The 112,392-nt window shown below is 63.4% G+C and carries 106 protein-coding genes, 3 tRNA genes and 4 pseudogenes (2 of these 113 running past the window's edge); 51 read left to right on the top strand and 62 right to left on the bottom strand.

Annotated elements, in window-relative coordinates:
- On the top strand, positions 1–616 hold the 3' portion of the coding sequence (locus LDH74_RS19150) for an FAD-binding oxidoreductase (protein ID WP_226040263.1). It extends 575 nt beyond the left edge of the window; the window shows 616 of its 1,191 coding nt (coding positions 576–1,191); its start codon lies beyond the left edge, outside the window; the stop codon is at positions 614–616.
- Between the two features lie 97 nt (positions 617–713).
- Here the strand turns inward: LDH74_RS19150 and LDH74_RS19145 are convergent, their stop codons facing one another.
- Entirely contained in the window at positions 714–1,199 is a 486-nt protein-coding gene (locus LDH74_RS19145) for an Hsp20/alpha crystallin family protein (RefSeq protein ID WP_226040262.1), read from the bottom strand.
- 166 nt (positions 1,200–1,365) lie between these two features.
- Entirely contained in the window at positions 1,366–1,524 is a 159-nt protein-coding gene (locus LDH74_RS19140) for a hypothetical protein (protein WP_226040261.1), read from the bottom strand.
- A gap of 350 nt (positions 1,525–1,874) precedes the next feature.
- On the opposite strand from LDH74_RS19140, the gene LDH74_RS19135 reads away from it, so the two are divergent.
- On the top strand, positions 1,875–3,602 hold the full coding sequence (locus tag LDH74_RS19135; RefSeq protein WP_226040260.1) for a radical SAM protein: 1,728 nt from the start codon (positions 1,875–1,877) through the stop codon (positions 3,600–3,602).
- A gap of 114 nt (positions 3,603–3,716) precedes the next feature.
- Positions 3,717–4,127 (top strand): TRAM domain-containing protein, encoded by a 411-nt coding sequence (locus tag LDH74_RS19130; protein WP_226040259.1) that lies wholly within the window; start codon positions 3,717–3,719, stop codon positions 4,125–4,127.
- Positions 4,128–4,361: 234 nt separating this feature from the next.
- On the opposite strand, the gene LDH74_RS19125 is transcribed toward LDH74_RS19130, so the two are convergent.
- From LDH74_RS19125 to LDH74_RS19115, 3 genes are all read right to left on the bottom strand, one after another.
- A complete protein-coding gene (locus LDH74_RS19125; protein ID WP_226040258.1) occupies positions 4,362–5,084 on the bottom strand; it encodes a YkgJ family cysteine cluster protein in 723 nt (240 codons plus the stop codon).
- Positions 5,085–5,114: 30 nt separating this feature from the next.
- On the bottom strand, positions 5,115–5,966 hold the full coding sequence (locus LDH74_RS19120; protein WP_226040257.1) for an MBL fold metallo-hydrolase: 852 nt from the start codon (positions 5,964–5,966) through the stop codon (positions 5,115–5,117).
- Positions 5,967–6,080: 114 nt separating this feature from the next.
- On the bottom strand, positions 6,081–6,362 hold the full coding sequence (locus tag LDH74_RS19115) for a helix-turn-helix domain-containing protein (protein ID WP_098724663.1): 282 nt from the start codon (positions 6,360–6,362) through the stop codon (positions 6,081–6,083).
- 224 nt (positions 6,363–6,586) lie between these two features.
- On the opposite strand from LDH74_RS19115, the gene LDH74_RS19110 reads away from it, so the two are divergent.
- Positions 6,587–7,294, top strand: a complete 708-nt coding sequence (locus LDH74_RS19110; RefSeq protein WP_226040256.1) for a class I SAM-dependent methyltransferase — start codon at positions 6,587–6,589, stop codon at positions 7,292–7,294.
- Positions 7,295–7,347: 53 nt separating this feature from the next.
- Positions 7,348–8,298 carry a glycosyltransferase family A protein gene (locus LDH74_RS19105; RefSeq protein WP_226040255.1) on the top strand — a complete coding sequence of 317 codons (951 nt, stop codon included), beginning with the start codon at positions 7,348–7,350 and terminating at the stop codon, positions 8,296–8,298.
- A gap of 26 nt (positions 8,299–8,324) precedes the next feature.
- Here LDH74_RS19105 and LDH74_RS26675 read toward each other — a convergent pair.
- A pseudogene (locus tag LDH74_RS26675) lies at positions 8,325–8,444 on the bottom strand (enoyl-CoA hydratase/isomerase family protein); the annotation flags it as partial.
- Positions 8,439–8,639: pseudogene (locus tag LDH74_RS26670) on the bottom strand (cysteine synthase A); the annotation flags it as partial. The pseudogenes LDH74_RS26675 and LDH74_RS26670, both read right to left, overlap by 6 nt.
- A 133-nt stretch (positions 8,640–8,772) precedes the next feature.
- Here LDH74_RS26670 and LDH74_RS19095 point away from each other — a divergent pair.
- Positions 8,773–9,561 (top strand): SIMPL domain-containing protein, encoded by a 789-nt coding sequence (locus tag LDH74_RS19095; protein WP_226040253.1) that lies wholly within the window; start codon positions 8,773–8,775, stop codon positions 9,559–9,561.
- Positions 9,562–9,706: 145 nt separating this feature from the next.
- The gene (locus LDH74_RS19090) at positions 9,707–10,891 is read left to right on the top strand and encodes an ABC transporter substrate-binding protein (protein WP_226042565.1); all 1,185 of its coding nucleotides are present in this window, start codon (positions 9,707–9,709) and stop codon (positions 10,889–10,891) included.
- A 680-nt stretch (positions 10,892–11,571) separates the two neighbouring features.
- On the opposite strand, the gene LDH74_RS19085 is transcribed toward LDH74_RS19090, so the two are convergent.
- The 7 genes from LDH74_RS19085 to LDH74_RS19055 all read right to left on the bottom strand — a co-directional run bounded on the left by LDH74_RS19085 (position 11,572) and on the right by LDH74_RS19055 (position 19,441).
- Entirely contained in the window at positions 11,572–12,915 is a 1,344-nt protein-coding gene (locus LDH74_RS19085; protein WP_226040252.1) for an MmgE/PrpD family protein, read from the bottom strand.
- The gene (locus LDH74_RS19080; RefSeq protein ID WP_345778563.1) at positions 12,912–13,988 is read right to left on the bottom strand and encodes a branched-chain amino acid ABC transporter permease; all 1,077 of its coding nucleotides are present in this window, start codon (positions 13,986–13,988) and stop codon (positions 12,912–12,914) included. The genes LDH74_RS19085 and LDH74_RS19080 overlap by 4 nt, the downstream gene beginning before the upstream one ends.
- A gap of 28 nt (positions 13,989–14,016) precedes the next feature.
- Positions 14,017–14,976, bottom strand: a complete 960-nt coding sequence (locus LDH74_RS19075; RefSeq protein ID WP_226040250.1) for a branched-chain amino acid ABC transporter permease — start codon at positions 14,974–14,976, stop codon at positions 14,017–14,019.
- Between the two features lie 7 nt (positions 14,977–14,983).
- Positions 14,984–16,213 (bottom strand): ABC transporter substrate-binding protein, encoded by a 1,230-nt coding sequence (locus tag LDH74_RS19070; RefSeq protein ID WP_226040249.1) that lies wholly within the window; start codon positions 16,211–16,213, stop codon positions 14,984–14,986.
- Positions 16,214–16,329: 116 nt separating this feature from the next.
- Complete coding sequence (locus LDH74_RS19065; protein ID WP_226040248.1) at positions 16,330–17,952, bottom strand: ATP-binding cassette domain-containing protein; 1,623 nt, start codon at positions 17,950–17,952, stop codon at positions 16,330–16,332.
- Positions 17,953–18,089: 137 nt separating this feature from the next.
- Entirely contained in the window at positions 18,090–19,070 is a 981-nt protein-coding gene (locus LDH74_RS19060) for an LLM class flavin-dependent oxidoreductase (protein WP_226040247.1), read from the bottom strand.
- On the bottom strand, positions 19,067–19,441 hold the full coding sequence (locus LDH74_RS19055; protein ID WP_226040246.1) for a nuclear transport factor 2 family protein: 375 nt from the start codon (positions 19,439–19,441) through the stop codon (positions 19,067–19,069). The genes LDH74_RS19060 and LDH74_RS19055 overlap by 4 nt, the downstream gene beginning before the upstream one ends.
- A 297-nt stretch (positions 19,442–19,738) precedes the next feature.
- On the opposite strand from LDH74_RS19055, the gene LDH74_RS19050 reads away from it, so the two are divergent.
- Both LDH74_RS19050 and LDH74_RS19045 read left to right on the top strand, forming a co-directional pair.
- Complete coding sequence (locus tag LDH74_RS19050) at positions 19,739–21,106, top strand: MmgE/PrpD family protein (protein WP_226040245.1); 1,368 nt, start codon at positions 19,739–19,741, stop codon at positions 21,104–21,106.
- Between the two features lie 105 nt (positions 21,107–21,211).
- Positions 21,212–22,102: an isocitrate lyase/phosphoenolpyruvate mutase family protein gene (locus LDH74_RS19045; RefSeq protein ID WP_226040244.1), complete on the top strand. Its 891-nt coding sequence runs from the start codon at positions 21,212–21,214 to the stop codon at positions 22,100–22,102.
- A 17-nt stretch (positions 22,103–22,119) separates the two neighbouring features.
- Here the strand turns inward: LDH74_RS19045 and LDH74_RS19040 are convergent, their stop codons facing one another.
- From LDH74_RS19040 to LDH74_RS19010, 7 genes are all read right to left on the bottom strand, one after another.
- Positions 22,120–22,623, bottom strand: coding sequence for a 3-isopropylmalate dehydratase (locus LDH74_RS19040; RefSeq protein ID WP_226040243.1), 504 nt, complete (start codon positions 22,621–22,623; stop codon positions 22,120–22,122).
- Positions 22,620–23,939, bottom strand: coding sequence for a 3-isopropylmalate dehydratase large subunit (locus tag LDH74_RS19035; protein ID WP_226040242.1), 1,320 nt, complete (start codon positions 23,937–23,939; stop codon positions 22,620–22,622). Before LDH74_RS19035 ends, LDH74_RS19040 begins: the two co-directional genes overlap by 4 nt.
- Before the next feature lie 40 nt (positions 23,940–23,979).
- Entirely contained in the window at positions 23,980–24,927 is a 948-nt protein-coding gene (locus LDH74_RS19030; protein WP_226040241.1) for a hydroxymethylglutaryl-CoA lyase, read from the bottom strand.
- The gene (locus tag LDH74_RS19025; RefSeq protein ID WP_226040240.1) at positions 24,924–26,132 is read right to left on the bottom strand and encodes a CoA transferase; all 1,209 of its coding nucleotides are present in this window, start codon (positions 26,130–26,132) and stop codon (positions 24,924–24,926) included. The genes LDH74_RS19030 and LDH74_RS19025 overlap by 4 nt, the downstream gene beginning before the upstream one ends.
- Positions 26,133–26,196: 64 nt before the next feature.
- Positions 26,197–27,591, bottom strand: a complete 1,395-nt coding sequence (locus tag LDH74_RS19020; RefSeq protein ID WP_226040239.1) for an amidohydrolase family protein — start codon at positions 27,589–27,591, stop codon at positions 26,197–26,199.
- The gene (locus LDH74_RS19015) at positions 27,588–28,259 is read right to left on the bottom strand and encodes an isochorismatase family protein (RefSeq protein WP_226040238.1); all 672 of its coding nucleotides are present in this window, start codon (positions 28,257–28,259) and stop codon (positions 27,588–27,590) included. Before LDH74_RS19015 ends, LDH74_RS19020 begins: the two co-directional genes overlap by 4 nt.
- A gap of 189 nt (positions 28,260–28,448) precedes the next feature.
- The gene (locus LDH74_RS19010; protein WP_226040237.1) at positions 28,449–29,888 is read right to left on the bottom strand and encodes an FAD-dependent oxidoreductase; all 1,440 of its coding nucleotides are present in this window, start codon (positions 29,886–29,888) and stop codon (positions 28,449–28,451) included.
- 216 nt (positions 29,889–30,104) lie between these two features.
- Here LDH74_RS19010 and LDH74_RS19005 point away from each other — a divergent pair, with 216 nt between their 5' ends.
- The gene (locus tag LDH74_RS19005; protein WP_226040236.1) at positions 30,105–30,869 is read left to right on the top strand and encodes an IclR family transcriptional regulator; all 765 of its coding nucleotides are present in this window, start codon (positions 30,105–30,107) and stop codon (positions 30,867–30,869) included.
- 602 nt (positions 30,870–31,471) lie between these two features.
- Here the strand turns inward: LDH74_RS19005 and carA are convergent.
- On the bottom strand, positions 31,472–32,551 hold the full coding sequence (gene carA / locus LDH74_RS19000) for a glutamine-hydrolyzing carbamoyl-phosphate synthase small subunit (protein ID WP_226040235.1): 1,080 nt from the start codon (positions 32,549–32,551) through the stop codon (positions 31,472–31,474).
- Between the two features lie 102 nt (positions 32,552–32,653).
- On the opposite strand from carA, the gene LDH74_RS18995 reads away from it, so the two are divergent.
- The gene (locus LDH74_RS18995; RefSeq protein ID WP_006430489.1) at positions 32,654–33,067 is read left to right on the top strand and encodes an Lrp/AsnC family transcriptional regulator; all 414 of its coding nucleotides are present in this window, start codon (positions 32,654–32,656) and stop codon (positions 33,065–33,067) included.
- A gap of 415 nt (positions 33,068–33,482) precedes the next feature.
- Here the strand turns inward: LDH74_RS18995 and LDH74_RS18990 are convergent, their stop codons facing one another.
- The gene (locus tag LDH74_RS18990; RefSeq protein ID WP_226040234.1) at positions 33,483–34,190 is read right to left on the bottom strand and encodes a PHP-associated domain-containing protein; all 708 of its coding nucleotides are present in this window, start codon (positions 34,188–34,190) and stop codon (positions 33,483–33,485) included.
- 54 nt (positions 34,191–34,244) lie between these two features.
- Here LDH74_RS18990 and LDH74_RS18985 point away from each other — a divergent pair, with 54 nt between their 5' ends.
- The 7 genes and pseudogenes from LDH74_RS18985 to panB all read left to right on the top strand — a co-directional run bounded on the left by LDH74_RS18985 (position 34,245) and on the right by panB (position 40,971).
- Positions 34,245–35,204 (top strand): YegS/Rv2252/BmrU family lipid kinase, encoded by a 960-nt coding sequence (locus tag LDH74_RS18985; RefSeq protein ID WP_226040233.1) that lies wholly within the window; start codon positions 34,245–34,247, stop codon positions 35,202–35,204.
- A gap of 71 nt (positions 35,205–35,275) precedes the next feature.
- Positions 35,276–35,836: an NUDIX domain-containing protein gene (locus LDH74_RS18980; protein ID WP_226040232.1), complete on the top strand. Its 561-nt coding sequence runs from the start codon at positions 35,276–35,278 to the stop codon at positions 35,834–35,836.
- 201 nt (positions 35,837–36,037) lie between these two features.
- Positions 36,038–37,411, top strand: a complete 1,374-nt coding sequence (locus tag LDH74_RS18975; RefSeq protein WP_226040231.1) for a glycosyltransferase family 4 protein — start codon at positions 36,038–36,040, stop codon at positions 37,409–37,411.
- Position 37,412: 1 nt separating this feature from the next.
- Positions 37,413–38,135 carry a class I SAM-dependent methyltransferase gene (locus tag LDH74_RS18970; RefSeq protein WP_226040230.1) on the top strand — a complete coding sequence of 241 codons (723 nt, stop codon included), beginning with the start codon at positions 37,413–37,415 and terminating at the stop codon, positions 38,133–38,135.
- Complete coding sequence (locus LDH74_RS18965) at positions 38,132–39,190, top strand: prenyltransferase (protein ID WP_226040229.1); 1,059 nt, start codon at positions 38,132–38,134, stop codon at positions 39,188–39,190. Before LDH74_RS18970 ends, LDH74_RS18965 begins: the two co-directional genes overlap by 4 nt.
- Positions 39,191–39,408: 218 nt before the next feature.
- Positions 39,409–39,894, top strand: coding sequence for a halocyanin domain-containing protein (locus LDH74_RS18960; protein WP_226040228.1), 486 nt, complete (start codon positions 39,409–39,411; stop codon positions 39,892–39,894).
- 249 nt (positions 39,895–40,143) lie between these two features.
- A pseudogene (gene panB / locus LDH74_RS18955) lies at positions 40,144–40,971 on the top strand (3-methyl-2-oxobutanoate hydroxymethyltransferase).
- Positions 40,972–41,265: 294 nt separating this feature from the next.
- Here the strand turns inward: panB and LDH74_RS18950 are convergent.
- Positions 41,266–41,985: a DUF2270 domain-containing protein gene (locus LDH74_RS18950; RefSeq protein ID WP_226040227.1), complete on the bottom strand. Its 720-nt coding sequence runs from the start codon at positions 41,983–41,985 to the stop codon at positions 41,266–41,268.
- Positions 41,986–42,248: 263 nt separating this feature from the next.
- Between LDH74_RS18950 and LDH74_RS18945 the strand changes: the two genes are divergently transcribed.
- The gene (locus tag LDH74_RS18945; RefSeq protein WP_226040226.1) at positions 42,249–42,608 is read left to right on the top strand and encodes a hypothetical protein; all 360 of its coding nucleotides are present in this window, start codon (positions 42,249–42,251) and stop codon (positions 42,606–42,608) included.
- Between the two features lie 439 nt (positions 42,609–43,047).
- On the opposite strand, the gene LDH74_RS18940 is transcribed toward LDH74_RS18945, so the two are convergent.
- Complete coding sequence (locus LDH74_RS18940) at positions 43,048–43,323, bottom strand: ArsR family transcriptional regulator (RefSeq protein WP_345778536.1); 276 nt, start codon at positions 43,321–43,323, stop codon at positions 43,048–43,050.
- A 234-nt stretch (positions 43,324–43,557) separates the two neighbouring features.
- Between LDH74_RS18940 and LDH74_RS18935 the strand changes: the two genes are divergently transcribed.
- Positions 43,558–43,968 (top strand): PadR family transcriptional regulator, encoded by a 411-nt coding sequence (locus LDH74_RS18935; RefSeq protein ID WP_226040225.1) that lies wholly within the window; start codon positions 43,558–43,560, stop codon positions 43,966–43,968.
- A gap of 16 nt (positions 43,969–43,984) precedes the next feature.
- Here the strand turns inward: LDH74_RS18935 and LDH74_RS18930 are convergent, their stop codons facing one another.
- The 3 genes from LDH74_RS18930 to LDH74_RS18920 form a co-directional block, all read right to left on the bottom strand.
- Positions 43,985–44,161: a hypothetical protein gene (locus LDH74_RS18930; protein ID WP_226040224.1), complete on the bottom strand. Its 177-nt coding sequence runs from the start codon at positions 44,159–44,161 to the stop codon at positions 43,985–43,987.
- A gap of 82 nt (positions 44,162–44,243) precedes the next feature.
- Complete coding sequence (locus tag LDH74_RS18925) at positions 44,244–44,975, bottom strand: class I SAM-dependent methyltransferase (RefSeq protein WP_226040223.1); 732 nt, start codon at positions 44,973–44,975, stop codon at positions 44,244–44,246.
- A complete protein-coding gene (locus LDH74_RS18920) occupies positions 44,975–46,063 on the bottom strand; it encodes a hypothetical protein (RefSeq protein WP_226040222.1) in 1,089 nt (362 codons plus the stop codon). The genes LDH74_RS18925 and LDH74_RS18920 overlap by 1 nt, the downstream gene beginning before the upstream one ends.
- A 185-nt stretch (positions 46,064–46,248) precedes the next feature.
- On the opposite strand from LDH74_RS18920, the gene LDH74_RS18915 reads away from it, so the two are divergent.
- On the top strand, positions 46,249–46,566 hold the full coding sequence (locus tag LDH74_RS18915; RefSeq protein WP_226040221.1) for a hypothetical protein: 318 nt from the start codon (positions 46,249–46,251) through the stop codon (positions 46,564–46,566).
- A 61-nt stretch (positions 46,567–46,627) separates the two neighbouring features.
- On the opposite strand, the gene LDH74_RS18910 is transcribed toward LDH74_RS18915, so the two are convergent.
- Both LDH74_RS18910 and LDH74_RS18905 read right to left on the bottom strand, forming a co-directional pair.
- Complete coding sequence (locus LDH74_RS18910) at positions 46,628–46,948, bottom strand: hypothetical protein (protein ID WP_226040220.1); 321 nt, start codon at positions 46,946–46,948, stop codon at positions 46,628–46,630.
- A 108-nt stretch (positions 46,949–47,056) separates the two neighbouring features.
- Entirely contained in the window at positions 47,057–48,082 is a 1,026-nt protein-coding gene (locus LDH74_RS18905; RefSeq protein WP_226040219.1) for a zinc-binding dehydrogenase, read from the bottom strand.
- Between the two features lie 140 nt (positions 48,083–48,222).
- Here LDH74_RS18905 and LDH74_RS18900 point away from each other — a divergent pair, with 140 nt between their 5' ends.
- Genes LDH74_RS18900 through LDH74_RS18885 form a run of 4 tightly spaced genes read left to right on the top strand, consistent with a single transcriptional unit; the run spans position 48,223 to position 51,448 of the window.
- On the top strand, positions 48,223–49,080 hold the full coding sequence (locus tag LDH74_RS18900) for an ABC transporter permease (RefSeq protein ID WP_226040218.1): 858 nt from the start codon (positions 48,223–48,225) through the stop codon (positions 49,078–49,080).
- On the top strand, positions 49,071–50,003 hold the full coding sequence (locus tag LDH74_RS18895; RefSeq protein ID WP_226040217.1) for an ABC transporter ATP-binding protein: 933 nt from the start codon (positions 49,071–49,073) through the stop codon (positions 50,001–50,003). The genes LDH74_RS18900 and LDH74_RS18895 overlap by 10 nt, the downstream gene beginning before the upstream one ends.
- A 43-nt stretch (positions 50,004–50,046) precedes the next feature.
- Entirely contained in the window at positions 50,047–50,697 is a 651-nt protein-coding gene (locus LDH74_RS18890; RefSeq protein WP_226040216.1) for a molybdopterin-binding protein, read from the top strand.
- On the top strand, positions 50,675–51,448 hold the full coding sequence (locus tag LDH74_RS18885) for a 5-formyltetrahydrofolate cyclo-ligase (RefSeq protein WP_226040215.1): 774 nt from the start codon (positions 50,675–50,677) through the stop codon (positions 51,446–51,448). Before LDH74_RS18890 ends, LDH74_RS18885 begins: the two co-directional genes overlap by 23 nt.
- A 595-nt stretch (positions 51,449–52,043) precedes the next feature.
- Here LDH74_RS18885 and LDH74_RS18880 read toward each other — a convergent pair.
- The 4 genes from LDH74_RS18880 to LDH74_RS18865 all read right to left on the bottom strand — a co-directional run bounded on the left by LDH74_RS18880 (position 52,044) and on the right by LDH74_RS18865 (position 55,471).
- Positions 52,044–52,379, bottom strand: a complete 336-nt coding sequence (locus LDH74_RS18880) for a CTP synthetase (protein WP_226040214.1) — start codon at positions 52,377–52,379, stop codon at positions 52,044–52,046.
- Entirely contained in the window at positions 52,376–53,293 is a 918-nt protein-coding gene (gene guaA / locus LDH74_RS18875) for a glutamine-hydrolyzing GMP synthase (protein WP_226040213.1), read from the bottom strand. Before guaA ends, LDH74_RS18880 begins: the two co-directional genes overlap by 4 nt.
- Complete coding sequence (gene pyrG, locus LDH74_RS18870; RefSeq protein WP_226040212.1) at positions 53,293–54,984, bottom strand: CTP synthase (glutamine hydrolyzing); 1,692 nt, start codon at positions 54,982–54,984, stop codon at positions 53,293–53,295. Before pyrG ends, guaA begins: the two co-directional genes overlap by 1 nt.
- A gap of 136 nt (positions 54,985–55,120) precedes the next feature.
- Complete coding sequence (locus LDH74_RS18865; RefSeq protein WP_226040211.1) at positions 55,121–55,471, bottom strand: hypothetical protein; 351 nt, start codon at positions 55,469–55,471, stop codon at positions 55,121–55,123.
- 155 nt (positions 55,472–55,626) lie between these two features.
- Between LDH74_RS18865 and LDH74_RS18860 the strand changes: the two genes are divergently transcribed.
- Together LDH74_RS18860 and LDH74_RS18855 are read left to right on the top strand one after the other, a co-directional pair.
- Positions 55,627–56,547: a PH domain-containing protein gene (locus tag LDH74_RS18860; protein WP_226040210.1), complete on the top strand. Its 921-nt coding sequence runs from the start codon at positions 55,627–55,629 to the stop codon at positions 56,545–56,547.
- A 56-nt stretch (positions 56,548–56,603) separates the two neighbouring features.
- Positions 56,604–56,982, top strand: a pseudogene (locus LDH74_RS18855) (cyclophilin-like family protein).
- A gap of 271 nt (positions 56,983–57,253) precedes the next feature.
- On the opposite strand, the gene infB reads toward LDH74_RS18855, so the two are convergent.
- Positions 57,254–59,053 (bottom strand): translation initiation factor IF-2, encoded by a 1,800-nt coding sequence (gene infB / locus LDH74_RS18850; RefSeq protein WP_226040209.1) that lies wholly within the window; start codon positions 59,051–59,053, stop codon positions 57,254–57,256.
- A gap of 298 nt (positions 59,054–59,351) precedes the next feature.
- Between infB and LDH74_RS18845 the strand changes: the two genes are divergently transcribed.
- Both LDH74_RS18845 and LDH74_RS18840 read left to right on the top strand, forming a co-directional pair.
- Complete coding sequence (locus LDH74_RS18845; protein WP_098724692.1) at positions 59,352–59,597, top strand: PRC-barrel domain-containing protein; 246 nt, start codon at positions 59,352–59,354, stop codon at positions 59,595–59,597.
- Between the two features lie 4 nt (positions 59,598–59,601).
- Complete coding sequence (locus LDH74_RS18840; RefSeq protein ID WP_226040208.1) at positions 59,602–60,060, top strand: NOB1 family endonuclease; 459 nt, start codon at positions 59,602–59,604, stop codon at positions 60,058–60,060.
- 22 nt (positions 60,061–60,082) lie between these two features.
- On the opposite strand, the gene LDH74_RS18835 is transcribed toward LDH74_RS18840, so the two are convergent.
- Entirely contained in the window at positions 60,083–61,216 is a 1,134-nt protein-coding gene (locus tag LDH74_RS18835; RefSeq protein ID WP_226040207.1) for a CPBP family intramembrane glutamic endopeptidase, read from the bottom strand.
- A gap of 374 nt (positions 61,217–61,590) precedes the next feature.
- Positions 61,591–62,886 (bottom strand): glucose-6-phosphate isomerase, encoded by a 1,296-nt coding sequence (locus LDH74_RS18830; RefSeq protein WP_226040206.1) that lies wholly within the window; start codon positions 62,884–62,886, stop codon positions 61,591–61,593.
- 169 nt (positions 62,887–63,055) lie between these two features.
- Here LDH74_RS18830 and LDH74_RS18825 point away from each other — a divergent pair, with 169 nt between their 5' ends.
- From LDH74_RS18825 to LDH74_RS18795, 7 genes are all read left to right on the top strand, one after another.
- On the top strand, positions 63,056–63,508 hold the full coding sequence (locus LDH74_RS18825) for a response regulator (protein WP_226040205.1): 453 nt from the start codon (positions 63,056–63,058) through the stop codon (positions 63,506–63,508).
- 156 nt (positions 63,509–63,664) lie between these two features.
- Positions 63,665–64,138, top strand: a complete 474-nt coding sequence (locus LDH74_RS18820; RefSeq protein WP_226040204.1) for a DUF5812 family protein — start codon at positions 63,665–63,667, stop codon at positions 64,136–64,138.
- Between the two features lie 167 nt (positions 64,139–64,305).
- A complete protein-coding gene (gene secF / locus LDH74_RS18815) occupies positions 64,306–65,181 on the top strand; it encodes a protein translocase subunit SecF (protein WP_226040203.1) in 876 nt (291 codons plus the stop codon).
- Positions 65,178–66,812, top strand: coding sequence for a preprotein translocase subunit SecD (locus tag LDH74_RS18810; RefSeq protein WP_226040202.1), 1,635 nt, complete (start codon positions 65,178–65,180; stop codon positions 66,810–66,812). The genes secF and LDH74_RS18810 overlap by 4 nt, the downstream gene beginning before the upstream one ends.
- 584 nt (positions 66,813–67,396) lie before the next feature.
- The gene (locus LDH74_RS18805; RefSeq protein ID WP_226040201.1) at positions 67,397–68,404 is read left to right on the top strand and encodes a site-specific integrase; all 1,008 of its coding nucleotides are present in this window, start codon (positions 67,397–67,399) and stop codon (positions 68,402–68,404) included.
- 39 nt (positions 68,405–68,443) lie between these two features.
- On the top strand, positions 68,444–69,355 hold the full coding sequence (locus LDH74_RS18800) for a hypothetical protein (protein ID WP_226040200.1): 912 nt from the start codon (positions 68,444–68,446) through the stop codon (positions 69,353–69,355).
- A gap of 245 nt (positions 69,356–69,600) precedes the next feature.
- On the top strand, positions 69,601–70,146 hold the full coding sequence (locus LDH74_RS18795; RefSeq protein ID WP_226040199.1) for a hypothetical protein: 546 nt from the start codon (positions 69,601–69,603) through the stop codon (positions 70,144–70,146).
- Between the two features lie 518 nt (positions 70,147–70,664).
- Here LDH74_RS18795 and LDH74_RS18790 read toward each other — a convergent pair.
- Positions 70,665–71,390 (bottom strand): hypothetical protein, encoded by a 726-nt coding sequence (locus LDH74_RS18790; protein WP_226040198.1) that lies wholly within the window; start codon positions 71,388–71,390, stop codon positions 70,665–70,667.
- Positions 71,391–72,250: 860 nt separating this feature from the next.
- Positions 72,251–72,925, bottom strand: a complete 675-nt coding sequence (locus LDH74_RS18785) for a hypothetical protein (RefSeq protein ID WP_226040197.1) — start codon at positions 72,923–72,925, stop codon at positions 72,251–72,253.
- 156 nt (positions 72,926–73,081) lie between these two features.
- Here LDH74_RS18785 and LDH74_RS18780 point away from each other — a divergent pair, with 156 nt between their 5' ends.
- On the top strand, positions 73,082–74,017 hold the full coding sequence (locus LDH74_RS18780) for an MAE_28990/MAE_18760 family HEPN-like nuclease (protein ID WP_226040196.1): 936 nt from the start codon (positions 73,082–73,084) through the stop codon (positions 74,015–74,017).
- Between the two features lie 781 nt (positions 74,018–74,798).
- Here LDH74_RS18780 and LDH74_RS18775 read toward each other — a convergent pair.
- Together LDH74_RS18775 and LDH74_RS18770 are read right to left on the bottom strand one after the other, a co-directional pair.
- Positions 74,799–74,870 (bottom strand) — tRNA-Thr (locus LDH74_RS18775).
- Positions 74,871–74,970: 100 nt separating this feature from the next.
- Positions 74,971–75,768 (bottom strand): hypothetical protein, encoded by a 798-nt coding sequence (locus LDH74_RS18770; RefSeq protein WP_226040195.1) that lies wholly within the window; start codon positions 75,766–75,768, stop codon positions 74,971–74,973.
- A gap of 60 nt (positions 75,769–75,828) precedes the next feature.
- Between LDH74_RS18770 and LDH74_RS18765 the strand changes: the two genes are divergently transcribed.
- Both LDH74_RS18765 and LDH74_RS18760 read left to right on the top strand, forming a co-directional pair.
- The gene (locus LDH74_RS18765) at positions 75,829–76,533 is read left to right on the top strand and encodes an enoyl-CoA hydratase/isomerase family protein (RefSeq protein ID WP_226040194.1); all 705 of its coding nucleotides are present in this window, start codon (positions 75,829–75,831) and stop codon (positions 76,531–76,533) included.
- A 75-nt stretch (positions 76,534–76,608) separates the two neighbouring features.
- Positions 76,609–77,142, top strand: a complete 534-nt coding sequence (locus tag LDH74_RS18760) for a GNAT family protein (RefSeq protein ID WP_226040193.1) — start codon at positions 76,609–76,611, stop codon at positions 77,140–77,142.
- Between the two features lie 13 nt (positions 77,143–77,155).
- Here the strand turns inward: LDH74_RS18760 and LDH74_RS18755 are convergent, their stop codons facing one another.
- Positions 77,156–77,950 carry an NAD+ synthase gene (locus tag LDH74_RS18755; protein WP_226040192.1) on the bottom strand — a complete coding sequence of 265 codons (795 nt, stop codon included), beginning with the start codon at positions 77,948–77,950 and terminating at the stop codon, positions 77,156–77,158.
- A 551-nt stretch (positions 77,951–78,501) separates the two neighbouring features.
- On the opposite strand from LDH74_RS18755, the gene LDH74_RS18750 reads away from it, so the two are divergent.
- Positions 78,502–78,572: transfer RNA gene (locus tag LDH74_RS18750), tRNA-Gly, on the top strand.
- A gap of 301 nt (positions 78,573–78,873) precedes the next feature.
- Here the strand turns inward: LDH74_RS18750 and LDH74_RS18745 are convergent.
- The 7 genes from LDH74_RS18745 to LDH74_RS18715 form a co-directional block, all read right to left on the bottom strand.
- On the bottom strand, positions 78,874–79,839 hold the full coding sequence (locus LDH74_RS18745) for a transcription initiation factor IIB (protein ID WP_098724717.1): 966 nt from the start codon (positions 79,837–79,839) through the stop codon (positions 78,874–78,876).
- Positions 79,840–80,000: 161 nt separating this feature from the next.
- Entirely contained in the window at positions 80,001–81,554 is a 1,554-nt protein-coding gene (locus LDH74_RS18740) for a hypothetical protein (RefSeq protein ID WP_226042563.1), read from the bottom strand.
- A gap of 158 nt (positions 81,555–81,712) precedes the next feature.
- Positions 81,713–82,147, bottom strand: a complete 435-nt coding sequence (locus LDH74_RS18735) for a universal stress protein (protein ID WP_226040191.1) — start codon at positions 82,145–82,147, stop codon at positions 81,713–81,715.
- Between the two features lie 74 nt (positions 82,148–82,221).
- The gene (locus LDH74_RS18730) at positions 82,222–82,584 is read right to left on the bottom strand and encodes a hypothetical protein (protein ID WP_226040190.1); all 363 of its coding nucleotides are present in this window, start codon (positions 82,582–82,584) and stop codon (positions 82,222–82,224) included.
- 1 nt (position 82,585) lies between these two features.
- Positions 82,586–82,825, bottom strand: coding sequence for an amphi-Trp domain-containing protein (locus LDH74_RS18725; protein ID WP_226040189.1), 240 nt, complete (start codon positions 82,823–82,825; stop codon positions 82,586–82,588).
- Positions 82,826–82,953: 128 nt separating this feature from the next.
- A complete protein-coding gene (locus LDH74_RS18720; RefSeq protein WP_345778535.1) occupies positions 82,954–84,135 on the bottom strand; it encodes a KaiC domain-containing protein in 1,182 nt (393 codons plus the stop codon).
- Positions 84,128–84,289: a hypothetical protein gene (locus LDH74_RS18715; RefSeq protein ID WP_226042590.1), complete on the bottom strand. Its 162-nt coding sequence runs from the start codon at positions 84,287–84,289 to the stop codon at positions 84,128–84,130. The genes LDH74_RS18720 and LDH74_RS18715 overlap by 8 nt, the downstream gene beginning before the upstream one ends.
- Positions 84,290–84,378: 89 nt before the next feature.
- On the opposite strand from LDH74_RS18715, the gene LDH74_RS18710 reads away from it, so the two are divergent.
- The gene (locus tag LDH74_RS18710; protein ID WP_226040188.1) at positions 84,379–85,215 is read left to right on the top strand and encodes an NAD(+)/NADH kinase; all 837 of its coding nucleotides are present in this window, start codon (positions 84,379–84,381) and stop codon (positions 85,213–85,215) included.
- Positions 85,216–85,217: 2 nt separating this feature from the next.
- On the opposite strand, the gene LDH74_RS18705 is transcribed toward LDH74_RS18710, so the two are convergent.
- From LDH74_RS18705 to LDH74_RS18690, 4 genes are all read right to left on the bottom strand, one after another.
- Positions 85,218–85,871 carry a DsbA family oxidoreductase gene (locus tag LDH74_RS18705; RefSeq protein WP_226040187.1) on the bottom strand — a complete coding sequence of 218 codons (654 nt, stop codon included), beginning with the start codon at positions 85,869–85,871 and terminating at the stop codon, positions 85,218–85,220.
- Between the two features lie 177 nt (positions 85,872–86,048).
- A complete protein-coding gene (locus LDH74_RS18700; RefSeq protein ID WP_226040186.1) occupies positions 86,049–86,819 on the bottom strand; it encodes a DNA-directed RNA polymerase subunit epsilon in 771 nt (256 codons plus the stop codon).
- A gap of 375 nt (positions 86,820–87,194) precedes the next feature.
- On the bottom strand, positions 87,195–88,115 hold the full coding sequence (locus tag LDH74_RS18695; RefSeq protein ID WP_226040185.1) for a nucleotidyltransferase domain-containing protein: 921 nt from the start codon (positions 88,113–88,115) through the stop codon (positions 87,195–87,197).
- 147 nt (positions 88,116–88,262) lie between these two features.
- Positions 88,263–89,402 carry a site-2 protease family protein gene (locus tag LDH74_RS18690; RefSeq protein ID WP_226040184.1) on the bottom strand — a complete coding sequence of 380 codons (1,140 nt, stop codon included), beginning with the start codon at positions 89,400–89,402 and terminating at the stop codon, positions 88,263–88,265.
- Positions 89,403–89,776: 374 nt separating this feature from the next.
- Here LDH74_RS18690 and mptA point away from each other — a divergent pair, with 374 nt between their 5' ends.
- A complete protein-coding gene (gene mptA / locus LDH74_RS18685) occupies positions 89,777–90,703 on the top strand; it encodes a GTP cyclohydrolase MptA (RefSeq protein ID WP_226040183.1) in 927 nt (308 codons plus the stop codon).
- Here the strand turns inward: mptA and LDH74_RS18680 are convergent.
- Both LDH74_RS18680 and LDH74_RS18675 read right to left on the bottom strand, forming a co-directional pair.
- On the bottom strand, positions 90,700–91,503 hold the full coding sequence (locus LDH74_RS18680) for a TrmB family transcriptional regulator (protein ID WP_226040182.1): 804 nt from the start codon (positions 91,501–91,503) through the stop codon (positions 90,700–90,702). The two genes, mptA and LDH74_RS18680, sit on opposite strands and share 4 nt — an antisense overlap.
- An 80-nt stretch (positions 91,504–91,583) precedes the next feature.
- Positions 91,584–93,230 carry a DUF255 domain-containing protein gene (locus LDH74_RS18675; RefSeq protein ID WP_226040181.1) on the bottom strand — a complete coding sequence of 549 codons (1,647 nt, stop codon included), beginning with the start codon at positions 93,228–93,230 and terminating at the stop codon, positions 91,584–91,586.
- Between the two features lie 159 nt (positions 93,231–93,389).
- Here LDH74_RS18675 and LDH74_RS18670 point away from each other — a divergent pair, with 159 nt between their 5' ends.
- Entirely contained in the window at positions 93,390–93,986 is a 597-nt protein-coding gene (locus tag LDH74_RS18670) for an FxsA family protein (RefSeq protein WP_226040180.1), read from the top strand.
- Between the two features lie 76 nt (positions 93,987–94,062).
- A tRNA-Ile gene (locus tag LDH74_RS18665) sits at positions 94,063–94,136 on the top strand.
- 378 nt (positions 94,137–94,514) lie between these two features.
- Here LDH74_RS18665 and LDH74_RS18660 read toward each other — a convergent pair.
- From LDH74_RS18660 to LDH74_RS18640, 5 genes are all read right to left on the bottom strand, one after another.
- Positions 94,515–94,874, bottom strand: a complete 360-nt coding sequence (locus LDH74_RS18660) for a hypothetical protein (RefSeq protein ID WP_226040179.1) — start codon at positions 94,872–94,874, stop codon at positions 94,515–94,517.
- Positions 94,875–95,118: 244 nt separating this feature from the next.
- Entirely contained in the window at positions 95,119–95,574 is a 456-nt protein-coding gene (locus LDH74_RS18655) for a hypothetical protein (RefSeq protein WP_226040178.1), read from the bottom strand.
- Positions 95,575–96,089: 515 nt separating this feature from the next.
- Positions 96,090–96,704, bottom strand: coding sequence for a rod-determining factor RdfA (gene rdfA / locus LDH74_RS18650; RefSeq protein ID WP_226040177.1), 615 nt, complete (start codon positions 96,702–96,704; stop codon positions 96,090–96,092).
- Between the two features lie 247 nt (positions 96,705–96,951).
- Positions 96,952–97,710: an IclR family transcriptional regulator gene (locus tag LDH74_RS18645; RefSeq protein ID WP_226040176.1), complete on the bottom strand. Its 759-nt coding sequence runs from the start codon at positions 97,708–97,710 to the stop codon at positions 96,952–96,954.
- A 128-nt stretch (positions 97,711–97,838) separates the two neighbouring features.
- Complete coding sequence (locus tag LDH74_RS18640; protein WP_226040175.1) at positions 97,839–99,002, bottom strand: acyl-CoA dehydrogenase family protein; 1,164 nt, start codon at positions 99,000–99,002, stop codon at positions 97,839–97,841.
- 245 nt (positions 99,003–99,247) lie between these two features.
- On the opposite strand from LDH74_RS18640, the gene LDH74_RS18635 reads away from it, so the two are divergent.
- The 4 genes from LDH74_RS18635 to LDH74_RS18620 all read left to right on the top strand — a co-directional run bounded on the left by LDH74_RS18635 (position 99,248) and on the right by LDH74_RS18620 (position 105,484).
- Positions 99,248–100,321 (top strand): TAXI family TRAP transporter solute-binding subunit, encoded by a 1,074-nt coding sequence (locus LDH74_RS18635; protein ID WP_226040174.1) that lies wholly within the window; start codon positions 99,248–99,250, stop codon positions 100,319–100,321.
- 8 nt (positions 100,322–100,329) lie between these two features.
- Entirely contained in the window at positions 100,330–102,513 is a 2,184-nt protein-coding gene (locus LDH74_RS18630; protein ID WP_226040173.1) for a TRAP transporter fused permease subunit, read from the top strand.
- A gap of 108 nt (positions 102,514–102,621) precedes the next feature.
- Complete coding sequence (locus LDH74_RS18625; protein ID WP_226040172.1) at positions 102,622–104,178, top strand: long-chain fatty acid--CoA ligase; 1,557 nt, start codon at positions 102,622–102,624, stop codon at positions 104,176–104,178.
- Positions 104,179–104,344: 166 nt separating this feature from the next.
- Positions 104,345–105,484 carry an acyl-CoA dehydrogenase family protein gene (locus tag LDH74_RS18620; RefSeq protein WP_226040171.1) on the top strand — a complete coding sequence of 380 codons (1,140 nt, stop codon included), beginning with the start codon at positions 104,345–104,347 and terminating at the stop codon, positions 105,482–105,484.
- Positions 105,485–105,905: 421 nt separating this feature from the next.
- Here the strand turns inward: LDH74_RS18620 and LDH74_RS18615 are convergent, their stop codons facing one another.
- Complete coding sequence (locus tag LDH74_RS18615) at positions 105,906–107,042, bottom strand: thiolase family protein (protein WP_226040170.1); 1,137 nt, start codon at positions 107,040–107,042, stop codon at positions 105,906–105,908.
- A 98-nt stretch (positions 107,043–107,140) separates the two neighbouring features.
- Here LDH74_RS18615 and LDH74_RS18610 point away from each other — a divergent pair, with 98 nt between their 5' ends.
- The 3 genes from LDH74_RS18610 to LDH74_RS18600 all read left to right on the top strand — a co-directional run bounded on the left by LDH74_RS18610 (position 107,141) and on the right by LDH74_RS18600 (position 112,028).
- Positions 107,141–108,028, top strand: a complete 888-nt coding sequence (locus LDH74_RS18610) for a 3-hydroxyacyl-CoA dehydrogenase family protein (RefSeq protein WP_226040169.1) — start codon at positions 107,141–107,143, stop codon at positions 108,026–108,028.
- A 340-nt stretch (positions 108,029–108,368) separates the two neighbouring features.
- Positions 108,369–111,452: an FAD-binding and (Fe-S)-binding domain-containing protein gene (locus tag LDH74_RS18605; RefSeq protein ID WP_226040168.1), complete on the top strand. Its 3,084-nt coding sequence runs from the start codon at positions 108,369–108,371 to the stop codon at positions 111,450–111,452.
- A 69-nt stretch (positions 111,453–111,521) separates the two neighbouring features.
- Positions 111,522–112,028: a pyridoxamine 5'-phosphate oxidase family protein gene (locus LDH74_RS18600; RefSeq protein WP_226040167.1), complete on the top strand. Its 507-nt coding sequence runs from the start codon at positions 111,522–111,524 to the stop codon at positions 112,026–112,028.
- Positions 112,029–112,052: 24 nt separating this feature from the next.
- On the opposite strand, the gene LDH74_RS18595 is transcribed toward LDH74_RS18600, so the two are convergent.
- Positions 112,053–112,392, bottom strand: partial view of an Lrp/AsnC family transcriptional regulator gene (locus LDH74_RS18595; RefSeq protein WP_226040166.1) — the 3' portion only. 701 nt of this gene lie beyond the right edge of the window; the window shows 340 of its 1,041 coding nt (coding positions 702–1,041); its start codon lies beyond the right edge, outside the window; its stop codon occupies positions 112,053–112,055.

Here is a 112,392-nt window from a genome sequence, read left to right as displayed (position 1 = left end):
CATCCGAACCGATCCCGCGCGAGTCGTTCGTCCCGATGGCGAGGTCCACGAGGTCGACGCGGTGCTCGTCGCCGCCGGCGCGCGTACCAAGGGGCTGCTCGCGGATGCGGGCATTCCCCTTGCCGTCAAGCCGTACCGCGTGCAGGCGCTGGTCGCGAACGCCGACCTCGCGGAACCGATGTGTTACGACGCGACCGGCGGCTTCTACCTGCGACCTCACGCGACCGGCCTCCTCGCGGGCGACGGGACCGAAGACCGCGAGGCCGACCCCGACGCGTACGAGCGCGACGCCGATCCCGCGTTCGCAGACGGGTTACTCGAGCGGGTTGCCCACCGGGTTCCGGGCGTCGCGGACGGCGATCGCGAACTCGAGCGGGCGTGGGCCGGCCTCTGTACGGCGACGCCCGACCGGGATCCGCTCGTCGGACGCGTTCGCGACGGGCTGTACGTCGCGACCGGATTCCAGGGCCACGGTTTCATGCGTGCGCCAGCGATCGGAGAACGGCTCGCGGAAGAAATACTCGGCGGGGACGGAATCGACGCCTTCGATCCGACGCGGTTCCGCGGCGACGAGGCGTTCGACGTCGTCGAAGGGATGGCGCTCGACCCGAACTGAGACGATCCACTGTATCGATGTCCCGGAGCGACCGCAGGACGGTTTGCGGTCGCTCCGGAACTGTCTGACAACAGTCCGTATGAGAAATCCGTCCGAGTCAGTCGTCGATAGTGACTCGCTCGGTATCGGCTCCCGAATCGGACGCGTCGGTCGCGTCAGTTGCGTCGATTTTCGTATCCGACTCTGCCTCGGACGCGTCGCTGATCGCGGAGTCCTTCGGAATTTCGACGCTCAGCGTCCCAGTTTCGGAGAGTCGCGCCGTTCCCGCGTCCGGATCGACGACCGCGTCGGTCGGCAACTCGGCGTCTGCGGACAGCGACATTCCGCGGCCGGGAAACCGCATCTCGTACCCCTCGTGGAACTGTCGGAACCGGTCGATCCGGATCTTGACGTTCCCCTCGAGATAGCGGACCTGCACGTCGTCCGGTTCGGCGCCGGGCGCGTCGAAGACGACGCGGTAGGAGGCGTCGTTCTCGAGGACGTCGACGGGCAGCGATCGGTGGTTCTGGACGCGGCCGTTCGCGCGGCCGACCTGTCGGTACAGCGCGCTACCGACCGATTTACCGAGGTCTTTGAGGGTCACGGGGCGTCACCCCGGGCGGTGCGTGGGACGCGGGCGGCGGTCGCGGGGACATGGAGAAAGGGTTTGCAGTGCATGGGAGACATGACCGTAGGAAGGGGTACGATAGCCGGATTGATATTCCTTTTGCTCGGAACAAAAGAAACGTCTGACGGGTAGGGAACTCCGCTCAGAGTTCCACCCGCTCGAGGCAGTCGGTTCCGCCACAGACCGGGCACGAGAGCTCCGAGACGTCGAAGTCGTCGGGCACGTCGTAGGTGTAGTGATTCTCGAAGATATCGAGAAAGCAGTCCTCGTCGGTACAGACGATTTCCTCAGTGGGTGGCATGTTCCATAGTAGCGTTACGACGACCATCAACGTCGGGGTTGCGGCATTCAGACGGATGTGTCTCAATTACTACGGCCAACCGTTACATCGATATTACTGCAACCCAGAAAGTCCCACCCACAGCCTCTCCCTCCCCAGCCGACTCGTTCGCTCGCTGTACTCGCTCACTCGCCCCTCGCACGAATTGTGGGCCACGCCCTCGCATCTGCTCGGGCGCACCACCAGCGCGCGCCACACGGTCGACTCCCGCTTCGTTTCGGCCGGCCGATACGACCACTGCAGTGGGCGGATCGAACGGCAGGGGCTCTCGTGTAGTCACCGTTTTACCCCTCGAGTCGCTATCGGGAGCCATGACAGACCCCGAGACGCTGGCGGTGACGATCGTCGACGGCTACGTCGACGAGCCCGCGCACTTCGGGGTGCCGCCGTACATTTCGACGTATCCCCGGTACGCAGCGGGCGCGCTCGTCGACGCGGGCGTCCCGCGCGAGCAAATCACGTACCACACGATCGATCGGCTCCGCGACGAACCTGACTACTGGCGCGACGTCGACGAGGCCGACCTGCTGGTCTACCTCGGCGGAATGACCGTCCCCGGGAAGTACGTCGGCGGCACGCCGGCCGAACCCGACGAAGTCCGAAAGCTCGCCTGGACGACCGGCGGCACGAGCCTGATGGGCGGCCCCGTCAAGTTCGGCGTCGGCGACGAGAACGCCGGCGCGACCGAGACCGAACGCCGGGATCTCGACTTCGATTTCGTCGCCAAGGGCGACGTCGAAGCCGCCGTCTACGACCTCGTCGAGAGCGGTCTCGAGGGGTTCAACAACCGAATGCGCGACGTCGACGAAGTCTCGCGGTGGGCCCAGGAGGGTGCGTTCGTGGTCGAAGAACACCCCAACCACCCGGACCACCTCATTGCGGAACTCGAGACCTCCCGCGGCTGTGCCTACCGGTGTTCGTTCTGTACGGAGCCGCTGTACGGCAACCCGTCCTTCCGGTCGCCGCCGTCGGTCGTCGGCGAGGTCGACGCGCTCTCGGATCACGGCGTGAAACACTTCCGGCTCGGCCGACAGGCCGACATCCTCGCCTACGGCGGCGACGGCGAAGCGCCCAATCCCGACGCCCTGCGACAGCTCTACAGCGGAATACGCGAGGTCGCGCCCGGCCTCGAGACGCTCCACCTCGACAACATGAACCCCATTACGATCGTCGAGTGGCCCGAAGAGAGCCGGGAGGGGATCCGGATCATCGCCGAGCACAACACGCCCGGCGACACGGCCGCGTTTGGCCTCGAGTCGGCCGACCCGGTCGTTCAGGAGGCGAACAACCTGAACGTCACCGCCGAGGAGTGTTTCGAAGCGGTCCGGATCGTCAACGAGGAGGCCGGATGGAGACCCGGAGGAGATCCTGACGCCGCGCCCACCTTCGGCGACGACGCGCCGCGCCGCCTGCCCAAGCTCCTCCCGGGAATCAACCTCCTGCACGGGCTCAAGGGCGAGCGCGAGGAGACCTACGAGCGCAATCGCGCGTTCCTCCAGCGAGTGTACGACGAGGGCTACATGCTCCGGCGGATCAACATCCGGCAGGTGATGGCCTTCGACGGCACCGACATGAGCGAGACGGGAGCCGAGATCGCAAACGAGCACAAGCAGCTGTTCAAACGCTACAAGAAGCGGGTCCGCGAGGAGATCGACAACCCGATGCTCGAGCGCGTCGCGCCCCCGGGAACCGTCCTCCCGGACGTCCACCTCGAGTACCACCAGGACGGCAAGACCTTCGGCCGGCAACTCGGCACCTACCCCCTGCTGGTCGGGATCCCGGGCGAACGCGAACTCGAGCGGACCATCGACGTCGCGGTCGTCGATCACGGCTACCGCTCGGTGACCGGCGTTCCCTACCCGCTGGATCTCAACGCGGCCTCGATGGACGAACTCGCCGCCATCCCCGGCATCGGCGACCGCACCGCGGGCGATATCGTCGTCAACCGTCCCTACGAATCCGTCGCCGACGCGTCCCTCGGAACCGAGTTCGACCTCACGCAGTTCATGACGACGCGGCCGCTCGAGCGCGCGGATTGAGTTCGATTTCGGTCGGATTCATCCCGGAACGGTCGCTTTGTCCGTTAATCGACGGCTCGGTGTCGGTAGTTCTATTATGGATGGGAATCAGAAGTGAAACAGAGGGGTCTCCCTGTGGAAATATCTGAAAAGCTGCTGTGTCTGTTCAGTACGGACGTTTCGGAAGAGGAGGATCGATACGTCATCGAGGTGCCGCGTCAGGAGATCGAGACCGGCGATATCGACCCCGGCGAGGTCTACCGCGTCGCGCTCATCTCGCGGGAGGACGAGGCGAGCACCGACGAGGGGACGGCGACCGCGACGGCCCAGAGCGCGCCGTCGGAGCCGCAGCCGCCGGTCGACGTCGGCGAAACGCGCTACGTCGAGATCGAAGACATCGGCAAGCAGGGCGACGGCATCGCCCGCGTCGAACGCGGCTACGTCATCATCGTTCCCGGTGCCGACGTCGGCGAACGCGTCAAGATCGAAGTCACCGAGGTCAAGTCGAACTTCGCCGTCGGCGAAATCATCGAGGATACGTTCTAAAAACCACCTTTTTTACCCGGGTCCTCGCGCGCCGAAGGCGCGCTCGAACCCGGGCAAAAAATCTGGACCAAAAAAGACCGAGCGCTCGCTCCGCTCACGGGCCGTCCCTCCCCGTTCGCTTTTCCGAGGGCTTCGCTCGGCCCTCGCATCGCTCGCGCTCGGGGAAACGGCGCGCTTCGCGCGCCGTACAGTGGATAATAACTGTACGAACCACTCGCTTCTACTCGAGTTACGTCACTCCTCGAGCGGCGTCCCATCGACCCGTTTCGCGCCTTCGGAGTCGTGAACGACGACCTCGCCCGGGTCGCGATCGGCGGGCTCGTAGTTGTCACGGACGGCGATGGCCTCCTCGAGTTCCCGAACGGCTCGTTCCTTGAGCGCTCGAGCCAGTTCTTCGGCATCGTCTCGCGAAATATCGCGACCGAGCCCCTCGCACTCGTGAGCCCGCACCATCCCCGCTTCGTCAACGGCCTCGCCCATCGGCTGGCTGGTCCCCGCGAGCGCGACGCTGAACGGGTAGGTTCGGCAGATCAGCGGGCGGTCGTCGTGAGCGGTACACGCGCCAGTGCCGGAGTCATCTTCCTCGTAGAACGTACAGTCGCCGCAGCCGTCGGTCTGGAGCGCCCACTCGAAGGTCTCGCCCTCGAGGTCGCCATCCTCCGTTTCCGAGAGGCCGTACGGCATCGGTCGGGCGACATCGCGCCAGTCGTAGTCGCCGTCGTAGCTGTCACTATCTCGCGGTTCCACCGCTCGATTGTCCGCGGCGCTACGCGCCGCGCTCTCCTCGAGAGTTCGCACTTCATCGGGAAAGACGGTTGCCGTGTGGTCGTCCTCGGCGTCGGCCTTGCAACAGGCCCCACAGCGGGTACACTCGAAGCCGATCGACTCGATCGCGTCCGCGAGGTCGTCGACCGCGAGTCGGCGGGCGTCGTCGAGTTCGGCCTCGAGCGATTGCACACCCGAGCGGAGGGCGTCAACGCGGAAAAGTCAGTCGTCCTCGGCGTCGGTCGCGAGCGCGGTCGCCCGCTGGCCGTCCCACTCCACGCTGTCTTCGACGGCGAGTTTCTCGAGGTGGGCGACGACCGTCGCTCGCGCGAGGTCGCGAACGCCCGAGAGGTCCTTCTCGTAGGCCGACTCGAGGACTTCCTCGAGTGACTGGGCACCCGACGTGACCGCCTCGAGTACCCGCTGCTCGCGCTCGGCCCGGTGGGAGAGCAGGCGCTCGAGGGTTTGCCGGGGAGCGTCGATTTCGGGGCCATGACCGGGATAGAGCACCGGCGGGTCAATCGCCCAGAGCCGACGCAGCGTCGTCACGTACGCGCGCATGTCGCCCTCCGGCGCGCCGACGACGACGCTTCCCTCGCGGACGGCGCAGTCGCCACACAGGATCGGCCCGCCGCGGCCGGCCTCGAGCGCGACGTGATCGGGAGCGTGTCCCGGTGCGTCGAGGACGCGGACGCGCTCGTCGCCGAGCGGGATCACTGTCCCGGGCGCGAACGTGCGGTCGGGATCGCACCCTGTCGCGTCGCGAAAGCGGTCGGTCCGGCCGTAGCGAGCCCAGACCGTCGCGTCGGTTTCGGCCGCGTACGTCTCGACGGCACCGACGTGGTCGGGGTGGGTGTGAGTGACGAAGAGGTGTTCGACGGTGTGCTCCTCGAGCAGGCGATCGATATCGTCGGTTCTCGCCGCCGGATCGACGAGTATCGCCGGATCGCGGTCGGCGTCCTGTTCCCCCCGCTCGTCGGCCGAGGACGACCCAGTCGCGCCGACGAGGTAGGCGTTGGTCTTCCCGCCGGGAGCGCGCGTCGCGACCGGGACGGGACAGCGAGTGACGTGCATGACTCGAGAGTACGACCGAGCAAAAAAGGATGTATCGGCACGTATCGACGCCGACCGGTCCCCCATTCCCTCGAACAGTGGAGACCGTATTGGCGGGCGGTCGGAACGAGACGGTCAGTTCTTGAGGAAGTAAACCTGCTTGCGCGCGTCGCGGAAACTGTACCGCGAGCCGACGAGGCCGACATCCTCGAGTCGGTTGAGCGCGTAGCGAACGGTGCGGTCGGGGAGCAGCGATTCCTCGGCGAGTTGGCCCTGCGAAAGCGGCGAGTCGGCCTCCAGCACTTTCGCGACGAGCTTCGCGCTCGGCGGTAAGTCGCGGAGTCGATCGCGGTATTCGTCCTCTGACAGGGTCTCCTCGGCTGCGGCGCCACGATCCTCGGCTGTACTCGTGCTCATACCTACTGCAGCGAAACCGTCGATGGTAAAGCTTCCCTATATGTGGATACGAATACTGTAGTTTGTATAAGGCATATGAATGAGGTATTAACACAGATGAATGATTGCCGGTTTTCGGCATCGAGACCCGTTCGAACCAGGCTATTACGGGTTTCGTTTCGTCAGCAACTCGTCAGCGGACTCCAGTATCGTTTTATCCCATCGCTACAGTAGATTCGCTCAGTGTGAAAGGACAGGAGTGGTACCAAGCCGACGACATCGCCGAGGAATACGACGACAAGCGATTCTCCCGGGGCGGTCAGCTGATCGACCGTCGGGAGAAAGCGGCCGTTCTCGAGTCCATCATGCCCGTCGAGGACAAGAAGGTCCTCGAGATCGCCTGTGGTACCGGGCGGTTTACGGTCATGTTAGCCCATCAGGGAGCCGACGTCGTTGGGCTGGACATCTCGGCGGCGATGTTACAGCAGGGACGACGGAAGGCTCGGAACGCGGACATCGCGGGTACGCTCGAGTTCCTCCGAGGTGACGCGGGACGGCTCCCCTTCCCGGATGATCACTTCGATACCGTCATCGCGATGCGGTTTTTCCACCTCGCGGACGATCCGGAGGCGTTCCTGGCGGAGATGCGACGCGTCTCCAGCGATCAGATCGTCTTCGACACGTTCAACCGCTTTTCGTCGCGGAGCATCTACAACTGGGCGCTCCCGATGGGGTCGCGGCTCTACTCGAAGAGCGAGGTCGCGGTCCTGCTCGCGAAGACGGATCTGACGCTCGTCGACGTCGAGGACGACTTCCTCCTCCCCTACGGACTGTATCGGTCGATTCCCAACGGGCTCGCGTCGCCGCTGCGCGCGCTCGATAACGCCGTCGGAGAACTGCCGGTCACCGACCACTTCGCGTCGGTGTCGTACTGGAGCGCGCGCGTCCGCTGATCGAACCGATCTGAATCCCATCTATTTACTATCAGGAGCCCCTATCGGATGCTATGGAGCTCTCGGTAGTCGTCTCGACGCTGAACGACCGGGAGCGATTGCTGTCGTGTCTCGACGCCCTCACGGAACGAACGCCGTCATCGACGGAGGTCATCGTCGTCAACGGGCCATCCTCTGACGGGACGACCGGCGTCGTCCGCGACCGCGAGGACATCGACGTCCTCGTCGAAATATCCGAGCGGAACTCGAGCGTCTCCCGAAACGCCGGCCTCGAACTCGCGACGGGCGAGGTCGTCGCGTTCCTCGACGGCGGGTACGCAATCGATCACAGCTGGTATCCGGCCATCGACGAGGCGATGGCCGGCGCGACTGACGTCGTCACCGGCCCCGTAACGGGCGGCCCCGCTAGTGGAGACCGGCAGTCACCACAGCAGGTCGCCGGTCGATCGGTAACCCACTTTCACGGCGGCAACGTCGCCTTCGAACGGTCCGTCCTCGAGGACCTGAACGGCTTCGACGAGTACCTCGAGGAAGCGAGCGAACGCGATTGCGCACACCGAACGGCCGGCCTCGAGTACGAGGTGTCGTGGGACGCGGCCATGGCCGCCCGCTGCGAGATCGGGACCGACGGCGGTGAGGCGATCGACGTGGGGCGATCCGCGTCGGAACTCCGTTCCGACGGCGGCCGGGCCGATCCCGACTGGGGAGCGACCTACCGGTCGCTGTCCTACCGACTGGCGAAGAACTACGGGCTGCGACCGAGCGTCCTCGCCCGGACCGCCGGCAGCGCGCTGGGAGAGGGTGCCGCCGGCGTCCGTCGGCTGGCAGCGGGCGAGGCGACGCCGACGGGATGGGTATCCGACGGCACGGCCGTCGTCACGAACATCACGCGCGGCCTCTGGGACGGCGTTCGCGCACGGTATCGGGATCGGTCGAGTCGGCGCAACCCGAACGGGATCGCCGAGCGCCACGACCGAGCGGTCCGGGTCTACGACTGGCGGTGATCGGCGATCGCACCGGACGCGGTCGCTCACTCCCCGCGGAATTCCGGTTCCCTGTCCTCGAGTCGAACTTCGAACCCTTCCCGGTAGTCGTGGGTGTCGTCGACCTCGTATGCAAGCTTGCGTTCGTAGGCGAGCCCCTGCTCGAGCGCGCCCGCTCGCTCGGCGGCGTCGAGGATCGCTCGCGCGATCCGATCCTTGACCGAGTAGGGGTTGGCCGCCTCGAGCTTCCCGAAGCAGTTGTCGGCGACGCTCTCCAGTCGCAACAGCGGTGTCTCGCCGATCAGGTCGGCGACGGTCTCAACGGCATCGATGTCAGCTGTGGGTTCGGCGGTTCCGTCCATTGGTTCAGTCGACCGGAGCCACCCCGCTGCCAGTTCCCCCGAACGTCTTCGGGCCTCGACGAGGACGCTCGAGGCTCAAAGGGCCGTTTGAGCTTGGGGTGGGTTTATTCTCGTCTCCGGCGGTCGATCACCTATGGATCGACGACAGTTCCTCGCGGCCTCGAGTATCGGCCTGACGACAGCGGTGGCTGGCTGTGCGGGAAGCCCGCTCAGTAGCGGCGACGGCGGAACGGAGCCGGACGACGAACCCGAATCGAATTCGGACACCACTCCCGAATCGGAATCCGGCGCGACCGACGCGGACGGCGAAATCACGGTTAGCGCCAGCGGGGACGTGGAAACGGAACCGGACCAGGCGGTCGTCAGCCTCGGCGTCGAGGCGTCAGGCGAGAGCGCCGAGGGCGTCACCGACGCGCTCTCGAGCGGTGCCGAAGCGCTTCGTACAGCGTTCGACGACCTCGGGATCCCCGAGGAGAACGTCGAGGAGGGACAGTACCGGGTCCATCAGATGCGCGGCCGAGCGGACGACGGGTTCGAGGGGACGCACTCGTTCGAGGTGACCGTCGCCGACGTCGACCGCGTCGGCGAGATCATCGACGGTGCGGTCGCGGCCGGTGCGGACCACGTGGGGTACGTGAGCTTTACCCTGAAAGAGGAAACGCGGTCCGAACGCCGAAAGGACGCGATCGACGCGGCACTGGCGAACGCCGACGAGGAGGCGGGTCACGTCGCCGACAACCGCGGCGTCGAACTCGAGGGAGCGACGGCCGTTACGACCGGCGACGTGCAGATCCATTCCGTCCGTCGTGAAACCGCGGCCACCGACGATGCGGCCAGCGGCGGGGCACCGCCGACGGAGATCGACGCGGAGTCGGTCAGCGTCAGCGCCAGCGTGACCGTCACGTACGCGTTCACGAGGTGACCGGCAGGGCACGACACCGACGTCCGCGACGGCGGCTCAATGAAGCTCGATTCTGAGCGACGCGATCGTGTCACAGCAGCGAGTTTTGGCTTACCTAAAACCGAACGCTTTTTACAATTGTTAGGCCTCCCTAAACCACATGGAATTGGAATCGACGCAGCAGTTCGACCGAAGTCGACGAGCGTTCGTGGCGGGGGGGATCGCGGCCGGGAGCGCAGCACTGGCCGGCTGTCTCGGCGGGGACGGCGATTCGGAGGACGGATCCGGCTCGTACACGGTGTCGATGGCACCGATGGATGAGATCGAATTCGACGGCGTCCCCGAAGACGCGATGGTCACCTTCGCGCACTACGCCGACATGGCGGTCGCGCTCGGCCACGGTGACGCCGTAAACTCGCTGCACGCTCCGGAGATGTCGGGATCGACGATGAACAAGTTCTACGAGCGACTCGAGGGCATCTCATTCGACTGGGAGGGCCTGGAGAACCCGCTCAAGGACGGTGTGACGGAGGAGGAACTCTACGACTACGATAGCGACGTTCACTTCCTCGATCCGTCGTACGTGCTGACGACCCAGGACGATTGGGACGAATCGACCGTCGACGAGATCGCCGACACGATCGCCCCGTGGGTCGGCAGCTATCACAGCGGCGTTCACAGCGACCCGGCTCCGGCGTACGCCGACAGCTACGAGTACTACACCCTCTGGGAACTCTTCGAGAAGGTCGCGGCCGTCTTTCAGGAACGAGAGCGATACGAGGCGCTCGCAAGCGTCTACGAGGAAACGATGTCGGAGATCGAATCGAACCTGCCGCCCGAGAGCGATCGGCCGACGGTCGCACGCGCCACGCTGGGCGACGGCGTGTTCTACACGTACAATCTCAACACGCCCGGCTTCTGGCAGGCGGAAACGCGACCGCTCGGTGCCCGCGACGCGCTCGCCAACGTGGAATGGTCGGGCGACTGGGGGACCGTCAACTACGAGACGATGCTCGACGCGGATCCGGATATCATCCTCCACCTCTGGGGAATTACGCCAAATTATGCCATCGAAGACGTTCGCGACCGAATGGAATCGCACTCCGCCGGCAGCGAGTTGAGAGCAGTACAAAACGACCGGGTCCTCGCCAGCGGCATGCGCTATCAGGGCCCCATCATGAACCTCTTCCAGCTCGAGATGACCGCCAAGCAGCTCTACCCCGACCAATTCGGCGAGTGGCCCGGCTACGAATCAGGCAGTCCGTACCCGGAGATTCCGACGGACGAGCAGCTGTTCGATCGCGACCGAGTCGCGAACATCGTCACCGGCGGAAGCGACAACGGGGAGTGAAGAGCACGATACCGTGTAGACGGACAGAGACCGCGACGATAGGTCGGAAGGGACAGGACAGTTCCGCCGGCGTCTTTTTCGCTCGAGCGGCCCTCGAGACGGTGCGCTTCGATCGTGGTTCCTCCTCGCTGCGGCGGTGTGTTTCCTTCGGGGAGACCAGCCAGTGACCCGGCTGACGAACCTCGCTCCAAATGCGGGTGTTCAAGCAACTTCTGGAACGGGTGATGGGAGACGAGTAGTGGAGAAAACGCATCTCGAAAGCGACAGAGCCCCACCCCCCGAATAAATACCAGCTTTGTATAATAGTTCTCTACCAGTTATTTATATTGTATAGATATATACTGCTTTTGAGCATATATTCCTGACTAATATAACAATACCAGTAGAATTCGACAATATAATTGAACTAGCAGACATTAAATCACCATATATAGCAGTATTCCAGCTATTTTATACCCTGTGGTGTTACAGCTTCTACCAGCAGGGGATCGAGTTCTGAAAAGCCGTTTTTCCGGCTATTAAGTGCCAATTCAAAGGAATCACTGAAAATAATATCGAGACGGTACTCCGAGAAAGAGTACCGCCACTATATGTTGTTATATCGGTATGAATATAGATTTACTAGTTACATTACATAAAGAGGTCGGCTGAGCGAGGCGGCCGGCCGTGTCCGGCAACGGTCAACCGTTCGACGATGGGGAGACGGCTCGGCAGAGCGAACCGGTCTCGCCTGACCAGCAGTCGCGGATCGTCACCCATGCGTCCTCGGCCGCCGCGTCCCCCAGCGAGGGAGCCACGAGCGAGCGGAACTTCTCGCGGAGACGTTCCTCGTCGAAGCGACGGTGTGCGCCACCGCGAGCGCGTTCGACCGTTTCGGATCGCTCGCGGCCGTCCTCGAGGGTCACGATGACTCGCGCCCCCCGCGAGTCGGGCACGGCGGACTCGAACTCGGGAGTTTGTTCAACCGACACGCGACGCGCGAGGCGATAGGTCGCGTCCTCGAGCGCTGCCGGTTCGAACGCGTCCTTGCCGGCGTGGCCGGTTCGGAGCCGCGTCGCGATCGCGAACGGAAGCGAAAACTTCGCCGCGAGTCGATTCCGGGGTTCCGGATCGGCGAGCGCGGCTGCGGCCGGATACGTTTCGACCCCGACGGCGTCGACCGCATCGACGTCGAGCGGTTCGACCGCGTCCAGCGCGTCGACGGCATCGAGCGCGGGATGGGTGTATCGGCAGGCCGCGTGAATTTTGAAGTAGCCCTCGGTCACCGCCCAGCGGTCGCCAAGTGCCAGCGGCGAGGGGAACTCGATCGGCCCCGCACTCGTCCGCGCGAGGTGGCGACGGACGCCGTCCTCGAGACCGGTGAACCCGCTCCGGGCCTGATCGACGGCAGCGATGGCATCGGGTGCGACCATTCCGGCGTACGTGTCTCTGACGGTGGATCCCTCGACCGCCGCCTCGAACCGCGTGTGCTGGGCGTGGTTGGCGGCGATGCGAAGTGCATCAGCGGTCGTCTCCTCGTCGAGTCGCTCGTAGTTGGCGATCGCGGCCGCCGCGCCGACGACGCCCCAGACGCCGTGGGGGTGATAGCCGTCGGCGAGCGGTTGGCAGGCCCGTGCGACGCGAACGGCCGTCTCGTAGCCGGCGACGAACGCCGTCGAGAACGCCTCGGCGTCCCCGTCGTCGGTCTCCGCGACGGCGAGCAGCGCGGGGAGGACGTGAATCGACGGATGGCCGGCAGCGAGCTTGTGCCCCTCGTCGAGCTCGAGAACGGTCCCGGCGGTCCCGTTGAGCGTCGCAGCCTGGTGGGTGGGAAGCGCCGTGGACGTCCCGAGGACGGTCGCGGAGCCCTCGTATCGATCGGCGTAGCGGTTACGCAGCGATGCGACGGGATCGGTCGTCGAACCGCCGACGATCGCACCGATCGTGTCGGCGACGACGAGGCCGACGTGGTCGCGCACGTCGGCGGGAACGTCCTCGGGTGAAAGGGAGGCGACGAACGATGCGAACGACGCCTCGGCCGTCATTCGTCCTCGTCGGTCGACGTCGAGAGCTGGCTATCGTACGGTCCGTACTCGCTCAGCAGTTCGACGAGCCGTCGCGGCCACGAGACGGCACCCTTCGGACTATAGAGGACGATGCCGATCAGTACCAGTCCGTAAATGACCCGGTCGAATCCGCTGATGTCGACGGCCTGTCGCGCGATTTCGCTGAGCGGAATGACGACGAACGCACCGACGATCGGACCGAGAACCGTCCCGACGCCGCCGACGATCGCCGGCAGCAGAATCTCGACGTTGACGAGCAGGTCGTAGACGGTATCCGGCCGGATCGTATCGAAGTACATCGCCCAGAACGCGCCGGCCCAGGCGGTGAAGAACGCGCTCACCGTGATCCCGACGAGCTTGTACCGGTAGGTCGGGATACCGACGGCGGCCGCCGCGCGCTCGTCTTCGCGAATGGCGAACAGGTAGAGTCCGAGTCGCGAGCGTTTGATCGCGAACGAGACGGCCGTCACGAGGACGAGGAATCCGAGGATGATGTAGTAGTACGGCAACGTCTCTCGGAACTGGAACGCGGCGAGCCCGAACTCGCTTCCGTACGACGTGGGAAGCGGCTTGAAGAAGCCGCTCGCACCCCCGAGTCGCGAGAACGTGTTGAACGTGTGCCGGAGGAGTTCGGCGAACGCGAGCGTCGCGAGCGCGAAGTAGTGCCCCTGAAGATCGTACCGGAAACAGAGGACGCCGATGACCAGTCCGTAGAGACTGGCGGCGGTCGCCCCGATCAGCATTCCGAGCCACGGGTTCAGTCCGGAGGTGTTCAGGAGCATGATCGTGCCGTACGCGCCGAGACCGAAGAACGCGGCGTGACCGAAGGAGAACTGGCCGGTGTAGCCGGACATGATGTTCCACCCCTGCGCCGCGGTCGCCCAGACGAGCGTGATGACCAGAATGTGGACGCTGATCCACGAGCCGAGACTGAACCCGAAGAAGTACAGGTCGAGAAGCAACGGGACGACGAGCAACACGCTGAAGATGGCCGCGAGCACCGCCGGCATCGCGTAGGACTTCGATTGGAACGCCCGATACGTTCGTCGCATCCGATCGAGGCGACTCGAGAAGCCGGCGTTACTCACTGACACCACCTCCGAGCAGTCCCTCGGGCTTGAGCAACAGCACGAGGATGAATATTAGGAAGATCGCGATCTGATATCCCGAACCGGGGAGGAAGTACTGTCCGAAGACGTGGACGAAGCCGATGATCAGTCCACCGAACAGTGCGCCGGGGAACGAACCGAGACCCCCGAGCACGACGATGACGAACGCGTTGATCAGGTACGAATCCCCGAGATACGGATCGATCCCCTGGAACAACGGGATCACCGCGCCCGCGAGTCCGGCGAGTGCGGCACCGAGCCCGAACGTAACGTAGTCGATCCGGGGAACGTTGATCCCGACGTACTGCGCTGCGTCTCGGTTGTCCGCCGTCCCTCGAATCGCTCGACCGAGCTGGGTCCGCTGGAGGAACGCCCAGACGACGACGACCGCCGTGACAGCGATGAGGAGGGCGTACAGCTGTCCGAGCGGAAAGAACAGGCCACCGACGTTGATCGAACCGAGCCTGAGCCCGAGGCTCTGCGGGTTCGCCGAGAACGCGATCTCGATCGCGCTGACCAGTATCAGCATGACGCCGAACGTCACGATCAACTGGTTTTCCTGTGGCGCGTCCATGATCGGGGAGATCGTCGCGAAATGGACGACAACGCCGATCGCGAACAGGACGAGAACGGCGACCGGAATCATGAGGAAGGGGTTCAGACCGAGCGCCGTCGAGGCCCACCAGACCGTGTACATGCCGACGACCATCATCGCACCGTGTGCGAAGTTGATCACGTCCATGACGCCGAAGATCATCGTCAGCCCGAGGGCAACGAGTCCGTAGATGCCGCCCAGGAGGATGGCGAACGCCAGCAGCTGGAGCGCCGTCGAGGGCTGAATGAACGCCGCTACCGCCGACTCGCTCGCATGACCGACGACCGTCTCGAAGCCGGCCGTCGGATCGAAACTGAAGAACGTCGTTGAGATCATCGAGTGGTTACAGATCGACTTCTGTCTCGGCGTACTCTTCGGGGAAGACGACGCGATCGTCGAGATCCTGAACCTGGAACAGGGGCGCGAGGGCGTTCGCGTTCTCACCGTTGTCGTCGAACGTGATCGGTGGCATCGCCGCGATGTGGTCGGTCACTTCGATCCCGGAGAGCGCGTCGTTGATATCGTCGGGATCGCTCGAGCCGGCCTCCTCGATGGCCGCGATGATGACCTCCGTCGCCGCGTAGGTCATCGCGACGTTCGCGTCGAACGATTCGTCGAACTCGCTTTCGTACCGGTCTTGCACTTCCAGTGCGCGGTCCTTCGTGGGGTTGAGCGCGAAGTTCGTCGGCAGCGCGCCCTCGACGGTGTCGCCCATCTCCTGGAGCGCGTTGACGTCGTTGAGGGCCTCGTTCGCACAGCCGGCGATAAACGGCGGGGCGTAGTTCTGATTGTCCATCGCCCGGACGAGTTCGACCGTCTCCGCCTCGTAGGTCGTCGCGATGACGACGTCCGGATCGGCCTCTGATAGTTGTGTAACCGCCGTGTCGGCCGTCTCGCCGAAGTCGATGCTGACCTCCTCGACGACGTCGATACCCTGATTCGGTAACTCTTCGCGAAGGGCGTCCCGAACCGACTGACCGAAGTCGATGTTGATGTAGAACAGTCCGGCCGTCTCGACGTCCTGTCCGGCGTCGCGAATGACCTGGGGCATCAACTCGGCGTGATCGATCGCCATCTGGGTCGCCGGCGGCTGGGGGCGGTAAATGTACTGTCGGTCGTTCTCCTGGAGAATCGCGTCGTCGACCGACACGGAGATGACGAACGGCACGCCGGCGCTCTCGGCCGCACGCGTCGCCGCGTTCGTCACCGGCGAGGAGAAACAGCCCGTGACGACGTCCGCACCGTCGTCGATGAGGGTGTCAGTCACCTCGCCGCCGAGTTCCTGTTCCCCCTGGTTGTCTTCGCTGATGACCTCGAGTTCTGCCCCGTCGAGCGACTCGATACCGCCGTTTTCGTTCTTGATCATCGCGGCCAGCTTCACCGCGTTGTCCATCCGCGTACCGGTTCCACCGAGACTCCCGCTCAGGGGATGGTTCGACCCGATGGTGATCCCGCCGTCGTTCCCATCCTCTGCTGGGTCCTGTCCGATGCAACCGGCGAGGCCGACCGCGCCTGCGGCACCGATGTACTTGATAAATGATCGTCTGTCCGAATGGTTGTTACCCTTCCGCATACACTGGTATCTGAAACGGAGCCACATATATGTTTGCCAATTTTTCTCAGAAACGACGGAGTCGGCCGCTTCGATATCCAATAGGGATAAGCAAATCGCACGGGGTTTCGCCGCTGTTACTCGAGGCCGAGGTAGAGTTCGACGAGTTCGTCCTCGTCGAGCAGTTCCGATGCCGCGCCGTCGAACTGGAGGCGGCCCTGGGCGAGAATGTAGACGTAATCGGCGATGCGTAGCGCCTCGCGGACGTTCTGTTCGACGAGGATGACCTGCGCCCCCTGCTCGACGAGCGTCTCCGTCATCTCGAAGACGTCGTCGACGAGTGCCGGTGAGAGGCCCGCGGACGGCTCGTCGAGCAAGAACAGTTCCGAGCCAGTCATCATCGCGCGACCGAAACTCAGCATCATCTGCTGGCCGCCCGAGAGCGATCCCCCCTTTGCGTCGAGTTTCTCCTCGAGGGCGGGAAACGCCTCGAGGACGGTATCGAGCCGTTCCCCGCGAGTCTCTCGATCGACGCGAAAGCCGCCGAGCAGGAGGTTCTCCCGGACCGTCAGCGAACCGAAGATCCCGCCGTCCTGGGGGAGCATCACCATGCCGTGCTCGAGGTTCTCGTAGGCCGTCGTCTCGGTGACGTCCGTCTCGCCGAGCGAAATCGAACCCGACCAGACGGGGACCGAGCCCACGAGCGCTTTGAGCAGCGTCGACTTGCCGCTCCCGTTCGGACCGAAGATACACGTGACGCCGTCGTGGCTCCGGACCGAGACGTCCTCGATTACCGTGTGATTGCCGTAGCCGGTGACGAGGTTCTCCGCCACGAGTCGCTGCCGGTCGCCCGTCGCGTCGGCTCCAGTCGTGACGATTTGGGAGGTGGTCGCGCTCGTCCCGGTTCCGGAGACCGCCGTCGACCCGCCGTCGGCTTCGTCCGCGCTCGACGCTGCGGCGGTCGACTCCGGAGAGATAGTCCGCGCGCTGTCCCGCTCGAGGGTCTCTCCCAGACCAGCGTCCGGATCCGTCTGTTCGCCGAGGTACGCCTCTCGGACCCGTTCGTCGCTGGTCACCGTCTCGAAGTCGCCGTCCATCACCACTCGACCCTGATTGAAGACGGTGACGCGGTCGGCGAGTCCGGAGATAACGCTCATGTCGTGTTCGATGATGACGAAGGTCCGCCCCTCCTCGTTGAGGTCGCGCAGGTGGTCGAGAATTCGCTCCTGAAGGGCCGGGTTGACGCCCGCGGTGGGCTCGTCGAGCATGATACACTCGGGATCGAGCATCAGGATCCGGCCGAGTTCGAGTAACTGTTGTTGACCGCCGCTGATGTCGCTGGCCTCGTGCTCGGCGATGTGTTCGATCTCGAGTCGCTCGATGATCTCCCGTGCGCGCTCGCGCTTTTCGTCGGTGACGCGGAACCCGGACCTGAGCCCGGCGGTGTAGACGCTCAGCAGGTTCTCCCTGACGGTGAGGTCCCTGAACGGCGACGCGATCTGGAACGTCCGCCCGAGGCCCCGGCGCGCGATCGCGTCGGGCGATGCGCCCGTGATGTCGGTCCCGTCGAAGCGGACTGCACCGCCGTCGGCGTCGTAGAACCCGGTCACCGTGTTGAAGAAGGTCGACTTGCCGCTCCCGTTCGGCCCGATGACCCCGTGAACCTCGCCCTCCTCGACCTGGAGGGAGATCCCGTCGTTCGCGATCAGATTGCCGAACTCCTTTCGTAAATCCACAGTCTCGAGTATCGGTTCGCTCACGAACGTATATCAGAGAGTGTCCGCTTAAGGGTTTCCCACGGTTCGCAGGACGGTTCCCGATCAGCCGTCCGGAATCAGTCCGCCGACGGATACGGCGTGGCAGAAGCGGACTAGCGGTCGGATCGACGGCCGCGGACTTACAGCGGTCGCGTCGCACGCAGGAGTCGTTCGTCCGCTTCGCGATCGACACCGATCGGCGCGCGGACGATCGGCAGGTCGACGCCGGCGGCCCGCAACTCCCCGAGGCGGTCCCTGACGCGTGCCTCGTCGCCGGTCACCGCGACGTGCGCGAGGAACTCGTCGTCGACGGCCGCGGCGGCCTCGGTCGTCGTGGGCGCAGCCCTGATCGCATCGATCATCTCCTCGAACCCCGCCTCGGCGGCCACGCGGTCGTAGTAGCCGGGGATGTCCCGGAAGTACGTCGCGACGTGCTCGGCGGCGGCCGCACGCGCCCGGACCGGGTCGTCGGCGACCGACACCAGGACGTACATCGCGACGTCGACGTCGTCCGCCGAGCGCCCTGCTCGAGCCGCTCCCGTCTCGAGCCACTCGAGGGCGGTGGCGAACCGATCTTCGGGGTACAGGTTGGGCAGCCAGCCGTCGGCCAGTTCGCCGGTCAGCCGGACGTTCCCCGGGCCGAGCGCAGCGTTGTAGATCGGGATCTCGCTCCGGACGGGCTCGAAGGCGTCCCAGAAGGCGGTCCGTTCGGGCGTGAAGAAGTCGCCGTCGAACGCGCCGGGTTCGCCCGCGAGGTAGCGCCGGACCAACTCGACGTACTCCGCTAGCCGCGCGAGCGGGCGGTCGAAATCGACGCCGTGGAAATCCTCGACGACGCCCGGATGAGCGACCCCGAGGCCGAGGATCGCGCGCCCGTTCGAGTGCGCGTCGAGAGTCGCGATCGCCTGGGCCGTCGCGGCGGGCGTCCGCGAGAACGGGTTGACGATGCCCGTCGCCAGCCCGATCTCGTCCGTCGCGGTCGCCCATCGCTCGAGTTTCCCGAACGCGGTCTTTCCCTGTCCCTCGGCGGCCCAGACGCTCTCGAAGCCCAGTTCCTCGGCGGTCCGTACGAGTTCGAGGTCGTCCCGCGTCGAGAAGAGGACGCCGGTCCGCTCGGTCATTCGACGATCCCCTCGGCCGCGAGGTCGTTGTAGATGTCTAACCGGGTGATTTCGCCGTCGTCGATACGGTAGACGTCGACGTACCGGACGTCCTCGAACCGCTCGCCGTCACCGTCGACGCCGAAGAGAGTCCCCTGACTTACGACGACGTTACCCGCTTCGGTCCACTCGCCGAAGTCCTTGGCCGCCCGCTCGTAGCGCGGAGCGAGCCACTCGAGCATCGCGTCGGCCGCGTCCGGCCCCTCGAACCGCTCGCCCGGCAGCGTGATCACCGCATCGTCGGCGAAGCAGTCGCCGACCGCGTGCCTGCGTTCGTCGTCGGCCATCCGCTCGAAGAACTCCTCGACCAGTGCTCGTGGTGCGTCGGTCATACACGTCCTCATTCGGGGGCGACGACTTAACGTTCCGCTCGAGGCCCGGGTTTCGGCCGGTCGAGCGGGCCGCGACGCCGCCGATGCCGACCGCGCGATCGATCTTCGACCGCGCGCAACCGATAGGAGACAGCTTTAGGTACGCGTCGCCGAAACGAGCGGTATGGTTTCAATTACCACCCGCCTGCACAGCAGCGCGCGGCGCAGGCACGGTTCGATCCGCAGGAGCCGATCGACCGGACCCCATCCGACCGACGACCGTCCGACCGCCACCGTGCCGGCGACGAGGGACGGCGTATGACGGCGAGCCAACCCGAACCCGCGAGTCCGTGGGAAGCGTCGATCTTCGACTTCCTCGAGCGACCGATCCCCGACCCGGTCTTGGAGCGCGGCGCGATGACGGTCGCCGACGTGCTGGCGGCGACGGCCGCGGGGAGTGCGGTCGAGCCCTACGAGGCGGCGTGGGAGGCCGTCGACCTCCCCGAGGGGCCGGCGACGGTCGTCGGCTCGAGTCGAACTACGTCGCCGGTCCAGGCGGCCACGCTGAACGGGACGGCGGCCATCACACAGGAGATCGAGGAAGGCCACAACACCGGCGGCCACGTCGGCGCGGGCATCGTCGTCGGCGCGCTCGCGATGGCCGAAGGCGCGGACGCCGACGGCGAGACGCTGGTCGAGAGCTGCGTTCGCGCCTACGAGATCTGTGCCAGACTCGAGGAAGCGATCTTCGTCATGAAAGGGCGGCTCAACGAGTCCGTTCCGTGGCTCGTCAGGGATCCACACTCGACGTGGACGACCGTTGGACCCGCACTCGCCGGCGTCCTCTGTACCTTGCCCGATCCAGGCGCGGCCCGCGAAGCGTTCCGGCTGGCGGCCAACCGTGCCGTCGTCTCGATGGACGATCCCTACGAAGCTGGCCCGCCGTCGCGGAACCTGACCGCGGGCGCGTCCGCGGGCGTCGGCGTGACGATGGCCCAACTCGCGCAAGCGGGGATCCCCGGCTCCCCGGACGTGATGCAGGCCGTCTACGATCCGTTCGAGGGGATCCTACCCGACGGGTTCGCCGACTTGTTCGCGGACCTCGGCGACCACTGGGCGATCACGGAGAACTACTTCAAGCCGTATCCGTCGTGTCGATACACGCACGCGCCGATCGACGCTCTCCGCGAGATCGACGGACCGACCGATTCGGACGCGATCGACCGGATCGTCGTCGAAACCTACGCGAACGCCACCGACATGGCACGCCCCGATCCGGAGACGCTCACCGGTGCGAAGTTCTCGATTCCGTACGTCCTCGCACGGTACCTGACCGGCGGCGAGTTGCGACTCGAGGACTTCGAACCCGAGCGGCTCGCGGACGACGCGGTGCGCGCCCTCGCCGACCGAGTGGTCGTTGAGAAAGACGACGAATTCGAGGCCGCCTTCCCCGAGAACTGGGGCGCTCGTGTCACCCTCGAGTACACGGACGGTCGTACCGCAACGGGCGAGCGCGCGTATCCCGCGGGAGACTACCGCGATCCCATCGAGCCGGCGGCGTTCGATGACCGGCTCCGGACGCTGCTCGAGTACGGCCTCCCGGGAGCCGGAGACGACGCGTTCGCGGTCGTCCGTTCGCCGCGAGACCACGACGCGCGCGACATCGGCTCGCAGCTTCGGACCTGAACGGACGCATCGATTTTCGGCCGCGATGCCGACCGCGCGTCGGTTCCCACCGTCTCCGATTTCGGACCCAAAAGCGATTAGCCACGCCGGTTCCCACGGGCGGCTATGACAGCTTCAGACGCGACGTTCCGGGATCTGTTCACTCGCGACGACGTCCTCCTGGCACCGGGCGTCTCGGACGCGCTCGAGGCGACGATCGCCGAACGGGCCGGCGCGGAAGCGCTCTACGTCAGCGGGAACGCCCTCGCGACGGCCGTCCACGGCGGCCCCGATCTCGGGCTGACGACGATGACCGAGACCGTCGACCGCGTTCGGGAGATCGCCGGCGCGGTCGATCTCCCGGTGTTCTGCGACGCGGATACGGGATACGGCAACGCGCTGAACGTCTTCCGAACGGTCCGCGAGTTCGAGCGCGCCGGGACGGCCGGCCTCCACATCGAAGACCAGCGCGCGCCGAAGAAGTGCGGCCACTTCGACGGCAAGCGACTCGTTCCGACCGACGAGATGGTCGGCAAACTCGAGGCCGCGACCGACGCCCGCGGGGACGACTCGTTCGTCGTCGTCGCGCGCACCGATGCGGTCGCGGTCGAGGGGATCGACGCAGCGATCGATCGCGCCCGGACGTACGTCGACGCCGGTGCCGACGGGATCTTCGTCGACGCCCCGGAGACCGAGGCGCAACTGGCCGAGATCGGCGACCGCCTCGCCGACGTCCCCCTGGTCGTGAACCTCCCCTACGGCGGAAAGAGCCCGATGCTCCCCGCGGAGCGGGTTGCCGAGATGGGCTACGATCTGTTGCTCTTTGCGACGACGGCCCAGAAAGCGAAACTCCGACTGCTCGAGGAGGTCTACTCACGGCTCGTCGAGACGGGCGACGAACGCGACCTCATCGATCGGCTCGCGACGTGGGAAGACCGCGACGACGTGACGGATCTCGAGGCGTGGCGCGAACGAGAGCGGCGGTACGCCGGTGGACGACCGGCGGACCGAGAATAGATGCGCGAGTCAGTCAGTCAGTCGGCCGACTCGAGTTTTCGCTTCGTGTACGGTTTGAGCCCGCCCTCGTCGACGAGGTCCTGCAGGAACGGCGGCAGAGGCTCGGCGTCGTACCGGACGTCCTCGTCGTGATCGTAGACGAACCCCTCGTCGACGTCGATCGAGATTTCGGTGCCGTCGTCGATGTCGCCGACGCCCGGACAGATCAACACCGGCAACCCGAGGTTGATCGCGTTCCGGAAGAAGATCCGCGCGAACGACTGGGCGACGACGCCGGCGACGCCGGCGCCGACCAGCGAGAGCGGCGCGTGTTCCCGGGAGGAGCCGCTCCCGAAGTTCTCGCCCGCGACGACGAAATCGCCTGACTCGACGCCGTCGGCGAACTCGGGACGGAGATCGTTGAAGGCGTGTTCGCCGAGTTCCTCGGGGTCGCTCGAGACCAGAAACCGCGAGGGAATGATCTGGTCGGTATCGATGTCGTCGCCGAAGCGCCAGGCGCGCCCGGAGTCGTCGACGCTCATCGAACCACCCCCACGTCGGAGACCGCGTGATCGTCGTACCGCGTCGTCTCGATCTCTCGCGGATCCGCGATCTCGCCGTACAGCGCCGTCGCGGCCGCGGTCGCCGGACTCCCGAGGTAGACGCTGCTCTCCATCGAGCCCTCGCGACCGGGGAAGTTGCGGTTGGCCGTCGCCAGCGCGACGTCGCCGTCGCCGAGCGCACCCTGGTGCGTGCCGAAACACGGGCCGCACCCGGCGCTCTGGAACGTCGCACCCGCGTCGACGAGCGCCTCGAGGACGCCGGTCTCGAGACACTTCTGGTAAACCGCCCGGGAGGCTGGGACGACGATCAGCCGGGTGTCGGGGGCGACCTGCTCGCCCTCGAGGACGTCCGCGACGACGCGGATGTCCTCGTAGCGGCCGTTGGTACAGGTGCCGACGAAGACCTGATCGATCGGCGTGCCGACGGTCTCGCCGACGTCGACCGCGTTTTCGGGGTTCGACGGCTTCGAGACCTGCGGCGCGAGGTCCGCCCCCTCGTAGGTGTAGACGGCCTCGTAGCTGGCGTCGTCGTCGGCCGCGAGGTCGGGATCGATCCCCACGTCGAGGCCGGCCTGGTCCTCGAGGTAGGTCGCCGTTCGCTCGTCGGGTTCGACGATGCCGGCTTTGCCGCCCATCTCGATCGCCATGTTCGAGAGCACGAGGCGCTGGTGGATCGGCAGGTCGCTGATCGCGCTCCCGCCGTACTCGGCCGTTTTGTACGTCGCGCCGGCGAAGCCGACGTCGCCGATGAAGCGGAGGATGAGGTCCTTCGCGTAGACGCCGTCGGGAAGGTCGCCCTCGACCTCGAAGCGGATCGTCTCGGGGACGCGGAACCACAGCTCGCCCGTGGCGAAGGCAGTCCCGAGATCGGTCGAGCCGACGCCGGTTCCGAGCGCGCCCAGCCCGCCGTAGGTCGTCGAGTGCGAATCCGCGCCGATGACGAGGTCGCCTGGTTCGACGAACCCTTCCTCGATCATCACCTGGTGGCAGATGCCGTCGCTGATCTCGTACTGGTTCGCGCCGTACTCGGCGGCGAACTCCCTGACGATGTTGTGGTTGTTCGCGGCCTGGACGCCGTCGGCGGGCGCGTGGTGGTCGAGCGTGAAGACCACGTCGTCCGGCGCGGCGAGCGCCCCGTCCCCACCGGTCACGTCCTCGAAGACGTCGATGGTTAGCGGCCCGGTCACGTCGTGGGTGACCATCGCGTCGACCGTCGCCTCGACGTAGTCGCCGGCGGTCGCGTCCTCGCCCGATTTCTCCGAAAGGATCTTTTCCGTTATCGTTTTGCCTGTCATAGCTGTGGTGGCTGTGTTGGATTGCAGTATCGTCCGTCGGTTATTCGTTCGTCGCTCCCTCGCCCGCCGTCTCGAGCACCTGTTCACGGGTGCCGCCCATCAGCGCGCGGCTCGGCGTTCCGAGTTCGAGGCGCTCGGCGACGTCCCGGGCCACGGCGAGCAGGCGGTCGAAGTCGACGCCGGTCTCGATCCCCATATCGTGGAGCATGTTGACGAGGTCCTCCGTCGGCGTGTTGCCGACGTCGCCGAGCTCCCCGGGGAGGATCGTTCCGCCGCCGAGGCCACACACTGAGGTGTCGAAGCGGGAGACACCACACTGCATGGCCGCGAGCGTGTTCGCGAGACTCATCCCGTTGGTGTCGTGCAGGTGGACGCCGAGGTCCGCATCCGGATGATGGTCGTACAGGGACGTAAGCATCTCCGTTATCCCGCGCGGGTCGGCCATCCCCATCGTCGTCGCGAGTGTCACTTCGTCGACGCCCGCCTCGAGGACGCGGTCGACGACGGAGCGCGTCCGCGACAGCGGGATCTGTCCCTCGTAGGGACAGAAGAAGCTCGTGCCGAGCCCCGCTTCGACCTCGATGTCCGTCCCAGCGGCCATCTCGACGATGCGCTCGACTTGCTCGAGGTTCTCCTCGAGCGTCATTCCCTGGTTTTTCTCCCGGTAGGTGTCGCTGATGACGACCAGCGCGTTCACCTTGTCGACGTCCGCCTCGATGGCCCGTTCCATCCCGATATCGTTCGGCACGAGCGCCCGGTAGGTCACGTCGTCGCGACGGTCGATTCGCTCGGCGACCTCGTCCGCATCTCGCAGTCCGGGGACCGCTTTCGGATGGGTAAACGAGGTGAACTCGATCTCGTCGACGCCGGTCACCGAGAGCGTGTCGATGATCTCGACTTTCTCGTCGGTGGGGACGAACTCCGGATAGCGCTGGAAGCCGTCCCGCGGGAGCATCTCGACGATCGTCGCGGTCTCGGGGAGAGTCATCGGATCACGCCCTCCGCCTCGAGTTCGGCCAGCACGTCGCCGTCGTAGCCGAGATACTCGCCGAATACGTCCTCGTTGTGCTCGCCGAGGTCCGATCCGAGGTGGTCGACGCGACCCGGCGTCTCGCTGAATTTGGGAATGGCGTTCTGGACGGCGGCCTCGCCGAGGTCGTCGTCGTCGACTCTCACGACTGCGTCCCGCGCCTGATAGTGTTCATCTTCCATGATGTCCGCGACGTTGTACACCGGCGCGATCGTGGCGTCGTGGTCCTCGAACGTCTCGAGGATCTCCTCGCGCGTGTGCTCAGCCATCCACCCTTGGATGATCTCGTCGAGTTCCTCGACGTTCTCGAGGCGACGCTCGTTGTCAGCGAAGCGCGGATCGTCCTTCAGGTCGGGACGGCCGATCGCGTCGAACGTGCGCATGGCGAGGGGTTGTGCACTCGCGGCGAGGGCGACCCAGCGGTCGTCGCCGGTTCGGTAGACGTTCCGCGGTGCCGATGAGGTCGACCGGTTGCCCGATCGCTTGGCGATCTCGCCGGTCTGATCGTAGGTCAACGGGAACGGGCCGATCAGGTTGAAGATCGGCTCGATCAGGCTCACGTCGATGTACTGGCCGGTGCCGCCGTTGACGTCGCGGTGGTATAGCGCGAACATCACCGAGAACGTCGCGTACAGCGCGGCGATGTTGTCCGCCAACCCTGTCGGCGGCAACAGGGGCGGCCGGTCCTCGAAGCCGTTGACGTAGGCGAAACCGCTCATCGCCTCGGCGAGCGTGCCGAATCCCGGTTTCTCCGAGTACGGGCCGGTCTGGCCGTAGCCCGACATCCGCAACATGACGAGTCCCGGGTTCTCCTCGGAGAGGGCGTCCCAGCCGAGGTTCCAGCGCTCGAGCGTGCCGGGTCGGAAGTTCTCGATGAGCACGTCGGCCTCCGAGACGAGGTCGGTGAAAACCGCCTGCCCCCGGTCGGCGGAGACGTCGAGCGTCACCGACTGTTTGTTCCGGCTCAGGTACTTGTGCCACATGCCGATGCCGTCCTTCTGGGCCCCGAAATTACGAATGTGATCGCCGTGTTCGGGGTGTTCAACCTTGATCACCGTCGCGCCGAAGTCGGCGAGGAACCGACCGACGGTCGGCCCGGAGATCATCGATCCAGCCTCTACTACCGTGAGTCCGTCGAGCGGACCCTGATTTTCGTCTGCCATTGGATTGCGTAGTATCGTAATCGTGTTCGCGTTCGACTGCTGTCGGTCGGACCGGTCGACGCGCTCAGACCGGCCGATCGACGTGCGTTCCCGATCCCGGTTCGGCCAGCACCTCGCCGTCCTCGTAGGCGAGTTCGCCACCGACGACGGTGTGGGTCGGCCACCCCGTGACGTCTCGACCCTCGTAGATGGAGTAGTCGGCGACGCTCTGGAGGAGTTCCGGCGTCACCGTCTTCGTCTCCTCGAGATCGACGACGGCGAGGTCGGCGTCGCTGCCGACGCGGATCGTACCCTTCTGCGGGTAGAGATTCCACGCCTTCGCGGTGTTCGTGCTCGTAATCTCGACGGCGCGCTCGAGGTCGATCCGCCCCTCGTTGACCCCCTCCGAGAGGATCAGCGGGAGCATGGTGGCGCTCGAGGGGAAGCCGAGTTTGCTCTCGCGGATGGTGTCGCCGATCTTCTCGTCGGTCGTGTTCGCGCAGTGGTCGGTGCCGATACAGGAGATGGTGCCGTCGGCGACGCGCTCCCAGAGTGTCTCCTTGTCGCGCTCGTGTCGCATGGGCGGATTGACCTTCATGCGGTCGTCGCACTCCTCGGCAGTCAGCGTCAGGTAGTGGGTGCAGGTCTCGCCGGTGACGCCGTAACCCGCCTCTTGCAGGTTCGCGAGTTCGTCCGCCGTACGGCCGGCGCTGACGTGGACGGCGTAGAAGCTGTCGTCGTAGCCGTGTTGCTTCGCGAGGCTCGCGCCCGCGACCATGCTCTGTGTCTCCGCGTAGTCGGGGAACTCCTCGACGAAGACCTCGTAATCCTCCTCGTCGGCGTTCTCGTCCGCCTCGGTCTCGATGTAGGGGTTGCCCCCCGCCAGCGCATTCGTGATCTCGACGTTCTCGGAGTGGTAGCCGAGCGTCGTCTCCACGTCCTGTGCGGCGAGCGTCTCGATGAACGCGTCGCCGAAGTCGTCGAGCATCTCGCAGTCGACGCCGAACTTCTCCGCGGCGGCGTACTTGTAGTTCATGTACCACTTGAACGTCGTGATCCCGAACTCGTCGATGATCGTCGGGATCTCCTCGACGTGCTCGAACGAGAGCAGGCCCAGCGAGAAGAAGTAGTCGTGGCGGTAGTTCGCCTCGGCCGCCTCGACGTAGTCGTCCATAATCTCCGCGTAGGAGCCGGGGCGGCGGAAGAAGTTCCCCGTCGTCGTCACGCCGCCGACGAGGTCCGAACGACTCTCGGTGTTCGCGTCCTCGGCCAGCGAGTTGTAGATTCCGTGGTGGGTGTGGGGATCGATCGCTCCCGGCAGCACGTAGTTGCCGCCGGCGTCGATCGTCTCGTCGCCCTCGAGCGAACCGCGCTCAGCGATCGCCGAGATCGCGCCGTCAGCGGCGGCGACGTCGGCCTCGAGCAGGCCGTCTTCGGTGACGAGGGTGCCGTTTTCGATCACGAGATCGTGCGTCGTCACGCCGTCTCACCCATGTCCTCGAGGTACGTTTCGACCTCGTCGGTCTCGAGCACTTCCGCGTACTTCATCCACATATCGAGCAGGCCGATCTTGTGGGAGGCCTCGATCCGATCGAAGATGCACTCCTGTGGCAGGACGACGTCGAAGCCGTGTTGCTGGGCGTCGACCGTCGTCGCTCGCACGCAGCCGCTGGTGGAGTTGCCGACGACGACCAGCGTGTCCACGTCGTTGCGGTTCAGTCGGGCGAGCAGATCGGTGCCGTAAAACGCGCTCGCGTAACTCTTGTCGATGACCGTTTCGCCGGGTTCGGGCGCGACCGGATCGACGATCGCGAGATCCTCGTGGTCCGGATCGTCGTACGAACTCGGGACCACCCGCGTGTACCCGACGGGAACGTCGCTCTCGCGTGCGAACTCGAGGAAGTCGGCGATCCGGTCGACCGCGTCCCACGCGATCTCGCCCATCGCGGTCCGGTGTTCCTCGACCGCCTCGAGGATCGGGACGTCGTCGCCGACGATCAGCTCCTGAACGTCGATGACCAGAACCATCGGATTCTCGCCCGCACCGCGAGACTCCCAGGACGATGCGCCGTCCTTATCGTAGCCTGCCTTTTCGATGACACGTTTGTCCTGCTCTGTAAGCAGGTCTTCCCAAATGCGATCCGTCATGTCTCGAACCGAGTGATCGGACGACTATAAAGTTGCGCACTCCCCTCCGGAATCCGAGGCGTTCCGACGGATCGGCGACGGGTGGTCCCGCGACGAATACGGGGCGACGAACGGGTGTATCGGGGCAGCGGCCCGTGCGCGTGTCGAAACAGCGATCCGTGGGGGGTAGCGCCAGTGTGCGACATCGAATCACTCCTCGAGTCGTTCCCCGGCGTGCGCTCCGGCGAGCCGGCCGAGGCCGAGAGCGGTGGTCAACCCGTTGCCGCTGAGATAGCCGCCTGCTCCGTGGCCGCTGATCCCCGCCGCCGTGCCGCCGCCCGCGTAGAGATTCTCGACGACCTCTCCATCGGTTTGCAGGACACGGCCGTGTCCGTCGACGCGCAGCCCGCCCTGCGTGTGGAACAGCGAGCCGACGATCGTCGCGCCGTAAAACGGGGGCTCGAGGACGGTACGCCCGTCGACGCGGCCGACAGCATCGGGTTCGTCCGCGCGGACCGCGTCGTTGTACGACTCGAGGGCGTCGGCGGTCGCGGCCGGATCGCAACCGAGTTCCGCGGCGAGCGTCTCGATATCGGGTGCACTGACGTACGAGCCGAGGTCGACCGCCTCGTCGAAGTCGTCGAACTCTCCGCGCAACTTCTCGAAGATGCGCTCGTCGAAGATTTCGTAGCCGACGCCGTTCGGCTGGTCGACGACGTCTATAGCCAGCGCTGAGTAGCCTTTCGCCTCGTTGCCGAATCGCTCACCGTCCTCGTTGACGAGGAAGCCGCCGTTCATGATGACCGCGTACGTCGAGAGCGCGCCCGTTCCCTGGACGACCGTCGCGTGCCCCTGAAACGAGTCCATGTAGGCGATTTCGGCGTCGAGGGCCGCTCCCCAGCGGATGCCGTCGCCGGTGTTCCCGTCGGAGCCGAAGTACAGCGCGTCCGTGATTTCCCCGCAGTGGTTCTCGACCATCCGTCGGTTGCCGGCGAATCCGTCGGTCGCGAGGATGACCGCTTCCGCGCCGATCACCTCCTCGTGCGTTTCGCCGGCGACCGCACCCACGACCGCGTCGCCGTCCGCGACGAGTTTTCGCACGGGCGTGTTCGTGAGGAGTTCGATGTCGGCCGTGGCCTCGATCCGCGCCGCCAGTTCCTCGATCAGGGTCTCGCCGTTCCGTCCGGGCGGCGCGTGCATCCGGTAGGCCGAGTGCTGTGGATACTTGAAATCGTCCACGAGTCGGAGCGTGACATCCCAGTCGTCGACCAGCCAGTGGATCAGGTGCTTGCTCTCCGCACAGAGGTGTCGCACCATCTCCTCGTCGGCCTCGTAGTCGTTCTTCTCAAGGATGTCTCGAGCCATGTCGTCGTCGGTCTCCTCGATGCCCGCCTCGCGCTGGAACCGCGTCCCTGCCGCGGGAATCATCCCGGTGGACAGCGACGTGTTCCCGCCGAGCCGACGGGATTTCTCGAGGACCGTTACCGTTCCGTTCGTCCGTTCCGACGCTGCGAGCGCGGCGACGAGGCCCGTGCCGCCGCCACCGGCGATGAGAACGTCGGTTTCGACGTCGATCGAGACGTCGTCTGACGCGACGATCTCCGGTGTCGCGTCCTCTATCGTCCGCTGTCCGTAGTCGGGAGTCGACATACCGTGTGCATCCGTCCTACCCGTACGTAAACCTATCTCCACGGCGAATGCGACCGTTCGATCGACGGGCGGCTTCGATTCGTCACTACAAAATCTCGAGGCGGATCGGTCAGGCATGGTAACAACTCACGTATCAAGTGCCGACGTTCGTTCGCTCGAGCCGAACTCGCGTTCTTCTAGAAAGAACTTTGGTGGACGATCACGAGTACTCACCTAATGACGGCAAACGACTCGAGGCGGATTCAGTCGGTCGAAACGGCGTTCGAAATCCTCGATTACATGCAGCACAACGACGGCGCAGGGGTCACCGACATCGCCAACGCGCTGTCGGTTTCGAAGAGTACCGCACACGGCCACCTGTCGACGTTGGAATCGCTCGGCTACGTCGTCACCGTCGACGGCGAGTACCGCGTCGGCCTGCGCTTTCTCGAGTTCGGTCACAACGCGCGGTCGCGATACAACCTCTACGAGGCGGCGAAGGCGGAAGCCGACCAGCTCGCCAACATCACCGGCGAGCGGTGCCAGATCATGGTCGCAGAGGGTCACCGGGGCGTCTACATCTATCAGACCGCCGGTGAACGAGCCGTTCAAACCGATTCACACATCGGGAGTTCCGTCGACCTCCACTGCACCGCGGTCGGCAAATCGTATCTTGCCTCCCTTCCCGAGGACGACCTCGAGGCGTATCTCGAGGACGTCGGACTCACGGAGAACACCGAATATACGATCACTGATCCGGAAGCGTTCCGAGCAGAGCTCGCGGATATCCGCGAACAGGGGTACGCCCTGAACCGAGAGGAACGGATCATCGGAATGCGAGCGGTCGGTGCCCCCATCGTTACCGACCAGGACGAAGTGCTCGGTGCGATCAGCGTCTCCGTCCCGACGACGCGGCTCGAAGACCGACAGTCCGATGGCGATCTCTCTGAACAGGTCCAGCGGAGCGCCCGCGTGATCGCGATTCGAACGACTTACAGCTAATACCGTTCGGCAGGGTCGAACGTGCCCCCTGTTCGCGAAAGTAGTTCGGCAGTCAGCCCGCAACTCGTCGTCTGCACGTTTCCTCTTACAACCATACACTTGTAATGGCACTCGGCTCCGTTCTCCTCTGCGCAACGAGAGGGAGTGGCCAGCCGAAACGGGCCCTCCAGTACAATCGGACAGTCGTGAGGCGAGCCATCTGTCGAGAGAGTATGAATCGATTATCGACCTCGAGCGATTATGCATCCGAAAGTGACAGAACTTTTTTATAGCATTCCTCCGTTCACATAGTGTGTAGAATATATTTCGGTAGTGACGAAGCATTCTCTCCTTCAAGACCCCATCAACCGTTGTAACGCCGGTTTTGTGTTTGAGTTCCGGCAAATCCGTTGCTATTGTAGTGCATTCCAAATGTGCGATTATGAGGAGTCTTATCGCCGTATACTCTCGTAAAGAATTCTACCGGGGAAACCGATAGTATAATACAGGTTACTGATAGGTATCGATTATGGTCTGAAATTCGATAGTTGAACGGGCGGCACGGCTAAAGAGCGGTAGCTCATCGGTGTGAAGCGACCGCAAATAACTGATCGAGAGAGGAGTCAGTCGTCGGCCGGAACCGCTTGCGTCTCCGCTCGCCCGGAAGCCATGGCGAGCACGTCGTCGAAGAAGTCGAGGGTGTCTTCGGGGCCGGGGTTCGCTTCGGGGTGGTACTGACGGGTGAGCACGTCGTACTCGATGCCGTCGATCCCCTCGGGCGTGTCGTCGTTGACGTTGATCTGCGTGACCTCGAGGTGCTCGCCGGGTTCGGCGACGGTGTAGCCGTGGTTCTGCGTGGTCATGACGACCTGCCCGGACTCGAGGTCGAGGACGGGCTGGTTGACGCCACGGTGGCCGAAAGTCATCTTCTCGGTGGAACCGCCGAGCGCCTCGGCGACGATCTGCTGACCGAGACAGATGCCGGCGACGGGCGTGTCCTCGACGAACGCCTCGACGAGAGAGATCGCCTGGCCGAAGTTGACCGGGTCGCCGGGGCCGTTCGAGATAAAGAGCAGGTCGGGGTCGACGGCCTCGACGTCGGCGACGTCCGCATCGTAGGGGAACACGTGGACGGTTGCGTTGCGCTCGAGTAGCGAGCTGATGATCGAGCCCTTCGCGCCGCAGTCGATCAGGGCGACCGTCTCGCCGTCGTTGTCTTCTCCGTGGACGACCGGCTCGTCGACGCTGACCTGTGCGCCGATGTCTGTGTGGTCGCTCATGGCCTTGCACTGCTCGAGCTGTTCGAGGGCGTCCTCCTCGGTAACGTCCTCGCCGACGGCGATGCCGCACTTCATCGCACCGCCGTCACGGATGTCGGTGACGACCTCTCGGGTGTCGAGGTGATCGATCGCGGGGACACCCTCGCTCGCGAGCCACTCGACGACGTCCTCGGTGAACTCTTTTGCGAGCGCGGCGCGCGGGTGGACGCGGTCGGACTCGAAGCGCTCCTCTCGGACGCCGTAGTTGCCGATCAGCGGGTAGGAAAACGTGAGGATCTGCTCCTCGTAGGAGGGGTCGGTCAGACTCTCCTCGTAACCCGTGTACGCTGTGGTAAATACGATTTCGCCGCGAGCCGTTCCTGACGCACGACCACGACCCTCGAGTACGTGGCCGCCTTCCAGTGCGACGTAGGCTTCCGTCATTACGATCTACGTATCGGATGGACCATCATAAGTGTTGTCTTCGAAGCTCAGTTACGATTTTCGTAATCGGTAAGTGCGGGCCACACGTAGGTACGCATCTCCATGGACGACCTGGACCGACAGATCCTCGATATTCTCCGGCGAGACTCCCGGACGCCGTACACCGAGATCGCCGACGAGGTCGGGACGAGCGAGGGGACCGTCCGCAATCGCGTCGAGCGGATGATGGACGACGACGTCATCGAACGCTTCACGATTTCGACCCGAACCGGCAACGTCCAGGCGATGCTCGAGATCAGCGTCGCGGTCGACGTCGACACCAAGGGCGTCTCCGAGCGGATGGCCGAGTGGGACGAGGTCGACTTCGTCTGGATGGTCTCGGGCGAACAGGACGTCGTCCTCGTGGTCGACGCCGCGGACACGCGCGGAGTGAATGATCTCATTACCAAGGCCCGCGATCAGGAGGAGGTCGTGAGCACGAAGACGCGGCTAATTCTGGACGAGGAACTCGGCTAGAACGCGGTCAATGTAACGGCGCAAAGAACCGTTCGGTAGAATGGCAGGCTACCGATGCGTATTTATCTCGAGGAGAAATTCTAGCGAGTCCTTCGTGATGGCACTCGAGAGGTAGCGATGCCAGCAATGAGCGCTCTGCTATCGTGGCAACTAGGGATCGCCACGCCCTCCCCAGCCGATTTCTCCTCACGGACGCTGCGAGGCGGTGAAACCGCCTCGACGGTCGCGGCGCGTCGCGCCGCGCTCTGCCCGTTCGGATGGTTCGCGGGACCGTCGGTCCCGCGCTAACGCTCACTCACTCCGTTCGTTCGCTCGTCCCTCGCACAATGTCGTCGGCAGGCCTCACTATCGTTCGGCCGATCGACAGCGCGCGCCACCGCAGTCCTGTCCTCGTCACGGCGGGGCTCGAAGCAGATCACTCCTCTCCCGGTGGCGTCCCGACGCCCGGCGTCGGCCGCTCGATCGCGTCGATCACCTGTTTGCGGTTGTGGATCGCCCGATACCCCTTGCGCAGTAGGCGGTCGAACCCGGACCTCGAGACGCGCGCGCTCACGCGGCCGTCACGAATCGCGTCGACGATCGACGCGGGCGTGAGCCGATCGGCCTCGACGACCGTGTACGCCCGGCCCACCTCGAATGGGTAGTGGGCGTCGCTCCCGCCGACCAGCGGCAGGTCGCGGTCGCCCGCTAACTGCTCGACGAGCGGCCTCGAGCGCGGGTGTTTGCCGTTCACTTCGATCGCGTCGAAGGGGATATCGTCGAGTTCCCGCACGGTGCTGTTCCGGAAGGGGTGGGCCACGATCGCGGCGCAGTCCCGGTCGTGGGCCAGCCCGACCGCCTCCTCGGGGGAGAGCGCGCCGGGTTTCGTCGCCGCGGGCGGGTCGGGGCCGACGACGAGGACGTGGCCGCGGTCCGTTGTGATCTCGATCCCCGGCAGCGTCTCGACGTCAGGGGACGGATCGAACGCCGTGTAGTAATCGTGATTCGTCGTCGCGACGCCGTCGAGGCCGCGGCGCTCGGCCATCTCGGCGAGCAGGCGGACGCCGAGCGGATCGAATCGGTCGCCGAGCGATCGCCGGCCGTGGAAAAATCGCGTATGCGCGTGGAGGTCGACCGAGTACATACTCGGGCAAACGCCGGGTAGACCCTTTTGCGTGCGGCCGGCATGCACTACAGTATGGTATCCGACGAGGCGAGCGATCGCGTTCTCGTCTGCAACCCCGTGAGCGGATCGGGGGAGCACGTCGACGACGTCGTCGAACTCGCGACCGACCACGGTTTCGAGATTCGAAAAACCGAGGAAGCCGGCGACGCGACGCGGTTCGCTCGCGACGCCGCGCCCGACGCCGACCTCGTCGCCGCGGCCGGCGGCGATGGCACGCTCAACGCCGTCGTCAACGGCGTGGCAGCGGCGGACGCCCTCGAGACGACGACCGTCGCCGTCGTCCCTGCAGGAACGGGCAACAACTTCGCGGCGAACATCGGCGTTCAGGGGCTCGAGAACGCGTTTACGGTGATCGAAGACGGCCGCCGGCGGTCGATCGACATCGCGACAGCGAACGATCGGGTCTTCGTCAACTCCTGCGTCGGCGGGATCACCGCCGAAGCGAGCAGCGAGACGACGACGGAGAGCAAGGCGGAACTGGGCGTGCTTGCGTACGTGAAGAACACGTTCGAGACCATGGGTTCGTTCGACTCGCTGCCGCTCCGGGTGGAGACGGCGCCGGGACCGGACGGGAAACGAACGCAGGCCTGGGAGGGTCGGGCCATGTTCGTCCTCATCGGGAACTGTCGACGGTTCACCGGCGCGCGAACGGCACAGGCGAACGTCGAGGACGGCCTGCTCGAGGTGACGATCGTCGAAGACGCCGCGGCCGTGAATCTGCTCGGCGATGCGGCCATGCAGAAGCTGTTCGGACGCGATAGCACCCACATCGTTCGGCGACGAACCCCGTCGCTCGCGATCGATAGCCGCGGGGACTCCGTCGAGTACAGTCTCGACGGCGAGATGCTCGAGACCGAGCGCCTGCAGCTGGAGACCGAACCGAAAGCGCTCACGATTCCCGTCGGGGACGAGTATCGGCCGGATCCGGACGAGGGAGAGTTGTGGCCGCTCGAGACGGGGACGGATCGGTGACCGACGGTCTCGATTCGAAACGGCCGAGACGAGACGATACTGGTTTCACGAACCGTCGTAATTGTGCGGGTATGAGCACGCCGGATGAGGACCTGCAACACGAGAACGCGGGACAGGACGTGATCGCCGTCGACGCCGACGACACCGAACTCGAGCTAGTCAACCGACTCGACGCCCACACCGGCGACGGGATTCGACACCGAGCGTTCACCTCGCTCGTCTTCGACGGGGAGGGGAACGTCTTGCTCGCCCAGCGAGCGCCGGACAAACGCCTCTGGGGCACCTACTGGGACGGCACCGTCGCCTCCCATCCCGTCGAGGGCCAGAGCCAGGAGGAAGCGACCCGCCAACGCCTCGAGGAGGAGCTGGGGATTTCGCCCGACCAGTACGACGACCTGCGACTGACCGACCGCTTCGAGTACAAACGGTACTTCGAGAACGCGGGCGTCGAGCACGAGGTCTGTGCCGTCCTCCAGGTGACGCTGTCCGATCGCAGCCTCGACCCCAACGAGGAGGAGGTCGCCGGCCTGATGTGGGTTCCCTACGAGCGACTCCACTCGAATCCGGAGTGGTACCGTCAGCTTCGCCTCTGCCCGTGGTTCGAGATCGCGATGCGCCGGGACGTTCGATAGGGGATCGAGCCACCCCGATCACATCGGTTCTACGCCGTCGGTGTTCGGACCACGTGTCGATCGCTCGAGGTCACGGCCGACCGGTCACCGCTCGGTGACCACCCCTCGATGCAGTCGCGTCTCCGGACTGAACACTGTCAAGAAACAGTACACGAGCGGGAGGTTTATGAGGGAGTGCCCATACATGCAGGATAGACTGCGATGGTCATTGGCACGTTCAGACGGCTTCTTCGGGGGAGCGTTATCACGTCGTCCGCATCGGCAGGGGGGGCGACGGCCGCGGGGACGACCGACTCCGAGCCGTCGCTCGAGTCGGCCGCCGAGACCGACGAACCGCTCGAGATCTGTCTGTTGAGCTACCGTTCGAACCCGTACTCCGGGGGACAGGGAGTCTACGTGAAGTACCTCAGCCGAGCGCTGACCGATCTCGGTCACTCCGTCGACGTGCTCTCGGGCAAGCCCTATCCGGAGCTCGACGACGACGTTGGGCTGGTGAAACTGCCCGGCGAGAACGTCGTCGACGAACTCGACCGGCTCGGCCAATTCGAGCCGTCGTACCTCCGCGATCCGCTCGCGCTCTACGAGTGGCTGAGCGCGCTCACCGGCGGCTTTCCGGACCCCTACGTCTTCGGCCGACAGGTCGTCGACTACTTCGAGGAACACCAGCCCGCATACGACGTCGTCCACGACAACCAGTCGCTCTGTCACGGACTCCACACGCTCCGCGAGCGGGGCCACCCCGTCGTCGCGACCGTCCACCACCCGATCACCGTCGACCGAGACGCCGCCCTCGAGGCGGCGGACGACTGGACCGAGCGGCTGTTGATCCGCCGGTGGTACAGCTTCCTCCGGATGCAACGCGAGGTCGTTCAGGAGCTCCCCCACGTTCTGACCGTCTCCGAGTCGGCCAAGCACCGCACCGTCACCGACTTCGGCGCCGATCCCGAGTCGATCCGCGTCGTCCACAACGGCATCGACACCGAGCTGTTCGAACCCGTCGACCGCGCTCCCGATCCCGATCGCCCGCGCGTGATGACGACCGTCAGCGCCGACGTTCCCCTGAAGGGGGCTCGGCACTTGCTCGAGGCGTTCGCGGCCGTCCGCGAGACGATCGACGCCGAACTCGTCGTCGTCGGCGAGTTCGACGAGGGCGGCGACTGCGAACGCCTCGTCTCGGAACTGGGGCTCTCGGACGCGATCGAAACCCACAGCGAGATCAGCTACGAGCGGATGGTCGAACTCTACGGGAGCGTCGACGTCGCCGTGGTCCCCTCGATCTACGAGGGCTTTGGCCTCCCGGCCGGCGAGGCGCTGGCCTGTGGCGTCCCGGTCGTCGCGACCACCGGCGGGGGGCTCCCCGAAGTGGTCGGCGACGCCGGCGTCCTCGTCGAACCGGGCGATTCGGACGCGCTGGCCGACGCCGTTCGCGACCTGCTCGAGGACGACGACCGCCGCCGTCGACTGGGCGAGCGGGGACGAGAGCGAATCGTCGCGGAGTTCGACTGGGAGCGGGCCGCCCGGGAGACCGTGCAGACGTACCGCACCGCTATCGAAGCGCGCGAACAGGGGGACTGAGATGGAGACGATCGATTTCGACCGCGTGACGATGACGCCGGGGATGCGCGTCCTCGACGTCGGCTGCGGCGAGGGTCGACACGTCCACGCCGCCGCCCTCGAGAACGTCGCGGAAGTCGTGGGGCTCGACCTCGAGCGGGAGAGCCTGGCGGCCGCACAGGACGATTACGAGGAGTACATCGCCGAACTATCCGACGTGACGGTCACCTTTCTCTCGGGGGACGCACTCAGACTGCCCTTCGAAGACGGCGCGTTCGACGTCGTCTGCTGTACCGAAGTGCTCGAGCACGTCCCCGACTACGAGGCGGCGGTGGACGAGCTTCGGCGGGTTTGCGCGCCGGGCGGGACGCTCGCGGTGAGCGTCCCTCGAGCGGGTCCCGAGCGGGTCTGCTGGGCGCTGTCGGACGAGTACCACGAGGTCGAGGGCGGCCACGTCCGAATCTTCGATCGGGAGGAGCTACGGGCGGCCATCGAGCGCCGCGGGTTCCGGCGCGTCGACGGCCACTTCGCCCACGCGCTGCACGCCCCCTACTGGTGGCTCAAGTGTCTCTGGCGCGAGCGCGACGAGCGGGGCGAGCCGCCGCTCCCGCTGCGGGCCTACGACCGCTTCCTCGAGTGGGACGTCATGGAATCGCCGCGGCCGGTCCGGCTGCTCGAGCGGGCGCTCGATCCCGTGCTCGGCAAGAGCGTCGTCTACTACTTCGAGCTGGAGGGGCGGTCGTGAGCAACGTGTCGTCGGGAGAGTCGCTGACCGACTGGGGGCTCGAGCCCGCGGTGGACTACATCGAGCGCGTGCAGCGGTCGGACGGGCTCATTCTCTGGTATCCCGACGGCCCGGCCGACCCCTGGGATCACGTCGAGAGCGCGATGGGGCTCTCCGTCGGCGGCCGCCACGAGGCCGCTCGCCGCGCGTACCGCTGGGTGGCCGACGCCCAGCACGACGACGGCGCGCTCTGGGCGACCTACGGCGAGCCCGACGACGGCGACGACGGTGCCCACGCCGGCGACGAGCCGCGCAAGGAGACCCACCGCAGCGCCTACGTCGCCGTCGGCGCCTGGCACCACCATCTCTGTACCGAGGATCGGGAGTTCCTCGAGGAGCTGTGGCCGACCGTCCGGGACGCGCTGGAATTCGCGTGCGACCGGCAGGCCCCGACCGGCGAGGTCTACTGGACCGTCGGCGCGGACGGCGAGGTCTACGAGGACGCGCTGGTCTCCGGCTGCGCCTCGATCTACAAGAGTCTGGCCTGCGGCGCGGCCGTGGCCGACGAACTCGGTCACGAGGAGCGGCGCGATCGGTGGCTCGAGGCCCGAACCCATCTCGGCGAGGCGATTCGCTCGCGGCCCGACCGGTTCGACCGCACCTGGGAGAGCAAATCCCGCTACGCGATGGACTGGTTCTATCCCGTCCTCTGTGGCGTGGAGACCGGCGATTCGGCGCGGGACCGGCTCGAGGACGGGATGGATCGCTTTCTCGAGGAGGGACTCGGCTGTCGGTGCGTCTCCGACGAACCGTGGGTGACGGTCGCCGAGTCCTGCGAACTCGTGATTTCACTGGCCGCGGTGGGTCGTCAGGAGCGCGCTCGTGAGATCCTCGAGTGGCTGTTCCAGTGGACGGACGACAAGGGGATCTTCTGGACGGGGTATCAGTTCGAAGACGAGGAGTTCTGGCCGGGCGAGCGGCCGACGTGGACCTGCGGGGCGGCGGTGCTGGCCGCAGACGCGGTTTCGGGGCTCTCGCCGGCCGCCGATCTCTTCACCGCTCCGCGACCGGAGTAACCGCGATCCGACGGCTCTCGGTGATCGGGTCCGATTCCCGCTCCTCGCGGAGTGCGACCAGGCGACGCCGAATACCGGTCGGTCAGTACGGACGCGTGACACGGTGCTCGCGTCCCCCATTCGTCGGTCGAGACGGTACGCCTCGCGACTATCGATCGGCGGACCTCGTTGCAAGCGTAAGGACTCGGTTTTACTCGATAGCCGGCGCCGGTTCCAGTATGGACCGACTGAAGCGGCGAACGGCGATCAAACTCATCGGCTCGAGCATCGCACTGGGAGGTTTCAGCGCCGCCGCGAGCGCCCAGGACGACGAAGAACCGGATTACGGCGACTGGTTCGAAGACGTCGAAAATTACGAAGAGACCGAGGACCTGACCGGCGAGGACGAGGTCACGGTCGACGTCGGGGCCGGAGACGACGGCTACCAGTTCGATCCGCCCGCGATTCGCATCGATCAGGACGCGACGGTCGTCTGGGAGTGGACCGGGGAGGGAGGCGGCCACAACGTCGTCCACGTTCCCGAAGACGAAGAGGAACTGGAAATCGAGGACGCGACCGGCGCGGACGAACCCGTCTTCGAGAGCGAGATCACCGACGAGGAGGGATTCACGTTCGAACACCAGTTCGAAGACACCGGGACGTACCTCTACGTCTGCGAGCCCCATCGCCAACAGGGGATGAAGGGAGCGGTCGTCGTCGAATAGGAGACCCCCTCCGCAGTCGAGGCCCGAACCCGCCTCGGCGAGGCGATCCGCTCGCGGCCCGATCGGTTCGACCGCACCTGGGAGAGTCGGACGAACGGAGCGCGCTCGTGAGATCCTCGAGCGGCTGTTCCAGTGGACCGACGACGAGGGCCAGTGACCGTTCAAGCTCGTTGAAAGGAACGACACGTAACTCCTTTTTGAGGTGGTTTGTCCATCAATTTGAATTGGTCCCCGCACGCGGCAGATAGCATGGGCCGAACATCGATTCCAGATCTGTACGAGAAGTATCGTGACGGAGAGTCGCTGACGATGTTGACCGCGTACGATGCGCCGATCGCTCGTCAGGTCGACCGTGGTGGTGTCGATATGATCCTGGTCGGAGATTCCGCCGGAGACAATCACCTCGGATACTAGGATACGATTCCGGTTACGATGGAGGAGGCGCTGTCGAACACCTCGGCAGTCGACCGTGCGGTCGAGGACGCGATGGTTATCGGCGATATGCCCTTCGGCAGCTATGGCCAGTCGATGGAATCCTCCGTGGAGAACGCCGTTCGGCTCATGAAGGAGGCCGGTGCCGACGCAGTGAAACTCGAGACGGCACCGCGTGGTGAGACGACGATCGAGATCATCGATCGGTTGACCGAACTCGGTATTCCCGTGCAAGGCCACATCGGGCTGACGCCACAGCGGATGAACCAGATCGGCGGCGGGTACGTTCAGGGCCGCGATCACTCGAGTTCGGCGGCCGTCGATGCGCTCGTCGAAACCGCCGAGCGATTGGAAGAGGACGGTGCGTTCGCAGTCGTCCTCGAAACAGTGACGGAGGAGACCGGGAAGGCCGTGACCGAAGCGGTCGATATCCCGACCATCGGTATCGGTGCCGGACGGCACGTCGACGGACAAGTGCTCGTACTCACCGACATGCTGGGGCTCGGTGGCGAGTCGTTTACGCTCTCGAAGCAGTATGCGGATCTCGACTCGGAAATCCGCAATGCCGTCGAGACGTACGCTACCGAGGTCGAAGACGGCGAATTCCCTGCGGAAGAGAACGTCTATGATTCACTCGAGAAGTGAGGTGGGCACGTCCTGATACGCGAAAAGTCAGAGTAGAGTTACAACAGAGCAGTCAGGAAATTGTCACGGATTGCGTGCCAGATTCACGTCTGTGCCCCTAAGGGGACAGAGCAATTGCGTGGCGCGCAGAGCGCGCGCCGCGCTAACGAAAAGTCAGGTTGGCCGATTCGAGACGGTACAACGGTGCTACTTCAGCAGTAGGAGAGGATGGGGACCTCGATAACGAGTATTGTCGGGCCCGCTTTGGAGGGGAGAGATTGGACTGTGACTGAGCGGTAAGTACAGAGAACGGATTTATCGGTCTGTCTCTTTCCAGTCGTCCGGGTCCCCTTCACGGAATTCACCCTTGGCATGGCGCTCGCGGGGCCAGAAGGTGACGCCCAGCAGTACGACGTAGAACACACCCACAACGGCAACCACAGCAATCCCGGGGATACGGGCGATTCCAGCGGTTGTCAGCCAGTCTTGGCGCGGCGCGAACGCTGTAATCCTGAAGACCCATGCGACCAAGAGGACACTGAGCAGCGCAAGGTACACACGCCGGAGCCGGTTTGCGAGTGCTTCGTAAAACGAGACTTTCAGCGTCGGCCTGCGATAGTCCCTGCTCAGTTCCGCTCGCCAGTCGTGACTTTCAGTGCCTTGGGACGGATCGAGGGCGTTTGCGAACAGGTTCTCTTGGATGACTCGAGCACGAGAGCGAAAGACGTCGTAGTCCCGGTACCGCCGTGCTTCGATGCCCAGAAAGACGGTGACGACGACGACCCCGATCAGCAAGATATAGTGTGGGTTATCGGTACTCGAAAACCCCCACGTTAAGATCGCTGCCATCAGCGTCACCGCCCACGTCGTCGTCTCGTCGAGGCGCTGTCGCCACGTTCCCACTCGGTCTATCTCTCCGCGATAGGCGTGGGCCATCACCGAACCGAGTCCCGTACTGTCGTCAACCATTTCGCGGCCGATCTCCCGTTGGTCCGGTGCTGTTGGGTCGAAGTCGTCGCTACTCGAATCGGTCATAGAGGAGAGACATCTCCTCGCTCCATAAGCGGTTATGCTGACAGCATACTCTGAGTGTCATGTACTGGAGAACATCGAACAGTACGCACACCTACTGAGCAGCTGTTTCACTCCAGATCAGATAGTGAGAACCCGCCTCGATGTGGTGAGTAGCTTTGGTAAGTACAGAGGATGTATGCAGCAAATTGTTCGCAACTGGCACTGCCGATTTCGAAGCGCCGGGAACAACTACTATTACTCTCCCTTCCATGTGTGAAGATACCATGGCTCAAACAGGGTGTTACCCGGAGAAGGCCCCGAAGATGAATCAATTGCTGAATACATTGTGTCACAACCTCCGCCGGGAAGTCATCCACTATTTCGAGAATATCGAGTCAAAGAATACAGCCACCGTGGAGGACTTGGCCACGCATATTGCCCGGCGCGTCCCCGAGATGGATCACGAACAAGTCTCTCTCGAACTAATGCACACCCACCTCCCGAAGCTCGAATCGAACGGGTGGGCCGAGTACGATACTCGTACGCACCACGTCCGATACCGTGGCCATGATTCGGCCGAGGAACTACTGGCCGAACTCGCCGAGATGCTCTCCGACCACCCGCATTCCTCTTACTCGGAATGACACGAGTTGGACCGTCGAGACAACGTGCCAGGTAATTCTAACCTCGTTGACAAGCTGTAAACGCATTCTCTATTCAGCACGGTACTACAGATATGAACCATACCCGAGAGAACCCTTAGTGGTCAATTCGCACATGTGGTTACCGCGGTGTTCAGCCAACCTCTGAGTGAATAGAAGACGGTGAAGTACCGTATTGATTCAACTTCCTATGGTTGCACGCTGACAGAGTCTGATTCTTGAATATGCACACGAACCGTGATTTGCCGTGTGCATCTCGTAAGTTACTCTATCGGTTGGCCAATCTTTTTTGTCTGAAGAGTTTACGCGGTGCGCGTTTGAGGTCCAAGATCGGCAATTTAGCAAGATCAAAAAATAAGGTTAGCAGGGTTGTGTGTACGAGTAAATTAGATGGCGGGAGGTCACCTGCGACGCTTTCTTGTTATGATGGCTCGAGGGCATCCGCATCAAGCTCCCCAGCGAGATATTTTCGACCTCGCTCACTGATCCGATACAGACCACGATCCTCGTCGTAGTACTCGACGAGCCCACCGTCCTGCAGTGCCCGCAGTCTGCGTCTCACGTGCGAGATCTTGTAATCGATGTTAGCCTCGACGGTGGACGGATTCGCGATAAGGGGTCGGTTCCCCTCGTTGAGAAGGAACTCGAGGATCGCGTCGTCGGCCCGCGTCATCCAGTCCACCCGTGGCCGTCGCATTCGACCGTGAACACACGAAACACCGTGTTAGAACGCTCGATTCGATAGTATTTGTGCGTTGTTTGGCTCTTTCTAGTACTGTATTTGATGCACTAGTTCTAAGTACTGTCTGCTCATTGACCGAATTGCGGAGGCCAGACGGACCCACAACTACCTAAATCGGTCCTCGAGAGAGAATGCGGACCCGGTGTCCCTACCACCGGCCCGCGTGGCTTCCGTAACCCGCAGAAAGCCATGCCCGACCACGATTCGCGGGGCCTTGAAAGCCCCGCTCGAGCGGACGCATCACCCCCTGACTACCCACCGAAGGACGGCCGACGCGCGTGGATCGAACTCACCGCCTTCCAGCGCGACTGTCTCGAGGCCGTCGCCCGGCGCGAGCGCGACGGCACGCGCTGTTACCCCTCCGGGATCACGTGGACCCTCGAGCGCCGGTATCCCACGGTCAGCCGCGCCCGACTCGAGCCGAACCTGCGCGCGCTCGTCGGGCGCGACCTCCTCGCCGAACGCGACGGCCCCGACGAGCGGGTGGCCGCCTACGGCCTCACGGGTGCCGGACGCGCGCTGCTCATCCAGCGCGCCGAACGCCTCGCCGTGCTCTGTGACCTCCGGGCCAGCGCGGATGAAGAAATGGGGGAGTCGTAACTGGCGCTACTCACCATCAGATAGCTGTATCGTCCAGGACGAACGCAACGAGTGAAAGAACGACGAAGCCACCTGCCAAGAGGACACTGTCCAGGAACCCATACTGGAAAGGGTAAACGGAGAGTCCGAGGAAAATCACCGCACCGATGAATCCGATCACGCTGACCAAAAACGTCTGCGTCCTCCGGTCCATACGCCAGCTATGAGACTATAGTTAAAAAACACGTTCGTCTATCGAACGATTCGTCGCCGCCCTCACGAGTTCGTGGCGAGCGCTATCGTGATTGCCGCCCGAGCCCCGTATCGCAGACCACACACGACTGTAACCCGTTTTCCTCGGTAAACCGATCGAACAGCCTCGAGAGCCGCACGTCGTGACTCGCCAGTACCCCACCGGGATCGAGGTGACCCAGCGCCGCCTCGTACTCGAATCGCATGTGGGGCAGCCGGTGATCCGAGTCGTGCAAGAAGAGATCGAGGGGGCCGACGCGCTCGAGCAGCCCGGGCAACACTTCCCGCGCATCGCCCCGATGGAGTTCCCACCGGTCGCGACACCGATCCGGGATCAGGTGACCGTACTCGAACGGCCCCGGCGGGCCGCCGGGCAGGTCGACCGCATGTAGCGTCCCGCCGCCGTTCTCGCACATCGCCGCCAGAATGTGCGCGTCGAACGAGCCGAACAGCACCCCCGTTTCGACGACGGTCTCGACCTCGAGCGCGCGACAGACGACGTACAGCGTCACCCCGTCGCGCCAGTGGGTCGTGTCGGTTGCCACGCCGGCCTCGTGGATCTCCGCCACGCGGTCCGCGTACGTGTCGTGAAACCACTCGAGGTCCTCGTACTCCCGCTCGTACTCGCGCAGTTCGGCCGCCGAGGCGGGGAGCACGGCGGCCAGCCGCTCGGCTCGCTCGCGGGTTTCCTCACCGTAGTCGAGTCGCCGCCGCTCGAGTCCCAGTCGGGCCTTCCGAACGGCGTAGATCGCATCTCTGAGCGTGTTCGGGACCATTATCGGTAGCCCAGCGCCTCGAGGCGCGATTCGATCGCCGCACCCTCTTCGCCGTCCGCATCGTCCGCACCGCTCGCCCCGCCCTCGCGAATTCCCGCGGGAAGTGCGGGATCGCAGGTCTCCCGATCCTGCCCGTCGCGGACCACCCAGGGGACCCGTCGGAGCGCGGGGACCGGCGTCCCGGGCGGGTGCGACCAGACGCCGAACTCGCCGAGTCCGTTCCCGTGGTCGCTGGTCATCGCGACCCGCCCGTCGCAGTTCGCGAGCAGTCGAGAGACGTCGTCGAGGACCCACTCGAGGTTGTCCCGGTAGGCCGCCCAGACCGCGTCGAACGAGAAGTCGCCGTCGCGCAGGCGCATCCAGGGATCGTTCATCGAATCCGTCCCGTCGTCGCTCTCGGCCTCGGCTTCGGCGAGCGCCTCGAGGGCCTCGCGTTCCGCGGGCGAGAGGTCGTCGGGGTCGAAATCGTCGTCCGCCGCGGACGACTCGCCGTCGGTGAACTGTCCCCAGTGCTCGATGTCGGCCGAACCGAAGAACCACCCCGGCTCCGACCGGAAGGGCGCGTGGGGCTGCATGTAGTGGACGAGCACGCGGTCGATGCCCAACTCCTCGCGACGCCGCCAGATTGCGATCGCGGCGTCCGTGAGGGGGGCTGGCGGGATCGTCGAGATGTCGTCGTCGACCCACTCGTCGCGCCAGGCCTCGTGGAAGACGCCGAAATCGTCGGCCTCGAGCGGCAGGACGTCGCCGGACGTGACGGTGATGTGCTCGCAGGGCTGCGACGAAAAGGGGTTGCCGGTGACGTAGGCGGTCCGGGCCATCTTCTCGCGGTACCGCGGCGCGAAGGTTCGGTCCATCCACTCCGCGGACTGGGAACCGACCGACCACAGCGAGTCCACCCCGTCCGGGTCCGGCAGCGCGTCGTGCCCGGCCGCGGACAGCTCTCGCATGAGATCGAGACGGCAGCCGTCGAGCACGCAGCAGACGTCCCACTCGCGCTCCCAGATGGGGGTTGCGGGGACCAGTCGCGAGACCGCGCGTCCGATGCGACCGGTCGCGATCCGCTCGGAGACCGTCTCGAGATCCATTACCACTGCACCTGTCTGTGGACTGGAGACGGTTCTGTTAGTAGCTTTTGATCGGCAAACGAACCGTTCAATCGAACGGGACGACCCCCGACCGCGTCGCAGCTATGGCATGCGGTAACAAGGCTTATTACATCCCTGTTCGTAGCCCAGATTGAGGACCACGAAGACAGGTCCCGTCTGACGATATGAGCTCCTCACCACCGGAAACCGAGACGTACGAAGTCACGCTCACCCGAGACGAGCAATGGGTCGCCCACCACGTCCTCTCGAAGCGCCTCGACGAGGCCCTCGAGATCGACGAACTGCCGCCCGAGTGGACCCTCGAGCTGCTCGAGACGCTCGAGGCCGACGGCGACACGGAGCGACTCACCGGCCCACAGGCCGACCGCCTCTATGACGAACTGGCGACGTACGTCGACCGCGAGGAGACGCCCGACCGGGACGTGAGCGACGGCTCGACAGTGCTCGACCGGCTCGAGGTCGTCCGCGAAGCCGAAGTCTAGGCCGTTTTCGTTTCACTAGTCGCGCGATTCGTCGTCGAACAGTCCGCACGGTCAGCCGTGCTCAGGGCCGCGTCGTCGCCCAGACGGCCGTAATCGCGAGCAAAATAGCGGGTGCCAGCGGCACGATCAACAGCGCGAAGCGGTAGCCCTCCGCACCGGGCGGGACGAGGTAAATCGCAGTCGGGGCGGCGAGAAACGCGAAGACGATGACGGCGACGAGGGTCCAGCCGCGCCAGTCGAACTCCCGGTCGGCCGTCGCGGGGTGTCCCGGTTCGTGATCTCCCCCGCCATCGGCCGGTCCGTCGGCTCCCCGTTCGCCGTTCGCGCCGGCGTCGACCGCCGCTGGATCGTGGACGTAGCCGCCGTCGTCGCTCGAGCTCACTACCGATTCGTTTCGAGCGCGCAGTGAAAGCACTCACGGTTCCCCCTCCGCCCGTCTCCGAACGCGATCGGAAACGAGAACGGTTCGTCGAGCGTCGGTCGCTCCCGACTAGAGTTCGCTGTCCGGCCGGACGACGACCTTGCCGAACCCTTCGCGGTTCTCGATGATCTCGTGGGCGCGTGCGGTCTCGCTCATCGGTAGTTCCTCGCGGATCGCGGGCTCGAACGTGCCGTCCCAGACGAGTTCCATCACGTCGTCGACCTGATCCGGCGTGGCCATCGTCGACCCGATGATCTGCAGCTGGTTCCAGAAGATGCGCGGAATGTCCGTCTCGGGGTTGCCGCCGCCGGTGCCCCCGCAGGTGACGAGTCGCCCGCCCTTGGTCAGGCTCTTCAGCGAGTTCTGCCACGTCGGCGCGCCGACGTGTTCGACGACGACATCGACGCCGCGGCGACCCGTCTCCTCGAGGATCCAGTCCGCGAAGTCCTCCTCCTCGTAGTTGCAGACGTGGTCCGCGCCGTGCTCGCGGGCGTAGTCGAGTTTCTCCTCGGTGCTACCGGTCGCGTACACCTCCGCGCCAGCGTAGTCGGCGATCTGGAGGGCGGCGTGACCGACCCCGCCGCTCGCACCGAGGACGAGCACCGACTCGCCGGCCTCGAGGTCGGCGCGCTCGATGAGCATCCGCCAGGCGGTCTGGAAGACCAGAGAGCTCGAGCCGGCGACCGACCAGTCGACGTGGTCGGGGACGGGGATCAAGTTATCCTCGGGGATCGCCGCGTACTCGGAGTGGACGCCGGTGACGTGCTCGCCGATGATGTGAAAGCGCGGATCGAGCGTCGGATCGTCCATCCGCAGGTCGCCGACGCCGGCCGAGAGCGCGACGTGATCGCCCGCCTCGAAGCGGGTCACGTCCTCGCCGACGTCCTCGACGACGCCGGCCCCGTCGCTGCCCGGGATGTGTGGCATCTCGAGGTCGATTCCCGGCATCCCCCGTCGGGTCCAGATGTCCAGGTGGTTGAGCGCGGCCGCCTTGATGTCGACCAGTACCTCGTCCCGGTCGACCTCGGGGTCCGGATACTCGCCGTACTCGATGACGTCCCTGTCGCCGTGGTCCGCGAATTGGACTGCCTGCATATACCCGGACCAACGGAAACGGCGTCCATAACAGTTGGGCTACCAGCATGCCGTATTCGCCGCAATCGCTCTGTACTGGAACGTGACGTTACACTATGAACTATTATCTGTCAGAGATGTGTAGAGGCAACGGAAGACCGATGGCAACTGAAGTGGAGACCGTGTCCGAGACCGAACGGGAGGCGGACGCGGGGTGGCGCGTTTGGCTCGAGCAGGCCGACGCGTTCACCCGCCGGAGTCTACAGGAGATGCGAAACAGCGAGATCATGCTGCTGTGGGTACTCGCATTCCCCGCGTTTATGTACTCGCTCCAGACGGTGCAGGGGGCCGGAACGACTGCCACGGCCGATGCGAGCGCGTCCATCGGAATCGGTGTCCTCGGGTCGATGTTCGTCTGTCTCTTCGTCTTCGGAAACCAGCTCGCGACCGACCTCGAAGACCGGCGCTACGTCGCCTATCGATCGATGCCCATCTCGTCGTCGGCCGAACTGACCGGCCGAATGGCCGCCGGGATCGTCCTCGCAGCGGGCGCGTTCACCGCGACGCTGGTCGCCGGGCTGGCCACCGGCGCGTCCTACGGCCTCCGCGGTCCCGAATCGATACCGATCGTCCTGGTCGCCGGCGTGCTGACCTGCCTGATCTGGATGGTCGTCGCCATCCCGTTCGTGATCGCCGCGGGGAACAAACAGGTCGCGACGGTGGCGACCACGTTCGTCGCCGTCACGACGTTCATCCTGACCGGGATCAACGGTGCCGTTCCGGCGCAATCGGTGATCGACGGCCCGGTGCTGAACTATCTCCCGAATACGCTCCCGACTCGACTGCTTATCGCTCACCTCGTCCCGGCCGAGAGCTGGACGGGGCTCGGCATCGCACCGCCTGCGATGCCGACCGGGCCGGGATTCCTCGCGTTGCTGGCCATCTATGCCGTCCTCGCAGTCGTCGCGGGAACGGTGCTCGTGAATCGAATGCTCTACGACCAGGGGTGGTGGCCGTGACTGATCCGGTCGCGACCGTCGACGGCGTCCGCAAGTCCTTCGGCGAGGAGGGCGTCCTCGAGGACGTCGATCTCACGGTCGAGGACGGCGAACTCCTCGTTCTGATGGGGCCGAACGGGGTCGGCAAATCGGTGTTGCTGTCCTGTCTCGCCGGCAGCGAGCGTCCCTCCGCGGGTAGCATCGACGTCTTCGGCGAGCCGGCGGCGGCTCGCGCGGACACGACGAGTTTTCTCCTGCAGGACGCGCTCGCCCTCGAGAAACTCACCGGTCGGGAAACCATCCACTTCTACCGCCGGCTCCATCCGGCGTTCACGGACGACTGGCGCACGCACGTCGAGCGTCTCGGGCTCACCGGCGACCTCGACAAGTCCGTCGCGGACTACTCCGGCGGAATGGTACGGAAACTCGAACTCGCCATCGCCGCCAGCATCGACGTCCCGCTGTACCTGTTCGACGAGCCGACCGCGGCGCTCGATCTCGCGACGATCCCGGCGGTCCACCAGCTGTTCCGCGAGAAACAGGCCGCGGGAAAGACGATCGTCGTCGCAAGCCACCGACCGATGACCGCAGACATCGCCGACCGAATCGCCTTCCTCGCGGACGGTCGGATCGTCGCCACCGGAACGCCTGATGAACTGCTGGCGTCGGTTCCCCCCGTCCTCGAGACGGGCGCATCGAACGCGAGCGCGCTCAGGGCGGTCGTCGACGGCGAGCCGTTCGCGGTGGCCGGAAATATCCGCGGGTTCGTCCCCGAGCGGTACGAGGACGCGGTTACGGGTGATTCGGGACGGGTACTCGACGAACTCGCGGCCACATCGGGGATCGGTCGAACGGCGCTCGCGATCGCCGAACCGACCTACACCGACCTCTTCACGTACTACACGAACGGCCCGTCGACGCCGACTTCCGCCGAGCAACGATGACCGGAGACGTACGTTTTTACCCGCCGGCTTTCGAAGACGCGGTATGAACGAGACGGACTCGGACGCCACCGAACCCGGCGACGGGACGCTCTGTACCGGCGTCGTCACGATCGCCTCGGATCGCAGTCTCGAGGCCGACGCCGCCGGGGAGACCATCAACGAGGCGCTCGAGGACGACGGCAACGAGATCGTCGTCCGAGAACACGTCGGTTCGGACTACGACAAGGTCCAGTCGATCGTCTCGCGGCTGATCGACCGGAACGACGTCGAGGTCGTGATTACCGCCGGCGCGACCGGCGTCGAACCGAACGATATCACCGTCGAGGCCGTCGGCCCGCTCCTGGAGAAGAAACTGACCACGTTCAGCGAGCTATTCACCGCGTTGGCCTACGAGCGGACCGGCACGCAAGCCGTCACCGCACGGACCCTCGCCGGCATCGCCGAGGGGACGCCAGTCTTCTGTCTCCCCGGCCACCCCGAAGCGACCCGCCTCGCGCTCGAGGAAATTATCCTCTCGGAAGCGGCCAGGATCGTCGACCTCGCACGCGAGGAGGAACCGGACGACGGAGACGAGGCGGACACCGATGGCGAAGCGGATGTGGAAGACGATGCGGGTACCGAAGACGAACCGGACGCGGAGACGATGAAAACCGACGTAGTGAACGACACCGATGCGACGAACGGGGGTGCCTGACGTGGGCACCGGCGACGGTGGCGGTACCGAAACCGAGGCCGTCGACAAGGCGTCCGTCCGCGAACGAATCTGGGACGACCTTGAAGAAAGCGGCGAGGCCCGGTTTCCGTTCCCGCCCCACGGCCGGATTCCGAACTTCGCCGGTGCGAGCGACGCTGCAGACCGGCTGGCCGAGCAACCGGAGTGGAACGAGGCGACGACGATCAAGGCCAATCCCGACGCGCCGCAGTTGCCCGTTCGACGGCGGGCGCTGCGCGAGGGGAAGACGGTCTACATGGCCGTGCCGCGACTCAGCGACGAGCGGTGTTTCCTGAAACTCGATCCCGACGACCTCGAGGATTACGACGCGGCGACCACCGTCTCCGGCTCGTCGAAACACGGCGAGCAGGTCGGCCCCGAAGCGGTGGACCGCGTCGATCTGATCGTCTCTGGCAGCGTTGCTGTAACCGAGGCGGGTGGCAGAATCGGCAAAGGAGAGGGCTACAGCGATCTCGAGTACGCCGTCCTCCGAGAACTCGGTCTGGTCGACGAGTCGACGCCGGTGGCGACGACGGTCCACGAACGGCAGGTGATCGACGACGCCGTCGCGATCGCGGCTCACGACGTCGCGATGGACCTCGTCGTCACGCCCGAGCGGGTGCTGCGACCCGAAATCGACGGGACCGGTCAACCCGAGGGGATCGATTGGGACCTGCTCACGGACGAGCGACTCGAGGAGATTCCGGTCCTCGACCGGCTCGAATCATCGTAATCGACGCGTCATCGACCGATTCTATCGTTGAAACGCGGGTTTCAGACGGACGGTTCGAGGAGAGCGGAACGTGGCGACCACTACGGTATCGAGAAGAGAGACCGATCAGTACAAAACGACCGCGAAGCGGTCCATCCCCGGAGCGCGGCGAAAAACGCCGCGCCCGAGTGCCAGAATCGCAGGGTGTGACGCGAGCCGGTGGGGTGGGCCCGCGTCGACGAGAATCGGTTGGCAGTGGTGGGGAAGGGTGCTGTGGTGGGGTTGCTGGAAGTCGCGGGTACAGGTGGTGGGTGCCATCGGTGGGGTCTGCCCGTCGACCTCCGCTCGTGGTTACTGGCGATTGCTACTTGAACGGCGGTGATGGTATACCGATCTTACGCCGAGTTCTCCCGAATTCAATACGAATTTACACCGGCGAAACCCGTCTCGAGACGGTTCATACGGCGGCTGTAGCGAAGCGGGGTTCACACGACGAAATTACCCTGTCGGTGCCCCGTTCGTGAGCAGTTCAGCGGTGCGACTCGAGGTCGGTCAGGAGCCTCGATGCGAAACCGATCGGCACGTATGCACGGACTCGCGGTCGATGGTTCCGGCGTCAGGCGACCAGTTCGTCAGCGACGATGCTCGCGTCCATCAGTTGCGGGTCGATCGCGAGATCGAGCTGGCCCCTGACGAACTCGGGGACGGAGTCCCGAGCGTAGACGACGGTTCGAAGCTCGTCGTTCAGGTCGCAGGCGATCGGGATCGTCGTCGCCTGCTCGGTGTCGGTCAGGACGTACAGATCGGCCGCGACGATGCCGGCCTCCTCGAGGTGCGGACGGGAGATAACGCCGTTGAGTCGGGTGACGTCGACGCCCTCGTGCTCGAGCGCGTCGCCGATACCGTCGTCGTCGGGGCCGGCGACGATTGCGGTCGTGATTGTAGTACTCATTCGTACTCGATTGTCGCGGGCGGCTTGTGGGTCACGTCGTAGACGACGCGGGCGACGTTGTCGTTCTGGCCGGTGATCCGGGACTGGATGCGCTGGAGGGTCTCCCAGTCGATTTCCTGGGCGCGGGCGGTCATTCCGTCTCGCGAGTCGACTGAGCGCACGGAGACGACCCAGCCGTGAACTCTGTTGTCTCCCTTGACCCCCGTGGCCTTGCCGATGACGGCTGCGAGCGCTTGCCAGGGCTCGTACTCCTCGAGTTCCTCCTCGACGACGTGACACGAGTGGCGGGCGACCGCGAGTTTCTCCTCGGTGACTTCGCCGATGACGCGCACGGCGAGTCCGGGGCCGGGGAACGGCATCCGCTCGGCGACGATCTCGTCGAGGCCGAGGTGGCGAGCGACCTCGCGGACTTCGTCCTTGTAGAGGTCACGGACCGGTTCGACGATGCCCTCGAAGTCGACGATCTCGGGGAGCCCGCCGACGTTGTGGTGGGACTTGATCCCGCCCTCGCTCTCGATGCGGTCGGGGTAGATCGTCCCCTGGACGAGATAGTCCGCGTCCGCGTCTTTGGCCTCGCGCTCGAATTCTCGAATGAACTGCTCGCCGATTATCTCGCGCTTCTCCTCGGGATCGGTGGTTCCCCCGAGCGCCTCGAGGAAGCGGTCTTTCGCGTCGACGATTCGCAGCGACTCCATGTAGTCGAACGTCTCGCGGATCTGGTCGGTCTCGCCCTTCCGCATCAGGCCGGTGTCGACGTAGACCGGTGTGAGTCGGTCGCCGATGGCCTCGTAGGCCAGTGCGGCGGCGACCGACGAGTCGACGCCGCCCGAAAGGGCGATGACGGCGTTCGCGTCGCCGATTTCGTCGCCGATCTCTGCAACTGCGTCTGGAACGAACGTCTCGGTGTCTACCATCAGTGGGTTACCTCGGTTTCAGCATCGGTGTCCGCGTCGTCGGGTTCGCTCTCCGCCTCGGCCGCATCGTCGGTCTGCTCGAGGACGGCCTCGATCAGTCCCAGAAACGGCGGGCTCGGCTGCCCGGGGCGGGATGTGTACTCGGGGTGGAACTGCGTCCCGAGGAAGAACGGGTGGTCCTCGAGTTCGAGGATCTCCATCCGGTTGCCCGCAGTGCCCGAGAAGACCAGCGGTTCGTCCTCGAACTGGTCGAAGTACTCGGGGTTGACCTCGTAGCGGTGGCGGTGGCGTTCGGAACAGGACGTGTCGCCGTAGAGCTCGTATGCCAGCGTCTCGGGTTCGATGACGGTCGTGTGCTCGCCCAACCGCATCGTCCCGCCCATATCTTCGACCTCGTACTGCTCGGGCAGGATGTCGATGACCGGATGGGGCGTCTCTTCTTCCATCTCGGCGGAGTGAGCGCCCTCGAGGCCGAGCACGTTTCGGGCGTACTCGACGACGGCCATCTGGAAGCCCAGACAGAGTCCGAGGAAGGGAACGTCGTTTTCGCGGGCGTACTGGACGGCTCGGATCTTGCCTTCGGAGCCGCGCATCCCGAACCCGCCGGGAACGATGATCCCGTCCATCCCCTCGAGTTGGCCGTCGTGGCCCTCGCTCAGTTCGTCGGCGGACACCCAGTGGGTCGTGACGTTACTGCCGACCTCGAAGCCGGCGTGTTTCAGCGACTCGTGGATCGACATGTACGCGTCCTCGAGGTCGTACTTGCCGACCAGCGCGATGTCGATCTCGCCGGTTTTCTCGGTGGTGACGATCTCGCGCCACGCGTTGGTTCGCTCGCCCTCCGGCAGCGCCTCGTCGTCGAGGCCGAAGTGCTCGAGGACGTACTGGTCGAGCCCCTCGTCTTCGACCATCAGCGGGACGTGATAGACGTCCTCGACGTCCGGGTTGGAGAACACCGCGTCCGTGGGAATGTCACAGAACAGCGCGATCTTCTCCTTGGTCTTCGGCTCGAGGCGGTCCTCGCAGCGGCCGACGATCACGTCGGGCTGGAGGCCGATCGAGCGGACCTCCTTGACCGAGTGCTGGGTCGGCTTCGTCTTCTGCTCCCCGTTCTTCGAGTACGGAACGAGGGTGACGTGGGTAAAGAGGACGTTCTCCTCGGGTTCCTCGTGGGCGAATTGGCGCAGCGCTTCGAGGTAGGGCATCCCCTCGATATCCCCGACGGTGCCGCCGACTTCGATGATGCAGACGTCCGTTCCGTCCGCGGCCTCGCGAATGCGGCGCTTGATGTCGTCGGTGATGTGCGGAATGATCTGGACCGTCTTTCCCAGGTAATCGCCGGCGCGTTCCTTTTCGATGACGTGCTGGTAGGTCTTGCCCGTCGTGATGTTGTGGTCCGAGGTCATGTCGATGTCGAGGAACCGCTCGTAGTTCCCGAGATCGAGGTCGACCTCGCCGCCGTCCTCGAGGACGTAGACCTCCCCGTGCTGGTAGGGGTTCATCGTCCCCGCGTCGACGTTTAGGTACGGATCGATCTTGACCGCGGTGACGTCGAACCCGGCGTTTTTGAGGAGTCGGCCGGTGCTCGCGGCCGTAATCCCCTTCCCGAGTCCCGACATGACGCCGCCGGTGACGAAGATGAACTTGTTCCCCAGCGAGGGGTCATAATGAGTGTCCGATTCCGTCGGCATACCGAGTGTGCGCGCGACCGCTTGAAAACGATTTCGGGACTGCACTGTCTCCGACAGAGGTTGTCACCCCCTCGTCGAGGGCCACCGCTCGGCGTTTCGCGCTGTGGGCGAACATTCGTCCAAAAATGGAGATGGATTACTGCGGGTTTTCGTCCTGGACTTCGACGATCTCGGCGTGCTCGAGGGACTCGATGCCCCCTTTCATGCGGAGTTGAACCGTCCGTCCGGGGAGATCCGGATCTTCCTCGGCCGAATCCTCGGGGACGGAGACGGCGGTGACTCCGTCGACCGTGACGGAACGGCGCTGGATCGGATCGTCCTCGTGCTCGACGGTGTCCCACGTCTCGATATCGAGATCCTCCATGTCTGTGCCGAAGTAGTCGTCCGCATCCGGGTTGACCGTGTCCTCGGTCTGGGACTCGCCGGTCGTCCGATTGTCGTCGAACTGGACCTCCTCGTGTTTGTACTGGCGAAGCTGGACGAGCATACGTCGTCCACGACGAGCGGTGTGTTAACTCTCACACTGGAACTCGCCGGCCCGTCTCGAACTACCGAGATCACGGAGCACGGCGACACGGATCGTGTAAGGGGAGTAATGACACCGCACTTGTTTTATGCCCAGCAGTGGAAGACGCGAACACTGTGTCATCGCACGAACGACGTGCCCGGCTCGAGATCGACGAGCCCGACATCGGCTTTCAGGCCGGTTTCGGCTTCTACCTCGGGATCGTCGCCACCGGGATCGTCGCAATCGCGGGCCTGCTGGCCGGGGCGAGCACGGCGACGCTGCTGGGCGTCCTGCCGAGTACGGTGACTGTCGTCGCGATCGTCGGCCACATCTTCGCGAAGCGATCCCACGGCCTCCCCGAGCGGATCGGTGGGACCCGGTGGCGACGCCTCGCCTGCTACGCGCCGGTAGTGGCGTTTACCGCGGTCCTCGTCGGGTCCGCATTCACACCGATCGACGCCACCGGCCGGTTCGTCGTCGTCACGATCGTCGTCGCCGTCCTGGCCGGCGTTTCGGGCTTCGGCCTCGAGCGAATGGCGAAAAACCGGTACGTCGACGCGCTCACGGCCGACGAGCCAGTCGCGACGTGGACGTGGCAGCGAAGCGGCGGCTGGACCGGCGAGCCGGCCTACACCGTGATTATGGCGTTGATGATCCTCGCCGGCGTCGTCAGCGTCTGGCAGGGGGAGTGGCTCCTGGGCCCGTTCTGGATCATCTACGGTGCCGTCATGATCCTCTCGCGGCGGTACGGCTGGTACGATCTCGACGAAACCGATCGGTGGAATCCGCCGGAGATCCGCATCCACGAGGTCGGTCTCGTCGTCGACCGATCGTTCTGGAAGAGATGTATCCCGTGGGAGACGATCGACGGCGTCCGACTGACCGACGACGAACTCGTCGTCGAACGCCGGCGGTTCGGGTTCGACAGTAGCGTGTTCGACCTCCGCTGTGACCGCTCCGCGATCGACGATCCCGAATCGATCTCCGAGGCGCTCGAGCGCGCTCGCGTCCGGGCCGAACGTCGCGACTCGAGGGCCGTCGAAACCGCGGGCTGAGACGCGACGCGACTCGGTCGTCACCGAGAAGTACCCCTGCTTCGTGACGTGTTCGTATGAGCGATCTCCGCGTTACCGTCGACGACCGTAACCTCGAGGCCGAGTGGACCGACGACGCACCCGAAACGAGAGCCGCACTCGAGGACGCGCTCCCCGTCGCGGGCGAGGCGACGCGCTGGGGCGACGAACTCTATTTCGATCTCGCGCTGGACGTACCGCTCGAGAACGCCAGCGCGGTCGTCCCCGAGGGCGCGATCGCCTACTGGCCGGCCGGCGGGAAGGTGTGTCTGTTCTGGGGACCGACGCCGGCCAGCGAGGACGGCGAGCCGCGGGCCGCCGCGCCCGGTAACCGTCGTCGGGCGGATTACTGATACGGAGCCGCTCGCGGACCTCGAGGGCGGGGCGCGGGTTCGCCTCGAGCGGTCCGAGGAGTGAGTATGCGGATGATCCGGAAACGAACGGCTTTGTTAATGCTCAGGTGGTGATGCGGGCAGCGTTCTAGCGATAAGTACAGCCCAAGGAGTTACCGCTGCGGTCGAGTTGCAAGGAGTGCACCCGCGAGCGACCAGCAGCGCGGCGCGTTGCGCCGCGGACAGACGAACGCGCGCTAGCCCGTGAGTCAGGGAGCGAGCGGCCTTTTTAGCGTAGATTTTTGGAGGAGTGGTGAGCGAGCGACGCGAGCGAACCCGACGAGAAAAAGGTACGTCTACTTCCCCCAGAACGGGTCCCGGCTGCGCTGCTTGTCGAGGTACATATTCAGCGCCTCGAGTTCGTCGCCGGGGATATCGCTCGCGAGTTCCTGCTCGAGGATCTTCGCGTGTTTCTCGGGGATCTCGATCCAGAGTTCGTCGTCCTCCTCGATCTGGCGGCCGACGGTGGGGCCGTCGATGGCGACCGAGACGCGGTTGCCCGCGCGGGCTTCGTCGACGTCCTCGCCTTGCTCCTGGATCCCCTTGACCTGGCCGACGCGGTCGGCCTCGTTCCCATCGAACTTGACGACGTTCGCGTTGTTCTGGACCGTTCCGGAGTTCACCTCGACGCCGACGACCGCGGGGTCGTTCTGGCGGAAGGTGTGGTCCGGGAGGATTCGGAATCGAGCGGGGCGCGTGATGTTCTCGAGAATGGTGTCTTGCTGGGCCTTCTCGATGCCCTCGACGTACTCCTCGTACTCCTGGATCAGCTGGTAGATGACCTCGTCGGTGAAGATCGTCACGTCTTCGATCTCGGCCCGGTCCTCGGCGTCGTCGAGCACGTCGACGTTGAACCCGAGGATGGCCTTCTGTTTCCCATCCTCGGCCGTCGAGGCGACCGAGACGTCCCGCGGCGCGACGTCGCCGACCTCCGCGCGGACGATCGGCACCTCCGCGTCGCCCAAGGCGTCGGCCATGGCCTCGAGGCTGCCGAGCGTGTCGGCCTTGACGACGACACCGTCTTCGGCGGTGTCGACGGCGATGTCCGCGAGTTCGGCCTGGACTTCAGCGACGACCTCATCGAGGTCGCGATCGCGGACGACCCGGACCGGTGCGCCGGCCATCGCGTCCGCGAGTTCGGGCGCGGCGACTTTGATCCCGGACGCTGCCGAGACCTCGTCGACTTTCTCGAACCGGCTCTCGGTTCGGATCTCGGCCAGCGGTCGCGGCTGGAGCAGCGCGCGCACCTCGGTAACGATCGGCTCGTTCTGGCCGCCGACGACGAGCTGATCGTCCGACCGGATCGTCCCGTCGTACAGCACCGTGTCGATCGTCGTCCCGAACCCTTTCTCCTCTTTGACCTCGAGGACGGTGCCGACGCCGGGGCCGGCGACGTCGATCTCCATCTCCTCTTTCATGTAGCGCTGGGAGAGGCCCATCATAACGGTCAGGAGGTCCGGAACGCCCTCGCCGGTCATCGCCGAAACGGGGACGACGCCGACGTTGCGCTGGAAGTTCTGGACGCGCCAGTAGAGGTCGGCGGAAAAGCCCTCGTCCGAGAGGTTGCCGATGATCTCGTAGAGGCTCTCGTCGAGGCGCTGGCGGACGCGCTCGGACTGGGACTCGTAGGTGTCGTTGATCGGCGAGTCCTCGTTCGGATTCCAGCCGGGAACCGTGTCGATCTTGTTCGCCGCGACGATGAACGGCGTTTCGGAGCGCTTGAGGATATCCAGGGCCTCGAGCGTCTGGGGCTGGAAGCCGTCGTTGACGTCGACGACGAGGATGGCGATATCGGCCAGCGCGCCACCGCGGGATCGCAGCGTGGTAAAGGAGTGGTGACCCGGCGTGTCGATGAAGAGGAGGCCGGGGAGGTCGAAGTCGTCCGGGTCGACGAGTTCGCCCGCGATCGTGGAGATGATGTCCAGCGGAACGGCGGTCGCGCCGATGTGCTGGGTGATCGCGCCTGCTTCGCCCTCGATGACCGCGGAGCCGCGGATCTTGTCGAGGAGACTTGTCTTGCCGTGATCGACGTGTCCGAGGACGGCGACGATCGGCGTTCTGAGGGATGTGGGGTCGCGTGTATCCGTGTCCGACATGGTGAACCACCCGAGGAAGGTCTTGTCTAAATCGTCCGTATCGCCGCAGTTAAACCCATCGTCATCGCCGTTCCGGTGATCACGGCTGCAATCGCGTCCCGCCCGACGACCGCGGACCGGTTCGACGGGTGGGTCCAGCCCCGAACGTCCGCGTCGAACTCGAGCGCGTTCGAACGGATCCAATCGTGTCCGAACGGGGTTCGATCGGGCGGGCGTTCGGCCCGTGTCTGCCCGGCGTCAGACGCCGAGCCGCGCTCACCCCGTGGTTTTTAATACCGATTAGTAAGTACGGGTATGCATGAGCGATATACTCGCTGAAAACCTCTCGGGGAAGTCCGTCATGGGTTCCGACGGCACCGAGCTCGGATTGCTCTACAACATCACGATGGATCTCAAATCGGGGAAACTCAACGATCTCGTTATCGAACCGGACGAGGAACTGTCCCGGCGCGCCGTCGATTTCGATCTCGACGACGCCGGCCACTTCCTCGTTCCCGTCAACCGCGTTCAGGCGGTAAAAGACTACATCGTCGTCCAGCGCTAACGGTATGTACGTTCTCGACTCCTCGGCTTTTATCCACGATTTCCACACGACAGAACAGACTGCAACTATCCCGCTCGTCCGCGAGGAACTGGAAGACGAGAGCGCCTATCGCTACGATGCGATGGAGGGCTCCGGGATGCACATTCACATTCCCAACGACGACACCACCGAAAAGGTCGAGCGCGCGGCCCGAGAGTCCGGCGACCTCGAGGTCCTCTCCGGCACCGACGTTCGCCTCGTCGCGGCGAGTTTCGAACTCGACGCCGTCCTCGTGACCGACGACTACGCGATGCAAAACGTCGCGGAGAAACTCAACGTCGAGGTCGAAGTGATCGCCCGCGAGGGGATCGACGAACAGCGCCACTGGCGCTACCAGTGTCAGGGCTGCGGTCGCGAGTTCGACGAGGAAAAAGACCGGTGCCCGATCTGCGGGTCGGAACTGGCCAGAAAGAACCCCTCGTAACGGGACGGGAGCTGGGCGCAGTTTATCCGTAGAGTGAGTAAAGGTTCGCGAACAGCACGGCGTTATAGAGCCCGTGGACCAGCGCGGGGATCACGAGGTTCTCGGTTCGCTCGTAAATCGTCCCGAGGACGAGCGAGAGTCCGAAGACGGTACCGAGACTGGCGATGACCGCGCCGAGACCGGCGGTGGCGTACGCGGAGACGTGGACGGCGGCGAAGATGACGCTCGCCGTGACGACGGCACCGGCCCGTGAGAACGTGTCGTAGAGCGATTTCTGAATGACGTTCCGATACAGCAGCTCCTCGAAGGGACCGATGATCAGGATCGCGATCGGGATCATTATAAGCATCAGCTCGGGACGCTCCTGGGCTCGCTGGGTCGTCGCGTGATCCGAGCCCTCGACGCCGACCGTCCGCATGACGAAATCGATCGCGAAGACGGCCCCGAAGAGGACGATCAGTCCGGCGACGGTCCAGCCGACCTCCCGCGCCGTCGGCAATCGGAGATCGAGAAAGGAGCGGTCGCGATCGGTCAGCTGGAGATAGCCCACCACGATGATCGCCGTCCCCAGCGCCATACCGAGATTGCCGACGACCTGACTGACGACGAGGAGTTCGGTCTCCGAGAGCGACTCGATGAACGGGAAGATCGGAATCGCGAGGATGGGCGTCGTGACTTCGGGAGCGAAGAGACCGGCGAACCCGACGCCGGTGAGGACGGCCAGTTGCTGCGTCCGGCGTTTGAATCCGACGAGTCCGATACCCAGGGACTCCGCGACGCCCACGCCGGCGGTCAGTCCCGCAGTAACGAAAGCGACGAAGACGAGGGGAATCGACAGCGAGACCGACGGTAGCGACGTCGATGCCGTAATCCCCTGATTCAGGGCGTAGCCGGTGAGTAAGACGACCGCGACGCTCGAGCCGGCTGCGATCGGTCCAGCGATCGTCCGCTCGATGCCGCCGTGGCGACGGACGAGAAACGCGAGGACGGCGGCGAGGGCGAACCCGACGCCCGCCCAGACGGCGAGATCGTCGACGCCCTGGCGGACGGGGACGAGCATGGCGACCATGGTGATCCCCGCGAGGGCCGTCCCGATCCCGGGAATCACGTCTGAGGCGATCGGGCCGGCGTCGTCGGCCCGTGCAGTCTCGGTCATACGTAGGTGTTCGTGCGAGGGCTGATAGGCGCACCGCAAACGGACGATGCGACGGGGAGGATCCGGTTTCACTCCGCAGCGGCACCGTGTCTCCTCTCCCCTGCGGTCAGTACAGCGAACGACGTATCACTCCAGACTGACCACCCGGCACGCGGTGGCGCGCGCTGGGCCGCGGCGAACCCGATAGGTGAGCCGCGTCCTGAAGCCGTGCGAGGGATGAGCGAGAGAACGGAGTGAACGAGCGAATCGGCTGGGGAGGGCGTGGCGATTCCGTGTTGCCACGATAGCAGGACGCTTTGTCTCACCCAATCCCTCCAGAACACACCGTTCCATTCACTATCAACGGCGCGACGAGGACGGGACCCAGCGGTCGGCTACCGTTCGATCCGAAGCTCCGTCTTCGCCGCGACGGCGTCGACCTCCTCGAAGTCCCCGCCGCCCAGCAGGCCGCGCGTCGCCTTCTTGGCCCACTCGACGGCCGGCTGCTCGAAGGTGTTCACGCCGTAGAGTTCGCCCGCGAGCACGCAGGCGGCTTCCATCCCGTAGAGCAGCCCGCCGAGTTCGTACTCGTCGACGCGCTCGAGTTCGACGCGGACGTTCGGTCGGCCCGCGGCCGCGAGGCTGGCCTCGGTGGCCTCGAATTCGGCCTCGAGGAGTTCGCCCAGCGTCGCGTCGCCGAGATACGCCAGATCCTCGGCGTCGGTGTCAGGAATCGGCCGGTCCGTTCCCTCTCGAGCGGTGACGAAGGTGACGAGCTTGTCCCGCGGGCCTGCGCGATAGAGCTGGAGTTGCGAGTGCTGGTCCGTCACACCGAGCGCTCGCACGGGCGTCTGGCCGAGATCGTCCTTCCCGAGGCTCTCGGCCCACAGCTGTGCGAACCACTCGGCCGAGGTCTCGAGGGACTCCGCGTAGGGCATCATCGCGTTGATTCCCGCACCTCGCTGGTCCAGTGCGTAGGTCGTCGCGCCGTAGGCGTAGGCCGGACAGTCGAAGAGCGACCCCGACAGCGTCTCGCGCTCGGCGTCCGCGCCCGCGAGCAGCGCCTCGAGGTCGTGTCCGCAGACGGCCGCGGCGACCATGCCGACCGCCGACAGCGCGGAGAAGCGACCGGGGACCCCATCGGGGACCTTCAGCGACGGCAGATCGTGCCGGTTCGCGAGGTCGCGGAGCGGACCGGCCTCGCCGGTGGTGACGATCGTCCGCTCGGTCCAGTCGACGCCGGCCGACTCGAGGGCCTCGCGAACGACCAGGAAGTTCGCCAGCGTCTCCGCCGTCGTCCCGGATCGCGAGACCACGTTGATCGCGGCGTTCTCGAGGGGGAGTCCCTCGAGGCGGTTCGAGACCCACTCGGGATCGACGTTGTCCAGAAAGACCGTTTCGGTGTCCGAATCGAGCGCGTTCGTGATCGTCGCCGCGCCCAGCGAACTGCCGCCGATGCCGACGGTGAGCAGCGCCTCGGCGTCGGAAACCGGCTCGACCGCCGCTCGAATCTCGTCCGGATCGGTTCGTTCGGGGAGATTCAGCGCCTCGTAGCCGTGCTCCTCGTTCGCCATCCCGCGCTCGATGCGCTCGTGGGCGGCCGCCACCTGCTCGTCCAGGCGCTCGAGGGACTCCCTCGAGACGCCCGGCGACGCGACGGACGCGAGCGCGTTTCCGATGTCGACGTGCATACGCGAGGAGGCGACCGCCGGGCCTAAAATCGTTCCGTGATCGGTTCAACGGCGCTCCGGGATCGGTTCGACGGCGCCGGTGTCACCGATCGCGCCGAGCAAGTCCGATCCACCACATATGTAGGGATCACTCTTACGCGCTCGTATGTGTTACTCGAGAGCGAGCACTATGAATAGCCACACGCCAAACGAGCCGATCGACATCTTGCTCGTCGAAGATAATCCGGGTGACGTTCGTCTGACCCGGGAAGCGTTCAAAGCGGTCGATAGCGACATCGAGTTCCACACGGTCACCGACGGAAAAGAGGCCACGAGATACTTCGACGTCGGTGAAACGAGCACCGTGAGGACGGACCCCGATCTCGTCCTCCTCGATCTGAACCTCCCGCGAGTAGACGGGCTCACGGTCCTGGAAACGCTTGAAACCGAACTGGACTCTCCACCACCGCCGATCCTCGTCCTCTCGAGTTCGGAAGCGAAAGCGGACATCGTCAAGAGTTACGATCGGGCCGCGAACGCGTACCTCACGAAGCCGGATGATCCCGACGAGTTCGACACGTTAGCGCAAGCGATCGAGGACTTCTGGATCGACTCGGCGCGGCATCCCCCCGCGCCGTCGTAGATCGGTGCCGGTGGGCACCGGAGTTGTCCGAGCGGACTTCGAAGGGACGGTCGACCGGTCGCCGATGGGAGAGCGACGAGCACTCTGCCGGCGCACCCCGTCGGACCGCGGTCGAAAGCCGAAACCCCGAAACCGACGGTTCGCGTAGGGTCGGCCATGAGCGAAAAGACGGGCACGTTCGTCGTCACGCACGCCGAAGACGAATCGGCGGTCGTTCGCGACGTCGAGACCGCACAGGTCCACACCCTCGCGTCGAACCCCGGCCTCGAGATTCACGACATCCTCGAGGCCACTGTCGCACCGGAGCCGCCGCTGGACGTCGCCTGGGAGGTGATCGACATCGAAGACCGACGCTCGATCGACCTGGTCGACAGCGACCTCGAGCCGACCCAACACGAAAAAGAGCTCGCGGCCGACAGCGAGGTCGGCGACCTCGTCCAGGAGGAGCGCGCCGGGACGGGCGAAATCCACGTGTTCCGCGTGCCCGAGGACGAGGTCGAACCCGCGGCTCAGGACGTTCTCACCGACGAAGAGACGATCTCGCGGGCGGCCCGGCTCGAGGCGGTCCGCGTGGAAGTGCGCCGCTCGGCCGACGACGGCGTGGTGAGCGTGCGATACCTGCCGGACTGATCGGTGGCGTCCGACGAACGATCCGCTCGCCGCCTGCTGCGTCCAACGAAGACGTACTCAGCACTGGCGACTGTCCGCAGTCCCGGGCTCGAGTCGACGCCTCGCGGCCGCGAGAGGCCGGTGGAATTGAGAAGGCTTACTTCGGGAGGGTGCAAGTGGTCCGGTATATGGCGTATTTCGACGTACCGGAGATAGAGTACACCCGGTACAGCAACCGTCAGCTCGCGGCGGTTCCGCTCGCGGTTCTCGCGGTTGCACTGATCGTCCTCAGCGGATCGTTTCTCGCGTACGGCACGCCGGTCCCGCTGGGGATGGACTTCGCCGGCGGGACGGAGTTGACCGTCCAGACGACGACGCCGGCCGACGAGATTCCGGCGGCGTTCGACGAACAGCCCGAATCGGTGACCGGAACCGGGAGCGAAAACCAGTACATCGTGCAGTTCTCCTCGACCGACTCGCAGGCCCTGGGCGATCAGGCCGAGGAGGGGCTCAATTCGGACGGCGATAGCGAGGTCGTTCAGGCGGTCTCCTCGACGTCGGCGAGCTTCGGCCAGCAGAGCCAGCAGACGGCCATGCTGGGGCTCGCCATCGCGTTCGTCGGGATGAGCGCCATCGTCTTTTTGCTCTTCCGGACGTTCGTCCCGTCGATCGCGGTCGTCATCTCGGCGTTTTCCGACCTCGTGATCCCGCTGGCGTTCATGCGCCTGGCCGGAATCCCACTCTCGCTCGGGACGGTCGCCGGCTTGCTGATGTTGATCGGGTACTCGGTCGACTCCGACATCCTGTTGAACAACCACGTTTTGCGCCGGAGCGGTAGCTTCTACGAGAGCACGCACCGCGCGATGCGGACCGGCGTCACGATGACGGTTACGTCGATGGCCGCGATGCTCGTCATGGCTATCTCGGCGTACATCTTCGGCATCGGCCTCCTGGCATCGATCGGCATCATCCTCTTCGTCGGCCTCGCGGCCGACCTGATGAACACCTACATGTTGAATCTGAGTCTGCTTCGCTGGTACAAGTTCGAGGGGATCCGCTCATGAACCCGATCGCTGCCGTCAAGTCCAACTGGCGGCTCCTCTTGCTCGTCCTGTTCGTCACCTTCGCCGTCGTCGCCCTCTTCATCCCCGGTGGCATCGTGGCCGACAGCAGCTACGCCGAGAGCACCGTCGACAGCGGCCCCACCAACCTCGAGTTCGGGCTCGGCCTCGAGGGCGGCACCCGAATCAGGGTCCCGGTCACCGGGATGACCGCCGAGAACATCGCGCCCGACATGGCCGATGGCGGAATCGACCAACAGGAGAGCCAACGGCTCGACGAGATCGAGTCGACGATGACCGACGAACTCGGCCTCGAGCCGGCGGACACCAGCGTCGACGTACAAGACGACGGGACCGTCACCGCGGAGGTGTTCACCGACAACGTGACGGAGGCCGAGTTCGCCGCGGCACTGCAGTCGGCTGACGTCGACGCCTCGGAGGACGACATCCGCGACGGCGTCACCCAGAAGACCCGCGACGACATAATCCAGACGATCGAGACGAAGGTCAACGCGGCGGGGCTCTCCGGCGGCTCGGCCTACCAGCAAACGACACCGGGTGGCGACCACTACATCGTCGTCGAGGTCCCGAACATGGACGCGAGCGAACTCCGCCAACTGCTCTCCGAGCGCGGGGTCGTCGAGGTCGTCGCCTACTATCCCGATAATGGGAACCAGACGAATCAGACGGTGTTGACCGGCGACGACATCGCCGATGTCGACCCGCCCCAACAGAAGACGAATAGTCAGGGGCAGGAAACGTCGGGATACGTGGTCCCGGTGGAGGTCAGAAGCGAGGCCGCATCCCAGTTTCAGCAGCAAATGAACGACTTCGGCTTCACCGATCAAAACGAAGGAGTCGGGCGGTGTGGCCTCCGCGGCGACGATGGAACCGTCAACTTCGATCAGGAGGGAGAACAGTACTGCCTTCTGACAGTAGTCGACGGAGAGGTCATCGACGCACACAGCATGGGGCCGGGCCTGGCAGAGACGATGCGAAACGACTGGGCGGACAACCCGACCTTCCAGATGGGTGCGCCGAGTCAGCAACACGCCCAGTCGCTCTCGGTCAACCTCCGAGCCGGCAGCCTGCGCGCGCCGCTGGACTTCGAAAACGATCAGGTCTACTCGATCGAGCCGGCCCACGCCGCCCAGTTCAAGGAGTTCTCGCTGCTGATCGGACTGCTCTCGGTGATCACCGTCAGCGGCGTCGTCTACACCCGATACACGGACGCGCGAGTTGCACTTCCGATGATCGTGACGGCGGTCGCGGAGGTGGTAATCTTGCTCGGGTTCGCCGCGCTGATACGCATGCCGCTAGATCTCTCCCACGTCGCCGGGTTCATCGCCGTCGTGGGGACTGGGGTCGACGACCTCGTGATCATCGCCGACGAGGTGATGGACGAAGGCGACGTCAGCTCGGAACGGGTCTTCCAATCGCGGTTCCGCAAAGCCTTCTGGGTCATCGGTGCCGCCGCGGCGACGACCATCGTCGCCCTCTCCCCGCTCGCCGTGTTGAGCCTCGGTGACCTCAAGGGATTCGCGATCATCACCATCCTCGGCGTGCTCATCGGGGTCCTCATCACCCGTCCCGCCTACGGTGACATCCTCCGACGCCTGCTCACCGATCGGTAAGCGTCTCGAGCGGCGACTTCCCAATAGCGGTGTTTTGCGGTCGGTTCTCTTGTCTTCGAGAGCGCTAGCGTCCCCGACACCGCGGACACCAGTCGACGGTGTCGCCGTCACCGTGTGCAGTAGCGAAATCGTACGAGACGGGGTCGTTACAGGCAGTACAGATCGGCATTACGGTCACCACACCAACGCAGCGCCGGGACGAGCAAGAACGACCAGCCTGCAGTTGCAGCCGGGCTCGAGGCCTACTTGCAGTTGACACGGCAACAGTTTGGGTCGGGCGGCGAACCGATATCGGCCGTCAGTAGTTGCGGCACGTTCTCGAAATCGGACGAAAATACGGGAATAGCAGCACCCGTCAGCGAGGCCGCTCACGATAGCGGCACTCAACGAGGTGAATCACGACAGAAACGATGAAGCCGAACAAGCCTAGGCCGGGATTTGAACCCGGGCTCTCGTCGCGCCGTCGGGCGGTTTCACGCCCTCGACGCGTAGGTAACAGGACGCGCTGAACCCGCTAAGGTGCTCAGGAAGACATTCACCGGTTGTCGGGAACTGCGGTGCAGGCTGGACATGGAGACAATCACATGGCACTCAAACCAACCCCACCGCATGAAGCCAAAAACCGGTTCCTCAAAGACAAACAGCCTAGTGTCACTCGAAAGACGCTCAAGAATTATCGAACCTCTATTCGGCAATTCTGTGACTGGCTGGAAGACGAGCGCGTCAGAGACCTAAATGACCTTGACAGCGAACTGATCCAGCGGTACAAGGAACACCGCCTATCGAACGTGAAGGTCATTACTGCCCGGCAGGACATGATGACGCTCAAGCAGTTCATCGAGTTCTGCGAGCACATCCAAGCCGTCCCTCGGGGCATAGCCGACATGGTCCGTATCCCGTCGGTCAGCAAAGACGACGAGATCTGCGACGACCTCCTCACCCGGGACGAAGCTATTGAAATGCTCGACTTCCTTGAAAAGTTCGAGTACGCGAGTAACCGTCACATCACCCTGCTAATCCTGTGGAAAACAGGTATGCGAATATCTGGACTCCGGGCGCTCGACCTCAAAGACTTTGACGACGGACGGCCTGCACTGGAGCTTCGTCACAGGCCAACAACAGGAACGCCGCTAAAGAACAAAGAAAAAAGCGAGAGAGACGTGTTGATTACGGCTGAGACAGCTGAGATCATCCGGGACTACATCGAGATGAATCAGAACGAGGTAGGTGACGAACACGGGCGGGAACCGCTTCTAACGTCCAAGAGCGGTCGTGTGGTAGAGACGACGATTCAACGGTACGTCTACACTGCAACCCGGCCCTGCTACTACAACGGTAGAGAGTGTCCATTTGACCGCGACCCAGAATCTTGCGAGGCTATGTCTTGGAACGCTTCGTCCAAGTGTCCGGGGAGCGTAAGCCCCCACGCCCTGCGTCGAGGCTATGTGACCGCCGCCCGGAACGCTGGACAACCAAAGGACGTCACTGGGGAACGGGTGAATATGAGCGGGACGGTACTTGAGAAGCACTACGACAAAGGATCAAGTGCTGAAAAGGCTGAACGACGGCAAGAGTACATACGAGACATCTAACCACATATTTATTTTCTTTGGAATTTTTTGATGGAAGTGATGTATAAGGATCACGGTGCTCTACAAGAGCCTTCTGACCGTACCAGAATCTGGAGATACCGGCCTTTCAAACGGTTTGAACAGATAGTCGAGGATTCTCAACTGTATTTTGCACGGTCAGACGAAATGGACGATGACTATGAAGGCGCTATTCCCGGTGAGAATTTTTCGGAAGAATATCGAGAAAGGAGGGCTCAACAAGTCCGAGAGAGCTTGAAAAGACAATGGGAAAATGTTGATTTGGAGTTTGTCGAGGAGCAGCTAGAGGAGTTCGCTGATGAAGAGATAGATAGAGAGCAGATAGAGGAAATATATTCAGAGGAAAATCTTGAGAGCGCAGTTGAACAAATCCGAGAAAGACCAATAGAGAGCTATGAATTTTCGAAACCATCTCATTTCCTAAATTGTTGGCATATAAATGACGCTGAATCAAATCTCATGTGGGACAGCTATTCCGATAAGAAAGGTATTGCTATAAAATCTACTATCGGTAATTTAAAGAATGCATTTAGACCCCACAAAGAGCAGGAGGTATTTATAGGAAAGGTGAGGTATATTGATTTTTCTGAGGATTCAATCCCAGAAGGCAATGGTCTTCTTCCTTTCGTTCATAAAAGGAAACAATACAAAGGAGAAAAGGAGCTTCGAGCAATTATTTTCTCAGTGCCCACCACAGATGAGCCTGTAGAGGATGGCCCAGATAATGCGCACAAGATTAAGTGGGAACAACAACCGAACGGAATTCCAGTTTCTGTAGACCTACAAGAGCTAATTGAATCGGTCTATGTGGCTCCAGGAACAACTGATAGTACTATAGAGGCAGTAGGGGATCTTCTAGAGGAAAATGGACTCAATAGGGACTTGATTATCCAATCCTCAATTGACGATTCACCACCGGAGAGGCCAAGATAACTGAAAACCGACACAGCGCATTCCTTTGCATGAGAAGGATTGCGGTCGGTGGATTGCGACTTCCCAATTGATTTCTCTCCTCTGGTCATTTTCTGCAGGCTGGAAGGCAGAGCATCGTAGTTTTACTTGATATGCAACATTATCCAAAATATATAAGTAGCTGGCTATCATTAGTATAGTGGGATACTCTTGAACACCGACTTTTGAGCTACGGCATTCGGTGTCATCGTCATTCCAGATTTCCAATGAGCACAGAAACAGAGAGTTCTACAGCGACAGGTATCGTTCAATCAGACACCAGCAGGGAAACATACATCGGATGGGCAAACTGGAACAGGCGAGAAGCCAACCAATATTGGCCTGCTGATTATGTCTATGAGAGAAAAGGGAGATACTATGAACATCTTGACGAAATTGATGCTGGCAAGAAGAATGGGTTCTGGTATAACGAAAAGTACCTGAGACACATAACTAGTAGAGACATAATCAATAACTTAGGCTCAAATCTTGGGCTCACGAATGAGCAGTGCGATAAAGCAGAGAGTTTCTTTCTCTCTCAGAATCTAAGCAAATGGGGAGTTCAGAAAGAATACGTAGCATGGGCGATTTGTGCGTATCTTCTCCATAGCAGTGAGATGAATGGCCGAAAGTGTCATCCCCAGACTTCCGATGATAACTATGATGAACAGGTTCTCGAGGCTGCAATAAGCCTCGGAATGACTCAACGAGAGTGTACAAGCTTATACGGAAAAGTTGAGCACAAGTTCCGTCAGAGGGAGAGGGGTACTTAAACCCCTGTGTATTATCTTGGTTGAGGTAACGAACCCAAGAACTGTTTCCTGACGAAAGAGAATCCCGTCTACAGGGACACCAAAAGTGGTTTAGAAAGTCTGTGAAAGAGCCACTGTCTCGAGATACCCGAATTAAGTCGGGAAGTCGCCCGCAATATGATTTCTTGGTCCCAACGGGACAGTGACTTCTCTAATGGGATGACCTGTGTTATGCGCCTTCCCGACTTTTCAGTGATGCCCTTTTTAGAAGGCAAGAAGGTGCCTACCACGTGGTTCCCCCTTTTACTGTTAAGAACAATCTTATTAGAGACTGTCTCATAATATATCCCTTCTCGCGTGTTCCGATGTAACAGTTAATCTGATTATTGTTAGTAATAGTATATCAAAACCAGAACCCCATGAGGGAGTTAGAACATAAACGAGGAGAGGTGAGTAGCTAATAACGTAACCTGGCTCGAAAAAATTCTATTATTTTGGTATAGAGGGGACGCCCAGTGTCATTATTTTGATCATATGCTCTATTCGTAAAGAATTACCTCTTCTTCGTTCTTGTCTTCCATATTATCGTCTCTCCACAGACAATACTCTTTGATAAGATTACTAATTATAAGATGTAGAACTACTGCCCCGATAAAGCCGGGAAAAATAATCATCTTATTATAACCATCTACCTTTACTAACCCTTGAAGAATCGCGTATGAATTATCTGCATAGATTATAATGGCGCACACAGTGAAGTTGATGGCAACAGCAGGTGTCTTTTTCAACCGCTTTTGCGTAGATTTTGAAACATTATCTGCATTACTGAATTTGTCCCAAGGGAACCAGATTAAATATGACGTAAAGATAACAACACCAATAGTCCAATCAATCACTTGTACGAATTGAGTGTAAAATTCAAATGCTACGCCAGAAATAGAAACAATTAGCCCTCCCAAACCAATTATTAAGGCTGAAAATGGTACAACTCTCTCTATATCGACTTTGTCAGCGTAGGTTGCCTGCTGAAAAAGTTTGAACAGAAGAATCAATGCTGTAACAAGGAACATAAGCAGAGCAGAAACTAAGCCAAGATTGACTAATTCCCGTGAAGCAGATTCTTGGAAATTCTGCATATAGACCGCAAGAGCGGCAAGTACGCCAACAACGGCAAATAGAGAGTAGTTCTCAGATAAAAACTCATCAACACTTAGAAGCTCTGTCTGAGAATCTGCCTGTGTTGGGGACTTACTTTCCTCTCCCATATTTAGCTATACCAAAATGGAAGATAATATGAAAGTGCTGATTTCTTATAGGCCCACTATCGGTATAAAAAGAGCCGAGAGCGGACAACTGCCACTTGTGTAGTTGGCCTAACTAAATAAAGTCTGGAAGGTGCCCTATCAAATATATAATATTTATTATACTTTTCATTAATGGTATAAAATATTATATTAATGGTCAGTGAGCTGTGACTACTCCAATGAGTACTCTTCAGAAGAGAGCAACCTTCTAAATATCTCACTGTCTTCGTATAGAGAAATGATAAAATAACAAAGTAAGTTACCTTATTATGTATTGCTGTGCTGTATGCTGTGCAGTTGCTGTACTCTGCTTCCCGACTTTTCTATAGTACTACTGTTACAGTACTACAGCAAAGCATACTGTTGGGGACTACAGCAGAGGCGTGATTTTGACTACCAGTCCATCTCTACTATGGAAGCAGACCTCACTCGCTGAAATCAATTCTAAGACATCTGAGTCGCCGTCTATGCAACGTTAGAAAGTTGTGAATGGGTTCCATCGCCTCGAGTAGAAAACTCCCTCAGAACCCCCACAAATAGATCTGGTCTGTTTTCTAAATTAGCAACTGATGTGATTTAAACGTTTAAAAAATTATTTGTGAATATACCATCCCATTGATCTATTAGACATCATACTAAGTATTCTGGTATGAGTGTTCGACTGGTACATAGATGCAGTTGGAAATTCTTGGAGGTTAGAACATGAACGCTCGAGAGAAAAAGGCAGATAACGTAACCCGGCTCGAGAAGATCCTATAATTTGGTTATAATAGGGGCAGACGTCAGACTCTCCTTCCTGCCTGTAAAGTATAGCACTCCGACTAAGCGCCTTCAGAGTTTAACAACCGGTTTGGGTAGAGGTCCGAAGCCAAGTTAATAAGATTGTATTCCAGCGGTTCGAGACTCGTCTCAAAGTCGTAAAATGGACCTGTATCTGTCTTCTTCCAAGCCTTTGCCCAGAAATAAACGGGTTCACTAAGTTGCCTTGTATCGGAAACAAAGAGTGCATCAGCCCATCTCTGATATTTCCCTTTTGGTGGTCTATCTCGGTTAACACTAGTATCGTCGTAATGGTCCAAAACTACTGCACTAAGTTCACCAATGTGGTAAGCATACCCATCACCCCATCGAGCAAGTTTCGTATTATTTGTACGGATATTTTTGAAATTAGCGCTTAGACGCTTTCCATCCCGACCATATTTTCCCGCTTTTCCAATATACATTGGTACAAACATATCTTCGTCAAGAATATACATAATGTAAATAATGCCATCATATGTATCATCAGTGTCTTTCCAATCCTCCACAACCTTCCACCCTTCCATTCGCAGTAGTTCTTCCATCTGACGGCTACGATGAAGAATAGGACGATTATCTCGCCCATGCTGTTTTGTCGTCACCTTTTTTTGACTATTAGTATCGAAAAGTGATATTGGTTCTCTGTAGTTTATATGTTCGTCTACCCATTGATCCCAGATTTCGAGTTTTGAGGTCATTTAAGAGCAAATTAGAATTTTTAGAGAAAGGTGTTAAGCCTGTCCCTCGTGTGATTCTATGGTATTTTACTCATCCACTTAAAGTTGGAATATACTGGCTCAACTCTTGTTGACGGAATGAACATGTTTTTGACTTTTGAGTGTTCACTTTAGTATATGAACCCCAGAACTTTCCATGATGCTGATGATGATTTCTATTATTATTTTCAACCACCGTGGATCCCTTATGAAAATTCGAATATTGTTCAGCGGATTTTCCAATTGCATAGTGAGTTTAAGAATATATTTGAATCCATGAATGGCATAGATGAGATTGTGAAAAAATACCGACGGGAAGACATTTCAAGCGGTTCTGTGGTTATGGATGGTAAAACCCTTATTTTTAAACTCATTAGAGGATTAGAGGTGTTTATATATAATTTCCCAGACATAATTCATAACGAGTGGTTTGGTGACTTTTGGCAAACAGTTGCAGCTGCAACCTGGCGTGCTGAGGAAGGGTGGTTTAAGGGGGAACCAGACCGACTAATTAGTAGATTGGAGGATATTTTAGACTATGAGCCTAACTCTCTTTATGCTGGTGTTTTTCAAAAACTCTCCAATTATATCGAATTTATGGGTTCAAATATCAATCCGAATGAAGTGCCTGAAAAATATCGTAATGATGTTTATGAGGCACGAGATATGTTTTGTATCGGATACTATTCAACTGGCTTGTTTGTATTAGGAAGAGCAGTAGAAAAGGCCTTGCTTGAATTAGGCCAAGAACGGAAAATTGAGACAATTGAGCCATTTGGTAGAGAAAAAGACTGGGATGAGGCGAAGTTCTACAGTAGAAAAGAAGCACTGAAAAAGATTCAAAAACCGAATAGTGGGAAGAAGATGATAAGCAAACGTCAATACCATGAGATTTCAATATTAGTTGACTACCGGAATAACGTGGCTCATACTGAATATGAGAATTTGACTTTAGAAGAGGCTATTCGTCAGGTGAATAATGCATTGAGCTTGCTAAAAGATATTTGCGGATTGATTGAGGAGATGAAGGAAATTGACGATATAGATACCGTTCGGGGACAGAAGGTGAATTAAATATAAATTCCTAACAAATATATGCTACAATATGGGAATATAATAATGTATATTTTCTATACGAGGTGATTTAGAAGGATAGAACGAGGTGTCTTGGGTGATTACAGAGTGAATTGAGTAGAGGAATATAATAGAGCAACTAAGGATTCTGCTGTTCATCAGTGATACCAACTATTTAATTATTGATACTCTTCTCACGTCCTCTTTTCGGATACGAAGAACCTGCTTCTCCAAATCAACCTACGTTCTCTTTGCTCGCTTGACTTCCACAGGGTGTAATCCAGCATTCAGACTGGTCCAAATAAGCGAAGTATACTTCCAGCCATTGGCCCGGTCCCAATCAGCGCTGTTACTTTGGCTTTCAACTCCCCAAATCGCTGAGCTAAATGCCCTTTCCAGTGATCACGCTCATTTGGTGAAAGATTGTCGTAAGCAGGAATAGAACCGTATTCGAGTGCCGCTTCTCGACTGCCTATTGTGAGATTCTACTAATATTTATTATATATATACATATTTACTAATCTATACCTATTAAACATATACATTTAATAGGTCTGTAGGAGAGAATTTGTGAATGAGATAGTGCCTATTCTGGTTAACTGTCCTGCCTTTTCGAAAAATGCCGTACATAGCGGGGGGACTGCGCGCGCGGGTGTCCTTTGTTCTTTCTCAATCCCAGCAAAAGTCTCCTGAAGACGGGTGGAAATCCCCTCTGATAATCGGCGTAAAAACTATACTAGAGCGGTTCCCTACAGGAATTACAGTCTGCGCCGCAGGCGCAAGCCTAGGCCGGGATTTGAACCCGGGCTCTCGTCCTTACCAAGGACGCGCTTTACCGCTAAGCTACCCAGGCACGCATCTGTTCGTTGACCGGAGTCGTCTTTATGGGTTTCGATTCGAACGGGCCGTGCGCCGGGTTGTCGCAGCCCCATCCCGCGAATTGCGTTCGTCGATCAGGGATCCGTCGCGGACGTCGCTCGATCGGTCGTGGAATCCTCGAGCGACAGCTCTCGAGCCCGCGCGTGGAGGTCGGTGAGACAGTCCTCGACCGGGGGAAACGAGGTGCCAACGTCGGCGGCGAACTCCGCGACGACGGCGTGCAGTCGGGGTGAGGGTGTTTCGCCGACGGCGACGGCGCCGGTGCGGACGGCCAGTTCGAGCACGTCTCGCTCGAGGTTCGCATCGATCGATGCGGGGTCGCCGCCGTCGGTGCCGACGGCGGTGCCGGCGCTGGTTTCAGTTCCGGACTCGAGATCGTCGCGGCGGGTCTGGTCGCGACCGAACGACTGCACCGTTCGGACGGCTTTGTCGGCGGCGTCGGTGCGCGCCAACAGGTAGAAGCCGCGGGCGACGAGAATGTCGGCGGCGAGGATCCCGAGGTCGGCGTCGCTGGCGTCGGCGTCGGTCGCCGTCCAGGGTTCGTCGTGAGCGAGCGAACGCGTCAGTCGCAGTCCCTCGTAGATGAGTTGGACGCCGGCCGCGTGGGTCGTGATGCGAGCGGGCTCGCGATCGGGGCCGGCGGCTCGCGTTCGGTTCCGATCGGGTTCGGACTCGCCGTCGCGGCACGGCTCGTCCGCGTCCTCGAGGACGCGACCCTCAGTGCGCATCGCCGCGGCGCTCTCGAGGGTGAGGACCGCGGGGACCATCGACGCTCGATCGAGGATAGAGTCGAGATACTCGTGCAGCCGTGGTGGTTCGACGTCCGCGACGGCCTCGGCGGCGGCACGCCGACAGCTGTCGGCCTTTTCCATTAGCGGGGGGTTACGAGGGCGGAGCCAAAGACCTTTGGAAACGCCCGGTCGACTGCTACCATGCTCGACGTTGACACGAACGGATCGGTTCGCACCGTCACGATCGACCGCCCCGAGGCGCGCAACGCCCTCACCGTCGACGGTCTCGAGGCCCTCGAGACGGCGATCGACGGCGCCGACGCGCCGGTGATCTACATCCGCGGGCGCGGCCCGGCCTTCTCCGCGGGGGCCGATCTGAACGAGGTCGCGGCACTCGAGGGGGATCACGACCGCGGGGCCGACTTCGCGCGCCTGGGCCAGCGGGTCGCCCGAACGATCGAGGACGCCCCTGCGATCGTCGTCGCGGGCATCGACGGCCCCGCACGCGGGGGCGGCCTCGAGCTCGCGCTCGCCTGCGACGTCCGGGTGGGGACTCCGGATTCCACCTACGGCGAACCGGGAGTCGGCTTCGGCCTGTTCGGTGCCTGGGGCGGAACCGTCCGGCTGCCCCGGGTGCTGGGCGAGGGCGACGCCCTCGAGTTCGCCCTCTCCGGACGATCGATCGACGCCGAGGAAGCCCTGCGGATCGGACTCATTTCCCGCATCGATGACGATCCCCGATCGGTCGCCGAGGAGATCGCGGAAAACGCAGACGACGCGCTGGTCGCCCTGAAGCGCCGGATCCGAGACGACGGCGAGCGTGCGACGCAAGAGCGACGCGAGGCGACCGCCTTCGCCGACCTCGTCGCCGCTCACGCCGACGATATCGACGCGCTGCTCGAGTAGCGGTCGCCGCTCGAGGGAAGCTACAGGCGACTATTGGACCGAAAGCAGTTTGTTCACGAACACGAATAGCGAGATATGCCCGAACCGGCGTTTCTGGAGGCCGATCGCGTGACGCTGCGGCCGATCGAGGAGGCGGATCTCGAGTTCCTGCGGGCGCAGGTCAACGATCCACGGGTCTGGCGCGCGATCGGGCGATCCAGACCCATCAACGGCGAGCAGGAGCGCGATTTCTTCGAGAACGTCGTCTGTAGTGACGACACCGTAGATCTACTGATCGTCGCCGACTCGACACCCGTCGGGACGATCGGCCTCTTCGAATTCGACTGGGAGGCCCGCAGCGCGGAAATCGGCTACTGGGTCGGACCCGACCACCACGGACGGGGGTACGGCACCGAAGCGGCGGAGCGCATCGTCCAGTACGCCTTCGACCAACTCGGGCTTCACCGGATCACCGCCCACGTCTTCGAGTTCAACGAGCCGTCACAGCGGCTCCTCGAGTCGCTGGAATTCACGCGAGAGGGCGTCCATCGCGACGCCGAGTTCGTCGACGGCGAGCACCAGGACGTCTACTGGTACGGCCTCCTCGAGGACGAGTGGCGAAGCGCCTGATGTCCGCGAGCCGTTACGCGAGCGGGTCCGGAGCCGGCGGCGCGTTGCGCTTGTGTTCGCTGCGCTCGTACATCCCGCGGACCCGCTCGACCGTTTCCTTATCGACCTCGAGCAACCGAGCGGTCGCGGCGACGGAGAGTGGGCCGTCGACGTGGGCTGCGAGGATATCATCGAGCGTCTCGTAGCTGATCCCCAGTTCGTCCTCGTCGGTCTGATCGGCCCACAGCTCGGCAGTCGCGGTTTTGGCCGCCAGTTCCTCGGGGACGCCGACGTGGCGCGCGAGCTGGCGGACCTGCCCCTTGTAGAGGGTCCCGATCGGGTGGCAGTCGACGGCCCCGTCGCCGTACTTCGTGAAGTAGCCCACGGCGGCCTCGCTGCGGTTGCCGGTTCCCAGGACCAGCCGGCTCTCGTGATTGGCGACGAGATAGTTCAGGACTGCCCGAACGCGAGCGCGGGCGTTACCGATGGCTTCGCGGTCGCCTTCCGCTTCGGGGTAGACCGACAGCAGCGAGTCGACGATCGGTTCGATCTCGATCACGTCGTAGCTGATCTCGAGGTCCCGTGCGACCCGCTCGGCGTCGCTCATGTTCCCCTCGCTGCTGACGGTCGCCGGCAGGACGAGTCCGTGGACGTTCTCGGCTCCGAGGGCTTCGACGGCCAGATAGCCGGTCAGCGTGCTGTCGATCCCCCCGGAGAGACCGAGGACGGCACCGTCGGCTCCCGCGGCGTCGACCCGCTCGCGAATGAACGCCGTGATGTGGTCGCGCTGCCGTTCCAGTTCCTTGTCCGAAAAGCGAAGGTCGATCATACGGGATCCTATGCCGGGCGTGACCTAATAGGCTGCCCTCTCCGGGGAAAAAGTGCCCGAACAGTCGATTTCGACGGAACGGCACGACTCGAGGCGGAGTCAATAACGCGGCCGAGTGGAAGGTCCGGGTGCGAGAATTGAACTGCGCGTCTCAGCCGGACGGGCTGAAGGATAGCCACTACCCCAACCCGGACACATCGCGTCTTTCGACACGACTCGCTACCACGGTGGACACGTAATACGTGCTGATAGTCCGCAGCGATTGCAACTCGAGGACGGGTTTTTGTCGTCGCGGGCACGTGGGCCGGTTCGAGAGCGCTACGTTCAAGTGCGACCGGAAGATATGCTTGAGTGAGTAGTGCGCCGATGTGGAGACGGACTTCGTCCGTCGAATTACGGCGCGCAAGCGGATGAAGTGTGCCGATGATGAGCAGTTCCATAGGAACTCCGAGCCTCGGTACGCGAGGAGCGCAGTGACGAAGTGCGCCGGTGGTGAGCAAATCCTGCGGATTTGCGATCCTCGGCGCACAAGCGAACGAAGTGAGCGCAGTGCGCCGGTGGTCCAGTGGTAGGACTCGAGCTTCCCAAGCTCGCGGCCCGGGTTCAATTCCCGGCCGGCGCATCCTGTTGCGAGCAAACTGTGAGCGACCGGTGCGCCACGAGGGAATCGAATCACGCGAGACGTAGCCCGCACAGCGGAGCGAGCAGGAACGTCTCGCCATCGGGTTCAATTCCCGGTCGGCGCATTTCTCGAGCGACCGAAGCTCCGAGAGCGCCCTCTACCGCTGCTCGCTATCAGGAGGAGAGTCACATCTACTGGAGAACAGCCCTGTCTACATGCCAGTTTGCGGTGGCTCCGTGGATACGGACTTCATACGAGCTTCACAGCCGAAATGACAGCTAAAACGGGTCCGGAAACCGGCTTACTCGTGAATTCCCATCGCTTCGATCTGCTCCTGGTACCGATTTCGGATCGTCACTTCGGTCACCTGCGCGACGTCCGACACCTCGCGCTGGGTCTTCTTCTCGTTACAGAGCAGTGACGCGGCGTAGATCGCGGCGGCGGCGTAGCCCGTTGGCGACTTGCCCGAGAGAAGCCCCTTCTCGGTCGTCGTATCGATGATCTCGTTGGCTTTCACCTGTACCTCCTCGGAGAGTTCGAGTTCGGAGCAAAAGCGCGGCACGTACTTCTTCGGGTTGACCGGCTCCATCTCGAGGCCGAGTTCCTGGGCGACGTACCGATAGGTGCGGCCGATCTCCTTGCGCTCGACGCGGGAGACGGCGGCGACCTCCTCGAGCGAGCGTGGGATACCCTCCATGCGGCAGGCGGCGTAGAGCGTGCTGGTCGCGACGCCCTCGATCGAGCGCCCGCGGATGAGGTCTTCGTCGAGCGCGCGCCGGTACATGACGCAGGCGACCTCGCGGACCGAGCGGGGGATCCCCAGCGAGGAGGCCATCCGGTCGGTTTCGGAGAGTGCGAACTGCAGGTTTCGCTCGCCGGCGTCTTTGGTGCGGATTCGTTCCTGCCACTTGCGCAGGCGGCGCATCTGGTTGCGCTTGTCCGAAGAAATAGAGCGGCCGTAGGCGTCCTGATTTTTCCAGTCGATCGAGGTCGTCAGCCCCTTGTCGTGCATCGTCTGGGTCGTCGGCGCGCCGACGCGGGACTTGTTCTGCCGTTCGGAGTGATTGAACGCGCGCCACTCCGGTCCATGATCGATATTCGTTCCTTCGACGATCAGGCCACATTGATCGCAGACGAGTTCGCCCTGATCCTCGCTCTTGACGAGTGTCCCTCCGTTACACTCGTCACACACCCGCTCACGCTCCGGTTCCTGTTCTTTTTCTGTCGTTTCAGGTTCTCGTTCGCGTTGGCGGGGTGGGCTAGCCATTTCGTGTAGATAACGATGTTGCAACGACTTAAGGACTCGCCACCATAGAGTCACCCTCGAAGTCAGTCGATCAGGTCCTGTTTCGACGGTAAATCGATATTACGCAGCGTTTCAGCCGCGTTTTCGGGTTCGAATACCTCGTTTCCGAACGATGAAAGATTTCAGAGGTAGCCGAACAGCGTTCCGACCAGTACCAACAGCCACATCGCGGTCCCGACCAGCAGCATGTCGTTGAACTTCGAGTCGCGAGCCGCGCGTTTGGCCGCGCCGCCGGCGATCAGGCCGAGCGCGACGACGACGAGCATGCGCTGGACGACGACCTCGAGGGGGAGCGCGTCGACGCCGAGCATGCCGTAGTCGAGCCAGACCGCGACCGCGAGCGAGCCCGCGGCGACGACGGCGGCGTCGAGTCGGCGCGTGAGCCCGCGTGCGATCAGGTAGGTGGCCACCGGGATGCCAATGCCGATCACCGGATAGAGCAGCGCGGCGATCTGGTGGGGCGTGAGGAACTCGGCGCGGTGCTCGAGGAAGATGCCGGCCGCCCGGACGCCGAGGTACAGCGCGACGACGGCGACGACGAGGAGGAGATGGCCGACCTCGACGCGATCGTAGGCGGCGGCGATCCGCCGGCGGTCGACGTCGGTCAGGTGATCGTCGATGGCGTCGGGCGTCCGCTGGCGGACCTGTTCGGCAGACCGGCCGGCGTCGCTCGCAGCGTCGGCGGCGCGCCTACCGGACCGTATGCCGACCAGCGTGGGGATGACGAGGAATCCGGCGAGTTCGACGAGGGTAGCCCAACCGTCTGCGTCGGAGGAGTTGCCGTTATCGAGGTAGATGCGGCTGACGTCGTCCTGAACGTCTACTTGCGGGTGAGCCATGAAGTTGGACTCGACTTTTCGCTGGGCGGACTGGGACCCGTGAACGCGGTGTTGCAACGTGAACCAGTCGAAGTGTTCGGAGTGCGTCTGCATGGCGACCCAGTCGTCGTCCTCGTTGGGACTCTCGTAGAGCCGGATGTGATATCGCTGTCCGTAGTAATTGCCGTCCTCGAGCTGGAGCGTCTCGGTCGTCCAGTAGCCGCTCTCGTTCGGGCCGGGGTCGATGTAGGCGTAGCGGACGCCGCCGTCGGCCTCACCCCAGTTGAGAGAGGGGATTCGTCCACGCCGTTCGTCCGCTGGCGGTTCGTCTGCGGTCGTATTGTCGGCCGAATCGTTCGTCGCGTTGGCGGTCGTATTGGTGGCCGAATCGTTCGTCGCGTTGGCGGTCGTATTGGTGGCCGAATCGTTCGTCGCGTCGGCGGTCGTATTGGTGGCCGAATCGTTCGTCGCGTCGGCGGCCGAATCGGTCTCGTTCTCAGAGACGTTTTCACCACCGGTCAGTGCGTACGTATCCGGCACCGCCTCTTCCTCCGATTCGTTGATTTCCGACCAGTCGCCGCCGCCCGATTCGGTCAGTATTCGTTCGATATCGTCGACGTCACCGCGGACGATCACGTTGATCGGACTGCGCTTCTGGAACCCCTCCCGCGGACTGAGATACTCCCAGAACCCGCTCTCGGAGTCATCGAACGAGACGACCTCGGGAGTCGGCTTCTTCGGGGCCGGATCCTCGGCCGTGAGCTGGCCGGTCGACAGCGACAGCAACATCGAGGGGCCGCCGACGAGCACGAACGAAAGGGCGAGTAACACGGCCGCGATCACGAGCGATCGGCGCATTTCGTCGGTACTAGCCACGGGACCCATATCAAACCGTATGTAATCGACCCGATGGGGTGTCGGGGAGCGACCGTTCCAGTCGAATCAGCAGTGCTCGAGAGCCACGTCAGGGGACGCAGGTCCGCCGTCCGGTTCTGTTGTGAGTCTCCGTGCCGAAATCAGGTGTCTACGGTGGGACCGACGGTAGTAACGGGGACGAGAGCCTCGCGGACGACGCGCTGTGAGACGCTCCCGACGACGTTCTGTTCGTACTCGTCTCCGCTGGTTCCCATCACGATCAGATCGACGTCGGTGGCCGCGGCGTAGTCGACGATGCACTCAGCCGGATTACCCGTATCGACCGCCGTCTCCGTCTCGACGTCGCTCGCCGTGGCCCGCGTCACGGCGTCGTCGATCGCCTCGCGGGCCGTCGCCTCGAGGTCGTCGCGGACGTGCGCGACGCGCTCGTCATCGAGGACGAGAAAGGCGCGGTCGTCGACGACCGAGAGGACGTGTAGGGTCGCGTTTCTCGTGGCCGCGACGTCGATCGCGTGCGCCGCAACGGTCGCCGCGTGGTCGCTGCCGTCGGTGGGGAACAGAATCGTCTCGTACATCGATCTCTGCGCTACCCTCTCGCGCGGACGGAAAAAGGGGTTTCCCTCCCTCCCCGATGGCGGGAACGATCGGGCTAGATACCGGGAATACCGAGCACGTCGGGAGTGACGAAACCGACCACCGCGAACAGGTAGACGATTCCGACCGCGACGATCCAGGCGACGAAGCCGATCGCGACGGCGGAGCCCCAGCCGCCGGGGTAGCGCCAGTTGATGACGGCGACCCAGACGATCAACATCAACAGGATACCAAGCAGGGGAACCCAGCCGACGAAGAAGCTCGTGACGGCCCACGCGACCGCGCCGATCAGCGCCGTCACCGCCGCGTTCACGAAGCTCGCCTCTCGGTCTAACACCAGCCGTGCGCCCGCGAGGATACCGATCGTTCCCACGAGCAAGCTCAGCACGAAGATCAGGATTGAGTCCGCGGCGGCCATATTAGGGTTTCCAGCTGAGTTCGATCTCGACCGTCTCACGATTCCCGCGGAGCATCGACGATCGTTCGACCACTTCGACTGAGAGGTCGATGTTCTGTGGTGGATCGAGCGACACGTTCTTGTTCCCGACGGGGACGGTAATCTCCTCGTCGCCCTGCTCGAACTCCGCTGCGAGGTCCGTGAAGTACGCGGCGAGTTCCTCTCGCGGCAGTGTTTCGTCGGCGGTCGTCCGTTGCGCCATGCGCCAATATGGCGGTCGTGTCCGCAAAAGTATGGGCATCGAACGGCGTCCTAATTCGCTGTTACCGGCTCGACCGCCGCTGTAACAGGTCACTATAGCACTGCGAGAAACCGACACCGAATCGACCGCTAAAACAGATTCGCCTGCTGATAGACCGATATCCCCTCGCTCGTGATCTCGTACGGCTTCTTCTCACGGGAGTGATTCGCATCGCGGATCTTCTGAATCTCGATCGCCATTCGCGTCTCGCGGAAGTCATCCGGTCGGATGTACTGCAGGACGAAGACGGCATCCGTGAGATACTCGACGATCCCGTACCGCGAGGCGTAGGCGGTCTCCGAAGACGCCTCGCTGGTCAACAACGCGGTGACCCCCGCCCCCTTCAAGCTTCGGGCGAAATCGTATATTTCGTTTCGGCGTTTCGCCCGGTCTTCGTACATCATCTCGAGTAAGGAGACCGAATCCAGAACGAGCCGCGAGGCGCCGAACTCCTCGACGAGCGCGGGGAGTTCGTTGCGGATCGACGCCAGGCTGTTGGCCATCTCGATGGGGTCGACGTCGACCACGGCGAGCTGACCGTCGGCGACGTACTCGTCGAAGGCGTACCCCTTCTCGGTCGCGCTATTGATGACCCGGTCACGGCTCTCCTCTAACGTGATGAACACGGCCCGTTCGTCCCGCTCGAGGGCGTGGGTGATAAACTGGAGCCCGAAGGTCGTCTTGCCGGTCCCGGCACCGCCCATCGCAACGAGGAGCGAGCGCTCGGGAACGCCGCCCTGAATCATCTGATCGAGCCCGTCGATGCCGAGGTCGATTCGGGGGAGTTCCGAATCGAGTTCCTCGTCGAAGTCCGGTTCGTCGCTTCCCAGGACGAAGTCGAGATCATCGAATCCCTCGAGATCGGCCGCCGCGTCGCCGTCGTCACCGACGGCAGCCGGCTCCGACGCCTCGATGTCCTGTAACGCCGAGCCGAAGTCCTCCTCGAACAGGGAGTCGCCGTCCGCCGCGTCATCCGCATCCGGCGTTCGATTCCGGGCCGAATCGTCGTCGATGGGACTCGGCGGCTCGTCCGCGACGGAGAATGCGTCGCCCTGCGGGTCACGCTGGTCGTCTTCCGGCCGAGCCCGGTCGCCGTCGCCCGATGCGAGCGACTCGGAACGGTCGTCACGGACGGCCTTATCGGTGTCGTCGAGACGATCGTTTGCGTCGTCGTCCTCGAGATCGGCGGCGTCCGGCTCCGACTCGGATCCGTCGCCGTCGTCCTCGCCCTCGAGTGCTCGGTCGAACCAGTCCGTGACGTCGTCACTCACGGGGACCACCTGCTGGCCGTCGCCGGAACGGGCAGGGGCGGCCGACGGGGACCGCAAACTGGCCGACCGCTGGGATCGACGGCGACGCGACGGGAGTACTCGAGTAGACGGCTGCCATACTGGACACTGCGACGTGGTCGTCGCGGGCGTTCACGTGACCGGATTCGTTCCACCCGGATTAAGCTTGTTGCCGTCGACGGGACAAGCGTGGCTTTTTGACGACGGGGGGGCTAGCCGCGGACGATGGACGTCGACGTCGGAATCGTCGCCCAACGCGACAACGAGCGTGCACAGGAACTCGCCGCGAGCCTCGTCGACGCCCTCGAGGAGACGGGCGCGAGCGCCGTCGTCGACGAGGCGACCGGCGGGGCGATCGCGGCGGCCGCCGTCCCGGTCGCCGGGATGGCGAGTCGCGATCTCGTCGTGAGCATCGGCGGCGACGGAACGTTGCTGTTCGTCGCGCGCGAAGTCAGTCCCGCGCCGATCATCGGGGTCAACCTCGGCGAAGTCGGCTTTCTCAACGCCGTCGCCCCCGCCGACGCGCTCGCGGTCGTCACCGCGCTCGTCACCGAACTCTCGGAGACGGGCACCGTCGAGGGCCGCGAACTGGCGCGGCTGCAGGCGACCGGCGTCGACGAGGACTGGACGCTCGAACCCGCGCTCAACGAGGTCGTCGTTCACGGCCATCGGCGGGGCCACGGCGGCGGGGCAACCATCGAGATCACCGTCGACGGCCAGCGCTACACCGAGAGCCACGCGGACGGCGTCCTCGTGGCCACGCCGACGGGCTCGACCGCCTACAACCTCAGCGAGGGCGGCCCGCTGGTTCACCCGTCGGCCGACGCGCTCGTCGTCACGCAGATGGCCGCGACCGAGTCGATGCCGCCGCTGGTCGTCGAACCGGACACTGAACTCACGCTCACCGTCTCCGGGACCGACACCGCCTACGCGATCAGCGACGGGCGCAACCGACGGCGGCTCGAGCCGCCCGCGACGGTATCGGTCTCGATCGCCGACGAGTTCGTGACGCTCGTCGGCCCGCAGGCGAACTTCTTCGACGGGCTCGACAAACTCGAGTAGCCCTACTGCTCGCCCTCGACGAGCCGCTCGAGATGTTCCGGCGGCACCGAGCCGCGGGCGGCGCGGCCGTCCGAAACGAACGTCGGCACGCCGGTGATACCCTGCTGTTGTGCCTCGGTGAACCGGTCCTCGAGCTCCGCCCGGAGACTCTCGTCCGAGACAGCATCGCGAATTTCGTCGCCCGGCAGGTCGATGGCCTCGGCGAGGTCGACCAGAACGTCGACATCACCGATGTCGCGGCCGTCCTGCCACAGCGCCGTGTAGATCGAGTCGTCGAACGCCGCCCACTGCCCGGGGTACTCTTGCTTGACGTACCACGAGGCAACCTGCGCATCGAACGAGTCGACGTCGATCGCCAGCTCTTGGGCCATTTCGACGCCGTACTCCTCCTGCAGCCGGCGGACGTTCTGTTTCGCCTGTTCGAAGTACTCGTCGTCCTTGCCGTCGTCGACGTCCTGATCGATCGAACCGTCCGGGTTCCGCTTCCCGCGTCGCAGGTCGAAGGGGTGCCACTCGACGGCCAGTGGCTCGTCACGGCCCTCGCGGTACTGCTCGAGCGATCGGGTCCCCAGATAACAGAACGGGCAGACGTAGTCGGCGTAAATCGTGATACGATCCGCGGTCTCCGAAGTCGATTCGGTGTCAGCGTCAGCCATAGCGATGCTAGGCAGTCACCACGGAAAAGTCGCGGGTCACCGGCAGTCGGCTGGAGGCGGCTCGAGACGAAGTGCATGTGGCTCGAGAAGGGGTGGAGATAGCTCGAGGTTGGGTGACGACGGGCCAGTGAGAGGTGGCTGCGGCGTAGCACCGGTCTGAGTTGATAGCCCAGCCCGTTAGCTCTCCGATCCGGAGGCGGCCGCGTCGGCAGCGTTCGTCTCGGCGTCCCTCACGTCCGGCAGGTTCGGATCCCGGTACGGGTTGCGGCCGTAGGCCGGCAACTCGTCCTCGAGCTGGGATTTCAGCACGCGGCGGAGCCGGTTCAGACTCGTCGTGTCCAGTCCGTAGTCGGCCGCGAGCCGCTTGAACGATTCCTCATCGGTGATATCGTGGGCGCGGTACTGGGCGAACAGCTCCTCCATTCGGTCGGCGGAAAGCGTCTGGGCGTCGATCTCGTCCAGCCCGAAGTACTGCTGGCGGTCGACGTCGACGACGTGGCGGATCGCCACCAGCGCGACCTTCTCGATCGCTCGCTGGCTGCCGAACTCGGTGAGATCGATCTCGTCCATGACGCCGAGTGCCAGATCGCGCTGCCACGGCGTCACCTCGAGGGCGTTGCACAGCGCCTGGGTGGTTCGCAGCCGATCGAGGTGGTGAGCGCGTTCGCTGTAGCCCGGCGTCGCCGCGTGCTGTTCGTCGTGGAGGCGACGAACGCTCTCGGAGAGGTCCGCGTCGGGGGAGTCGGCGCGGCCGATAACCGTCGCGCTCGGCGTGACGACGCCCCACTGGCGGACCGTCGAATCTCGCTGGACATCCGCCCGGGAGAGCGACCCGGAGCCGGGCCGGGTCTCGAGGCGGCGCTCGGAGTCGGGATCGGGCTCGACGCCGTCCGCGACCGCCGCGGCTCGCTCGGAATCTGGACCAGGGTCGGCACCGTCGTCTTGCATCGTCTGTCGGTCGGAGAGGGAGAGTGAAAAAGGCTCGCTCCATTTAGTGGCCGATTACCTGGACTAACAGCCTTTCTAACAGGTATCGGGCGATAGCAGCGGCGCTCGAATGATGTCGATCGCTGTCGCTTCGCTCTCGAGTGAGTGAGTCCGCGAGAAGCCCTTCGTAGCTCTACCTTGTGACCAGAAGCACTTAAAGGATGGACGGCTCGCTCGAGTCGCGAAGGAACAGCGAGTATCGTCGAGCGATCGATAGGTCGAGCCGTGGCTGTTCGAGAACGGATTTCTCGGCAGAATCGGGGCGTCGCTCTCGTCGTATCTTCACCTTGTGACCAGAGACACGTAAACGAAAGCGGGGTCGGGACGCGGCTCGAGCTACCGGACGGCCGCGATAATCTCGTCGATGAACCCGTTCAGCCGTTCGGTGTCGGGCCCGCCCCGTGCGTGAATTGCGGGATCGATCTCCTTCGGCGGGTGTGCGAATTCGGCACCGACGGCGTCGCCGATATCGGTCTCCCCGTCGCCCGCTCGTTTCCGCTCGAGCAACTCGCGAGCCCGGTCGATTCGATCCGCATCGAAAACTGCGGGTGCCTGCTCGCGGAGGAAGGTTTCGAACTCGAGGGCCGGCAGCTCGTGTTCGCCGCGCTCGCCGGTCTCTTTGAGATAGGACGCGGACATGGCCGCCCGACAGATCGTGAGATTTCGCTTCACGGTCGGTTTGGTCTGTGTCTCGCTGAAACGGTCGTCGTCGGCCGGGACCGTCATCGTTCCGTCGTCGGCTTCGACGACGTATGTCTCGTCTCCCGCCTCGAGGATCGGAAACGTGTCGTCGCCGGTGTTGACCAGATGGTGCGAGACGTATTTGCGATAGTTGCTGGTTGCGATCCCGCGCCACGTGTGATAGAGGTCGATCGGGTTGTACGTTCGTTCGATATACGCCGTGAGATCGGCGGGGTCGTACGCGAGGCGGTAGCGGATCGGACTCCGCAGCAGGTCGATCGCGCCCTCGTTCGAGTCGGCGAGCAGGCGCGCGAACGTCCGCACGTCCCACCCCTGATACTCGAACTCACCGCGGTCCGCGACGACCGTCTCGGGAGCGCCCTCGAGGTGAGCGTACCGGCGCAGATCCGTCGGCGCGAAGACGAACCCGACGTCGTAGTCGCTGTCGGGACTCGCCGCCCCCCAGGCGTGGCTCCCGCGAGCGACCGCCAGCGCCACCGCGATATCGTGCTCGCGTTCGATCGCAGTCAGGTGGTCGTCGACGGTCTCGGGAACGTGTGCTGGAACGGGAGACATGGCTGTGTCTCGAGTATGCGGGAACGAAATGCGAGAAGACCGGGTGACGAATGCCCTTCGTAGCTTCACCTTGTGACCAGAAGTACTTAAAGAACGGTCCGAGCGAAAACTTGGAAACCAAAACGGAATCTGGGGAGAGAGGTCCGATTACCCGGTGATCCCGCTCTGGAAGCCGCGGCGAACCGTCATGGCGTGTGCGTAATCGGATTGGGAGAGCACACCGACGGGTTCCCCGTTTTCCTCAACCAGTGCGTTCACGCTCCCGGACTGGTTCAGCACGGCCAACGTATCGAAGGCGTCGTCGGTCGGCTCGACGCGAGAGACCACTCGCATGACCTCCTCGACGCGGGTCGTTCCGCGCTCCTTTCCTCGAGCCTTTTGCACGTCATCGAGCGTGATAATGCCGAGGACCGCCCCGGTATCATCCGTAACGAGGTAAAGGGGGTAGCGTTCGCGAAGCATTCGGCCACCGAACTCCTCGAGCGTCGCGTCTGCCGAGATCGTCGCGGGATCTCGGGTCATGATGTCGCCGACCGTAATGCCCTCGAGCAGTTCGTCGAGGAGGACGGACCGCGATTCCGTCGTCGCGGCGCCGTAGATGAAGAAGGCGAGGAGGAGGAGGATGAGCTGAAAGGTGAGGACGCCGACGATGGCGAACAGGAAGGCGAAGAGGACCCCGACTCGTGCCGCGATCCGCGTCGCGGTCCCGTACGGGCGGGAGCGAGCGAGGAGGGCGCGGAAGATGCGTCCACCGTCCATCGGGAACGCAGGGAGGAGATTGAATCCCGCCAGTATCAGGTTCGTGAGGGCCAGATAGCCGACGATGAATCGCGACACCTGGAAGGAGTTCGGTGCGATGAGAACGCCCGCGTAACAGACGGCGGCGACGAGGACGCTCGTGAGCGGGCCGGCGATGGCGATCCAGAACTCGCGGTCCCACTCCTTCGGGAACGTCTTCAGCGACGCGATGCCGCCGAGGATCCACAGGGTGATCGAGTCGATCTCGATACCGTACCGCAACGCGACCCACGAGTGGCCGAGTTCGTGCAGCGTGACGCTCACGAACAGCCCGATCGCCGCCGCGATACCGATAAGCCACGGTGTCGTCCCGGCGCGGAGCTGGGACAGATCGAATTCGGAGCCGGTGACCCCTTCGATGAATCCGGCGTACAGTTCGATCTGCTGGCCGCTCCCGATGAGCCACGCGAGGATCGGGAGGAAGATCAATAATGATGTGTTGATTCGAATCGGGATATCCCAGATCTCGGTGATAGTGTAACTTCGCACACTCGCTGCTGTCACTCCGGGGTCTTAGGTGACCGGAAACCGGTTCCGACGGGTTCGTCGGAATCCGCGTCGCACGATCCCGACAGCGCCGTTACTGTGGGGTCGTTTCACCGACCGCTCCGGGACGCGAACCGTCCCGGCCGTCGATCTCAACGGCATCGAGCGGCGGAGCGTCGTAACTGTCGAATCGAAGTTTCAGAGAACGGCGGCCGTCCCGTCATAGCTCTACCTTGTGACCAGAGGCACTTAAAGAAACGATGGGGCGCTCGAGTCAACGACGAACGCCGTACCCCATCGAAGCCCTTCGAACCCACGTCGAGCCAGTTACTACTGGTTCCGAAAGGTTGAATCGCCCGCTACCCTGAATGCGGGCAATGAGTCATCAGTTGCCGGACGTGCAGGCGACGTCGCCCGACGTCACCGTCGGTCTGAGCCAGGTCGGCGTCACCGGCGTCGACAAACTCGTCAAGATCGCCCGCGAGGGCAAGCGACCGATCGTCCTCACTGCGGAATTCGAAGTCTTCGTCGACCTCCCGGGCTGGCGCAAGGGCGCGGACATGAGCCGTAACATGGAGGTCATCGACGAGATCCTCGAGGACGCGACCCGCGAGGAGGCCTACGGCGTCGAGGAAGTCTGTGGCGAGGCCGCCGAACGCCTGCTCGAGCGACACGACTACACCTCGAGAGCGGAGGTCTCGATGGAAGCCGAGTTCATGCGCCGCGAGCAGACGCCGGCCAGCGACCGCGAGACCCAGCACACGGTCGATATCGTGGCCTCGGCGACCGCCACCGAGGACGGAACCCGCGAGGAGATCGGCGCGAACGTCACCGGCATGACGGTCTGTCCCTGCTCGCAGGGGATGTCCACGGCCCGCGCGAAGCAGACCCTCGAGGACCTCGGCGTCGAGGAGGAGACGATCACGCAGTTCCTGGACGAGGTGCCACAGCCGGGACACTCACAGCGGGGCCACGCGACGCTGACCGTCGAGGCGAACGGCGATCCCGCGGTCGATCTCAACGACATCATCGACATCGCTCGGGACTCGATGAGCGCGCGGATCTACAACCTCGCGAAGCGGCCCGACGAGGACCACATGACCTACGAGGCCCACGCCGACGCGAAGTTCGTCGAGGATTGTGTGCGCGCGTTAGCTGAAGGCGTCGTCGACGAGTTCGACCACCTGCCCGACGACGCGGTGATCACGATGAGTCAGTCCAACGACGAGTCGATCCACCAGCACAACGCCCACGCCGAGCGCGTGGTCGAGATGGGGACGCTTCGCGACGAGATTGCGAATTAAAACTCGAGCGGCTCCGCTTCCTCCCACCGAGGCACGAACTCCTCGTGGACGTTCGCGGCGAACTCCGGATCCTTGAGGTCGATCATGCCAAAGGCCTCGCCCGAGGAGAGCGGATTGGGCACCTGAATGCAGACCTCGACCCCGTCGATGATGTTGAACGAGCCCGTGATGTCGTCGTGCGTTCGGACGTCGAAGTCGTCGCGTTGCTGTAAAGTCTCCCGATACCGCCGGCCCACTTCCTCCGACATCGAGGCGACCATCTCGCGAGTCATCAACAGATCGACCGAGACGCCCCGATCGAGTGCGTCCTCGAGTTGAGCGTTTATCTCCTCGCTGACCGCCTGCATGTCCCACTGGGGAGAGGGATGCGACGACACCATCACGATGTTGCGGTCAGCGGCCGCGAGGCGCTCTAAGAGGAGGTCGATCGTCTCCTCGGGACCGACGGCGGCGGTCCAGAACTGTTCCTCGACGGGCTCGGCCGCATCGAGTTCGTCGGCGAGGTCGTCAACGATCGACTCGTACTGATCCGCCTTCTCGTCGAGTTCGCGTTTCTTGTCCTCGAGCAGCCGATCGAGCGCCGTCGACGGCTCGACGGCGACGTACTTCTTCGGCCGACTGGCGGTCTGGCTGCGGACCAGGTTGTACTGTTCGATGCTGTTGAGCACGTCGTAGATCCGCCCCATCGGCACGTCGCTCGCCCGCGACAACTCCTTGGCCGTTGTGGGGCCGGTAGTGAGGAGCGATCGGTAGGCTCGAGCTTCGTACTCGGAGAGCCCGAGATCCCTGAGACTGGCCATGCCGGACGATGCCTCCGAAGAAATATAAACACTGTGGTAGTTTGACGGGAGGGCGGACTCGGCCCCGAGGAGGCCGAACGTCAGTCCAGAAGGTGCTGGACCTGCTCGCTCAACTCGGAGGGAGTTTCGGCGCGATCGGAGACGCGATCGTCCAGTTCGGCTCGCGCCGTTCCCGCCTCGAGGGCATCGGCGCCGGGGACGACGACCTTCTCGTGGTCTGCCAGCCGAAGCGCGCCGCGGTGCAGATCGGAACCGGGCTCGCCGGCGACCCTGATCACCAGCGGCCCCTCGAGCAGTCGGGAAACCGCGGTCGCGTAGCGAGCGATCTGGACGCCGAAGCGGTCGCTCGCACCGGCGAAGGCCTCGAGCGTCTCGCGTGCGATTTCGCGATAGCGGTTCTCACCGGTGAGGGCCGCCAGCTCGAGCAGCCCGTCCGCGAACGCCACGTTGGAGTCCAGCGGCCGGAGCGGCCGATCGCACAGGCCGACGCCCGCGGCGGGACCGTCGAGGAACGAGTCCTCGTCGTGAAGGCGTTCGATCGTCGCGTCGGCGATCGCCGTCGCGTCCGCGAGGACGGACGGATCGATCGTGCTCGCGGCCGTCGTCAGCGCGCCGAGAACGCGCGCCTGATTGCTGAGAAGGGGGACGGGGTCTCCGTTGCCGTCGCGATGGGCGTCCTCGAGCGCGTGCACGACGACGCCGTCGGCGAGCAGGTCCTCGCGGAGGGTCTCGAGCGCGCGTTCGGCGTACCGACGGGCGCGCTCGTCGTCGGTGTAGGCGTAGTAGGTGAGCAGTCCCTCGATCGCCAGCGCGTTGGATCCGGCGAAGACCCCCTCGTCGACCGGCGGCTCCGCGGCGGCCGCCCGATCGGTGGCGTCGAGGCTGTACGCGTCGTCCTCGCCGGGAGCCTGGCTGTTCGCGAAAGCGGCGGCCTCGCCGTTCCACAGGGTGCCCGTCAGATAGCCGATCGTCCGCTCGGCGGGGTCGCGGTACTCGTCCGCGCCGGTCAGCAGGTAGGCGTTGGCGAACGCCCGCACGAGCGCGCCGTTTGAGTCGAGGAGTTTCTCGCGCTGGAGCCCCGACCAGTCGGGCTCGGTCGCAAAGCGGTAGAAGCCGCCCTCGTACTCGTCGAACAGGTTCGCGCTGACCGCGTCGTAGGATCGCAACGCCATCTCCCGGTCGCGTTTGAGCGCGAACTCGAGCGCGTCGGGTAGCGGGAACTTCGGTTGCTGACCCCAGCCGCCGGCGGTTTCGTCGTAGGTGTCGGTGAGGTGGCCGAGCATTCCCTGCTCGATATCGGCCGTCAACTCGCCCGCGGGTGGGTTGTCCTCGCGGAGCGGACGGGGAACGCGCGCCGCGCCGGTCCCTTTCGTCTGCCACATCGTTCGGACGCTGTCGAGGACCTGTCGCATTCCGTCGGGGCCGAGATAGCCGGCACCGGTCAGGACCTCCCCGTTCGGTGCGAGGAAGACCGTCGACGGGAAGCCGCCCATGTTGTACCGATCGCGAACGCGCGGGTGTCGGTCCACGTCGACTCGCACGGGAACGAAGCTATCGTTGACGTTGGCCGCGATTCGAGGGTCTGCGTAGGTCTCCGCGTCCATCTCGTGGCAGTGATCGCACCACGTCGCGGTCAGCGAGAGCAAGACGGGAACGTCTTCGTCCGAAGCCTCGTCGAAGGCCTCCCCTCCCCACTCGCGCCACTCGACGCGCGTCGTCTCGTTCATACCGCATCGACGTGAGTCCCCGGCGTAAGGCCTTCGTTCGCGTCCGGTGCCGGATCGCGGTCTCGAGCGGTTTCGGGCGACCTCGAGCGGGCACGGGCGGCGATTCCGTCGCTGGAACGAGAGTAAAAGATTTTCACCGTTCGGCGACAATATCCGCGTATGCTCCGGTGGATCCTCGCGCTGTTGCTCATCCCGTTTCTCGACGCCGTGTTACTCGCGGTGATCGTCACCCAGTTCGGGTTCGTCAACTGGGTCGGGATGGTGCTGCTCGTCGTCCTGACGGGACTGGTCGGCATGCTACTCGTTCGGGCCGAAGGGCGGCGAACGATCCGGAAGATGCAGCGCTCGATGGCACAGGGGAAGCCGCCGACGAACGAACTGCTCGACGGCGGCTTGCTGATCGCCGCCGGCGCGTTCCTGCTGACCCCCGGACTGGTGACGGATCTCATCGGCTTCCTGCTCGCCGTTCCGCTGACCCGGATCCCGATCCGCGCCGCGCTCAAGCGCTTCGTAATCGTTCCGTACGCGGACAAGAAGACCGGCGGCTTCGCCAGCGGCGGGGTCTGGACGTTCGGCTTCCCAGAGCAGGAAGCGGCAGACGAACGCACTGGACCGACTGACGGCGGGACGTACGATCTCGGTACCGACGACTATACCGTTGATGGCGACGGCAACGAGGACTCGTACACGATCGAGTTCGGCGACGACCGCACGGACGACGGGGACGAAAGAGACGACGATCCCCTCGCTCGGTAGCGAATCTCACGGGTCGGGGAGAAAGAAACGCTTAAACGTCCCACCGGGCAACTACCGAGTGCGAGGGAGACGGCGCGGGCCAATAGCTCAATTAGGTTGAGCGCCACTCTGATAAGGTGGAGGCTCTCGGTTCAAATCCGAGTTGGCCCATACTTTTGCGGCGAGCAACCTCGCGAGCCGCAAATACGGAACCCTACTCGAATTTGAATTACGGAAGTCGCAGCCCGGGAGCGAACGAAGTGAGCGACCCAGAACGTCTTCCGGTGGTTCAAATCCGAGTTGGCCCACTATTCTCGGCGAATAACGTCGTGGGCCGAGAGTATGTGCTGCCGCGAGGATTTGAGTCCTGCAAGTCGCACGCTCACAGGCAAAGCGAGTGAGATCGTCGTCCGTCGGTTCACATTCGAGGCCGCTTCTCGCGGCGAATCACTTCGCAAACCAGCGGCCTACCGGACGACTCGAGTCACCGAAGCACTACGGACTCGCGTGCCCCTTCTGCTCGACGGATCGTCGCGACGGTCGACTCGGTCACGGAACGATCGGGGCCAGTAACGGCTCGCGTGAGACGAGCAGAACGACGTTGTTGCTCGCGAAGAGGGCGTACATTCCGACGATAGTAGCGACGAAGGCGATGTCCAGCGGCGTCGAGAGGACGTAGCCGATCAGAAGCACGAAACTGGCATAGATGAGGGCGGCGAAAACGACGCCGGCGATACCGAAGAGGTCGTGAAGAAAGACCGTCACGGGATTTATCTCGTACGCGTACGGGACGGTAAAGAACAGTACGGTTGCGACGAGATCGACGAACCACACGCTAAAGAACGCGGCCCGAAGTCTGGTAGTCCCCGGTCGCTTCAGCTCGATCCCGAAAGAGGCCGTGTCCACCATCGTATTGAAGACAACGCTTGTCCGAGCATTACGCGTTGTACTTGCTGATTCCGGCCGTGTGATGGGTTGACTTGCTGCGGGAACGAGACAGCGCTGCAAGCAAACGACCGACGGGGACCCGGACGTAGCGCTGGAAGAGGACGACGGGTTACACGGGTCGTCGTTTCGTACGATCTGCTGTAACTGTGTCCCGACGTACCCGCGACCCGCCATGCGGGTGCGCCGGGATTGACAGAAGTCCGTCTCAGCCGTCCGACGACAATCGTTCGAAATCGGGGTCGGGACAGCCGTTCGGTTTCGAGGGAACGCGTCGGTAAGCGTGTAATTCGCCATCGGTGGCAGCACTCAGCAGGATATCGTCCGGTGCGATCTCGTCGAACCGATCGACCGGTAGCACGAGTTGATCGACGACAGCCTCGCCGTCCTCGAGCAGGAGGACGACGTGTTCTCCGTCGACGATTCGGTCGACGACGCCGATGTAGAGATCGGTTCCGTCGAGGACATCGCCGATCGCGACGTCGTCCGAGGACGAACCGCGGAACGGCGGTCGTAGTCTCCGGGAAATCGATGGGTGATCCGGTCGATCAGGCGTTTTACCGGTGCTCGCACCGGCGGTCGTCACTGCGGCGATCGCACCCGTCGTGAGCGCACCGAGCGTTCGAAGGACTGTCCGTCGCGATCGTCGGGGTTGGTCCGACATGCCCCTGTTGGCCGCGGATTGTCTGATAAACCCTCGGTTGAGTCGGATTGTCTCGCTCGTCCGGTCAACCGAACCCGTCGGTCGATGATGTACGCCGTTCGTAGATCTATAGAAGTCCTACTACTTCGATAAAACAGTATGGAATAGTATACTTGAGCCGGTCTGTTTCGATCTGTCACAGTACCTGTCTAAGACGTACAGAAACTCGCATTCTCGCCATTTACCTGGAACTCAAGAGTGAGGGCGAAACGCAAGCGATTAATTCACGTAGAGATTGAGAGAGCTCGGTTATTAAAGCTGATTGTGTGAGATATAGGGCGTCTTAGCGAGTCAAAGTATACGAGTGGGGAGATTACCATATTCTAAAACCATAATATTTTAGTACATGATAGATATTCGAAACAGATTCGAAATCGACTCGAGCGATACCGGCGCGAAACGGGAAACGCGGCGAGACCCATAACAGGAGTACAATTGTTATGGTTTCTGAACGATCACCGGCTCGCGGGGGTGCACTACTGATCGCCGCACTCGCAGGCACCAGTTTCGAGCAGCGTAGCGACGTCGTACTGTCGGCCACAGTCCTCACAGAGGACCTGCAGGTCGGCGAGAACGCGGTATGAGCCGAGTTGCAACTGGTCGGTATCCCGCAGTCGGGCGAGTTTGCTTTCGGTCACGGCGACCGTCCGCTGTCGGAGGCCCTCGATCGTTCGGGACTCCGTCGCTCGAGCGTCCTCGTCGGTCTCCGGGAGCGACGCGTCCCGGTGACCCGTGAGATACGATCGGATCGCGCCGTAGGAGACGAACTCCGCTCGCACCGTCTCGACGTCGACCCCCGCTCGCTCGAGTCGCCGTCTGGCCGCGGTTTGCTCGCCGCGACTCCCCTCGGCTCCATCGAGAAGAGCGTACAGGCGGCTGACATCGTCGGTGATCGTCTCGACATCGGCGTCGTCGAGTGCGGCCCGGAGAACTCGTTCGTTGAACGAATCGGCGAGCGCTCGCAGACTCGTTCGGTTCTCGGGATGGGTCCACCGCGCCTCGAGTTCGTCGCCGACGCCCTCGAGGTCGTATTTCCGAATGAGACGCAGAACTTTCGGGTCCGGTCCGGGACCCGTCGGCTGATCGTTCATCGAATGGACTGTTCCGAAAGACGAGGAAAGTCGTTTCGGTGACAAACGGCCTTCGTTTCATCGTGCGGAACGAACTGTTTGTGTATCGAAGTTTCCGTTCCGGGGACCGGGAGAGACGATGCATCCCTGCCGCTGGACGATCTCCGTTTTCGCTCCGTCCGATCGGCGTTTCGTCGAGTGAAATATCGACGCTAATTGAGAGCCGGGTTTGCCGGTCGAGTCGTCGGTCGGCCGATCGCGGCGGCCGTCAGCCGTACGCGAGCGTGATCCTGATCTCGCCCGCCTTGTCCCGAAGCCGGGCCGGGAGCTCATCGTGAACGTAGTCGTCCGTGAATCGGCTGGTCGGTCCGAAAACGGCCAGCGACCCGAGGAACTCGTCGTCGGGTGTGTAGACGGGGACGGAGACGCCGCGGAGTCCGGCCATGTGTTCCTGATTGTTCACCGCGTATTCCCGCTCACGGATCCGCTCGAGTTCGTCGAACAGCGTGTCGGGATCGGTGATCGTGTTCGACGTGATCGCCTCGAGTCCCACCTCCTCGACGTAGCGGGCGACTGCGGCGTCGTCCCACTCTGCGAGAATGACCTTGCCCGAGGCCATCGAGTGGAGCGGTCGCCGGTGGCCGATCATCGTGTTCGAGAGGCTGCCGTAGCGGTGGACGTAGACGGCCTCATTGTCCTCTTCGACGATGAATACCGCTCGTTCATCCGTCTCCTGGCCGAGTTCGAACACCGCTCGTTTGGCGGCCGTGTAACCCACTTTCCGGGAACGGGCCTGCTCGCCGAGTTCGACGAACCGGAAGCCGACGTAATACTTCCCGTCGCGCTCGATCACGTAGCCCATGTCGGTGAGCGTCTGCAGGTGGCGGTAGACGGTACTCTTGGGAAGGTCGGTCCGCTGCGTGAGATCCGCGATCGTGACCCCTTCCTCGGCTTTGAGCGCCTCGAGGAGTTCGAACGTCTTTCGCGTCGTCGAGACGCCGACGGTCTCGTCCCGATCCGTGTTCATATCCGATACTGTTCGCACGCCGCAATCAATGTTCCGGATACTGGGACAGGAGTGTTATCGTGCGGGACGGACGTCCCCGAACCCGAATCGGAGAGAAAAAGCGTAGTGCGAATCGTCGATTCGCGTCGCTACTGGTAAGCGGGGATACCGGTGAACTCCTCGCCGAGGACGAGCGTGTGGATGTCGTGGGTTCCCTCGTAGGTGTAGACCGTCTCCATGTTGGCCATGTGGCGCATCGGCGAGTAGTCGGTGGTGATGCCGTTTCCGCCGATCATCTCGCGGGCGATCCGAGCCTGATCGCGGGCCGTGCGCACGTTGTTCCGCTTGGCCATCGAGACGTGCTGGGGTCGCATCTCGCCGCGCTCTTTGAGTTCGGCGAGGCGGTGGGCCAGCAGCTGGGCCAGCGTGATCTGGGTACCCATCTCCGCGAGCTTGCGCTGTTGGAGCTGGAACCGGCCGATCGGACCGCCGAACTGGTCGCGGTCTTTGGCGTACTGACGAGCCTCCTCGAAGCAGTCTCGAGCGGCGCCGATTGCGCCCCAGGCGATGCCGTAGCGGGCCTGCGTGAGACAGGACAGCGGCCCCTTCATGCCCGAGACGCCGGGGAGAACGTTCTCCTCGGGGACGTGGACGTCGTTCAGACCGATCTCGCCCGTGATCGACGCGCGAAGCGAGAGCTTCTCGGTGATCTTGTTCGTCGTGATGCCGTCGCGATCGGTCTCGACCAGAAATCCGCGGACGGGGTCGTCCTCGGCCGACTTGTCACGCGCCCAGACGATGGCGACGTCGGCGATCGGCGAGTTCGTGATCCACGTTTTCGAGCCGTTGAGCACGTAGCCGTCACCGTCCGCCTCCGCGCGGGTCTCCATCGCCGACGGATTCGAGCCGTGTTCGGGCTCGGTGAGGCCGAAGCAGCCGATCGCCTCGCCTTGTCCCATCGCGGGCAGCCACTCCTCTTTCTGCTCCTCGCTCCCGTAGGCGCGGATCGGGTACATGACGAGCGCCCCCTGGACCGACGCCATCGAGCGCAGCCCCGAGTCGCCGGCCTCGAGTTCCTGCATCAGGAGCCCGTAGGCCGTCTCGGAGACGTTCGGCGAGCCGTACCCCTCGAGATTCGGCGCGTAGAAGCCGAGTTCGCCCATCTTCGTTATGAGCTCTTTCGGGAACGTCCCGTTCTCGAAGTGCTCCCCGATATCGGGTTTGACGTGCTCTTCGACGAACTCTCGGGCCGTGTCCCGGATCATCCGCTCTTCTTGGTCGAGGTCCTCCTCGAGCTGAACGAAATCCAGCATACATTAGACCTATGGGAATGGCACAATAGGTATTGCGATACGGGGTGTCACATGAGCGGCCGCCGAGGCAGAAGCGGACGGCCGGTTTCGACCACTCGCTGTCGATCGCCCGAAAAGAGGGTGTCGTCCGCACCGATCGCTTCGAGTCGTTTCTCCCGGCCGTTCATGTTGGAATATTGTATAATAGAATGCAATTTCGGCAGATTGCGGAAGGATTATAATAGGTAACTATGAAGATGTTTGGCATGGCGAAGAGAGACAAGTCCACGGACAGGCGTACCACTCGACGATCGATTCTCGCGACAGCAGGCGTCGGTTCTCTCGCGGCGATCGCCGGTTGTATCGGCGGCGAGACGAGCGGCGGCAGCAATCAGAACCTCGAGACCCTGTCAGACATCACCGAGAACACGTCGGTGTCACCGACGCCGAGCGGCTCCGGGACCGCCCCGGCACTCGAGCGAGCGCTCGATCACGCGACCGACGGCTACGACCGCGTGAGTACCAGTTACGGCGAACAGGGCAACGCGATCAACGAGAACCAGCTCAACGTCGGCGTCGGGACGCTGATGAACTTCTCGATCACGCCCAGCTGGCTCCAGCAGACCGCGAGTACCGTCGACAACCTCCGCGTCCTCGACGTGACCGACGAGACCGAGCAGGCCTGGAACGACGACGATCGACTGCTGATCCGGCCGGCTGAGACAGGTCAGATCGACAACGTCGACGCTCCCGACGAGGTTCCCGCGCCGACCTTCGCGTACAACTTCGTCTCTCGGGCCGACCTCGAGTACGACACGGTATATACGTTCCTCGAGACGATGTACGAACAGCAACAGGAGCTAGCGGAGTACCACGGCCTGCTGGGAACCTACGAGGACGACGAGTTCTGGGTCAAGAACATGTACGACGGCGTCCCCTTCCACGACGCCGCGGCCGACTTCTACGAAGAGATCGGCGTCTGGAGCGACGAGTTCGAGCGCGCCGGCGGCAGTACGAGCGGCGGTGCGACCGGCGACACGGACGTCCGGATGCGGACGTCGACATCGACGACGACGGCCTACGCCGCGAATCAGGGGATGGCAAGCGCCGTCAATGAAGGGACCGACGATCTGTTCGTCGAGGCACAGACGAGTCAGGGCACCGAGGCGAACCTCGGTGCGCTCGACCAGGAGGACGCCGAGATGGTGTACATCCAGAACTGGTCGGCACAGCAGGTGCAGGAAGACGCCGGTAACTACAGCGAACTCGGCTTCGATATGGCACAGATCGTCCACTTCTACGACCTGCCGTGGTTCTTCATCGCCGACGGCGGTAACTAACGAAACCGATGTCCGGAACATATTCCGACCGCGACCTTCCCGAGATAGCCCTCGGGTTCGTCGTCTACGCGTTGGGGTTCTCCCTGACGCTGTACACCGTCACGTACGCCGTGTCTCTCGTGGGAGGGTGGCCCCTCAGTGGGCTCGTCCCCGAACCCGGCTGGGTGAAGCGGGACAAGCTGTATATGATCCTCTTCCTCGGGCTCGGGCTCGGGCTGTATTATCTCGACTATGCCCGCAAGGAGTTCGCCGGCGAGAGCGACGAATTCGGTATCGACGGGGCAGCGTCCTCGTCGACAACCGAGGAAGCCTCCGGGAGCGCGCTCGAGCGGGCGCGGCGCACGTGGTCGAGGATCGATCCGTACGTTGCGCTCGCGTTCGCCATCGCGGCGCTGCTCACGATGTACTACGTTTACACGAACTTTACTCGGCTCGACGAGGACGCGTACATCCTCGGCTACACCACCACCGACCACGTCGTCGGCGTGATACTGATCGCGCTGGCGATCGATACGACTCGCCGGGCGTTCGGGACGTCGATCGCAGCCGTCGCCGTCGCGGCGATCGCGTACGCCCACTCCGCGGTCGGCTCGCGACTGTTCGGCGTCTTCGAGCACTCAGGGCAGAGCTGGGAGCAGATCGCCGAGAACGGCGCGATCGGACTCAGCGGCGTCTACGATGGAACGATGATGGGGATCGGCTCGACGTGGGTCGCGATCTTCATCATGTTCGCCGGGATCGCGAAGGCGTTCGGGCTGATGGAGTTCGTCCGCGAGGTCGGGACGGAACTCGGACGGAGCCTCCGGACCGGCGTCGTCCAGATCGCCGTCATCTCGAGCATGATCATGGGTTCGATCACCGGCAGTGCGGCGGCCAACACCGCGACGACCGGCAGCTTCACCATCCCAATGATCAAGGACCAGGGCGTCGACGACGACGTCGCCGCCTCAATCGAGGCGGTCGCCTCCGCAGGCGGCCAGATGCTGCCGCCGGTGATGGGCGTCGCCGCGTTCCTAATGGCCGACATCATTCAGGTCCCGTATCTGGATATCGTCCAGGCGGGCGTCATTCCGGCAGCGCTGTTCTACTTCAGCGTCTGTCTCGCCATCCACTTCACGATCCTCAAGTTCGGCTGGATCTCGAGCGACCTCTCGTCGTTCAAGTGGCGGCTCCTGCTCAAGGGGATCCACTTCGCGGTACCGATGGGCGTCCTCCTGTATACGCTCATCTATCTGCGGTACACACCGCTGTCGTCGGGGATGAACACTATCTTCGCAATTATCGGCGTGATGTTCGTTCGGAACGTCGTCGTCGGCGTCGTCGGCGTCGGCTCCGACGAAGTGACGGCCAGTATCTTCGGACGGGAAATACGGGGCGACGACCTACTCGAGAACCTCGTCGCGACAACGAAACAGACCCTCGATGGATTCAAGCAGGGCGGCGTCGATATGGCACCGCTGGTCGGCGTCCTCGCAGCCATGGGAATAATCGTCGAACTGCTCGAGGGGAGCGGGCTGACCGCGCGCGTCGCGACGTCGATCGTCGGACTCGGCGACGTGAGTCTGCTCGGATTCGGCGGGGGACTGTTCGTCGTGTTATTCCTCGCGATGATCGCGAGCATCCTGTTCGGGCTTGGGATGCCGACGCCCGCGGCGTACATCCTCGTGGCCATCCTGGTCGCGAAACCGATCACCGAACTGGGGACCCCAGATATCGCGACGCACATGTTCGTGTTTTATTTCGCGATGCTGTCGGCGATCACGCCACCAGTCGCGATCTCGGTCGCGATCGGCGCGCGCATCGCGGACGCGAGCTTCCTCCAGTCGTGTAAGCAGGCGCTCCGGCTCGGTGCGCCCGGGTTCGTTATCCCTTACGCGTTCATCGCGAACGAGAGTCTGATCTACTGGTCGAGCGAGACGCTGCTCGCGTTCCCCGTCGTGCTGGCCGGCACCGTCGCCCTGATCGTCGCGGCGGTCGGGTTCGACGGCGCGCGCGATCTCTCCGCGCCGGTCCGCGGGCTCTACGTCGTCGCCGCAATGGTCGCGATGTTCGGCTCGATCGCCCACGCCGCCGTCCAGGTCGTCGCTGCGGCGGCCATCGTCGCTACGCTGTTGCACGCCCGCTTCGTCGTCGGCTACGACTTGCCCGGCGATACCGGCAGCGACTCCGGCGTCGACGCGACGCTGGACTGACGACGTCCCCATCGACGGGGCGTCGCAATCCGTTTCCCGAACAACCGAAGTAAATCGGGCTGGCGAGTAACAATCCTTTTGAATCCCCCTGACAACCATACGCAGGGTATGACAAATCTCGTGACGGACGTCGCCGAGACCGTCGAGGAACAGTCGGACTCGGCCGCGATCGCGTATGAGGGGACGGAACTGACCTACGAGGAGTTCTGGGAGCGAGCCGGCCAGTTCGCGCAGGCCCTCGAGGATCGCGGAATTGGCGAGGGAGACCGCGTCGGAATCTACCTGCCGAACCTGCCGCAGTTCGTCACGGCCTTCTACGGCACCCTGCGCGCCGGCGGGATCATCGTCCCGATGAATCCCCAGTACAAGGCTCGAGAGATCAGCCACATGCTCGGCGACAGCGGGGCCAAAGCGGTCGTCGCGCTGGCCGATCTCGTTCCGAACGTCCTCGAGGTACGGGACGACACCGAGGTCGAACAGGTGATCAGCGTGGGTGCGGACGTCGAGGGAGCCACCGAGTTCGACGACTTCCTCGCCGACGAGACGAAGGATATCGTCGACCGCGCGGACGACGACGTTGCGGTCCAGCCCTACACGTCCGGCACGACCGGCACGCCGAAGGGCGTCCTCCTCACGCATCACAACATCGGCTGGACGACGCGAGCGAACGCGGACGTCCCGCCGGGCGGGTTCCAGGCCGCCGACCGGCTCGTCGGCACCCTGCCCCTGTTTCACATCTACGGCATGTCCGTCGTCATGAACGGCACGATGTACAGCGGCGGCACCTACTACCCCGTCTCCGAGTGGGACGCCCCGACCGTGATGGACCTCCTCGAGGAGGAACGCATCACGATCATGTTCGGCGTGCCGGCGATGTTCAACGACATGATCAACCAGCCCGACGCCGAGAGCTACGAATTTGAGGCGCTTCGCTTCGTCAACTCCGGCGGCTCGAGCCTGCCGATCGAGGTCCTAGAGCGCTTCGAGGACCTGTGGGGCGTCGAGCTCTACGAGGGGTACGGGCTGACCGAGACGAGCCCGGTCACCCACGCCAACCGCGGGGACGCTCGCCGGAAGGGGAGTATCGGCCGGCCGCTCGAGGGTGTCGAATCGAAAATCGTCACCGAGGAGTTCGAAGAAGTCCCGCGCGTCGAAGAAGGGCCGATCGACGAGGAGGAGGCCGATCTCCACGAGATCACGGGCGAGCTCGTCATCCACGGCCCTAACGTGATGAAGGAGTACTACGGCCTGCCCGAAGCCAACGAGGAGGCCTTTACCGACGAGGACGGCAAGCGCTGGTTCCACACCGGCGACATCGGCTACTGGGACGAGGACGACTTCTTCTACGTCGTCGACCGCGAGAAGCACATGATCGTCACCGGCGGCTACAACGTCTACCCGCGCGAAGTCGAGGAGTTGCTCTTCGAACACGAGGACGTTGCCGATGCCGCCGTCGTCGGGGTACCGGACGACCGCCGCGGCGAGACCGTGAAAGCGTTCGTCGTGCCGACGCCCGACGCCGAGGCCACGCCCGAGGACATCACGCAGTACTGTCTGACCAACCTCGCGGCGTACAAACACCCCCGCGAAGTGGAGTTCGTCGAGGAACTCCCTCGGACGACGACCGGCAAGGTCCAGAAGTTCGAGCTCCGCGACGAGTCGTAGCCGGCTCACAAGCGGCCCGCGGGCGGTTCGCGACGGAATCTGTTATTCAGCTCGGGACGAGCGAGGGTTCGGAACGTCCTTAACAACGTTAGAACGTCGTCGGCGATACCTTGCAACTGTTGAATATATCGAAGCTATTTTGGTACCAGCACACGAGCGGTGACGTATGGCATTCACGCTGTCCGACGAACACAACGCGATTCGCGAGGCCGTCCGCGAGTTCGGCGAAAACGAGATGGTACCGGTCGCCGAGGAACACGACCAAGAGGGGAAGTACCCCGAGGAACTCCGCAAGAAGGCCGCCGAGTACGACTTCGTCGCACCGAGTATTCCGCTCGAGTACGGCGGTGCCGGGATGGACAAGATCGCCAGTACCATCGTCACCGAGGAACTCTGGCGTGCCGACCCGGGAATCGGTTCGGCCATCGGTAGCGCCGGCTTCGGGGCGAACATGATCATCGAGTTCGGCGACGAGTGGATGAAAGAGGAGTGGCTGCCCAAGATCGCGAACGGCGAGAGCGCGTCGGTGTCGATGATCTCCGAGCCCGCACACGGCTCGAACGTCGCCGGAATGGAGACCGTCGCCGAGAAGGACGGTGACGAGTACGTCGCCAACGGCAACAAGATGTGGATCACCAACGGGACCGTCGCCGACGTCGGCGTCCTCATGGCCAAGACGAACCCCGGCGAGGGCCACCGCGGCATCACCGCCTTCCTCGTCGACATGGGCTGGGACGGCATCAAGACCGAGAAGATCGACAACAAACTCGGTATCCGTGCGTCGGACCTCGCCGAAGTCATCATCGACGACGTTCGCATTCCCGAGGAGAACGTCATCGGCGAAGTCGACAAGGGCTTCTACCAGCTGATGGAGTTCTTCGCCGCCGGCCGGACGAACGTCGCCGCCCAGGCAGTCGGTGCCGCCCAGGGTGCGCTCGACGCCGCCATCGAGTACGCCAACGAGCGCGAGCAGTTCGACCAGAAGATCTCCGAGTTCCAGGCCATCCAGCACAAGATCGCCGAGATGGCCACCAAAGTCGAGGCCGCCCGCTCGCTGACCTACCGCGCCGCCTCGCAGGTCGAGAAGAACAATCAGGATATCGCCGCGCAGTACTCGAGCATGGCGAAGTACTTCGCGAGCGAGATTTCGGTCGAAGTCGCCGACGAGGGCATTCAGGTCCACGGCGGCTCGGGCTACGTCACGGACTACCCCGCCGAGCGCTACTACCGCGACGCCCGCATCACGAAGATCTACGAGGGTACCAGCGAGATCCAGAAGAACATCATCGCCGACCAGATCCTGTAATCGGGCTCCGCTCGAGGACGGATCCGGGACGCGAACATTTCGGTATTTTTGCAGTCCGCTATCGGATAGCTTACACGATTTCTCAGTGCCACAGAGGCCTATTTCGGCCGTTGAATTTGTACTCGAGTGCGAATTTGAATTCTGCAGAGAACGCTATCAGAATGGAGACGTGACAGGGCTCGAGGCCCCGGTCATCGCGTGGATTCGAGCCTCAAGCGGGGTCTGCTCGAGCCGACTCTACTGCTCCGGCACGCGGAACTCGACGGCCGCGCCCTACCACGTCCACCTTTTGTCTCGGTCGTCGCTTGCGCTCACGGTCGTTCCTCCCGTTCGCATCCCGCAGTTCTCGCTCACTTCGTTCGCTCCGAACTGCGCTCTCCTCCCTCGCAAAATCTGGGCCAAAAAGGCTAGTTCGACCGCCTCAGTCGACGGTGAACTCGACGGCCGCGCCCTGCCCGTAGCCGACGCACATCGTCGAGAGGCCGAGGCCGCCGCCCCGCCGCTGGAGTTCGTGGATCAGCGTGACGGGGAGCCGTGCGCCCGAGGCACCCAGCGGGTGGCCGATGGCGATCGCGCCGCCGTTGACGTTGAAGCTGTCGTCGTCGAAGCCGAGCTCGTCCCGGCAGTAGATCGTTTGACTCGCGAAGGCCTCGTTGAGTTCCACGAGGTCGTAGTCGTCGGCCGACCGGCCGTTGCGCTCCCAGATTCCCTCCACCGCGGGCACCGGGCCGATCCCCATCACCGTAGGGTCGACGCCGGCGACGTTGTGATCCTCGATTTCGGCCATGACCTCGAGGCCTCGCTCCTCGGCAAACTCACGGCTCGTGATCAGGACCCCGGCAGCGCCGTCGGAGACCTGCGAGGCGTTCGCGGCGGTGACGGTACCGTCCTCTGCGAAGGCGGGCGGCAGGCCGGCGATTTTTTCGGCCGTCGTGCCGGGACGAAGCCCCTCGTCCTCGGTGACAGTCCCATCGTCCGTTTCGATGGGGACGATTTCGTCGTCGAACCTGCCGGCCTCGGTCGCCTCGACCGCGCGCTGCTGGCTCCGGGCGCCGTACGCGTCCTGTTCCTCGCGGGAGACGTCGTACTCTCGAGCGACCTTCTCGGCGGTCTGGCCCATCGCGAGGCCGGCCGCGTCGTACTGCTCGGCGATGCCGGCGTAGGAGTCGATCCCCTTGCGGCGCTCGTTGCGGGACATGTTCTCGACGCCGCCCGCGACGATGACCTCGCGCTGGCCCGCCCGGATCGCGTCGCTGGCGCTCATGATCGCCTCCGCCGAGGAGGCACAGAGGCGGTCGATAGTGGTGCCCGGGACTCCCTCGCCGAGATCGGAGAGGAGGGCGATGACCCGCGCAATGTTGTTGCTCTGCTCGTTGACCTGCTTGGCACACCCCCACCGGATATCGTCGACGTCCTCGCCCGAGAGTCCCGTTCGCTCGAGCATCTCGTTTACTAACGGCACCGAGAGCGCTTCGCTCCCGGTCTCGGCGTAGACGCCGCCGTGTTTCCCCTGCGGAGTCCTGACTGCCTGCACGATAACTGGCTGGCGGTCGCTCATTGGTAGTGGATACCTCTCGCCGTGACACTAAAGTAGCTCCGCTCTCCGTTATTCGATCGAAAGGGAACGCTTTTGGGCATTTCCGCAGAGGGTCACATATGCAAATCGCAGTCCTCGGAGCCGGTAGTATGGGACACGGAATCGCACAGGTCTCAGCGATGGCGGGCCACGACGTGGTCCTCCGAGACATCAAAGAGGAGTTCGTCGAAAATGGCCTCGAGGGGATCCGAAACAACCTTCAGGGCGGCGTCGATCGGGACAAGCTCACCGAGTCGGAGCTGGAAGCGGCCCTCGAGCGCATCGAGGGGACAACGGACCTCGAGGAGGCTGTCGTGGACGCCGACCTCGTCGTCGAGGCGGTGCCCGAGGACATGGACCTCAAACAGGAGGTGTTCGCGGACATCGAGGCGGCGACCGACGAGGACACCGTCATCGCCTCGAACACCTCCTCGCTGTCGGTGACGGAGATGGCCAGCGCACTCGAGCACCCCGAGCGCGCGGTGGGGCTGCACTTCTTCAATCCGCCCCACATCATGGACCTGGTGGAGATCGTCATCGCCGAACAGACGGACGAGCGCACCGAGGAGTTCGCCATCGACTACGTGCAGGGTATCGAGAAGGAGGACGTCGTCGTCCGCGACACGGCCGGCTTCGCCACCTCGCGACTCGGCCTCGCGCTGGGGCTCGAGGCGATCCGGATGGTCGAACAGGGCGTCGCCAGCCCGGCCGACATCGACGAAGGGATGTCGATCGGGTACGGCCACCCGATGGGGCCCCTCGAGCTGACCGATCACGTCGGGCTGGACGTGCGCCTGCACATCGCGGAACATCTCCGCGAGGAACTGGGCGAGCGATTCAAACCACCACAGTCGCTGCGCCGGAAGGTCCGGGCGGGCAATCTCGGCAAGAAAAGCGGCGAGGGCTACTACGTCTGGGAGGACGGCGAGCGCGTCGGCATGAGCGGCGAGTGGGGAACGGACGAGTGAGGCGAGGCGCGCCGCTCGAGAAGACCCCTACTAGTTAGGCATATCGCTTGTTTCAATTCCCCCGTTACTGGCTGGTACCGCCCGACACCACGGGCGGCGGCCCCGGGGGCGCACGTGGGAAAACGACGGGGCCATCTTTCCATTCGGTCACCACTCCCAGTACGTCAACCCGCGTGCTGGTCGGACGGGTCGAGAGCCGCCGTCCGGCCGCTTCCCTTCCCACTCGCGGACAGCGGCCGACCGACCGAGCAGCTCAGTCCGACCCGCGCCGAGAATCGCGGAGCCGGTCGAATCGTCGCTAATGCAGGCACTTTTAGCCGCGCCTGAGCAAGGGCGACGTATGTCTCTCGAGCCGAGCGCTGACCCGGCCGCCGACCGGCGAGCGAACTACGACTATCGGAGCGACGACGTCGATCGTCCGGCTCTGGTCGCGGACCTCGAGGAACTCGTCGACTGCGAGGTCCGTGCGGACTCGTACTCCCGCGAGCTGTATGCGACCGACGCGAGCGCCTACGAGCTGACGCCGATCGCCGTCGCCTTCCCGGAATCGACCGCCGACGTCGCGGGCATCCTCGAGTACTGCGCCGAGCGAGAAATTCCGGTCCTCCCGCGGGGCGGCGGGACGAGCCTCGCCGGGCAGACGGTCAACCGGGCCGTCGTCCTGGATTTCACGCGGGACATGAACGAGATCCTCGAGATCGACACCGACGGTCGTATCGCGACGGTCCAGCCCGGGACGATCCTCGGGACGTTGAACGAGGCCCTCGAGCCCCACGACCTGAAGTTTGCCCCCGACCCCGCGTGGGGCGACAAGAGCGCCATCGGCGGCGCTATCGGCAACAACTCGACCGGGTCGCACTCGCTGAAATACGGGAAGACCGACGCCTACATCGAGGAGTGCGAGGCTGTCCTCGCCGACGGCACCGTCACCCGCTTCGGCGAGGTCACGCTCGAGGAGATCGGCGAGCGGGCCGATCCCGACGGCGACCTCGAGGGCCAGATCTACGCCGAAGTCGAGCGGATTATCGCGGAGGACGCGGACCGGATCGCGGAGACGTACCCGGATCTCAAGCGCAACGTTTCCGGCTACAACCTCGACCGGCTCGTCGCCGAGATTCGCGGCGAGGAACTGCCCGGCGGTGAGGACACCGGTGAGCCCGGAACGGTCAACCTCGCGCGGCTGCTGGCCGGCAGCGAGGGCACGCTGGCGGTCGTCACCGAGGCGACCGTCTCGCTCGAGCCGATCCCCGAGACGAAGGCGGTCTCGCTGCTCTGCTATCCCGACCTCCACGAGGCGATGCGGGACGTCGCGCCGATCCTCGCACACGATCCCGCGGCGGTCGAGGTACTCGACGACGTGTTGATCGATCTCGCGCGCGACACCGCGGAGTTCGGACCCGTCACCGAGATGCTTCCCGAGGGGACGAACGCGGTCCTCCTCGTCGAGTTCTACGCCGAGGACGACGATCACGGCAAAGAACAGGTCGCGGGCCTGCTCGCCGACCGCCTGCCGTCGGCGACGCCCGCCGGGGAACCGGCCGCGGACGCCCCGGTAAGCGACGCCGAGACGCTCGCACTCGAGGCGCTCGAGGCCTACGACGACGCCGAGCGCGCCACGCTCTGGAAGCTCCGCAAGTCCGGACTCCCGATCCTGCTCTCGCGGACGACCGACGAGAAGCACATCTCCTTCATCGAGGATACGGCGATCCCGCCCGCGAAGCTGCCGGCGTTCGTCGAGCGCTTCGAGGAGATCCTCGAGAAACACGACACTTACGCCAGTTTCTACGCCCACGCCGGCCCCGGCGTGCTCCACGTCCGGCCGCTCGTGAGCACGAAAACCGAAGTGGGACTCGAGCAGCTCCACGGAATCGCGGACGACGTGACGGATCTCGTGGTCGAACTGGGGGGATCCGTTTCGGGCGAGCACGGCGACGGCCGCGCCCGCACCCAGTGGAATCAAAAACGCTACGGCGACGAACTCTGGGCGACCTTTCAGGACCTCAAGACGGCGTTCGACCCCGACTGGATCTTGAATCCGGGACAGGTCGTCTTCCGCGAGGAGGATCCGACGGACCTGCGAGAGAACCTTCGGTTCGACCCCGACTACGAGTTCGAGGCGGGCTTCGAGCCCGCGCTCGAGTGGGAGAACGACAACGGCATGCAGGGCATGATCGAGCTCTGTCACGGCTGTGGGGGCTGTCGCGGCGAGCAAGAGACCACGGGCGGCGTGATGTGTCCGACATACCGGGCGAGCCGGGAAGAGATTACGGCGACCCGAGGCCGGGCGAACGCGCTTCGACAGGCCATGAGCGGAGACCTCGAGCCCGAGGAAGCCGTTTCCGACGAGTTCGTCGAGGAGGTAATGGGACTCTGTATCGGCTGCAAGGGCTGTGCCATCGACTGTCCGAGCGAGGTCGACATGGCGAAGCTCAAGGCCGAAGTCACCCACGAGTACCACCAGCGCAACGGCGCGACGCTCCGGGATCGGCTCTTCGCCAACGTGTCGACGCTCTCGAAGTGGGGGAGCAGATTCGCGCCGCTGTCGAACGCCCTGCCGAAGCTCCCGGGCGCCCGCAAGGCGCTCGAGGTCGCCGCCGGGATCGATGCCGACCGGCCGCTACCGACGTTCCACGCGGAGACGTTTCGGGACTGGTTTCACGAGCGAGGCGGCCCTCGAGTCAGGAAGGCCGACGCCACCCACAAAGTCGTCCTCTACCCGGACACCTACACCAACTACAGTCACCCCGACGCCGGGAAGGCGGCCGTTCGGGTGCTCGAGGCCGCCGGCGTCCACGTCGCCGTTCCCGACGACCTCGGCGATACGGGTCGACCGGCGTTTTCGAAGGGATTCCTCGAACGGGCGGAAGACGCCGCCCGCGAGAACGTGAACGCGCTCGCCCCGCGAGTCGCGGACGGCTGGGACGTGGTCGTCATCGAGCCCTCCGACGCGGTCATGTTCCAGAAGGATTACCTCGATCTGCTCTCCACCGAGGCCGCCGGAACGCTTGCCGATGCCACCTACGGCGTCTGCGAGTACGTCGATGCGTTCCGGCTGGACGAAGAGATCGATTTCGACGAGCGCGCGACGACTCGAGACCTCGTCTACCACGGCCACTGCCACCAGAAGTCGGTCGCGAAGGACCACCACGCCGTCGGCGTGCTCCGGCGAGCGGGCTACGCCGTCGACCCGCTCGATTCAGGCTGTTGCGGCATGGCCGGCAGTTTCGGCTACGAGTCCGAACACGCCTCGATGAGCGACGCCATCGCCTCGATCCTGTACGATCAGGTCGACGAGAGCGATGGCGACCGCGTCGTCGCTCCCGGCGCCTCCTGTCGAACTCAACTCGAGAACGGACCCGGCGCGCCCGAGGAGCCGCCGACGCCGATCGAAGTCGTGGCCGAAGCGCTCGAGGGACGCCGATAAGTAACCCTCGACACCCGAGAAAAGACGCGCGACGGACGTTTTATCCTCACTCGAGTCCTCCCTTTCGTAATGACGTCGAACGGCGATCGGGGTGCTGAACGCGGTACGAATCGCGGTCGACCGCAAACCGAAGCGCGCTACGGGATCCCCGAGCGTGCAGACGGTATGCTCCCGTGGGCGTTCGTCGCTGAACAGATGCGAGACGCACGGAACTACTGGGTGACGACGAACCGACCCGACGGGAGCCCGCACGTTCGCCCGACGTGGGGCGTCTGGGTCGACGGGACGTTCCACTGTGGCGGCGGCGAGGGGACGCGGTGGGTGCGGAATCTCGCTCGGAATCCCGAGATCGTCGTCCATGGCGAGAGCGCGACGGAGGTCGTCATCCTCGAGGGAGAGGCCGAACGGATCGATCACGAAACCGCTTCGTCCGAACTGATCGACGAACTGGACGCGGCCTACGAAGCGAAGTACGACGCCCCGCACGGGACGCCCTTCTTCGCCGTTCAACCGACGGTCGTCTTCGCGTGGAGCGACTTCCCGACGGACGCGACGCGCTGGGAGTTCGACGAGTAGCGCGGCAGCGACGCGCGAACAGCCCTACAGTCCCACCAGCTCGTCGTAGCGCGCACCCGTCTGTTTCAGCGTCTCGGTCGAGTAGAGACGCTCGTGGTCGACGGGGAGGTAGTCGGCGGCGAGTTCGTCGATCTTCGCGTCGACGGCCTCGGGGTCGCGACCGTGGATCATCGTGAACAGGTTGTACGGCCACTCCCGCTCGGGCTGGCGCGGTCGGTGGTAACAGAGCGTCACGTAGGAGAGTTCGCCCGCCTGCTCGCCCCACTCGTCGAGATCATCGTCGGGGACGTCCCAGACGACCATGCAGTTGGCGTCGAACCCCGTCACGACGTGGTTGATCACGCAACCGATCCGCTTGAGACAC

The organism is Natrinema sp. DC36 (genome assembly GCF_020405225.1).
In the GTDB taxonomy this organism is placed as follows: Archaea; Halobacteriota; Halobacteria; order Halobacteriales; family Natrialbaceae; genus Natrinema.
The sequence above is the reverse complement of the archived record's forward strand: the minus strand, read 5'-3'. Positions and strand labels throughout refer to the sequence as shown.

Excerpts from the sequence above, each read along its gene's own strand:
- LDH74_RS18880 (WP_226040214.1), bottom strand. The coding sequence starts at position 52,379 with ATGAGTACTACAATCACGACCGCAATCGTCGCCGGCCCCGACGACGAC.
- LDH74_RS18625 (WP_226040172.1), top strand. The coding sequence starts at position 102,622 with ATGACAAATCTCGTGACGGACGTCGCCGAGACCGTCGAGGAACAGTCG.
- LDH74_RS18740 (WP_226042563.1), bottom strand. The coding sequence starts at position 81,554 with ATGCGCCGATCGCTCGTGATCGCGGCCGTGTTACTCGCCCTTTCGTTC.
- LDH74_RS18920 (WP_226040222.1), bottom strand. The coding sequence starts at position 46,063 with ATGGATCTCGAGACGGTCTCCGAGCGGATCGCGACCGGTCGCATCGGA.
- LDH74_RS18605 (WP_226040168.1), top strand. The coding sequence starts at position 108,369 with ATGTCTCTCGAGCCGAGCGCTGACCCGGCCGCCGACCGGCGAGCGAAC.
- LDH74_RS18935 (WP_226040225.1), top strand. The coding sequence starts at position 43,558 with ATGCCCGACCACGATTCGCGGGGCCTTGAAAGCCCCGCTCGAGCGGAC.
- LDH74_RS18905 (WP_226040219.1), bottom strand. The coding sequence starts at position 48,082 with ATGCAGGCAGTCCAATTCGCGGACCACGGCGACAGGGACGTCATCGAG.
- LDH74_RS19140 (WP_226040261.1), bottom strand. The coding sequence starts at position 1,524 with ATGCCACCCACTGAGGAAATCGTCTGTACCGACGAGGACTGCTTTCTC.
- LDH74_RS18940 (WP_345778536.1), bottom strand. The coding sequence starts at position 43,323 with ATGCGACGGCCACGGGTGGACTGGATGACGCGGGCCGACGACGCGATC.
- mptA (WP_226040183.1), top strand. The coding sequence starts at position 89,777 with ATGAGTCATCAGTTGCCGGACGTGCAGGCGACGTCGCCCGACGTCACC.
- LDH74_RS18970 (WP_226040230.1), top strand. The coding sequence starts at position 37,413 with ATGGAGACGATCGATTTCGACCGCGTGACGATGACGCCGGGGATGCGC.
- LDH74_RS18620 (WP_226040171.1), top strand. The coding sequence starts at position 104,345 with ATGGCATTCACGCTGTCCGACGAACACAACGCGATTCGCGAGGCCGTC.
- LDH74_RS18835 (WP_226040207.1), bottom strand. The coding sequence starts at position 61,216 with ATGACCGAGACTGCACGGGCCGACGACGCCGGCCCGATCGCCTCAGAC.
- LDH74_RS18680 (WP_226040182.1), bottom strand. The coding sequence starts at position 91,503 with ATGGCCAGTCTCAGGGATCTCGGGCTCTCCGAGTACGAAGCTCGAGCC.
- LDH74_RS18950 (WP_226040227.1), bottom strand. The coding sequence starts at position 41,985 with ATGACCGATTCGAGTAGCGACGACTTCGACCCAACAGCACCGGACCAA.
- LDH74_RS18975 (WP_226040231.1), top strand. The coding sequence starts at position 36,038 with ATGGTCATTGGCACGTTCAGACGGCTTCTTCGGGGGAGCGTTATCACG.
- LDH74_RS19030 (WP_226040241.1), bottom strand. The coding sequence starts at position 24,927 with ATGACTCTCCCCGAGACCGCGACGATCGTCGAGATGCTCCCGCGGGAC.
- LDH74_RS19060 (WP_226040247.1), bottom strand. The coding sequence starts at position 19,070 with ATGACCGAGCGGACCGGCGTCCTCTTCTCGACGCGGGACGACCTCGAA.
- LDH74_RS18695 (WP_226040185.1), bottom strand. The coding sequence starts at position 88,115 with ATGTCTCCCGTTCCAGCACACGTTCCCGAGACCGTCGACGACCACCTG.
- LDH74_RS18960 (WP_226040228.1), top strand. The coding sequence starts at position 39,409 with ATGGACCGACTGAAGCGGCGAACGGCGATCAAACTCATCGGCTCGAGC.
- LDH74_RS18640 (WP_226040175.1), bottom strand. The coding sequence starts at position 99,002 with ATGCTGGATTTCGTTCAGCTCGAGGAGGACCTCGACCAAGAAGAGCGG.
- LDH74_RS19135 (WP_226040260.1), top strand. The coding sequence starts at position 1,875 with ATGACAGACCCCGAGACGCTGGCGGTGACGATCGTCGACGGCTACGTC.
- carA (WP_226040235.1), bottom strand. The coding sequence starts at position 32,551 with ATGACGGAAGCCTACGTCGCACTGGAAGGCGGCCACGTACTCGAGGGT.
- LDH74_RS18810 (WP_226040202.1), top strand. The coding sequence starts at position 65,178 with ATGAACCCGATCGCTGCCGTCAAGTCCAACTGGCGGCTCCTCTTGCTC.
- LDH74_RS18670 (WP_226040180.1), top strand. The coding sequence starts at position 93,390 with ATGCTCCGGTGGATCCTCGCGCTGTTGCTCATCCCGTTTCTCGACGCC.
- LDH74_RS18615 (WP_226040170.1), bottom strand. The coding sequence starts at position 107,042 with ATGAGCGACCGCCAGCCAGTTATCGTGCAGGCAGTCAGGACTCCGCAG.
- LDH74_RS18770 (WP_226040195.1), bottom strand. The coding sequence starts at position 75,768 with ATGGAAAAGGCCGACAGCTGTCGGCGTGCCGCCGCCGAGGCCGTCGCG.
- infB (WP_226040209.1), bottom strand. The coding sequence starts at position 59,053 with ATGTCGGACACGGATACACGCGACCCCACATCCCTCAGAACGCCGATC.
- LDH74_RS18925 (WP_226040223.1), bottom strand. The coding sequence starts at position 44,975 with ATGGTCCCGAACACGCTCAGAGATGCGATCTACGCCGTTCGGAAGGCC.
- LDH74_RS18990 (WP_226040234.1), bottom strand. The coding sequence starts at position 34,190 with ATGTACTCGGTCGACCTCCACGCGCATACGCGATTTTTCCACGGCCGG.
- LDH74_RS18820 (WP_226040204.1), top strand. The coding sequence starts at position 63,665 with ATGAGCGAAAAGACGGGCACGTTCGTCGTCACGCACGCCGAAGACGAA.
- LDH74_RS18790 (WP_226040198.1), bottom strand. The coding sequence starts at position 71,390 with ATGGGAGAGGAAAGTAAGTCCCCAACACAGGCAGATTCTCAGACAGAG.
- LDH74_RS18760 (WP_226040193.1), top strand. The coding sequence starts at position 76,609 with ATGCCCGAACCGGCGTTTCTGGAGGCCGATCGCGTGACGCTGCGGCCG.
- LDH74_RS18630 (WP_226040173.1), top strand. The coding sequence starts at position 100,330 with ATGTCCGGAACATATTCCGACCGCGACCTTCCCGAGATAGCCCTCGGG.
- LDH74_RS18980 (WP_226040232.1), top strand. The coding sequence starts at position 35,276 with ATGAGCACGCCGGATGAGGACCTGCAACACGAGAACGCGGGACAGGAC.
- LDH74_RS18890 (WP_226040216.1), top strand. The coding sequence starts at position 50,047 with ATGAACGAGACGGACTCGGACGCCACCGAACCCGGCGACGGGACGCTC.
- LDH74_RS18735 (WP_226040191.1), bottom strand. The coding sequence starts at position 82,147 with ATGTACGAGACGATTCTGTTCCCCACCGACGGCAGCGACCACGCGGCG.
- LDH74_RS18780 (WP_226040196.1), top strand. The coding sequence starts at position 73,082 with ATGAACCCCAGAACTTTCCATGATGCTGATGATGATTTCTATTATTAT.
- LDH74_RS18995 (WP_006430489.1), top strand. The coding sequence starts at position 32,654 with ATGGACGACCTGGACCGACAGATCCTCGATATTCTCCGGCGAGACTCC.
- LDH74_RS19075 (WP_226040250.1), bottom strand. The coding sequence starts at position 14,976 with ATGATCTCAACGACGTTCTTCAGTTTCGATCCGACGGCCGGCTTCGAG.
- LDH74_RS19095 (WP_226040253.1), top strand. The coding sequence starts at position 8,773 with ATGGATCGACGACAGTTCCTCGCGGCCTCGAGTATCGGCCTGACGACA.
- LDH74_RS18710 (WP_226040188.1), top strand. The coding sequence starts at position 84,379 with ATGGACGTCGACGTCGGAATCGTCGCCCAACGCGACAACGAGCGTGCA.
- LDH74_RS19015 (WP_226040238.1), bottom strand. The coding sequence starts at position 28,259 with ATGACGGATCGCATTTGGGAAGACCTGCTTACAGAGCAGGACAAACGT.
- LDH74_RS19120 (WP_226040257.1), bottom strand. The coding sequence starts at position 5,966 with ATGCACGTCACTCGCTGTCCCGTCCCGGTCGCGACGCGCGCTCCCGGC.
- LDH74_RS18785 (WP_226040197.1), bottom strand. The coding sequence starts at position 72,925 with ATGACCTCAAAACTCGAAATCTGGGATCAATGGGTAGACGAACATATA.
- LDH74_RS18930 (WP_226040224.1), bottom strand. The coding sequence starts at position 44,161 with ATGGACCGGAGGACGCAGACGTTTTTGGTCAGCGTGATCGGATTCATC.
- LDH74_RS19070 (WP_226040249.1), bottom strand. The coding sequence starts at position 16,213 with ATGCGGAAGGGTAACAACCATTCGGACAGACGATCATTTATCAAGTAC.
- LDH74_RS18755 (WP_226040192.1), bottom strand. The coding sequence starts at position 77,950 with ATGATCGACCTTCGCTTTTCGGACAAGGAACTGGAACGGCAGCGCGAC.
- LDH74_RS18675 (WP_226040181.1), bottom strand. The coding sequence starts at position 93,230 with ATGAACGAGACGACGCGCGTCGAGTGGCGCGAGTGGGGAGGGGAGGCC.
- LDH74_RS18795 (WP_226040199.1), top strand. The coding sequence starts at position 69,601 with ATGAGCACAGAAACAGAGAGTTCTACAGCGACAGGTATCGTTCAATCA.
- LDH74_RS18830 (WP_226040206.1), bottom strand. The coding sequence starts at position 62,886 with ATGCACGTCGACATCGGAAACGCGCTCGCGTCCGTCGCGTCGCCGGGC.
- LDH74_RS19085 (WP_226040252.1), bottom strand. The coding sequence starts at position 12,915 with ATGACGGCCGAGGCGTCGTTCGCATCGTTCGTCGCCTCCCTTTCACCC.
- LDH74_RS18915 (WP_226040221.1), top strand. The coding sequence starts at position 46,249 with ATGAGCTCCTCACCACCGGAAACCGAGACGTACGAAGTCACGCTCACC.
- guaA (WP_226040213.1), bottom strand. The coding sequence starts at position 53,293 with ATGGTAGACACCGAGACGTTCGTTCCAGACGCAGTTGCAGAGATCGGC.
- LDH74_RS18745 (WP_098724717.1), bottom strand. The coding sequence starts at position 79,839 with ATGGCTAGCCCACCCCGCCAACGCGAACGAGAACCTGAAACGACAGAA.
- LDH74_RS18730 (WP_226040190.1), bottom strand. The coding sequence starts at position 82,584 with ATGGCCGCCGCGGACTCAATCCTGATCTTCGTGCTGAGCTTGCTCGTG.
- LDH74_RS18655 (WP_226040178.1), bottom strand. The coding sequence starts at position 95,574 with ATGTCGGACCAACCCCGACGATCGCGACGGACAGTCCTTCGAACGCTC.
- LDH74_RS18825 (WP_226040205.1), top strand. The coding sequence starts at position 63,056 with ATGAATAGCCACACGCCAAACGAGCCGATCGACATCTTGCTCGTCGAA.
- LDH74_RS18865 (WP_226040211.1), bottom strand. The coding sequence starts at position 55,471 with ATGCTCGTCCAGCTTCGCCAGTACAAACACGAGGAGGTCCAGTTCGAC.
- LDH74_RS19045 (WP_226040244.1), top strand. The coding sequence starts at position 21,212 with ATGACAGCTTCAGACGCGACGTTCCGGGATCTGTTCACTCGCGACGAC.
- LDH74_RS19055 (WP_226040246.1), bottom strand. The coding sequence starts at position 19,441 with ATGACCGACGCACCACGAGCACTGGTCGAGGAGTTCTTCGAGCGGATG.
- LDH74_RS19080 (WP_345778563.1), bottom strand. The coding sequence starts at position 13,988 with ATGCGACGAACGTATCGGGCGTTCCAATCGAAGTCCTACGCGATGCCG.
- LDH74_RS18985 (WP_226040233.1), top strand. The coding sequence starts at position 34,245 with ATGGTATCCGACGAGGCGAGCGATCGCGTTCTCGTCTGCAACCCCGTG.
- LDH74_RS18840 (WP_226040208.1), top strand. The coding sequence starts at position 59,602 with ATGTACGTTCTCGACTCCTCGGCTTTTATCCACGATTTCCACACGACA.
- LDH74_RS19035 (WP_226040242.1), bottom strand. The coding sequence starts at position 23,939 with ATGACAGGCAAAACGATAACGGAAAAGATCCTTTCGGAGAAATCGGGC.
- LDH74_RS19025 (WP_226040240.1), bottom strand. The coding sequence starts at position 26,132 with ATGGCAGACGAAAATCAGGGTCCGCTCGACGGACTCACGGTAGTAGAG.
- LDH74_RS19040 (WP_226040243.1), bottom strand. The coding sequence starts at position 22,623 with ATGAGCGTCGACGACTCCGGGCGCGCCTGGCGCTTCGGCGACGACATC.
- LDH74_RS18725 (WP_226040189.1), bottom strand. The coding sequence starts at position 82,825 with ATGGCGCAACGGACGACCGCCGACGAAACACTGCCGCGAGAGGAACTC.
- LDH74_RS18600 (WP_226040167.1), top strand. The coding sequence starts at position 111,522 with ATGACGTCGAACGGCGATCGGGGTGCTGAACGCGGTACGAATCGCGGT.
- pyrG (WP_226040212.1), bottom strand. The coding sequence starts at position 54,984 with ATGCCGACGGAATCGGACACTCATTATGACCCCTCGCTGGGGAACAAG.
- LDH74_RS18900 (WP_226040218.1), top strand. The coding sequence starts at position 48,223 with ATGGCAACTGAAGTGGAGACCGTGTCCGAGACCGAACGGGAGGCGGAC.
- LDH74_RS18705 (WP_226040187.1), bottom strand. The coding sequence starts at position 85,871 with ATGGCTGACGCTGACACCGAATCGACTTCGGAGACCGCGGATCGTATC.
- LDH74_RS19105 (WP_226040255.1), top strand. The coding sequence starts at position 7,348 with ATGGAGCTCTCGGTAGTCGTCTCGACGCTGAACGACCGGGAGCGATTG.
- LDH74_RS18945 (WP_226040226.1), top strand. The coding sequence starts at position 42,249 with ATGGCTCAAACAGGGTGTTACCCGGAGAAGGCCCCGAAGATGAATCAA.
- LDH74_RS18700 (WP_226040186.1), bottom strand. The coding sequence starts at position 86,819 with ATGCAAGACGACGGTGCCGACCCTGGTCCAGATTCCGAGCGAGCCGCG.
- LDH74_RS18660 (WP_226040179.1), bottom strand. The coding sequence starts at position 94,874 with ATGGTGGACACGGCCTCTTTCGGGATCGAGCTGAAGCGACCGGGGACT.
- rdfA (WP_226040177.1), bottom strand. The coding sequence starts at position 96,704 with ATGAACGATCAGCCGACGGGTCCCGGACCGGACCCGAAAGTTCTGCGT.
- secF (WP_226040203.1), top strand. The coding sequence starts at position 64,306 with ATGGCGTATTTCGACGTACCGGAGATAGAGTACACCCGGTACAGCAAC.
- LDH74_RS18800 (WP_226040200.1), top strand. The coding sequence starts at position 68,444 with ATGTATAAGGATCACGGTGCTCTACAAGAGCCTTCTGACCGTACCAGA.
- LDH74_RS19115 (WP_098724663.1), bottom strand. The coding sequence starts at position 6,362 with ATGAGCACGAGTACAGCCGAGGATCGTGGCGCCGCAGCCGAGGAGACC.
- LDH74_RS18765 (WP_226040194.1), top strand. The coding sequence starts at position 75,829 with ATGCTCGACGTTGACACGAACGGATCGGTTCGCACCGTCACGATCGAC.
- LDH74_RS18635 (WP_226040174.1), top strand. The coding sequence starts at position 99,248 with ATGGCGAAGAGAGACAAGTCCACGGACAGGCGTACCACTCGACGATCG.
- LDH74_RS18610 (WP_226040169.1), top strand. The coding sequence starts at position 107,141 with ATGCAAATCGCAGTCCTCGGAGCCGGTAGTATGGGACACGGAATCGCA.
- LDH74_RS18845 (WP_098724692.1), top strand. The coding sequence starts at position 59,352 with ATGAGCGATATACTCGCTGAAAACCTCTCGGGGAAGTCCGTCATGGGT.
- LDH74_RS18805 (WP_226040201.1), top strand. The coding sequence starts at position 67,397 with ATGGCACTCAAACCAACCCCACCGCATGAAGCCAAAAACCGGTTCCTC.
- LDH74_RS18885 (WP_226040215.1), top strand. The coding sequence starts at position 50,675 with ATGCGACGAACGGGGGTGCCTGACGTGGGCACCGGCGACGGTGGCGGT.
- LDH74_RS19010 (WP_226040237.1), bottom strand. The coding sequence starts at position 29,888 with ATGTCGACTCCCGACTACGGACAGCGGACGATAGAGGACGCGACACCG.
- LDH74_RS19005 (WP_226040236.1), top strand. The coding sequence starts at position 30,105 with ATGACGGCAAACGACTCGAGGCGGATTCAGTCGGTCGAAACGGCGTTC.
- LDH74_RS18645 (WP_226040176.1), bottom strand. The coding sequence starts at position 97,710 with ATGAACACGGATCGGGACGAGACCGTCGGCGTCTCGACGACGCGAAAG.
- LDH74_RS19050 (WP_226040245.1), top strand. The coding sequence starts at position 19,739 with ATGACGGCGAGCCAACCCGAACCCGCGAGTCCGTGGGAAGCGTCGATC.